This is a genomic window from Lentibacillus saliphilus, from assembly GCF_019093865.1.
GTDB lineage: Bacteria > Bacillota > Bacilli > Bacillales > Amphibacillaceae > Lentibacillus_B > Lentibacillus_B saliphilus.
The window spans coordinates 115,343-230,685 of the sequence record NZ_JABJXD010000004.1; the positions used below are offsets into that span (position 1 = coordinate 115,343).

General features: G+C 40.5%; 116 protein-coding genes, 1 riboswitch and 1 other annotated feature (2 of these 118 running past the window's edge). Of the genes, 78 read left to right on the forward strand and 38 right to left on the reverse strand.

Annotated elements, in window-relative coordinates; translation table 11 throughout:
• On the reverse strand, positions 1-801 hold the beginning of the coding sequence (locus HPC67_RS08730; protein ID WP_217587212.1) for a PucR family transcriptional regulator. The gene continues 873 nt to the left of window position 1, outside the view; the window shows 801 of its 1,674 coding nt (coding positions 1-801); its start codon is at positions 799-801; the stop codon falls past the left edge of the window.
• Between the two features lie 622 nt (positions 802-1,423).
• Here HPC67_RS08730 and HPC67_RS08735 point away from each other — a divergent pair.
• The 18 genes from HPC67_RS08735 (at position 1,424) to HPC67_RS08820 (ending at position 21,213) form a co-directional block, all read left to right on the forward strand.
• Positions 1,424-2,743, forward strand: a complete 1,320-nt coding sequence (locus HPC67_RS08735; protein WP_217587213.1) for a uracil/xanthine transporter — start codon at positions 1,424-1,426, stop codon at positions 2,741-2,743.
• A 292-nt stretch (positions 2,744-3,035) separates the two neighbouring features.
• Positions 3,036-4,778 carry an acyl-CoA synthetase FdrA gene (gene fdrA / locus HPC67_RS08740; RefSeq protein WP_217587214.1) on the forward strand — a complete coding sequence of 581 codons (1,743 nt, stop codon included), beginning with the start codon at positions 3,036-3,038 and terminating at the stop codon, positions 4,776-4,778.
• A 167-nt stretch (positions 4,779-4,945) separates the two neighbouring features.
• The gene (locus HPC67_RS08745) at positions 4,946-6,208 is read left to right on the forward strand and encodes a YlbE family protein (RefSeq protein ID WP_217587215.1); all 1,263 of its coding nucleotides are present in this window, start codon (positions 4,946-4,948) and stop codon (positions 6,206-6,208) included.
• Positions 6,209-6,210: 2 nt separating this feature from the next.
• Positions 6,211-7,128 carry an oxamate carbamoyltransferase subunit AllH family protein gene (locus HPC67_RS08750; protein ID WP_217587216.1) on the forward strand — a complete coding sequence of 306 codons (918 nt, stop codon included), beginning with the start codon at positions 6,211-6,213 and terminating at the stop codon, positions 7,126-7,128.
• Positions 7,118-8,056 (forward strand): carbamate kinase, encoded by a 939-nt coding sequence (gene arcC / locus HPC67_RS08755; protein WP_217587217.1) that lies wholly within the window; start codon positions 7,118-7,120, stop codon positions 8,054-8,056. The genes HPC67_RS08750 and arcC overlap by 11 nt, the downstream gene beginning before the upstream one ends.
• A gap of 366 nt (positions 8,057-8,422) precedes the next feature.
• Positions 8,423-11,053, forward strand: a complete 2,631-nt coding sequence (locus HPC67_RS08760; protein WP_217587218.1) for an ATP-binding protein — start codon at positions 8,423-8,425, stop codon at positions 11,051-11,053.
• A complete protein-coding gene (locus HPC67_RS08765) occupies positions 11,043-11,744 on the forward strand; it encodes a response regulator transcription factor (protein ID WP_217587219.1) in 702 nt (233 codons plus the stop codon). Before HPC67_RS08760 ends, HPC67_RS08765 begins: the two co-directional genes overlap by 11 nt.
• Before the next feature lie 279 nt (positions 11,745-12,023).
• Positions 12,024-13,274, forward strand: a complete 1,251-nt coding sequence (locus HPC67_RS08770; protein WP_217587220.1) for an MFS transporter — start codon at positions 12,024-12,026, stop codon at positions 13,272-13,274.
• Between the two features lie 263 nt (positions 13,275-13,537).
• Positions 13,538-14,086: a LemA family protein gene (locus HPC67_RS08775; protein WP_217587222.1), complete on the forward strand. Its 549-nt coding sequence runs from the start codon at positions 13,538-13,540 to the stop codon at positions 14,084-14,086.
• Between the two features lie 12 nt (positions 14,087-14,098).
• A complete protein-coding gene (gene htpX, locus HPC67_RS08780; RefSeq protein ID WP_217587223.1) occupies positions 14,099-14,986 on the forward strand; it encodes a zinc metalloprotease HtpX in 888 nt (295 codons plus the stop codon).
• Between the two features lie 186 nt (positions 14,987-15,172).
• On the forward strand, positions 15,173-15,613 hold the full coding sequence (locus HPC67_RS08785; protein ID WP_217587225.1) for a hypothetical protein: 441 nt from the start codon (positions 15,173-15,175) through the stop codon (positions 15,611-15,613).
• Positions 15,614-15,812: 199 nt separating this feature from the next.
• A riboswitch (cobalamin riboswitch) is annotated at positions 15,813-16,035 on the forward strand.
• A gap of 127 nt (positions 16,036-16,162) precedes the next feature.
• Positions 16,163-16,645 (forward strand): acyl-CoA thioesterase, encoded by a 483-nt coding sequence (locus tag HPC67_RS08790; RefSeq protein ID WP_217587226.1) that lies wholly within the window; start codon positions 16,163-16,165, stop codon positions 16,643-16,645.
• Positions 16,646-16,841: 196 nt separating this feature from the next.
• On the forward strand, positions 16,842-17,489 hold the full coding sequence (locus HPC67_RS08795; RefSeq protein WP_246569871.1) for a hypothetical protein: 648 nt from the start codon (positions 16,842-16,844) through the stop codon (positions 17,487-17,489).
• 182 nt (positions 17,490-17,671) lie between these two features.
• Positions 17,672-18,055, forward strand: coding sequence for a GntR family transcriptional regulator (locus HPC67_RS08800; RefSeq protein WP_217587227.1), 384 nt, complete (start codon positions 17,672-17,674; stop codon positions 18,053-18,055).
• Complete coding sequence (locus tag HPC67_RS08805) at positions 18,052-18,939, forward strand: ATP-binding cassette domain-containing protein (protein WP_217587228.1); 888 nt, start codon at positions 18,052-18,054, stop codon at positions 18,937-18,939. The genes HPC67_RS08800 and HPC67_RS08805 overlap by 4 nt, the downstream gene beginning before the upstream one ends.
• Positions 18,926-19,675 (forward strand): hypothetical protein, encoded by a 750-nt coding sequence (locus HPC67_RS08810; protein WP_217587229.1) that lies wholly within the window; start codon positions 18,926-18,928, stop codon positions 19,673-19,675. The genes HPC67_RS08805 and HPC67_RS08810 overlap by 14 nt, the downstream gene beginning before the upstream one ends.
• A complete protein-coding gene (locus tag HPC67_RS08815) occupies positions 19,672-20,451 on the forward strand; it encodes a hypothetical protein (RefSeq protein WP_217587230.1) in 780 nt (259 codons plus the stop codon). The genes HPC67_RS08810 and HPC67_RS08815 overlap by 4 nt, the downstream gene beginning before the upstream one ends.
• 288 nt (positions 20,452-20,739) lie before the next feature.
• Complete coding sequence (locus HPC67_RS08820; protein ID WP_217587231.1) at positions 20,740-21,213, forward strand: hypothetical protein; 474 nt, start codon at positions 20,740-20,742, stop codon at positions 21,211-21,213.
• Positions 21,214-21,224: 11 nt separating this feature from the next.
• Here HPC67_RS08820 and HPC67_RS08825 read toward each other — a convergent pair whose 3' ends face one another.
• From HPC67_RS08825 to HPC67_RS08835, 3 genes are all read right to left on the reverse strand, one after another.
• Positions 21,225-21,680, reverse strand: a complete 456-nt coding sequence (locus HPC67_RS08825; protein WP_217587233.1) for a YaiI/YqxD family protein — start codon at positions 21,678-21,680, stop codon at positions 21,225-21,227.
• 123 nt (positions 21,681-21,803) lie between these two features.
• On the reverse strand, positions 21,804-22,697 hold the full coding sequence (locus HPC67_RS08830; protein ID WP_217587234.1) for a DMT family transporter: 894 nt from the start codon (positions 22,695-22,697) through the stop codon (positions 21,804-21,806).
• Positions 22,698-22,842: 145 nt separating this feature from the next.
• Positions 22,843-24,030 carry an AI-2E family transporter gene (locus HPC67_RS08835; RefSeq protein ID WP_217587235.1) on the reverse strand — a complete coding sequence of 396 codons (1,188 nt, stop codon included), beginning with the start codon at positions 24,028-24,030 and terminating at the stop codon, positions 22,843-22,845.
• Between the two features lie 381 nt (positions 24,031-24,411).
• Here HPC67_RS08835 and HPC67_RS08840 point away from each other — a divergent pair, with 381 nt between their 5' ends.
• Positions 24,412-25,941, forward strand: a complete 1,530-nt coding sequence (locus HPC67_RS08840; protein WP_217587236.1) for a GGDEF domain-containing protein — start codon at positions 24,412-24,414, stop codon at positions 25,939-25,941.
• A gap of 84 nt (positions 25,942-26,025) precedes the next feature.
• Here the strand turns inward: HPC67_RS08840 and HPC67_RS08845 are convergent, their stop codons facing one another.
• Positions 26,026-27,183: an MFS transporter gene (locus HPC67_RS08845; RefSeq protein ID WP_217587237.1), complete on the reverse strand. Its 1,158-nt coding sequence runs from the start codon at positions 27,181-27,183 to the stop codon at positions 26,026-26,028.
• 400 nt (positions 27,184-27,583) lie between these two features.
• Between HPC67_RS08845 and csaA the strand changes: the two genes are divergently transcribed.
• Positions 27,584-27,916 carry a chaperone CsaA gene (csaA, locus tag HPC67_RS08850; RefSeq protein ID WP_217587238.1) on the forward strand — a complete coding sequence of 111 codons (333 nt, stop codon included), beginning with the start codon at positions 27,584-27,586 and terminating at the stop codon, positions 27,914-27,916.
• Positions 27,917-27,969: 53 nt separating this feature from the next.
• Here the strand turns inward: csaA and HPC67_RS08855 are convergent, their stop codons facing one another.
• Complete coding sequence (locus HPC67_RS08855; protein WP_217587239.1) at positions 27,970-28,734, reverse strand: DUF1129 family protein; 765 nt, start codon at positions 28,732-28,734, stop codon at positions 27,970-27,972.
• Between the two features lies 1 nt (position 28,735).
• Complete coding sequence (locus tag HPC67_RS08860) at positions 28,736-29,065, reverse strand: PadR family transcriptional regulator (protein WP_217587241.1); 330 nt, start codon at positions 29,063-29,065, stop codon at positions 28,736-28,738.
• Positions 29,066-29,316: 251 nt separating this feature from the next.
• Here HPC67_RS08860 and HPC67_RS08865 point away from each other — a divergent pair, with 251 nt between their 5' ends.
• On the forward strand, positions 29,317-30,144 hold the full coding sequence (locus tag HPC67_RS08865) for a squalene/phytoene synthase family protein (protein ID WP_217587243.1): 828 nt from the start codon (positions 29,317-29,319) through the stop codon (positions 30,142-30,144).
• 108 nt (positions 30,145-30,252) lie between these two features.
• On the opposite strand, the gene HPC67_RS08870 is transcribed toward HPC67_RS08865, so the two are convergent.
• Entirely contained in the window at positions 30,253-30,699 is a 447-nt protein-coding gene (locus tag HPC67_RS08870; protein ID WP_425514309.1) for a hypothetical protein, read from the reverse strand.
• Positions 30,700-30,962: 263 nt separating this feature from the next.
• On the opposite strand from HPC67_RS08870, the gene HPC67_RS08875 reads away from it, so the two are divergent.
• The 5 genes from HPC67_RS08875 (at position 30,963) to HPC67_RS08895 (ending at position 34,876) form a co-directional block, all read left to right on the forward strand.
• Positions 30,963-31,388, forward strand: a complete 426-nt coding sequence (locus HPC67_RS08875) for a DUF4064 domain-containing protein (protein WP_217587245.1) — start codon at positions 30,963-30,965, stop codon at positions 31,386-31,388.
• A gap of 164 nt (positions 31,389-31,552) precedes the next feature.
• Positions 31,553-31,828: a YhdT family protein gene (locus tag HPC67_RS08880; protein WP_217587394.1), complete on the forward strand. Its 276-nt coding sequence runs from the start codon at positions 31,553-31,555 to the stop codon at positions 31,826-31,828.
• Positions 31,825-33,267 (forward strand): sodium/pantothenate symporter, encoded by a 1,443-nt coding sequence (gene panF, locus HPC67_RS08885; RefSeq protein ID WP_217587246.1) that lies wholly within the window; start codon positions 31,825-31,827, stop codon positions 33,265-33,267. The genes HPC67_RS08880 and panF overlap by 4 nt, the downstream gene beginning before the upstream one ends.
• A gap of 44 nt (positions 33,268-33,311) precedes the next feature.
• On the forward strand, positions 33,312-33,716 hold the full coding sequence (locus HPC67_RS08890; protein WP_217587247.1) for a thiol-disulfide oxidoreductase DCC family protein: 405 nt from the start codon (positions 33,312-33,314) through the stop codon (positions 33,714-33,716).
• A gap of 80 nt (positions 33,717-33,796) precedes the next feature.
• Positions 33,797-34,876: a DUF4097 family beta strand repeat-containing protein gene (locus HPC67_RS08895; protein WP_217587248.1), complete on the forward strand. Its 1,080-nt coding sequence runs from the start codon at positions 33,797-33,799 to the stop codon at positions 34,874-34,876.
• An 80-nt stretch (positions 34,877-34,956) separates the two neighbouring features.
• Here the strand turns inward: HPC67_RS08895 and HPC67_RS08900 are convergent, their stop codons facing one another.
• From HPC67_RS08900 to HPC67_RS08920, 5 genes are all read right to left on the reverse strand, one after another.
• Entirely contained in the window at positions 34,957-36,957 is a 2,001-nt protein-coding gene (locus tag HPC67_RS08900; protein WP_217587249.1) for an acetoacetate--CoA ligase, read from the reverse strand.
• Between the two features lie 81 nt (positions 36,958-37,038).
• Positions 37,039-37,446: a DUF3021 domain-containing protein gene (locus HPC67_RS08905; protein ID WP_217587250.1), complete on the reverse strand. Its 408-nt coding sequence runs from the start codon at positions 37,444-37,446 to the stop codon at positions 37,039-37,041.
• Positions 37,443-37,898 (reverse strand): LytTR family DNA-binding domain-containing protein, encoded by a 456-nt coding sequence (locus tag HPC67_RS08910; RefSeq protein WP_217587252.1) that lies wholly within the window; start codon positions 37,896-37,898, stop codon positions 37,443-37,445. Before HPC67_RS08910 ends, HPC67_RS08905 begins: the two co-directional genes overlap by 4 nt.
• 725 nt (positions 37,899-38,623) lie before the next feature.
• Positions 38,624-38,776: a small acid-soluble spore protein P gene (locus HPC67_RS08915; protein WP_217587254.1), complete on the reverse strand. Its 153-nt coding sequence runs from the start codon at positions 38,774-38,776 to the stop codon at positions 38,624-38,626.
• Positions 38,777-38,797: 21 nt separating this feature from the next.
• A complete protein-coding gene (locus HPC67_RS08920) occupies positions 38,798-39,046 on the reverse strand; it encodes a DNA alkylation repair protein (RefSeq protein ID WP_217587255.1) in 249 nt (82 codons plus the stop codon).
• Between the two features lie 134 nt (positions 39,047-39,180).
• On the opposite strand from HPC67_RS08920, the gene HPC67_RS08925 reads away from it, so the two are divergent.
• Positions 39,181-40,050 carry a YitT family protein gene (locus tag HPC67_RS08925; RefSeq protein WP_217587256.1) on the forward strand — a complete coding sequence of 290 codons (870 nt, stop codon included), beginning with the start codon at positions 39,181-39,183 and terminating at the stop codon, positions 40,048-40,050.
• A 46-nt stretch (positions 40,051-40,096) separates the two neighbouring features.
• Here HPC67_RS08925 and HPC67_RS08930 read toward each other — a convergent pair whose 3' ends face one another.
• From HPC67_RS08930 to HPC67_RS08950, 5 genes are all read right to left on the reverse strand, one after another.
• Complete coding sequence (locus tag HPC67_RS08930; RefSeq protein WP_217587257.1) at positions 40,097-40,546, reverse strand: YueI family protein; 450 nt, start codon at positions 40,544-40,546, stop codon at positions 40,097-40,099.
• 146 nt (positions 40,547-40,692) lie between these two features.
• Positions 40,693-40,869, reverse strand: a complete 177-nt coding sequence (locus HPC67_RS08935) for a YfhD family protein (RefSeq protein WP_217587258.1) — start codon at positions 40,867-40,869, stop codon at positions 40,693-40,695.
• Between the two features lie 205 nt (positions 40,870-41,074).
• On the reverse strand, positions 41,075-43,000 hold the full coding sequence (gene ltaS / locus HPC67_RS08940) for a lipoteichoic acid synthase (RefSeq protein ID WP_217587259.1): 1,926 nt from the start codon (positions 42,998-43,000) through the stop codon (positions 41,075-41,077).
• A 459-nt stretch (positions 43,001-43,459) separates the two neighbouring features.
• Complete coding sequence (locus tag HPC67_RS08945) at positions 43,460-43,984, reverse strand: hypothetical protein (RefSeq protein ID WP_217587260.1); 525 nt, start codon at positions 43,982-43,984, stop codon at positions 43,460-43,462.
• 123 nt (positions 43,985-44,107) lie between these two features.
• Positions 44,108-44,722 (reverse strand): spore coat protein, encoded by a 615-nt coding sequence (locus tag HPC67_RS08950; protein WP_217587261.1) that lies wholly within the window; start codon positions 44,720-44,722, stop codon positions 44,108-44,110.
• A 224-nt stretch (positions 44,723-44,946) separates the two neighbouring features.
• Between HPC67_RS08950 and HPC67_RS08955 the strand changes: the two genes are divergently transcribed.
• From HPC67_RS08955 to HPC67_RS08980, 6 genes are all read left to right on the forward strand, one after another.
• Entirely contained in the window at positions 44,947-45,207 is a 261-nt protein-coding gene (locus HPC67_RS08955; RefSeq protein WP_246569877.1) for a hypothetical protein, read from the forward strand.
• Positions 45,208-46,560 carry a tripartite tricarboxylate transporter permease gene (locus HPC67_RS08960; protein WP_217587262.1) on the forward strand — a complete coding sequence of 451 codons (1,353 nt, stop codon included), beginning with the start codon at positions 45,208-45,210 and terminating at the stop codon, positions 46,558-46,560.
• A 573-nt stretch (positions 46,561-47,133) separates the two neighbouring features.
• Positions 47,134-48,456, forward strand: a complete 1,323-nt coding sequence (locus HPC67_RS08965) for an ABC transporter substrate-binding protein (protein WP_217587263.1) — start codon at positions 47,134-47,136, stop codon at positions 48,454-48,456.
• A 176-nt stretch (positions 48,457-48,632) separates the two neighbouring features.
• The gene (locus tag HPC67_RS08970; RefSeq protein ID WP_217587264.1) at positions 48,633-49,526 is read left to right on the forward strand and encodes a carbohydrate ABC transporter permease; all 894 of its coding nucleotides are present in this window, start codon (positions 48,633-48,635) and stop codon (positions 49,524-49,526) included.
• Positions 49,527-50,345 carry a carbohydrate ABC transporter permease gene (locus tag HPC67_RS08975; RefSeq protein ID WP_217587265.1) on the forward strand — a complete coding sequence of 273 codons (819 nt, stop codon included), beginning with the start codon at positions 49,527-49,529 and terminating at the stop codon, positions 50,343-50,345.
• A gap of 17 nt (positions 50,346-50,362) precedes the next feature.
• Positions 50,363-52,537, forward strand: a complete 2,175-nt coding sequence (locus HPC67_RS08980; protein ID WP_246569879.1) for an ADP-ribosylglycohydrolase family protein — start codon at positions 50,363-50,365, stop codon at positions 52,535-52,537.
• Between the two features lie 60 nt (positions 52,538-52,597).
• On the opposite strand, the gene HPC67_RS08985 is transcribed toward HPC67_RS08980, so the two are convergent.
• The 4 genes from HPC67_RS08985 to HPC67_RS09000 all read right to left on the reverse strand — a co-directional run bounded on the left by HPC67_RS08985 (position 52,598) and on the right by HPC67_RS09000 (position 56,095).
• Complete coding sequence (locus tag HPC67_RS08985; RefSeq protein WP_217587266.1) at positions 52,598-52,990, reverse strand: hypothetical protein; 393 nt, start codon at positions 52,988-52,990, stop codon at positions 52,598-52,600.
• Positions 52,991-53,068: 78 nt separating this feature from the next.
• Positions 53,069-54,106, reverse strand: a complete 1,038-nt coding sequence (mnmH, locus tag HPC67_RS08990) for a tRNA 2-selenouridine(34) synthase MnmH (RefSeq protein ID WP_217587268.1) — start codon at positions 54,104-54,106, stop codon at positions 53,069-53,071.
• A gap of 91 nt (positions 54,107-54,197) precedes the next feature.
• A complete protein-coding gene (gene selD / locus HPC67_RS08995) occupies positions 54,198-55,238 on the reverse strand; it encodes a selenide, water dikinase SelD (protein ID WP_246569881.1) in 1,041 nt (346 codons plus the stop codon).
• Positions 55,239-55,333: 95 nt separating this feature from the next.
• Positions 55,334-56,095 (reverse strand): exodeoxyribonuclease III, encoded by a 762-nt coding sequence (locus HPC67_RS09000; RefSeq protein ID WP_217587269.1) that lies wholly within the window; start codon positions 56,093-56,095, stop codon positions 55,334-55,336.
• A gap of 256 nt (positions 56,096-56,351) precedes the next feature.
• Between HPC67_RS09000 and HPC67_RS09005 the strand changes: the two genes are divergently transcribed.
• From HPC67_RS09005 to HPC67_RS09035, 7 genes are all read left to right on the forward strand, one after another.
• Positions 56,352-57,626 carry a L,D-transpeptidase family protein gene (locus tag HPC67_RS09005; protein ID WP_217587270.1) on the forward strand — a complete coding sequence of 425 codons (1,275 nt, stop codon included), beginning with the start codon at positions 56,352-56,354 and terminating at the stop codon, positions 57,624-57,626.
• 370 nt (positions 57,627-57,996) lie between these two features.
• The gene (locus HPC67_RS09010) at positions 57,997-58,392 is read left to right on the forward strand and encodes a GntR family transcriptional regulator (RefSeq protein ID WP_217587271.1); all 396 of its coding nucleotides are present in this window, start codon (positions 57,997-57,999) and stop codon (positions 58,390-58,392) included.
• Positions 58,385-59,074, forward strand: coding sequence for an ATP-binding cassette domain-containing protein (locus tag HPC67_RS09015; protein WP_217587272.1), 690 nt, complete (start codon positions 58,385-58,387; stop codon positions 59,072-59,074). Before HPC67_RS09010 ends, HPC67_RS09015 begins: the two co-directional genes overlap by 8 nt.
• Positions 59,071-59,904: a hypothetical protein gene (locus HPC67_RS09020; protein ID WP_217587273.1), complete on the forward strand. Its 834-nt coding sequence runs from the start codon at positions 59,071-59,073 to the stop codon at positions 59,902-59,904. The genes HPC67_RS09015 and HPC67_RS09020 overlap by 4 nt, the downstream gene beginning before the upstream one ends.
• Positions 59,905-59,916: 12 nt before the next feature.
• Positions 59,917-61,146 (forward strand): hypothetical protein, encoded by a 1,230-nt coding sequence (locus tag HPC67_RS09025; RefSeq protein WP_217587274.1) that lies wholly within the window; start codon positions 59,917-59,919, stop codon positions 61,144-61,146.
• A 93-nt stretch (positions 61,147-61,239) separates the two neighbouring features.
• Complete coding sequence (locus HPC67_RS09030) at positions 61,240-61,644, forward strand: hypothetical protein (protein WP_217587275.1); 405 nt, start codon at positions 61,240-61,242, stop codon at positions 61,642-61,644.
• A 127-nt stretch (positions 61,645-61,771) separates the two neighbouring features.
• Entirely contained in the window at positions 61,772-62,146 is a 375-nt protein-coding gene (locus HPC67_RS09035) for a YhfM domain-containing protein (RefSeq protein WP_217587277.1), read from the forward strand.
• Between the two features lie 100 nt (positions 62,147-62,246).
• Here the strand turns inward: HPC67_RS09035 and HPC67_RS09040 are convergent, their stop codons facing one another.
• Entirely contained in the window at positions 62,247-62,582 is a 336-nt protein-coding gene (locus HPC67_RS09040) for a thioredoxin family protein (RefSeq protein WP_217587279.1), read from the reverse strand.
• Positions 62,583-62,717: 135 nt separating this feature from the next.
• On the opposite strand from HPC67_RS09040, the gene HPC67_RS09045 reads away from it, so the two are divergent.
• Positions 62,718-62,927, forward strand: a complete 210-nt coding sequence (locus HPC67_RS09045; RefSeq protein ID WP_217587281.1) for a hypothetical protein — start codon at positions 62,718-62,720, stop codon at positions 62,925-62,927.
• A 54-nt stretch (positions 62,928-62,981) separates the two neighbouring features.
• On the opposite strand, the gene HPC67_RS09050 is transcribed toward HPC67_RS09045, so the two are convergent.
• Positions 62,982-63,527 carry a CotY/CotZ family spore coat protein gene (locus HPC67_RS09050; protein ID WP_246569927.1) on the reverse strand — a complete coding sequence of 182 codons (546 nt, stop codon included), beginning with the start codon at positions 63,525-63,527 and terminating at the stop codon, positions 62,982-62,984.
• Positions 63,528-63,902: 375 nt separating this feature from the next.
• On the opposite strand from HPC67_RS09050, the gene HPC67_RS09055 reads away from it, so the two are divergent.
• The 5 genes from HPC67_RS09055 to ddlA all read left to right on the forward strand — a co-directional run bounded on the left by HPC67_RS09055 (position 63,903) and on the right by ddlA (position 68,648).
• Positions 63,903-64,520 (forward strand): hypothetical protein, encoded by a 618-nt coding sequence (locus tag HPC67_RS09055; protein WP_217587283.1) that lies wholly within the window; start codon positions 63,903-63,905, stop codon positions 64,518-64,520.
• Between the two features lie 127 nt (positions 64,521-64,647).
• Positions 64,648-64,854, forward strand: a complete 207-nt coding sequence (locus HPC67_RS09060) for a heavy-metal-associated domain-containing protein (RefSeq protein ID WP_217587284.1) — start codon at positions 64,648-64,650, stop codon at positions 64,852-64,854.
• A gap of 62 nt (positions 64,855-64,916) precedes the next feature.
• A complete protein-coding gene (locus HPC67_RS09065) occupies positions 64,917-66,812 on the forward strand; it encodes a heavy metal translocating P-type ATPase (protein ID WP_217587285.1) in 1,896 nt (631 codons plus the stop codon).
• A gap of 255 nt (positions 66,813-67,067) precedes the next feature.
• Positions 67,068-67,439, forward strand: a complete 372-nt coding sequence (locus HPC67_RS09070) for a PilZ domain-containing protein (protein WP_217587286.1) — start codon at positions 67,068-67,070, stop codon at positions 67,437-67,439.
• A gap of 111 nt (positions 67,440-67,550) precedes the next feature.
• Positions 67,551-68,648: a D-alanine--D-alanine ligase gene (ddlA, locus tag HPC67_RS09075; protein WP_217587288.1), complete on the forward strand. Its 1,098-nt coding sequence runs from the start codon at positions 67,551-67,553 to the stop codon at positions 68,646-68,648.
• 106 nt (positions 68,649-68,754) lie between these two features.
• Here the strand turns inward: ddlA and HPC67_RS09080 are convergent, their stop codons facing one another.
• Positions 68,755-69,315: a nitroreductase family protein gene (locus HPC67_RS09080; protein WP_217587289.1), complete on the reverse strand. Its 561-nt coding sequence runs from the start codon at positions 69,313-69,315 to the stop codon at positions 68,755-68,757.
• Positions 69,316-69,616: 301 nt separating this feature from the next.
• Between HPC67_RS09080 and HPC67_RS09085 the strand changes: the two genes are divergently transcribed.
• From HPC67_RS09085 to HPC67_RS09100, 4 genes are all read left to right on the forward strand, one after another.
• Complete coding sequence (locus HPC67_RS09085) at positions 69,617-70,633, forward strand: PTS sugar transporter subunit IIC (protein WP_217587291.1); 1,017 nt, start codon at positions 69,617-69,619, stop codon at positions 70,631-70,633.
• A 119-nt stretch (positions 70,634-70,752) separates the two neighbouring features.
• Entirely contained in the window at positions 70,753-71,205 is a 453-nt protein-coding gene (locus HPC67_RS09090) for a nucleoside deaminase (RefSeq protein ID WP_217587293.1), read from the forward strand.
• A gap of 130 nt (positions 71,206-71,335) precedes the next feature.
• Positions 71,336-71,788 carry a DUF2269 family protein gene (locus HPC67_RS09095; RefSeq protein ID WP_217587295.1) on the forward strand — a complete coding sequence of 151 codons (453 nt, stop codon included), beginning with the start codon at positions 71,336-71,338 and terminating at the stop codon, positions 71,786-71,788.
• 241 nt (positions 71,789-72,029) lie between these two features.
• Positions 72,030-72,554, forward strand: a complete 525-nt coding sequence (locus HPC67_RS09100) for an HD domain-containing protein (RefSeq protein WP_217587297.1) — start codon at positions 72,030-72,032, stop codon at positions 72,552-72,554.
• A 121-nt stretch (positions 72,555-72,675) separates the two neighbouring features.
• On the opposite strand, the gene HPC67_RS09105 is transcribed toward HPC67_RS09100, so the two are convergent.
• Positions 72,676-73,779: a D-alanyl-D-alanine carboxypeptidase family protein gene (locus HPC67_RS09105; protein ID WP_343327825.1), complete on the reverse strand. Its 1,104-nt coding sequence runs from the start codon at positions 73,777-73,779 to the stop codon at positions 72,676-72,678.
• Between the two features lie 172 nt (positions 73,780-73,951).
• Here HPC67_RS09105 and HPC67_RS09110 point away from each other — a divergent pair, with 172 nt between their 5' ends.
• The 6 genes from HPC67_RS09110 (at position 73,952) to HPC67_RS09135 (ending at position 77,894) form a co-directional block, all read left to right on the forward strand.
• Positions 73,952-75,169, forward strand: a complete 1,218-nt coding sequence (locus HPC67_RS09110; protein WP_217587299.1) for an MFS transporter — start codon at positions 73,952-73,954, stop codon at positions 75,167-75,169.
• Between the two features lie 49 nt (positions 75,170-75,218).
• Positions 75,219-76,061: a sulfurtransferase gene (locus HPC67_RS09115; protein ID WP_217587301.1), complete on the forward strand. Its 843-nt coding sequence runs from the start codon at positions 75,219-75,221 to the stop codon at positions 76,059-76,061.
• 61 nt (positions 76,062-76,122) lie between these two features.
• Complete coding sequence (locus tag HPC67_RS09120; RefSeq protein WP_217587303.1) at positions 76,123-76,686, forward strand: DNA-3-methyladenine glycosylase I; 564 nt, start codon at positions 76,123-76,125, stop codon at positions 76,684-76,686.
• 276 nt (positions 76,687-76,962) lie between these two features.
• Positions 76,963-77,286, forward strand: coding sequence for an ArsR/SmtB family transcription factor (locus HPC67_RS09125; protein ID WP_217587304.1), 324 nt, complete (start codon positions 76,963-76,965; stop codon positions 77,284-77,286).
• A gap of 31 nt (positions 77,287-77,317) precedes the next feature.
• On the forward strand, positions 77,318-77,581 hold the full coding sequence (locus HPC67_RS09130; protein WP_217587305.1) for a hypothetical protein: 264 nt from the start codon (positions 77,318-77,320) through the stop codon (positions 77,579-77,581).
• A gap of 70 nt (positions 77,582-77,651) precedes the next feature.
• The gene (locus HPC67_RS09135; RefSeq protein ID WP_217587306.1) at positions 77,652-77,894 is read left to right on the forward strand and encodes a hypothetical protein; all 243 of its coding nucleotides are present in this window, start codon (positions 77,652-77,654) and stop codon (positions 77,892-77,894) included.
• 248 nt (positions 77,895-78,142) lie between these two features.
• Here the strand turns inward: HPC67_RS09135 and HPC67_RS09140 are convergent, their stop codons facing one another.
• On the reverse strand, positions 78,143-79,909 hold the full coding sequence (locus HPC67_RS09140) for a methyl-accepting chemotaxis protein (protein WP_246569883.1): 1,767 nt from the start codon (positions 79,907-79,909) through the stop codon (positions 78,143-78,145).
• A 722-nt stretch (positions 79,910-80,631) separates the two neighbouring features.
• On the opposite strand from HPC67_RS09140, the gene cas9 reads away from it, so the two are divergent.
• The 3 genes from cas9 to HPC67_RS09155 all read left to right on the forward strand — a co-directional run bounded on the left by cas9 (position 80,632) and on the right by HPC67_RS09155 (position 86,375).
• A complete protein-coding gene (cas9, locus tag HPC67_RS09145) occupies positions 80,632-83,868 on the forward strand; it encodes a type II CRISPR RNA-guided endonuclease Cas9 (RefSeq protein WP_217587307.1) in 3,237 nt (1,078 codons plus the stop codon).
• Positions 83,869-84,003: 135 nt separating this feature from the next.
• A complete protein-coding gene (locus HPC67_RS09150) occupies positions 84,004-84,828 on the forward strand; it encodes an aldo/keto reductase (RefSeq protein WP_217587308.1) in 825 nt (274 codons plus the stop codon).
• Positions 84,829-84,995: 167 nt separating this feature from the next.
• The gene (locus tag HPC67_RS09155) at positions 84,996-86,375 is read left to right on the forward strand and encodes an amino acid permease (protein ID WP_217587309.1); all 1,380 of its coding nucleotides are present in this window, start codon (positions 84,996-84,998) and stop codon (positions 86,373-86,375) included.
• A 522-nt stretch (positions 86,376-86,897) separates the two neighbouring features.
• Here the strand turns inward: HPC67_RS09155 and HPC67_RS09160 are convergent.
• On the reverse strand, positions 86,898-87,437 hold the full coding sequence (locus tag HPC67_RS09160) for an HD domain-containing protein (protein WP_217587310.1): 540 nt from the start codon (positions 87,435-87,437) through the stop codon (positions 86,898-86,900).
• 372 nt (positions 87,438-87,809) lie between these two features.
• Here HPC67_RS09160 and HPC67_RS09165 point away from each other — a divergent pair, with 372 nt between their 5' ends.
• The 9 genes from HPC67_RS09165 to murB all read left to right on the forward strand — a co-directional run bounded on the left by HPC67_RS09165 (position 87,810) and on the right by murB (position 97,530).
• Positions 87,810-88,568, forward strand: a complete 759-nt coding sequence (locus tag HPC67_RS09165) for an SDR family oxidoreductase (protein WP_217587405.1) — start codon at positions 87,810-87,812, stop codon at positions 88,566-88,568.
• A 366-nt stretch (positions 88,569-88,934) separates the two neighbouring features.
• Positions 88,935-89,984, forward strand: a complete 1,050-nt coding sequence (fni, locus tag HPC67_RS09170; protein WP_217587312.1) for a type 2 isopentenyl-diphosphate Delta-isomerase — start codon at positions 88,935-88,937, stop codon at positions 89,982-89,984.
• Positions 89,985-90,243: 259 nt separating this feature from the next.
• Entirely contained in the window at positions 90,244-90,975 is a 732-nt protein-coding gene (locus HPC67_RS09175; protein ID WP_217587313.1) for a DsbA family oxidoreductase, read from the forward strand.
• Between the two features lie 338 nt (positions 90,976-91,313).
• Complete coding sequence (locus HPC67_RS09180) at positions 91,314-92,267, forward strand: ABC transporter permease (protein ID WP_217587314.1); 954 nt, start codon at positions 91,314-91,316, stop codon at positions 92,265-92,267.
• Complete coding sequence (locus tag HPC67_RS09185) at positions 92,257-93,207, forward strand: iron chelate uptake ABC transporter family permease subunit (protein ID WP_217587315.1); 951 nt, start codon at positions 92,257-92,259, stop codon at positions 93,205-93,207. Before HPC67_RS09180 ends, HPC67_RS09185 begins: the two co-directional genes overlap by 11 nt.
• A complete protein-coding gene (locus tag HPC67_RS09190; RefSeq protein ID WP_217587316.1) occupies positions 93,201-93,956 on the forward strand; it encodes an iron ABC transporter ATP-binding protein in 756 nt (251 codons plus the stop codon). Before HPC67_RS09185 ends, HPC67_RS09190 begins: the two co-directional genes overlap by 7 nt.
• A gap of 287 nt (positions 93,957-94,243) precedes the next feature.
• Positions 94,244-95,218 carry a siderophore ABC transporter substrate-binding protein gene (locus tag HPC67_RS09195; RefSeq protein ID WP_217587317.1) on the forward strand — a complete coding sequence of 325 codons (975 nt, stop codon included), beginning with the start codon at positions 94,244-94,246 and terminating at the stop codon, positions 95,216-95,218.
• Positions 95,219-95,362: 144 nt separating this feature from the next.
• Complete coding sequence (locus tag HPC67_RS09200; RefSeq protein ID WP_217587318.1) at positions 95,363-96,064, forward strand: SurA N-terminal domain-containing protein; 702 nt, start codon at positions 95,363-95,365, stop codon at positions 96,062-96,064.
• Between the two features lie 545 nt (positions 96,065-96,609).
• Complete coding sequence (gene murB / locus HPC67_RS09205; RefSeq protein ID WP_217587319.1) at positions 96,610-97,530, forward strand: UDP-N-acetylmuramate dehydrogenase; 921 nt, start codon at positions 96,610-96,612, stop codon at positions 97,528-97,530.
• Between the two features lie 86 nt (positions 97,531-97,616).
• Here the strand turns inward: murB and ehuA are convergent, their stop codons facing one another.
• The 4 genes from ehuA to ehuB all read right to left on the reverse strand — a co-directional run bounded on the left by ehuA (position 97,617) and on the right by ehuB (position 100,811).
• Entirely contained in the window at positions 97,617-98,435 is an 819-nt protein-coding gene (gene ehuA / locus HPC67_RS09210; RefSeq protein WP_246569885.1) for an ectoine/hydroxyectoine ABC transporter ATP-binding protein EhuA, read from the reverse strand.
• Entirely contained in the window at positions 98,435-99,157 is a 723-nt protein-coding gene (gene ehuD, locus HPC67_RS09215; RefSeq protein ID WP_217587321.1) for an ectoine/hydroxyectoine ABC transporter permease subunit EhuD, read from the reverse strand. Before ehuD ends, ehuA begins: the two co-directional genes overlap by 1 nt.
• Positions 99,157-99,816, reverse strand: coding sequence for an amino acid ABC transporter permease (locus HPC67_RS09220; RefSeq protein ID WP_217587409.1), 660 nt, complete (start codon positions 99,814-99,816; stop codon positions 99,157-99,159). Before HPC67_RS09220 ends, ehuD begins: the two co-directional genes overlap by 1 nt.
• A gap of 104 nt (positions 99,817-99,920) precedes the next feature.
• Positions 99,921-100,811 (reverse strand): ectoine/hydroxyectoine ABC transporter substrate-binding protein EhuB, encoded by an 891-nt coding sequence (gene ehuB, locus HPC67_RS09225; RefSeq protein ID WP_217587322.1) that lies wholly within the window; start codon positions 100,809-100,811, stop codon positions 99,921-99,923.
• 380 nt (positions 100,812-101,191) lie between these two features.
• On the opposite strand from ehuB, the gene ytzI reads away from it, so the two are divergent.
• The 6 genes from ytzI (at position 101,192) to proS (ending at position 106,141) form a co-directional block, all read left to right on the forward strand.
• Positions 101,192-101,323 (forward strand): YtzI protein, encoded by a 132-nt coding sequence (ytzI, locus tag HPC67_RS09230; protein WP_246569887.1) that lies wholly within the window; start codon positions 101,192-101,194, stop codon positions 101,321-101,323.
• Between the two features lie 21 nt (positions 101,324-101,344).
• On the forward strand, positions 101,345-101,968 hold the full coding sequence (locus HPC67_RS09235; protein WP_217587323.1) for a glycerol-3-phosphate acyltransferase: 624 nt from the start codon (positions 101,345-101,347) through the stop codon (positions 101,966-101,968).
• Between the two features lie 22 nt (positions 101,969-101,990).
• Entirely contained in the window at positions 101,991-102,476 is a 486-nt protein-coding gene (locus HPC67_RS09240) for a DUF456 domain-containing protein (protein WP_217587324.1), read from the forward strand.
• A 45-nt stretch (positions 102,477-102,521) separates the two neighbouring features.
• Entirely contained in the window at positions 102,522-103,355 is an 834-nt protein-coding gene (thiD, locus tag HPC67_RS09245; protein ID WP_217587325.1) for a bifunctional hydroxymethylpyrimidine kinase/phosphomethylpyrimidine kinase, read from the forward strand.
• 51 nt (positions 103,356-103,406) lie between these two features.
• Positions 103,407-103,958: a cysteine hydrolase family protein gene (locus HPC67_RS09250; RefSeq protein ID WP_217587326.1), complete on the forward strand. Its 552-nt coding sequence runs from the start codon at positions 103,407-103,409 to the stop codon at positions 103,956-103,958.
• A 360-nt stretch (positions 103,959-104,318) separates the two neighbouring features.
• Positions 104,319-104,559 (forward strand) — a binding site (T-box leader).
• A 142-nt stretch (positions 104,560-104,701) separates the two neighbouring features.
• On the forward strand, positions 104,702-106,141 hold the full coding sequence (proS, locus tag HPC67_RS09255) for a proline--tRNA ligase (protein ID WP_217587327.1): 1,440 nt from the start codon (positions 104,702-104,704) through the stop codon (positions 106,139-106,141).
• A 130-nt stretch (positions 106,142-106,271) separates the two neighbouring features.
• On the opposite strand, the gene HPC67_RS09260 is transcribed toward proS, so the two are convergent.
• The 4 genes from HPC67_RS09260 to HPC67_RS09275 form a co-directional block, all read right to left on the reverse strand.
• The gene (locus HPC67_RS09260; protein WP_217587328.1) at positions 106,272-106,745 is read right to left on the reverse strand and encodes a glutathione peroxidase; all 474 of its coding nucleotides are present in this window, start codon (positions 106,743-106,745) and stop codon (positions 106,272-106,274) included.
• Positions 106,746-106,867: 122 nt separating this feature from the next.
• Positions 106,868-108,031 (reverse strand): MFS transporter, encoded by a 1,164-nt coding sequence (locus tag HPC67_RS09265; RefSeq protein ID WP_217587329.1) that lies wholly within the window; start codon positions 108,029-108,031, stop codon positions 106,868-106,870.
• A gap of 659 nt (positions 108,032-108,690) precedes the next feature.
• Positions 108,691-109,662 carry an oxygen-dependent tRNA uridine(34) hydroxylase TrhO gene (gene trhO / locus HPC67_RS09270; protein WP_217587331.1) on the reverse strand — a complete coding sequence of 324 codons (972 nt, stop codon included), beginning with the start codon at positions 109,660-109,662 and terminating at the stop codon, positions 108,691-108,693.
• 165 nt (positions 109,663-109,827) lie between these two features.
• A complete protein-coding gene (locus HPC67_RS09275; protein ID WP_217587332.1) occupies positions 109,828-110,025 on the reverse strand; it encodes a hypothetical protein in 198 nt (65 codons plus the stop codon).
• 131 nt (positions 110,026-110,156) lie between these two features.
• On the opposite strand from HPC67_RS09275, the gene HPC67_RS09280 reads away from it, so the two are divergent.
• Complete coding sequence (locus tag HPC67_RS09280; protein WP_217587333.1) at positions 110,157-112,559, forward strand: penicillin acylase family protein; 2,403 nt, start codon at positions 110,157-110,159, stop codon at positions 112,557-112,559.
• 170 nt (positions 112,560-112,729) lie between these two features.
• On the opposite strand, the gene HPC67_RS09285 is transcribed toward HPC67_RS09280, so the two are convergent.
• Positions 112,730-112,990, reverse strand: a complete 261-nt coding sequence (locus HPC67_RS09285; RefSeq protein ID WP_246569888.1) for a hypothetical protein — start codon at positions 112,988-112,990, stop codon at positions 112,730-112,732.
• A gap of 424 nt (positions 112,991-113,414) precedes the next feature.
• On the opposite strand from HPC67_RS09285, the gene cspD reads away from it, so the two are divergent.
• From cspD to HPC67_RS09300, 3 genes are all read left to right on the forward strand, one after another.
• Complete coding sequence (gene cspD / locus HPC67_RS09290; RefSeq protein ID WP_156645513.1) at positions 113,415-113,612, forward strand: cold-shock protein CspD; 198 nt, start codon at positions 113,415-113,417, stop codon at positions 113,610-113,612.
• 341 nt (positions 113,613-113,953) lie between these two features.
• Positions 113,954-114,601, forward strand: coding sequence for a class I SAM-dependent methyltransferase (locus tag HPC67_RS09295; RefSeq protein ID WP_246569935.1), 648 nt, complete (start codon positions 113,954-113,956; stop codon positions 114,599-114,601).
• Entirely contained in the window at positions 114,594-114,899 is a 306-nt protein-coding gene (locus HPC67_RS09300) for a hypothetical protein (RefSeq protein ID WP_217587334.1), read from the forward strand. Before HPC67_RS09295 ends, HPC67_RS09300 begins: the two co-directional genes overlap by 8 nt.
• 120 nt (positions 114,900-115,019) lie before the next feature.
• On the opposite strand, the gene HPC67_RS09305 is transcribed toward HPC67_RS09300, so the two are convergent.
• Positions 115,020-115,343, reverse strand: the 3' portion of a protein-coding gene (locus tag HPC67_RS09305) for an NAD(P)-dependent oxidoreductase (protein ID WP_343327828.1). The gene runs 621 nt beyond the window's last position; only the last 324 of its 945 coding nucleotides appear in the window; its start codon lies off the right edge, out of view; it ends in the stop codon at positions 115,020-115,022.

The following is a 115,343-nucleotide window of genomic DNA, read 5'->3' on the forward strand; positions in this document are numbered from 1 at the left end:
AATGAGTGTGAACGATATGACGTTAGCTGCTTGTTCAATGGCCATCTGTGACGAAGGATAAGGCAATGTTAATGAATCCAGTATAACGAGAATACTTGGATATCGGCGTTTCGTTTGAATCGGAAACGTCGTGAAAGGGTGACTTTCATCATTAGGGAAACTAAAATTATCCCCATCACGAGCTGCTACAATATCGTTTTTAATGATATCAATCATCTTAACCTTTAATTCCTTCATAGAATCTTTTCTGAAATGGTGACTTTGAGCAATTTTTTCACCCCGGTGATTTAGCAGAAGGGTTGGACGGACGAGAAAATGTCCTAAATGCTCAACGAGCGCATTAATGCTATATTCCTTCAGCATCATGTCAGAAAATTCCTTTTGGACATGCAAGGCGTAATAAAGCTGCTCTGATTCGTGGTCATTTAAATAGTTTAAAATGTGACGAGACAGATCACCTAACGTTCGTTCCGTTGGCAAATCTATTATCGGGAATGCTAAATCATCTGCGAGCAACTTTACCTCGTCTGGAAGCTCCTTTAAAAAACGATTCACTTTAATAATGAGGCCGGAGCAGTTGAGGTCGTGCATTTGTTGAATTAAATCACACATTTTTTGTGTGTTGTTTTGAAAGCCATAGCACGTCGTAAGCAGCAGGTGATTTTTATCAAGAAATTGAATGACATCGGGTGTGTCCGATATATTTACAAACTGAACATGCTTGTTGAGCCCTCTATGTCCAGCGAGAACGTCACATTCCTTCATCCCTTCTAAGATAAATAAATCGTTTAGTGTTTTCATAGGACCTCTCCCTTTGTTCATTTGAGTGTCGTTAAATACTTACGACAAAGAGGATAAGAAATCCTCTTTATTATACATTAAATATAGACAAAAAACAAAACCTATTTTAGCCACTTTGAACAATGACTAAAACGAGTAATTAAATTATACTTATATAGATGGAAACATGATTACAGCAAAGGTTCAACCGGTGGAAACTAGGATATATTTTCCGCCTTGCTTGCTTGTTTTGACCAAAACGTTTTAAAGTTTTGAAAACGTAAGTCTTCGTAAAATAGGAGGTGGCGTTAAATACAATAATTAACGTATATTGTGTGTTAATTCAAAATTTTAAGACCAGTAACAACTGCATGACCGTTTAGCAATCATAAATTATAAAACATCAGCATCATTTAATCGCAACGGCATGTGAGGTTTTGGAATGTTTGGGTTAATGCATGAAAGATAAAAACATGCGAACAATAAAGAAAGCATCTTTACCAACGGGTATTTAGCCGCTAGCTGTTAATCAGTGTTCATATAGCAATAACATGAAAACGTTTCAATGAATAACTGTGATGTGTTTATCAATAATACAGGTTGAGACGTTATTAATTTTTAACAAGAGGAAGTGAAAGGCTAAATGAAAAAGGAATTGTTGGACTCAGGCAACTGGTTAGGTGGCCTGCAATGGCTCATGTATATATTTGTCAATACGGTTGTGGTGCCAATCACGGTCGGTGCTGCGTATAACCTTTCACAAGCTGAAGTCGTAAGTATGATGCAGTTTTCCTTTATTTTGGGTGGTATTGTTTGTGTATTTGAGGCGGTCTTTGGGCATAAACGTTCAATCATGTCTGGTCCCTCAGGGCTATGGTGGGGTGTCATCCTAGCTATAACGTCAATATCAGCTGCACAAGGTATTCCATTGGAGGTTGTAGGTGGAAGCCTGACTGTTGGTGTTATTATATCTTCAATTTTAACAATTATTATCGGTGTTACGGGAATTGGGTTTTACTTAGAGAAATTATTTAATTCAAGTGTTATGGGCGTTTTTATGTTCTTGTTCGGTGTGTCACTTTGTATTACATTCTTTGAGGGTATGTTAGGCTTATCCGGTCAATCTGGAGATGCGAAAATTGATCTTGGTATATCTTCACTCTCAATTATCATCGCTATTTTTGTTTTGATTATAACCATTAAAGCACCAAATAAAATTGCTCAGTATTCAATGTTGATTGGTATCGTTATTGGCTGGCCTTTATTTGCTCTTCTTTTCAATCCTGAAAGTCAATTGGGTGGAGGTGTAGCAACAACAATAGATTTGCATCTATTCCCACTGGGTGAGCCAGCGTGGAATATTGGTATTATCATTACTGCTGTTATTACAGGTGTTTTGAATCTTACCAAACAGTACGGCTCCATAAAAGGAAGTAATTTCCTTTATGAAGGTCAAGAGCCTACAAATGCGGAATATCGTAATTCATTTGTAATTACAGGGGTATCTGGTATTGCATCTGGTATCTTGGGGCTTGTGCCTTTCAGTCCGTTTGTGTCATCTATTGGATTTTTACAACAAACAGGCGTTATTAGAAGAATGCCATTTATCTTCGGATCAATTATGTTTTTCATAATGGGGATTATCCCTCCTATTGGATATTTCTTCACACTCCTGCCACTTAGCATTGGTAGTGCTGTGTTGTTTGTCTCTTATGTTCAACTTTTTGGATCGTCCATGGATTGGTTCAAAGAAGTTAATATAAATACACTTAACTTGTATCGGGTAGGTCTTCCGCTATTTATTGGTCTTATTTTAATGACGATGCCTGCTAGCGCATTTGAAACACTACCTAGTTACATTCGTCCATTAATTTCAAATGGACTATTGATGGGAACCATACTTTCAATATTGCTTGAGAATACAATTAAGTGGGATAAGTTTGGTTTACCCCAAAAAATATAAAAGTTGAAATTTGTGACTTGAGACTGAGGTGATGCGATGATATGCCATTCATAAATGCCTCTTGCTCTAATGCGGGGCTAATTGACGGTACAAAAAAGCAGAATGCATTGCATAAAGAAACTTTAATGTTTTTGTAATGCAACCTCCTGCAATTTTATTCGAATTTAATGGTCTGTTAGGTAGACTATAATTGTAAACATTATGGTTGTCCGCCTATAAATAGTGTCGTGCCATTGTTCGGAAGTTGCATCTAAATGTGTTTTACTAAATTTCTTAATGAGGTGATGGAGAAATGATTCATACGATAATCAAGAAGAATTCTTATCAGGATTCGATCAACTTGATGCTTTTGACAAACGAAGTATCAGCAATTGAAGGTATTAACAAAGTTCAGGTTATGATGGCTACACCAGCAAACAAAGATATTTTCAAAGGTGCTGGCTTGTATACAGATGAGCTAGAAACTGCTGAATCAAATGACATGGCAATTGTTGTTGACACAGATAGTGAAGAAAAAGTACAAGAAGTTGTCGACAAGACTGAACAGTACTTGAAAGATCAATCCATCAGTGGTGGAGATCAAGCATTTGAAACAGTTCGCACTTGGGACAAAGCAATCAAAACGCTTCCTAATGCAAACATGGCTATGATTTCTGTTCCAGGACAATATGCAGCTGAAGAAGGACATGCCGCACTTGATCGTGGCTTACATGTGTTCATGTTCAGTGATAACGTTCCAATGGAAGCTGAAGCAGAATTAAAGCAAAAAGCTCATGAAAAAGGCCTACTTGTTATGGGTCCTGACTGTGGAACGGGTATTCTTGATGGTATCCCAATGGCTTTTGCGAACGTTGTTAAAAAAGGTCGCATTGGTATCGTCGGTGCATCTGGAACAGGTATTCAAGAAGTATCATCTATCATTGACCGTCTTGGCGAAGGTGTAAGCCATGCGATCGGTACAGGTGGACGTGACCTTAAAGATCCAATCGGTGCGATTACAATGATGGACGGCATTAAAGCCCTTGAAAATCACACTCAAACAGATGTGATTGCCATTATTTCTAAGCCACCAGCAAAAGAAGTACGTGACAAAGTTGTAGATTTACTACACAGCGTATCTAAACCTGTTGTTGCGATCTTCCTTGGTGAAAAACCAGAGCAGCATGAAGGCAATGTCTACCAAGCCTACACACTTGCTGAAACAGCACAAATCGCTGTTGATCTCGTTAGAAGCAATGATATTAAAGAAGACTATAACGCCGGCGATTATGATGTTGAAGGTGTAACATTAAAAGAAGGACAAAACGCTGTTAAAGGCTTGTTCTCAGGTGGTACGCTTGCATCTGAAACAGCTGTTCTCTTATCAGATGCACTTGGCCTTGGAACATCCATCACGAATGAAGATGGCTATGTATTCAAGAAAGACGGTCATGAAGTTGTTGACCTTGGGGATGATAAATATACACAAGGTAAGCCACACCCAATGATCGATCCTGAAACACGTGCAAAATTCATTGAACAATCCGCACAAGACGAGAAAACAGCTGTTATTTTGCTTGATTTCGTATTGGGTTACGGTTCACATGACGATATGGCTAGCGCATTGCTTCCATCTATCGAAAAAGCTTTTGCTCATGCAAAATCTGAAGGTCGCGAGCTTTACATTGTTGCTTCTGTATGTGGTACAACAAGTGACCCACAAGATTACCAAGGACACATCAACCGTTTGCGTGATGCTGGTATCATCGTAAAAGACAACAATAATGAAGCTGTTCGCACAGCCCTATCAATTGTTGGTCTTCATGTTGATGACATTAAAAAAGCACATGTTGATGTACCTGCAACACAAAATGATTTATCTGTATCAGACCAAGTACAAGCATTTGTAAACGAACGTCCAAGCATTATTAACGTTGGGTTGAAGAGCTTCACAAATGCATTAACAGACAACAACGCACAAGTCGTTCAGTTCGACTGGCGCCCAGTTGCAGGCGGTAACGAAAAAATGCGTAAAATCTTGAGCTTGCTCAAATAAACATAAATAGATCAAAGGCGCAGGTGCCCATTAGGCAACTAAGGTTGCAGGGTCCTGGCGTCGGACGCAAAAAAGTGTATGTCAACCAGGCAGGCTCCTGTCTGGTTGCCCCTCTTGAGGGTACTTTTGAAGGTCAAAGAAACACATACAAATGAGGAGGATACAAAATGCAATACAACTCAATTGATGAAGCAAACAGAGCGGTTATCGATCGTATCACTGGTTCAGCTCCTTTCTTAGTGGACGTTGTTCCTGCAAAAAGCAAAATTAAAGAACTAAACGAAGGAAAAGTATTACTTCATGCTGGTCCACCAATTAAGTGGGACGATATGACAGGTCCAATGCAAGGTTCATGTATCGGTGCATCTTTATATGAAGGATGGGCAGCTAATGAAGAAGAAGCTGAAAAAATGCTTGCAGGTGGCGAGGTCAAATTCATTCCATGTCACCATGTGAACGCAGTTGGTCCTATGGGCGGTATTACATCTGCAAACATGCCTGTATTTGTAGTTGAAAACCGTTCAACTGGTAACGAAGCATACTGCATTATGAACGAAGGTATCGGTAAAGTTCTTCGTTTTGGTGCTTACTCTGATGAAGTTATCAATCGTTTGAAATGGATGCAAGATGTACTTGCACCTACAATCGCAAAAGCATTGAAATTGACTGATGACGGTCTGAACTTGAACGTTATGATTGCTAAAGCTATTACAATGGGTGACGAATTCCACCAACGTAATATCGCAGCATCCTTGATCTTCCTTAAAGAAATTAGCCCATACATCGTACAGGTTGATATGGATGAAAAAGAACGTCATGAAGTTATTAAGTTCTTAGCTGATACTGATCAGTTCTTCTTGAACATCATGATGGCAACAGGTAAAGCTGTTCTTGATGGAGCAAGACAAATTGAAGAAGGTACTGTTGTTACAGCAATGTGCCGTAACGGTAAAGACTTCGGTATCCGTATTAGCGGAATGGGTGACGAATGGTTCACCGCACCAGTTAATACACCACAAGGTCTGTTCTTTACTGGTTATTCACAAGACGATGCTAACTCAGACATCGGAGACAGTGCAATTACAGAAACATTTGGCGTAGGTGGCTTTGCAATGATCGCTGCACCTGGTGTTACACGCTTCGTTGGTGCAGGTGGTTTCTCAGACGCACTTTCTACAAGTAACGAAATGACAGAAATCTGCATTGACCAAAACAGTAACTTCACAATTCCAACATGGGATTTCCAAGGTACATGCTTAGGTATCGATGCACGTAAAGTTGTTGAAACAGGTATTGAACCAGTTATCAACACTGGTATTGCTCATAAAAAAGCAGGCTTAGGCCAAGTTGGTGCTGGTACGGTTCGTGCACCAAAAGAATGCTTTGAAAAAGCACTAGAAGCTTATGCTAAAAAGCTAGGCTTGATCTAATTTTGACGAAGTTGAACAAAACTGTATTCGGTGTGGAGGAATATAACAAACATATTCCTCTTTTCCTTTCAAATCACCCTATGGGCAATGTGCACAGTGTGTTTAACAATGGCTTAAATATCCAAATGGGGGACAATCTGTTTTTTATTGGTACTGATAAAAATGGACAGCTCCCATTTGGAATGCATTTAGAAACAGCTGATGTTCATCAGCTGGTATCGATTATCACTGCTAATGACCGTGTTGAGTGGCATCCAGCAAAGCAAGAATTGATATTTCCGGCATATGGAATTACGATTACGCTGACAAAGGGTCGATCATTCATGAACAAATTAGAACGGCAAGAGGATAGTACACAAGCTGTCATCGAGCATTTAGATGCATTTTTGACTGTTTTATTGAACAATGATGAACCAACTGGCCTAGGCCTTGACATTGAACAATTTATGCTCAACTATGTCGGAGAATTGGATATGAATGGTGATCTCGTCTATCGGGTTCATGACCTGATGGCAGCGATTTTTTCCACTGACCATAAGCAAATTGAACAGACGTTGCGTTATTTTCTCGGAAGAGGCAGAGGGTTAACACCGTCGGGCGATGACCATGTCGTTGGCTTACTTGCGATTCATGCAGTAACTGGCGCATTGAGCTCTACGTTTGTTGATGTTGTTGCCAAGCTCGTTGAAAACGAAACGATTACAACAGATGTTGGCACGGAATATTTAATTTACGCTTTAAAAGGTGAATTTAGCTCAGCAGTCGTAAATATTGGTCAGGATCTCGCTTTAGAGCATCCTGAACACTTGGAAGATCATATTAAAAATTTATTGCCAATGGGCCATAGCTCTGGAGTCGATACGGCATTCGGTATGCTAATTGGTATGTTGGCATTAAGGAGGACCTTTAATGGGAGATAAAGTCGTTATTGCATTGGGTGGTAATGCCATCCTGCAACCAAATCAAGAAGCAACATATGAAAATCAGCTAGAAAACGTACGTAAAAGTGCAGAAATTATTGCGCGCATCATCGCAAGCGGTCACAGTGTTGTTGTAACACATGGTAATGGCCCACAGGTTGGTAACATTTTGCGTCAAAATGAGGAAGCTAAGCATGTTGTACCAGCTCTACCACTTGATGTGTGCAGTGCTGAATCACAAGGCTTCATCGGCTACATGATGGAACAAACATTAAGAAATGAATTGGTTAAGCTTGGTAAAACAAACCCAGTCGTTGGTGTTCTAACACAGACTGAAGTATCTAATGATGATCCTGATTTCCAAGATCCTTCAAAACCAATCGGTGTATTTTACTCAGAAGAAGAAGCACAACAATTAGCTGAAGAAAAAGGTTGGATTGTTAAAGAAGATGCAGGCCGTGGCTGGCGTCGTGTGGTTGCTTCTCCTGAACCAAAGTCGATTATTGGTTCTGAAGTAATCAAGTCTCTAACAGACGCAGGTACAACTGTAATTGCAGCTGGTGGCGGTGGCGTGCCAGTTGTAAAACAAGCTGACAATACATTCAAAGGTATTGAAGCTGTTATTGATAAAGATCGTAGTGGCTTTAAGCTTGCTGAAGAAGCAAAAGCTGACAGATTCATGATTTTAACAGATGTTGAAAACGTGTATGTCAACTATGGCAAGCCTGATCAAAAAGCCCTAACAGAAATTACGCTTGAAGAAGCTAAGCAATATGTTGCAGAAGGTCAATTCTCAGCAGGAAGCATGGGACCAAAAATGGAAGCTGCTATCAACTTTGCAGAGACTGGTGGAAGAGCCATCATTTGCTCACTTGATAAAGCTGACCTCGCTATGGAAGGCAAATCTGGCACACATATCGTAGGCTAATCATTTCACAATTAACAACAAAGGTATCGACTTTCGTATCTCCATGCGGATGGCGGTACCTTTTTGTTCATTGTGATTTTAACGTGTGATTAATTCATTATTTGGTAAGCATCGGTTCATCAACGCGATACGATCAGATTGATATCCAAATATTGATCATCAAATGTCTAGCACTCTCTATGTTATACTTTTATTATGGAATTTTTATAGACCTCAATCTAAATTCACTTATACTAGAGTTATCTCATCTAATCTCATCTTTAGCTTCAATAGGTATTATACTTTTCTATCATACAATATATTTTGCCGATTTCTGTCGACTTTTCATACAGATGAGCACACTGCAAAAGGAAGAAGGTTGAACAGATGAAAAAAAAGTCCCGTTCCTTTAAAAAAGAACTCATATACTCATTTCTAACGATAACACTTGTGTCTATTACTTTTTTAGGTGTATTTCAAATCTATCAATTGTCCTCTTTAATAAAAGAAAATCAAAAAAACCAAGCACAGACGACAAAGTTTCTTGAAGACTATATTATTTCTTACGTACAAGAATATCAAACAGTGATTGAAGCACAGGCGCCTGATATTAAAAAAGATCTAATCAATGGCGATACGGACTTAATCCGTGAAGAATTAAAAGCGATTAAAAATAATTATCCAGGCTTTGTAAACTTATATGTTGGGGATCAGAATGGGAAATCACTCGTTTTCTATCCAGAGCGCACAGAGGATGGTGCTGAAGTCGTTAATCAAGATTTCAGTGATCGTCAGTATTATAAGGAACTAATCGAACAAAAAGAAACGATTATCTCAACGGTATTTCTCGGTAGAGGTGGAACGGATAAACTGCTCGTCACGATTACAACGCCCCTCTTAAAGGATGATGGAAGTATAAATGGCTATATATTGGGTGGGCTTGATTTAACGGCGTTAGAAGAGCATATTAAAAATCGTAGCTTTGGTAAAGAGGGCTATGCCGTCGTATTGGATCAAAATAATAACGTCATTGTTCATCCTGAAATAGACACACGAACAGAGCTTGTCGATTTAAGTGATGACCCCGTCGTGAAATATATAAAAGCTCAATATGGCGGTGCGGGTGGTGACTATTTTACGAAAGCTGAACGGAATCAGAAGGAATATATAACGTATGAAAAAATAGAAGCCTTTAATGGCTGGACCGTATGGGTTGGAAAGCCAGCTTCTGTGATATCAAATACGTACACGCATGCCATTATTACGATCATTATTTTTATCTTAATCACAGCCGTCTTCATGATAGGTGTCAGCTTTATTTTAACGGATCGACTAGAGAAATCGATTCGGAATTTGCTCGATTACATTAAAGACTATACAAAAGGCTATAAGGACAAACAATTTGTCACAAAGCGTATTGATGGGCCAAAAGAGATGGAAGAATTATCCTTTCATTTTAATAATATGGTTGATGAAATTGAGAAAAACCGGTCGGAGCTGATTCAGCTTAATTCAGATTTGGAAACACGCGTTTATGAGCGAACGGCGGATTTAAAAAGTAAAAATCTTGAGCTTAGGGCAGTTAATAAATTAATTACTTCTGTTTCGACACAAAAAGATATGGCTCACTTTATCCAGCATTGTTTAAAGCAAATCGAACCATTTATGAATTATTCAATTCATATTTTGTTCCAGGGCTATGCAGTGACGACACGAACCATCCAAACGAAACAAAAAATGGATCGTTATATACATGATAATATGTTAAGAGAGCAGCAATATCTTGAGCCGATTCATATCGCGTCTAATCAAACCGGCTTTTTAATTGTTGATCTTGATCAAGATGAGTTTATTACAGCCGATGACAAGGAATTCTTGCAAACATTTGCCAGTTCACTTGCAATTATGCTTCAGAATAAACTCCTGTTCGAACGATATCGCAACAAGCATGCGGAATTACAGGCAGTACTAGAAAGTATGTCAGAAGGCTTAATGCTCTTGAATAACGATCGTATGGTTGATTATGTGAATGAATTCTTTCAAAAAGAGGTTGATGGTGTCTCACATAATAAAACAGGACTTTTCCATTTAAATGATGTGTATGAACGGTTTATAGCATCCTTTGATGTGAGTGAAGAACGTCTCAATGATTTTTTCGCCAATGGAGATGATGTTTTAAAACTAGAAAAGGTTTTGCCGAAAGGGAAAGTAAGATATTATTTGTTACACAAGTTCTCTGTGATGTCCGATGAGGAACGAATTGGGGAAGGATTGCTCCTTCGAGATATTACAAAAGAAGAAGAGATTGATACTCTAAAAAATAATCTAATATCACTGACGTCTCATGAATTTAAAACACCAATTACAAATATTAAAGGAAGTGTCGAAACACTACTTCGATCTGAAGTGGAATGGGAACCAGAATTTCAGCAAGAGCTCTTAGAAGGTGTACACGAGGATATTGACCGTATTCAACATCTTGTGAGCGATTGGATGGACATTTCTAAAATTGAATCCGGCACGATGTATATCGTACCGAACGTCATCCGGGCAGACAATGTAATTAAAGAATCAATCAATCAGGTACCCGATGTTTTAAAAGAACAAGCGACATTTACATTTAATAATTGTATCGGTGAGAAGCCGTATTTCTTTGCTGATAAAAGACGTGTGCAGCAAGTATTAGTTAATTTATTCACGAATGCATTACGATATAATGATGAAGTCGAGAAAACAATTGACATTACGTTAGATCAGAATGAGGATGAAGTTTTCATTGCGGTGAAAGACAATGGTATTGGTATTTCAGAGGATCATATTGAGAAAATATTTAATCGATTTTATCAAGTAGATGTGACCGCTACGAGACGTAGGGGAGGTACAGGACTTGGACTTGCCATTTGTCAGGGGATTATGGAAGCCCATGAAGGTCGCATTGAAGTGAGTAGCATACCAAATGAAGGAAGCAACTTTATACTTTATTTTCCAATAAGGGATGGTGAGCTGGATGAAGCATAAAATATATGTCGTTGATGATGAACCAAAAATTTTGCGGTTCATATCGGCTAACTTAAGATCGATTAATTATGAAGTAAAAACAGCGAGCTCTGGCGAGGAGCTTCTTGAAAAATTTGATCTTGTATCACCGGATTTGGTCTTACTTGATATTATGATGCCAGGCTATGACGGTTTTTACGTGTTAGAAGAGCTGCGTAAGTTTTCAAATGTACCTGTCATTATGTTGACGGCAAGAAGTAATCCGCAAGATAAAGTACAAGGCTTAAATCTTGGAGCTGACGATTATTTAACGAAGCCTTTTTCGCTCGATGAATTGTTTGCGAGAGTAAATGCCGTTTTGAGAAGAAGCCAGCCCAATTTATCTGAGCAATATACACCGACTGGCCAGATTATTAAAACGGGAGAGTTATCGATTGATATTGGTAGTAAGCGGTGTTGGATTAATGATATTGAATTTAAGCTCACTCATACAGAGCTGTCACTGATGGAAAATATGGCATTAAATCTTGATAAGGTTGTACAACATGAGACACTTCTAACGAACGTATGGGGACCACAATATCGTGATGATGTCGAATATTTACGCGTTGCCATTGCTAGAATTAGAAGGAAGATTAAGGATAAAATTACTGACGAGCAAGAATACATTGTTACGTATCCTGGTCTTGGCTATATGTTGAGAAGCCTTTAGTAAAAGTTTTTTTGGCCAGCTTGTCGTTTGTGCTTAAATATAGTGTTTCGATGAATAAGGAGTTGTTTTTCATTTGGTAAATAAGTGAAAAACAATTCTTTTTTTGTGCTTAATGAACAAAGGTAATATAATTCAATTTTGTATTTTAATGTTTTTGTAATGTAAATAATTTCTATTTTATTCGACTGCAATGCACATTATCGTATGCTGTTAATGAGGTTGGCAATCATTTATTTACGTTTCTGTCTATATAGAACATACGGTTAGGAGGAAATCAAGATGGCAGAACAGAACACATCACACGAAACAAAAGGTATGGTCCCTTATTGGGTCAAAGTCGTTATCGTATTTACATTAGGGTGGATTGCACTTTATGCAACACGTACAATTCTAAATCCTCTTATGGACAATATCCAGGTGGATTTTGGATTATCTAATTCACAGCTCGGTTTGATCATGAGTATCTTCTTCCTCGGTTATGCAGGAATGAACGTTCCTTCAGGGATTCTAGGGGATAAATTCGGTAAAAAACGTGTATTAGTTCCAGGTGTTATTATTTTCGGTGCTTTCGCCATTATTACAGGTATGATGCCGACATTCTTCTTATTCATGGCTACATGGTTAATGGTTGGTATTTTCCAAGGTTTCTACTATGGACCACAATACGGATTGTCTTCAGAGGCTATTCCGACAAAACGGATTACACTTGGTAGTGCCATTATCAACAGTGGTATGGCATTCGGTACATCGATTGGTTACTATATTTCAACGTATACAGTTGATGTTTGGGGCATGGACTGGAGAACACCATTCTACATCATCGGTGTGCTCGTTATCTTGATCGGCTTAGTCATGTGGTGGGTTATTAAGGACAAGCCTAAATCAAGAGAACAAAGAGATGCAGACAAAGTTGCTGAAAACAAGTTAAAGCTTGGTGATTTATTCAAAAACAAAAACTTGATCATGGCTTACATTACGATTTTCAGTGCAATTTACGGATTCTTTGTAATCATTACATGGCTTCCATACTACTTGGAGCATGCACGTGGCATTACAGGCGGTTCTGTAGCATTCGTATCTTCTCTCGTTCCTTGGGCAGCAATTCCTGGTTCAATTTTATTTAGCTGGATTGCTGACAAGATGGGTAAACGTCGTCCAGTATTGCTCGTTATGTTGCCACTTTCGATTTTAGCTGTCGTATCTATCGTTGCATTTGACAGCATGACTGTTCTATACATTGCTTTAATCGGTTACGGTATTTTCGGTAAGATCAGTACGAACCCTGTTCTTGTTGCTGTTGTTGCTGACAACGCACCAAAGCATGCATACAGTACAGCATTCGGTGTATACAACTTCATCGGTATGTGTGGTTCGATCTTAGCACCATACATCACAGGTTTCTTAACAGACATCACAGGTTCATTAAACACTGGTTTCTACTTTGCAGCCGGCTTACTCGTTATTGGTACAATAGCCAGCATGTTCATTAACGAAGACAATCGTCCAAACGTTGAACAAGCAGAAGCGTAAAAATATAAAACGGTACAGCTCTTATGAGCTGTACCGTTTAATTATGATTTCATGTGCGAACTCAAAAAATATCACTAAACATGCCAAGAATAGTAGATAGAAGAAGCAATGACGTGAAGAAAAGGCCGTTTAAGAAAAGCATCTGTTTTTTTGTTTATCAAAAAGGAGTGTAAGCTTAGCACATGCTTCAAGAATAAAATAACAAACAGGCAATGTGATATAATAATCTTAACGATATTTTATTTAAGAGAGGAAGATTTAGGATGTTGCCAATGATTGTTATTATAGCGGTTGTCGTCGTGCTCGGCTTATTTTTAATGACGACGTATAACAGCCTTGTGAAGTATCGCAATTGGGTTCAAGAGGCTTGGAGTCAGATTGATGTACAACTTAAGCGTCGACACGATTTGATTCCTAATTTGGTGAATACAGTTAAAGGCTATGCGGCGCATGAAAAGGAAACTCTTGAGAAAGTGATCCAGGCGCGTAATCAATTAGTTAGCGGGACACCGCAGGAGCGTATTGAAGCAGATAATGAAATTCAAGGCGCGCTTAAATCGATTTTCGCTTTATCTGAATCGTATCCGGACTTAAAAGCGAATCAAAACTTTTTAAACCTCCAAGAAGAATTAACCACAACGGAAAACAAAGTCGCTTATTCGCGTCAGCTTTATAATAAAACAGTTGCCGACTACAATATTAAGCGGGAGTCCTTTCCGGCAAATATAATTGCAGGTATGTTCAATTTTAACCGTGAGGATCAGTTATCGATTCCGGAAGCAGAACGTGACGTACCAAATGTAAGTTTTTAACGGAGGGCTTATATGCTGTACAAACAAATATTGCAAAATAAGCGAAAAACCATATTGCTCGTTCTACTATTTACTGTGCTTGTTTTAGTGATCGGCTGGGCGGTTGGCTATTTGTTCGGTAATGATCCGTATACTGGCTTAATCATTACAGTGGTTATTTTAGCATTTTATGTCCCGATCACTTATATGTCTGCCAGTTCTCAGGTGTTAGGTATGGCTGGTGCCAAGGAAATCCAAAAGAAGGACAACCCTGAGCTGTTTAATATTGTCGAGGAGCTTTCATTAGCCGCACGGATACCGATGCCAAAGATATACATCATTCATGATCCTTCTCCAAATGCGTTCGCAACGGGGATTAAACCAGAAAAAGGTTCTGTTGCTTTTACGACGGGATTGCTTGATCAATTGAACCGGGAAGAATTGGCGGGTGTAGCCGCACATGAAATCGGTCATATCCGTAATTATGATATAAGGCTCATGACGGTTTGTATTGCGCTTGTCGGTGTGATTGCGATGCTCGCTCATTTTGGTTCGAGAATGCTATTATTTGGAGGCGGTCGAAACCGAGGGAATCAGAAGCAAAACCCGATTCTCATGATTGTTGCTCTCGTACTCGTCATTTTTGCACCTATCGCAGCACAGTTTGTCCATTTAGCTGTATCGAGAAATCGTGAATATTTAGCAGATGCAACCGCTGTAGAGCTTACGCGAAATCCCATCGGCTTGATAAACGCTTTGAAAAAAATTAGCGGTGATCCACGCGATGTTGAGCGTGCCGATTCAGCTACGGCAGCCATGTATATTGATGTACCATTTAAAAAGAAACGCAGAACGAAGAATAGTCTCTGGGCAACCCATCCATCAATGGAAAGCCGAATTGAACGGCTACAGGCGATGTAGCAAGATGGATCTTATCGCTGTATGTGTGATAAAAGCGTTCATGTGCGAACGCTTTTTTACGTGCTCCAATACAACTTGATTACGATTATCTACTGTCCACCAATTTTTAACGAGGAACGCTGTATGTAGGAATATTGACTTGATACACATTTCAAAACTGGGAATGCTAATCAAGAGGTGATTTCATTGATGTATAAAGCAATGGTGTTTGCAATAGCAGTCTTAGCGTTCTTGATCTTTAACCCGCTGACTGCGCATGCAAAGTCAGAAGCAGAAAGGGACATTGAAGTGTTTGATGCACTACAAGGTCGAGTGGTCGCTGAAACGGAGCCGAGTACAAGCTTGCAAAAGGATGCTGCTTACTTTTTGCAACATATGACAGACGTCTATCGAAAAGTGAGCCCAATTCCAAATGAAGGTTATCTCGTCAGAGTGCCGCTTGAACCACCTGTCGAAGTGAATAACGAATGGATTTCAGGTTTATTTGATGAAGTTATTATCATTTACTCCACTGATGAAGCTCCGTTTTTATTAGTGTTTGATGAAGACAATCGGGCGCGATTTTTTAATTTTAAAGGAGACGCAACGTCATTTCTGGCGACAGTATTAAGGCGTGCGAAGCAGTAGTGTCTCGGGCATGGTGCTTTTCACGACAAGAACTATAATCCTGTTCAATCATAGCATTTTGTTTGGATGGGATTATAGTATCATTAGGAAAAGCGCGTCGCTTGTGTGACGAGCGTGATTTAGCATGATGAAGAGTGCAACGTAAAAAAAGCTGATACATAAAAAATAAATATGGTATGCTATATAAGGTGTCATTAAATTAAATAGGTTGTCTCATGGTGACTTTGCCATGTGCAAGGTTGAAAAGGGAAGCTGGTGGAAATCCAGCACGGTCCCGCCACTGTAAAGCTGAGAGATCGCTCTGTGTGATGAATTGTGTGTATGGGCACATTTTATCGCAAGCCACTGTTTATGTTAACGGGAAGGTCGAGTGTACGTCGTTGAAGCTGAGTCAGGAAACCTGCCATGAGAAAGAACATGTTTTCCTACGGGAGATAGGAGGGTGTTACGTATTGCATTCATTGATTTGTCAATGAATTTATTTTCATTTGCATAAAACGTCGGCCTTCTTTTGACTAAGAAGGCTTTTTGAATTTTGGAGGTAAAGATATGGAAAAGACAGCAATTACTGATACAAAGACCGTTCAAACAAGACTTGTCTTGCCACCTGATACGAACCATTTGGATACGATTTTTGGTGGTAAGGTGCTTGCATATATTGACGAGATAGCAGCACTGACCGCGATGAAGCACGCGAAAAGTGCCGTCGTCACAGCATCTATTGATTCTGTGGATTTTCTGTCATCTGCAAAAGTTGGCGATGCCCTGACTCTTGAAGCATATGTCACTTACACAGGAACGAGCTCGATGGAGGTTTATGTTAAGGTAACAGCTCAAGACTTAATTAGACATGAAGAAAAGCTGACAACAGAATCATTTTTAACGATGGTTGCCGTTGATGCAGCTGGCAAGCCAATTCCTGTTCCAAAGGTGTTTCCTGTGACTGAGGAAGAGCAACAACTTTATAACAGCGCCCCAATTCGCAAGGCCAATCGGATACGCCGTTCAAAATCAACAGCTGTTAGAGGGTGATTTGTCCAAAACGTGTTGGATATATGTTAGTTTAGAAAAGGCTGCCTCATGACGTCTATCAATCATATACGGGCTGATTATGACACTAAATTGAAAAAATGGTCTATTTGCATCATAATCAATATAGACATAGAAAGATACAATACGGTTCGTGCAATCTATATTAAAATATGGGATAAAGTTGGGGTATGATGCTATGCTAGATCTTTTAGTTAATTATCAGTGGGAAATCTTCATTGGACTAGAAATTCTATCATTCTTTTTGCTTGTTGCGTTTTTACTGGTGCGGTATATATTTGCAAAAGGTCCCATCAGTCGATTGTTTCTCGTATGCTTTTTGTTAACGATGGTATTAGAAGTTGCACTGGCTTGGATCATTTTTAATGAAACAGGTGAGCTATCAACCTTCCAAGTCGTAATTGGCATTTTCATTGTTTATGCGGTCACATTTGGAATAAATGATTTTAAGAAGCTAGATCTCTATATTAAGGAAAAAATCGGCCGATGGCGTGGTGTTCAATTATTAACGGATCATGATATTGAACAGATGAACAGGGGGAAAGATCCTGCTGTTATCGCACGGAAAAACCGGACGTGGTGGTATATTCATGCTTCGATTTTCATCATTGCGCATTATCTGTTCTGGCAATATGTTGGCGATCAAAGTAATAGTTTTATCTATTATTTAACCGATTTTTCATGGTTTGGCAATGAAGGTGCAGAAGGCTCTCCTTATACACATGAAATGATTGCACAAGTGAGCAAAGTGTGGTCGATCATATTTGTCGTTGATACGGTGCTGTCATGGTCTTATACGGTGTATCCAGAAAAAAATAATGGCTAAACGCAAAATCTTGAATGAGGTGTCTCTTGATAAAAGAGGCATCTTTTTTTGCTGTCATAGCAAACGGCATTATGTGTAAAAATTTGACAGCGTGTTCTAGATAACATAGTATAAATGTATACTACATTACTCGACTAATGCACTAATCTACAAAATCGTTAACGGAAGGGGGCAAATGCCCAGTGGTAGACATCAACGGGTCGAAACCGATTTATATTCAAATTGCTGAATGGGTTGAAAATGAAATTTTGCGTGGCCATTTTAAACCAAATGACAAAGTTCATTCACAATATACACTGGCGGATATGTTTAACATCAACCCCGCTACCGCAGCGAAGGGTTTAAATGTGCTGCATGATGATCGAATTGTGTACAATAAGCGCGGCTTGGGGAAGTTTGTTACAGATGATGCGAAAGCAATAATCCTCGAAAAAAGAAAAAATGAAACGTTAAAACGGCTACTGCGAGATGTAGTGATTGAAGCCAATCATTTACAAATAGATGAACAGGAATTACGAGATATGCTTGAAGATGTGATTCGAGACCATAAGGGGGAGAAGACATGAACGTCATAGAAACGACGGGTTTGACGAAGACCTATCGACGGATGAATGCAGTAGATGATTTCACAGTAACGATCAATGACAATACGATTACGGGTGTCATTGGCCGCAACGGAGCAGGGAAAACAACGCTCTTAAAAATGCTTGCAGGGTTGATCAAGGAAACATCAGGTGACGTCCGCGTGTTTCATGAGCATCCATTTAATAGCTTATATGCGTCGGCAAACAGCATTTTAATTGATGATCAGATGCTATTTCCCGAAGCGCTTACGCTCAGTGAATTGTTAGCACAGGGTGCACGTTTTTACCCAGGCTGGGATGAAGCTTTTGCCCAACAGCTATTTGACTATTTTTCCTTCGAACCGAAACAGATTCATGAACACTTATCTAAAGGGAAAAAAAGCACGTTTAATATGATCTTTGGTTTAGCTACACGATGCGCGTTGACGATCTTTGATGAGCCCACGACAGGAATGGATGCAGCGGTTAGAAAAGATATGTACCGTGTGTTATTAAAGGACTATTTAGCGCACCCACGAACGATACTCATTTCCAGCCATCATTTAGAAGAGGTCGAGCATATTTTGGAAAACATTTTATTAATAGATGATGGCACATTACACCTCCATAAGTCAGTTGAGGAATTGAAAGAGTATGCGGTACGTCTAACAGGTCCGACAGCACTTCTCGGACAATGGCTGTATAACAAGGATGTCTTACATAAAAAACAGCACAGCTCGGATATGATGGAAGTGGTCGTGAAACGTGATTTTCCGCTCGAGCAAGCGGAAAGAATGGGCTTCCACGTAACCCCTGTTGCCCCGAGTGATGTTTGTATCTATCTAACTGCCAAATCGGAAGGAGGGATTGACGATGTCTTTAAATAAGGTGACTACACGGCAAATCGTTATGAAACAATATCAATATAAGCTCAAGGCGTATTACCAGGTGTTTAATTCAATGGTTATATTGCAGGTCATTGCTTTGTTGTTTTCCACTGGAGGAATCATGTTTAGGGGTGGACGTGGGTTTGGATTAGACATATCACTGAATACTTATACTGCAGATATGATCATTATTTTCACGTTCTTGTGGGCGTTTATTAATGCAATCACCATTACAACAAAAGCGTATAGAGAAGATGATTTTATTTTTGTGACGAACAGGCAGACGCAGCATTTATCTAACATGTTGTTTTTAATTACAGCGAGTGTTATAGGTGGGGTCACAGCAGTATTGGTAGGCTATTTGAATGACATCATCTTTTTTTTCACAACAGACCCCAAGACATTCGCTGGTTATAGTGAGCTCATCACACCATTCGACGTATTGACAGGTGTTGTTGCGACGTCATTGTATGTGTTGATGTTTTGTGCAGCAGGCTATTTAGTAGGTGTGATCATTCAGCTTAATCGTATTTTTACAGTAATCATTCCTGTCTTGATAATTGGCTTTTTAATTGTTGGTGGTCAAACAGAAGGTATTCCGGTAAATGTTCGAATATATTTATTTTATGTTGGTGAGACGGACGTACTACTATTCATGCTTAAATCGCTTGTGACATCGGCTCTTATATTTGCTGGTTCGTTCTTCCTACTTAGAAACAAGGAGGTTAGAGTATGATAAATGCTATTCCGGTCTTAATTATGATTTTAATCGTTCCGTTACTCATTTATTTTACGATAAAATGGCTTTCAAGTTTTAATATATTTACGCTTACTGTAAAACGGTGGGTTTTCCCAGTATACACTGTCATTCTCATTGTTGCATTTGGTTTATCATTTTTTCTGCCTTTGGATGTTGGGTCTAACGAAAGTGGTATTCAACGATTTGATAAGGAAAAAGTTCCTAACTTATATATAATTCCTCAAGCGTTGGGTTCAGTTGATTTGCTTAAGGATTACAAAGTTCAGGAATGGGTGATCCCATATGATGGCGATGTATTTGGTATCGACACCCAAGGTGAAGAATACATTAACAACATTGGCTATGAGCGAAAGGCCGAAGCTGATGGTCAAATTGAAGCAACCTTTTACGTGACACCTTATGTTATTGACAACCTTGATATGACGACGGACTTCATGCCTGAGATGCAAGTGACGATGCAAGACGATACACTTGTCGTTAAGACACCAACGCCTATTCGACATAATATTAGTGTATTGCAAAAGGAATTTCCCATTCGTCAGTTCGCTGCCGATGGTTGGTTAGAGGGGTTGAAAGAGGAGCAATCGTTCCGTGTTGTGGATGAAGTGAGTAGTGATGAGGCTCAGCCGCAATGGATTAATGTAGATAACGATCGCATATTTAGTACGGAATTACTTTATTTAAAAATACCAGCGAATATGGAAGTTAAACTCGATGGGGAGCATCATATTTTTCAGGTCTTCCCGGATTAATAGTCTCTTGTTTCGCTAAAAAGCAGGAAATGAAACACGATATAAAAATCTAACATGAATGAACCCGCACCCCATGTTAAATAAGGTGCGGGTTCTGTTAATTAGAGCAGCATATCGAGAAATCATTAACATCGTATGAATCATACATGCAACGTCATGACACGCGGACATGTTGTTCACAGAATCTTTACTGTGTAAATGTTCTGTAAAAACAATGAACCGCTTATTGAAATCAAGGCATATATCGATTACACTGTATACTACTTTAATACAGTGGAGATGATTTGCATGCGTTTCGTAATGTTGCTTTTAATTATGACGTATTCTGTTGCGTTTTTAACGAATGTGTTACCTTCCTTAACATATCCTGATTTTCAGATGAACGGATATTACTTATTCGCTTCCCTCGTATTTCTTGTTGTACTATTAGGCGCAACAGCGGCTTATTTTTTACATAAGCCTCGTAAATCAGGGTTAAATAAAATCCAGCTGCTCTCAGGGATCGCGGTGGTCGGAGCCATTCTATATTATGGACTTAACCAAGTTATGGGCCAAGTGTCTGATAACATGCTTTTTAATGCGGCGCATTCCATCGCTGAGTTTTTATTTTATATATTTGTTATGCCTTTTTTTGGCATAAATGCTCTGTTAGAAGTGGATGTCGCGTTTTTTGCTTTGTTAACATGTATCCTGTACGTACCGCTTTTCTTCGTCAGTATGTTAAAGAAACGTAATAAAAGTGTCAGGACAGAGGCATCATAACGCTTTTGATATCATTCTGCTTTTTCTGCACTGGCGATTGTTTGTATGAGCAATCGCTTAAATGCCACCTCATCTTCCTCTGTAAATGCTTTTGGCCCTTTTGTTTTATAGCCTGCACGTCTTGCTTTAGCACTGGCATGCCGGTTTGCGAGCAGACGATCAATGTTGGCATTCGTATAGGCAAATCCTTTGTGATGTAAAACGTAACAGCCTTTAGCAAGACAAAGTGACGCCAGACCAAAGTCTTGCGTGATGACGATATCCCCGCGGGAAACGAGAGCCGTAATTCTGTAGTCAGCTGCATCTGATCCGCTGTCAACGTAAATCGTATGAACCCCTTCCCCTTGTTGATCATGAGAAAAATGATTAAAGCTCTTAACCAATGTGACTTGAATATGCTTTTGCTGTGCTTCAGAAATGACGGTTTTTGTGACAGGACATGCATCCGCGTCTATATAAATGTGCATAGTGAATCGCTCCATTAAATTTGATAGTACGCCTTCCATATAATAGAAAAGCTATACGTTTGTCAAACGTACTGGCTACATCCTATAACAATGGTTCAGTTATTCGGCTTTGTCGCCAGCTCGTTAAAGCGGCTGTTTATGGCGCCGTTTTCGCCCTAATAAATTTACGATAAAGACACTCGAAATAGCGATAGATCCGCCTATAAGTGACAATGTATTCGGCCATTCATCGAGCCAAACCCATGCAATGATGATAGCGATGGCTGGTTCTAGGTACATCATTGTCGTGACAGAGCCAGCATTTCCGTACGATAATGCCGTTGCCCACATCGCATAAGCAATTGCAGCAGGAAAAACACCGACAAATATTGCAGCTAAATGAGCACTTGTCGTTGCTTGAGCAAGGTTCGTCCCAAGTCCAGGTAGAAAAACAAGCATCGGGACCGTCCCTGCCCATGTAAAGTAGGCCGTTAATTCAATGGGCTTATACCTTGTAAATAAAGGCTTTTGAAAAACGAAAAAAAATGACGTTGCTACGGTTGCTAAAATAACATATAGCGTGCCTTGTGATAAAGAAAATGCCGTATCAGACGTACCAAATGTAATTAAGACGATACCGATAAAGCCAACTCCAAGCCCAATCCAGCTAAACAATGGCATCCGTTCTTTTAAAACAATTGAAGCGATAATAGCAGTAAATATTGGGGCAGAGCCGACAATCATACTCGCACTTCCGGCAGTGATCGTTTCAACGCCGAATGTTAGGCCACAATGATAGACCGTAATTCCTATAAATCCTAAAATGATAATTCGTATCGTATCGCGTTTAGTTGGGACAGAGAGCTTAACCCCTGGCATTAACGCATAAAGAATAAAAACGCTGGATGCAACAAGAAATCGTACGAGAACTAAATGAGCGGGTGTATAGCCACCTAGTAAGCTTGCTTTTACACCAGCAAAGGAAGAGGCCCAGATGACGATGACCATACTGGCCAGTATCATTGCACGTTTATTCATATGATGTCTCCTTCCTGAGTTTGTTTGTCTGAAAAGCTGATAAAGATGGCCGGCGATTGTTACCGAGAATCGCCGGCTTTTTTCTTGATCGTATGAATGATCTTTTGCTTTTGTCGATTATATAGGTTTATTCATTCGGCAACCGTTATGGTTGCTCGCTTTCTTCAATATGATATGTGCCATATTCATCACCATAGAAGCGGTTGTATCTTTGTTTGAACTTCCCGTAAACGTATTGTACAAGAACTTTTAAGATGGCGTATCCTGGAATTCCGAGAATGACACCGACCAGTCCAAATAAGTTGCCGGCTACGAGCAGGACAATAATAATTGTTAATGGGTGAACCTTCATTGTTCGTCCCATAATATTTGGTGAAATTAAGTGCCCCTCTAAGAGCTGAACCGCTGCCCACACAATTGCCAGTTTAAGGAGCATGAACGGTGAATCAACCATCGCAATGATGACCGCAGGCGAAATCGCAATCATAGGCCCTAAATAAGGTACGACACTTGTCACAGCTGCAATGATCGCTAAAATCAAGGCGTATTCCAGTCCAATGATGAGATAACCGATAAACAATAATAGTCCGATACACGTTGCGACAATAATCTGTCCTTGAATATAAGACCCGACTTGCACGTCCATATTTCTCAAAATTTGATTTAGATCATTTCGATATTTCGGTGGTAATAAATTGAGACAATATTGTTTGAAACGATCGCCATCCTTCAGTAGAAAGAATAAAATAAATGGAAACGTAAATACAGCGACGAAGATATGTGTTAATGTACTAGCCACATTACGAATCCCTTCAACAGCACCACCGATGTAAGTCATGATTTTTGCTGGCAAGTCGCTTAAATTGCTCGTAATCCAATTGTACCCTTGATCATAATAAGGACCTAGGAATGATTGGCTGATCCACACTTGGAAATCCATGCTCATTTGTTTGATATAGCCTGGAAATCGTTTTGATAAGTCCGTCACCTGTGATTCAATCGCTGGAGCGGACAATAAAATAATGCCAGTAAAAAGTCCACTGATTCCAAGAATGATGATGATGATGCCCCAAACACGGGGGATACGTATCCGTTGAAGAAAATTAACGATAGGATTGATTAAATAGTAGGCAATAAACGCCAATATAACAGGTGGCACGACTGTTGAAAAGATGACGAGCAACGGATGAAAGATAAACGAGATTTTTTGATAGATGTATATCGTAATTCCCAGAAGGATGAGTATCGCTAATCCGTAAATCAAGTCACGTCCGCCCATGAATTTCATAAAGCGACTAAAAGATTTTGTATTCAAGTTGATCACCTTGTCCATGTCTTATTTTGGTGAAAGCACGTTTAGTTTGTCTTGCAATATATGATAAGAAATTTATATTCAGCTTATCATATATTGCAAGACAGTTCATCTAGCGTTATATACGCATAGGCTATAATTTAAGTTGCAATTGGAATGAAAAATTTTGTATCGTTTTCTCTTCTAGACATTTTAAGCATTTTATATGAGTGTAGAGTGTAGCGAAAAGATGCAACTGTTAAGCAATATGATATAATGATAGTAGATATTGTGTAAATTAATTCCAAAAAAAGTGGTTACCCAAACATTTTTTGGAGGTTTTTTTTGGGGTTTACATAGGTAATAAGTCATAGGCACATATGCTTATTCGTAAATAATTAAAATTGAACGGAGGTGTAGCGCTTGAATAAGCGGTTTAGAATTAAGCTCTTTGTCGTGATGATTATATTTGCGATTATTATGTCAATCTCAATTTTAACCGTTGATTATATGAGACTTAAGGACAGTGCTGTACAAAATAGCATGCTTCAGCTTGAGAAGATTGAGGATACGATCATGTCCTCTCTCACAACGGTTGAAAAGGCATATGATATATTCGATCAAGAGACGGCAGCGCAAATGAAACAGGCGTCAATTGAACTCATCGATTTCTATGATCAGAATGCTCGTATTAAGTCGTGGGATTATCGATCATGGAAAGAAAAATTAGATATGGATATATATGTCATCGATTTTGATAACGTTATTCAAGCAAGCAGTTATAAAGAAGATGTTGGTCTTGATTTTAACACGTGCTGCACCAAATTGGTACCTATGCTAAACGAGCGGCGTAACAATAAAACGTTCCACCATGAGGGAATAGACGTGGAACAAGACACAGGCCGTCTAAAAAAGTACAGTTATATGGCCACAAGAGATGGGCAATACGTTTTTCAGCTAGGGAAATACCTCGATAGTGATCGTATATACAGAGAATTTGATTTTTTAAAAGACGCTAAAAACCTTGTTGCAAAATATGATTCTGTTAATGACATTCATATTTTAAACATAGGTGGACAATCTTTAGGGATGCCTACAGACAATGAGGCGATGACGTCTCAAAGAAGACAAGCTTTTGAACAAAGTCTTACTGATAATAAAGTGATTGAAATAGAAGGGACTTGGAACGGTGAGCCAGCATTCTATCGTTATGTTCCTTATCAATCTCGTTATGATAACGGCACAACAAAGTATAAGACGATCGAAATTGTGTATAACAGTGAGCAGCTTAACGCGGTGTTATTACGTTATAAACAAATCTTTATCGTGCAATTAATTCTTATTGTTGCTGTCTCTATATTTTTGTCTTATATCATTTCCAAGTGGGTGTCTCGTCCAATGTATTTGGCTTTTCACGACAGTTTAACAGGCTTGCAAAATCGAGCGTCGTTTGCTGACTTCTTAATAAAAAAACAATTAGATCAAGACCAATTAACGGGATTTCTTATGATTGACCTTGATCATTTTAAAGAGGTGAATGATTGCATCGGTCATGATGAAGGTGACGTTTTGCTACAAGGTGTTGCTGAATGTATTAAAGTAAATATTACGCCTAATGATGAAGCTTTCCGGTTTGGTGGAGATGAGTTTTTAGTCATTCTTACCGATGTAACGAAAGCACGTGCTGAGCAGACGGCTGGAAGAATCATTCGCGACATTCGCCATGTCATTGGACAAAACCAACGTTTAGGGCATTTAGATATATCTGCGAGTATCGGGATTGCATATGCACCGGATCATGGCACAACGGTCGAAGAATTATGTAAAAAAGCGGATATCGCAATGTACAAGTCCAAACAAGAAGGGAAGAATCAGAGCTTTAGCTTTCAAGAGGGTATTAATGAAATAGATGCTTCGGATGTTAGTTCTAATGTAACGGGTTCCGAATCATAATATATCAAAGCCAGCAGAACATTTATAAAATAACGTCCTGCTGGCTTTTTTGATCCTATCCTGTTTAGAAATACGAGATGTATGTTAATGCTCAATTGCACGCGTTTGGCTGCCGCGTGTTGCTAACATCGCTGTTCCAAACGATAGAATGACAAGAATACCACCGAAAGCTGCGGTATCTACGACGGATAGCTGCTCGATAACGATACCACCGACAAACGAGCCAAATGCAATTCCAAAGTGCAACGCTGAGTTGTTCAGGCTTTGCTGAATATCAGACGTTTCCGGAGCTGTTTGGATGAGAAAGCTCTGAATCGCTGGTGATATGGCCCAGCTTAGCATACCCCATACGACAGTGACGAGTAAAAATAATGCAAGTGCAAAGGTCGTATACGGAATGGAGAAGATTGATAAAGCAAATAACGCGATGCACCCGAGAATGGTTCGTTTCGTTCCGAGGGTATCTGCGAGTGTACCCCCAATGCCGCCTCCACTTACAGCAGCGATACCAAATACGAAATAAACGACACTAATCATTGTACCTTCAAGTCCCATTGTCTCTGTTAAAAAGGGACGTAAGTATGCATACAGTGTTGTATGCCCAGCTAAAAACAAAAATGTCGTTGCATGTGAGAATAAGACATGACGATTTTTCAAGGTTGCCAGCTGTGTTCGAATCGGTACAGGTGGTCTGGCAGGCACACGCTCCATTAAAATGGATACACCGATCATCGCTAAAACGGTGAGTCCGGTTATCATGACAAACGGGGCTCGCCAGCCAAATGCGTTACCGATTACTAATCCAACAGGCACACCTAAAACGAGTGATCCACTGACACCCATTGAAACGACACCAATTGCACGTCCGCGGTATCGAGGTTCAACAACGCTCGGTGCCATGACGAGGCACAAAATTATGAGCAACGCCCCGCTAATAGCAGAAATGATTCGCCCGATAAATACAATGGTATATGTTGGACTAAATACCGTAACGATGTTCCCTGCTAAAAATACCGTAAGTGAAATTAAGGTAAGTTTTTTTCGCTCAACATTGGCTGTTGCATAAAGTAGGATTGGTCCAGCAATCGCAAATACGAGTGAAAATATTGTAATTAAAAATCCGGCCTGTCCGAGACCGATTTGAAGATCTTCTGCGATCAAATCAAGAATGCCGCCGATAATGAGTTCCACCATACCGACAACAAACGATACGATCATAAAAAAATAAACACGTTTATCCATGTTACATACGCCTTTCTCTGTCTATATCCATAAGATGCCCATCTAATGATAAACCTAAAATATGAGAAACACAAGCGTCCGAAAAGTGTATTACAATGATAATTTTTGATTAAATATCTTTAGCGTTTTATAATGATTATATATTCACACTCTTTTTATAACGACTTATAGGATTAAGGATTTTGGTTTGATTGGATAAGATAAATGGTCATACATTGAGAAAGGGGCTAAAAGATGCTTATCGCTTCAGCTATTTTAGCTATGACGGCATTCGTTGTTGCGTTAGCTGCATTTATTAAGACTGCGAAGGACATCAGATCATGAAAGGTAGAGTCTATTGATATGTATATTTTAGATGGGCTACTGTCAAAATGATAAGGCGAATAAAGGAGGTTTTTTTATGGCAACGATTGATGATTTTATGTCCTTAGATCTGAGAATTGGCACTGTCATACAGGCTGAGCCTTTTCCAGAGGCGAGAAAACCTGCGATTAAACTCGAGGTTGATTTTGGACCTGAGATTGGTATTAAACAATCCTCGGCGCAAATTACGAAACGCTATGAGCCAGAATCACTTATTGGTCGACAAGTCGTCGGGGTCGTGAATTTCCCTCCAATGCGGGTAGCTGGCTATAAGTCTGAGGTTCTCGTGATAGGTGGCGTACCTAAAGACGGTGATGTCGTATTACTAAAGCCGGACGAGCCAGTAGAAAACGGCACGAGAATTTCATAAGTTGAAGAGAGGAAAGTGAGATTTAGTAGCTCATACTTTCCTCTTCCTGTTTGTTAAGCGGTTTTTTTCTTTTTCCATTTAATCATTAAAAACACAGCAACACCGATGGAAATGAGTACACTTATAACGATCGTGACAGTAATCCAGAAAGGGTCTTTGTTAATGTGTTCTGGTACAAACCGTTGTCCAAGAGGAGCGATGGATAAGAACAACGCAATGAGAACAGGAAACCATGCTTTAATGTAAAGAGCTGTCGCGATAAATATGGCGATACATGCGACTGCAATCAAGTTGTTCTGGAGCGGTGACGCGACAAAGAAAGGTTCTGAATTCATGCCCTCCTCGATAAACATGATGACAACAAATGTACCTGTAACAATGATAAAGGCACCAATTAAAATTCCATAAAACCATTTTGAATGAAACAGCTTAGGTAGTACCTTAACAACGATCACACCATAGATGACAATTCCGATAATGCCCATGACCACATATGAAATAAGACCTAATATTGAAAGAGAAAATGTACCGGCTACTGCTGGTGTAAAGCTAAAAAACGCCATCATTAACAATATGGTCTGAGGAACAAGTAGAATGGTTTGCTTTTTATCGAAGTCCATCTCCTGACCAAGCCGCTGCATATACGTCTTTGGACTATCTCCAGTAATATGGGCCACGCTTTTTCCTTCTTTTTCAGCTTGGTGTAAATGGTCTGTTAATTGATCAACAATCTCATCTATATCTTTGTCTCTTTTTCCTTTAGACATTAAGTACATGCGTAACTCGACGATAAATTGTTCCGATTGATTCGATAGCATGTTAATGGTCTCCCCCTTCAAGCAAAGATGTAACACCTTGTGATAACGCCTTCCATTGTGCATGGAAGTTTTCAAGCTCTTCTTTTCCTTCTTGTGTAATGTGATAATATTTTCTCTTCGGCCCACTTGGGGACTTACGTGTTGTTGTTGAGACGTAATTCTTCTTCTGTAAGCGCATGAGTACGGGGTAAATACTACCTTCACTTATGATTGGGAAATGATGGTCTTGCAGCTTATGGATAATCTCATATCCGTACGTTTCCCCTTTTGCAATCAATGCGAGCAGACTTCCATCAAGAAGGCCTTTAAGCATTTGACTAGAAGTAGACAAAGCGTTCACCTCTGACTAGGTTATTATTTCCTCTAAATCTATATTACAACATAGTATAGTGTAATGCAAGATAGGGGGGATGTATGCTGATTTTCTTTTGTTTATAATGTTTGAAAAAGACTGGCTGCAGACGATTGCTTCAACAACACTTAAGAATTTGACATAATTATGTGATGAAATGCATGCGACAGGTGCGGGCTTTTTTGGTATACTTGGTTTGACCACAGTCGGTCAAGGAGGACACTTTCAATATGTTAAAAAAGGATAAAACATTGCAAAAAGAAGCTATGAATATGCTCAAGTTAACGAGCCGGACTTTTTACATACCGATAACATTGCTTAAACCTATATTGAAACATACAGTCGGCTCTGCTTATTTATGTATGCGAGCAATCGATGAGATTGAAGATCATGAAGAACTGCCCAATGATACGAAGGCAAGATTGCTGCTAGAGACGAGCGCTTTACTTGAGGAGGAGACGTTCGATACACCACGTTACAAAGAGCTGTTGCAGCCTTACGAATCACTGTTACCGGAAGTTACGTTGCGGCTCGGTGACTGGTTAGATGTCTGTCCAGATGATATTGTCGGAAAGGTAAAAGATTCGACACGTGAAATGGCTACAGGAATGGCAAAATGGACACTTAATGATTGGGATATCAGAACAAAAGATGATTTAGACGATTATACGTATTACGTTGCTGGGTTAGTTGGTGTTATGCTCTCAGATATATGGGAATGGCATGACGGAACTAAAACCGATCGTGATTTGGCAATTGGGTATGGCCGTGGTTTACAGGCGGTCAACATCCTGCGAAATCAGGATGAGGATTTTGCAGAACGCGGCGTTCGTTTTATTCCGGAGGGCTGGGGACGTGATGATGTGTTTGCTTATGCAGAAACGAATTTGCAGCTAGCGGATGAATATATGAAAGATATTAAGACGCGAAACATCATGCTATTTTGTAAAATACCATTAGCATTGGCAAAAAAGACGTTACAAGCTATGCGGAATGGCCGAGAAAAAATGACACGTCAAGAAGTTGAAAAGACTGTTGATGAAATAATGGAGAAATAAACAAAAATCACGACCTTTCATATGAAGGGTCGTGATTTTTTCAAGGGGTGTTTTTGATATACAAAGCAAAATAAAATCACTTTCAAAGGTAGAATGCAACTATGACACCTAGAAGCATTGGAAAGACTGGATGCGGTCAAGATCAATACCGAAGTAAACCCATCTTCTTCCGTTCCATCTGTAGCCCGCAACGGATTCGCGCCCGACAAATACTGGATAGAACCAGAACGAAGATCGCCTTAACCAAACAAACGTGAAACGATACAAACATCCACGTATCGCACCAGGATCGACAGCCAGTGCTTGGAACTGTGGTTGTTCAGGTGTTATTCCTGGTGGTGGACTGGATGGTGGACCGCCTGTAAAGCCACCTCCGGGCTGACCAGGGAATCCACCACCTGGAGAGCCTCCTGCCCACGGTGGGCCGGGAAATCCGCCGGGTTGATTCCAGGGCATCATCCCTTGAAAGAATGATCCTAAAAATTGGTTCGGATTGAATTGACGTTGGTCTTCACCTTGTTGTATGTGATGTTGATCATACTCATTCATGAACATATCCTCCTTAAAGCGTTCTCACTATAATATATGGTTCAATCGTCCAAAACGGGATGGCTTTGACCTAGAATGGGCGGCCTCACTAGATGATAAAAATGGAACCTTTCAAAGATATGTGACGTATGGAATATAGCCCATATATTGTAACTAAATTGTGTGAGTATTTTTCATTTATCGATACTTAGCATGTGATATGTTATATTGATATTAATGCGTCCATACAATATTTGGGAATGGATTTTATAAATCGGGAGGTTTGAGAAATGAAGCGAACAGGGGAAGTCATTTTGGGGATTGTAGGTGCAGTTATTTATGCTGGACTTGCAGTTGTAGGAATCTTTTTGAAGTTCTTACTGGATGATGAAGAGATTAAAGGACAATTCACATCAGATATGATTAACGAAGATCCGACGCTATCTTCTGAAGATGTGAACATCATCATTGACATGGCGAGTAATCTAGGCTGGTATATCGTTATCGTGTCCATAATAGCAATCATTTTGGGCGTTATTTCAATGATTCTTTTGAAGGGTAATAACAAACCAAAAGTAGCTGGTATTATTCTCATTATAACAGCTGTCATTAGTACCGTTATAACAGCGGGAATGGCGCTGTTCTGCGGATTATTCTACTTAATCGCCGGCATTATGGCGTTAGTTAGAAAGCCCCCTCAAGTGATAGAAGGCTAATTACTAAAAGCGTGGTCACACTTTGTGATATCACGCTTTTTTGTTTTGGATGAAAATGAGGCATATTTATCCAGTTGTTTTTCGTTTAGATCTGTTTTGTTTTTATAATTTTTGCGTTATATTGATATAAGATAAATGCGAGGAGTGAGTTTATGCATTCGAATATGCCTCCAAAAGTGGATCCGCGTTTTAAAGTGGCGCATAAAGAGGCGATGATTGGTGTCGCTTTAGTTATATTTAATTTTATTTGGTGGTTTGGCTTTGCCTATGGCTTAGGAAAAGGAGATCCGGCTGATTATCAATTTGTATTCGGATTACCAGCTTGGTTTTTTTACAGCTGTGTTGTTGGTCTCGTTGTTATGATCGTGCTTGTAACCTTCGTTGTTAAAGTATTTTTTACGGATATGTCCCTTGAGGAAGAGGAGGAAGAGCACGTATGAATGCAGAGGCTTTAGTTCCACTCATTATTTTGTTAGTTATAATTTTTGTTGCTGGCTTATGGGCTTCGAGATATATGACATCATCAACATCTTTTTTGCAAGATTATTTCCTCGGCGGCCGCAGTATGGGTGGATTTGTATTAGCGATGACGATGACAGCGACATATGGCAGTGCTAGTAGTTTTATTGGCGGACCGGGTGTCGCATATGATAAAGGGCTCGGCTGGGTTCTATTAGCGATGAGTCAGGTTGCAACTGGATACTTCGTGTTGATGGTGCTCGGTAAAAAATTCGCTATCGTTACACGCCGCTATCAATCTGTAACGATGGTCGACTTTTTAAAGTCACGCTATCAATCCGTATGGGTCGTTATTTTATCAGCAATTAGCATTATTTTGTTCTTATTTTCTCTTATGGCTGTTCAATGGATTGGTGGGGCACGCCTGATTGAGTCACTAACAGGGCTCAGTTATATGAGTGCATTGTTTATATTTGCCGTATCCGTTCTTGTTTATGTTACAATCGGCGGCTTTCGAGCAGTGGCACTGACGGATGCCATTCAAGGGACGATTATGTTTATTGGAACACTTATCTTGCTCATCGCCGTTATTATTGCCGGCGGCGGTATTCCGAATATCATAGCGGATTTGCAGGCGGAGAACCCGAATTTAATTACACCATATGGTCCAGATAGAGCGTTATCACCTACATATGTGTCTTCCTTCTGGATATTGGTCGGAGTGGGTGTCGTTGCACTCCCACAAATTGCGATCAGAGCGATGGCTTATAAGAGCACGAGATCGATGCATCGTGCCATTATTATTGGAACGGTTGTTGTTGGATTTATCATGCTGAACATGCATCTCATCGGTGTGTTTGCGCGGCCGATTTTGCCTGGAATAGAAGTAGGGGATAAGGTCATGCCATTAATTGCTCTTGAGGTAATGCCAGCTTGGCTAGCGGGGGCTGTACTTGCTGCTCCAATGGCTGCAATTATGTCTACAGTTGATTCATTGCTGCTCCTTGTAAGCTCTTCAGTTATTAAGGATGTGTATTTAAATTACATTAATCCGAGAGCTTCCAACAAGACGATTAAGCGAATGAGTATTGGTATGACCGCACTTCTTGGCGTCATCGTATTTATGATGGCAATTGATCCACCTCAGCTCATCATTTGGTTGAATTTATTCGGTTTCGGTGGTCTTGAAGCTGTATTTCTCTGGCCGGTTATTATGGGATTATACTGGAAAAAAGGAAATAAATATGGTGCTCTGACATCAATGGGTGTTGGGTTTGGCCTTTATGTTTTATCGCATTACTTTTATCCAAATCCGTTCGGGCTACACACTGTTGTCATACCCGTAGTTGCTGGTTTTATCGCCTATGTGGTTGCGAGTCTCATAACGGTCAAAAAGACAGGATTAGCGACGGATATTTGATGTAAGTTGGTATTTTCAAAGGGCATCAGAAGGAGGCTAGGACTATGCACGACATTGTATTATTTGATGGCTTGTGTCATTTCTGTGATTCAAGTGTGCAGTTTATTATAAAACGTGATCCAATGAAACGTTTTAAGTTCGCATCCTTACAAAGCTCCGTCGGGCAAGAGCTCCTAAAGAGATACGGTGTGCCACAAGAGATCAATAGTTTCGTATTGGTTCAGGATAACCGTGTCTATTTTAGATCATCCGCTGCTTTAAAGTTGTGTCGTGATTTGCGTCTGCCCTGGAAGTTACTTTATCCGCTTTTGTTGGTGCCTCGACCGATAAGGGATTTCTTTTATAACATCATTGCTCGAAATAGGTACAGATGGTTTGGGAAAAAGGCTGCTTGTACAATACCAGGGGGGCGATTCTTATCATCAACCTACGTCTCAAGGCGGAGATAAAATCAATCGTTAGCTAGGCGATTGCGAGTGTGCGCAACTGTATACTTAATACGAGAACAATGAATGGGGCGTGTTAAGTCATGGTGAGAGGAAATATCTTAAAAACAGTTGTCGAAAGCCTTCGAAAAGGCGTAGAACAAACGTACGAAAAAACAGTCAAGAAAGCATCCATCGACCCGCAAAATGTGCTAGAATTTGTTATTGAAACCGATATGGTGAATGTTGATGTTCAGATGCATAACGCGCGTACTGTAGATGTTATGCTTGAGAGTTTTGAAGGCGGACCAGAGCTTGATTATCAGTTTGATCGTGAACGTGGGGTTATTTCCGCTTTAGTTCCATCTCAATCGAAAAATATATTCCGTGTTATAAATCAACCGCAATGCCGTTTGAACATAATGGTGCCGCATGGACTGGCAAACAAGTGGAATGTTGCTGCGACATCCGGCAATGTCCATTTGCATTCGATTCAGACAGAAGCGATTCATATAAAAGGATCATCAGGTAATATTAAGGTAACAGACTTGAATGCAACGGATTGTTCGATCAAAGCCTCTTCTGGTAATGTGAAGATTGTTAATTCCACATTGAACCATTTAAGTTTTAAAGTGTCTTCTGGAAATACGTATGTGGAGGATGTGTCATGTGACGTGACAGACGGTCAATCAACCTCAGGCAATCTGAAACTATTAAATTTTCATGGCCACCAGGCACAGCTAAAAGGATCATCAGGTAATATTCAATTGCAGCAAATCCATGTAAAAGAAGACGTTGGATGTCTTGTGTCCTCTGGTAACATGAAGGGTGAGGATGTTCATGTAGGGCATTTGTCTGCCGAAGCATCATCGGGCAATGTGAAAATGGATAACTTTAAAGGCCGTGCAACCGGAAACGTAGGCTCAGGATCTATTCACTTTAACGTTTTAGAAAGCAGTTCACTACAGCTTGAAACAAGGAGTGGAAACGTGCAGGTAACATATGTGGGTGTTAATCCAGACGCCTCATTCGATCTTGTTGCACCAGCGAATAGTGTGACAACAACTGTGCCCTTTAACTTCAAGCAACAACAAACGGATCGGCTTTCAGCTGTGAGTGGAAACGGCACATATGCTGTTCAGTTGAAGACAAAACATGGACGCATTAAAGTGAATCAGGAATGAAGGGGTTAATGTGTACTTGAATAAACCAATTGACCGATACTCAACGTGTTGTATCGGTCAATTTTATTTGAAACATATCCTTACTGCTGTGTCTCTGTTTTTTGCAGTGCGTTATGAGCGAAGTCAATAAAAAATGAAAGTGCTTCAGGGTTTTTAAGAGATCCGACATTAACGACCTTGTCAGCAGACTGGCCCATGAGAATTTTTTTAATCGGAACTTCAAGCTTTTTCCCATTGAGCGTCACAGGCAATTCAGGGACTTCGTAAATTGCTGTTGGCGTATGTCGTGGCGAACACTGGGTTCTGATTTGTGTAACGAGCGATGTCTTCACATCATCAGTTAATGCTTGACCTGGCTTCATCTGAACGAACAAAAGCACAGCAGAATCGTCCTCTTGTGGAATGTCGACGATCAGACTATCGGCAATACCTGTCACCTGATCGACGGCACGGTAAATTTCACTTGTGCCAATTCGTATACCGCCTCTGTTAATCGTCGCATCAGACCGTCCATAAATGACGCATGTTGCTCTGTCGGTAATCTTTAAATAATCACCGTGACGCCAAACCTCTGGATACATATCAAAATAACTGTCGTGCATGCGACTGCCGTCCTGATCATTCCAAAAATAAATTGGCATCGATGGAAAGGGCTCTGTTAAAACGAGTTCGCCAACGTCTTCAATGAGCGGCTGTCCTTCTTCATTAAAGCTTTCAATGCTCGCACCAAGTCCTCGACACTGTAACTCTCCCGCGTACACTGGCAAAGTCGGCACACCGAGAATAAACGCGGTACACACATCTGTCCCACCACTTGCAGATGCAATCCACAAATCCTCTTTCACATTGTCATAGCACCATTGGAAGCCCTCAGGTGGTAAGGGGGATCCGGTAGAACTGATGTTTTTTAAATGAGTTAAGTCAAATTCGGTACTAGGGTTAAGTGTTTCATCCTTCATGCATGCAGTAATGTAGCTCGCACTCGTTCCAAATACGGTCATGTTTGTTTCTTCTGCGAACGACCAGAGCTCTTTTAAATCAGGGTAGCCTGGGTTACCGTCATATAAGATAATCGTACTGCCCGTGAGTAGGCCACTGACAAGATAATTCCACATCATCCAGCCCGTCGTGGTGAACCAGAAAAAACGGTCATCAGGTCCAAGATCGGCATGGAAGGTGAGCGCTTTTAAATGCTCTAGCAATATGCCGCCTTGACTATGAACAATTGGTTTCGGTTTACCAGTTGTGCCAGAGGAGAATAAGACCCATAACGGATCATTAAAAGGAATGCGGTTATAGTATAGTTGATGGTCCTGAGGCGCATCCATGATGTCATTCCAATAGATTGGTTGTTTCAGCCGAGAGAAATCAGCATCCTCATTTAAAAAAGGAATTGCAATCGTTGCTTCTAATGTTGGCAGTTCACTCTGGATTCTTTCAATGACGTTAAGTCGATCAAACGCTTTACCACCATAACTGTAACCATCAACCGTTACCATCACTTTCGGCTCAATTTGTTTAAAACGGTCAATGATACTTTGAGTACCGAAATCGGGTGAGGCACTGGACCAGATCGCACCTATTCCCGCCACAGCTAAAAAGGTGGACACAGCTTCATAAATATTCGATACGTAAGCGACAACTCTGTCTCCTTTTGAGACACCGAGCTTTAATAATGTGTGTTGGACGGCAGCTGTCTGATTGTAAAGCTGTCCCCATGTGATTTCCTCAGTGGCCCGCGTTTCAGAGGCATGAATGATGGCAGGTTGATTCCAATCACGGTCTCTAAATATATGCTCAGTATAATTAATGGTTGCTTCAGGAAACCATTTGGCCCCAGGCATACGATGTGTCGTTAGAATCGTTTCGTACGGATGACCTGATGTCACGTTAAAATAATCCCAAATAGACGCCCAAAACCCCTCAATATCATGGACAGACCATTTCCATAAATCTTGGTAACTGCTAAAGTCTTTTTCTCTTTCTTCTTTTAGCCAGTTCATATAAGCATAAATATTGGACACCCTTTTGCGTTCTTCGGTGGGTGTCCATAATATCGTGCCTTCTTCTATATGTGTCATGAAATCCCCCCATATATTGATTAACACCATTATATGGAAGCGTTTTCTCGTTGTAAAGGATCGTTTAGATGTTAAAGATGGTTATTTTTCTTTGATGACCTTATTTAAGTCTTCAGCCATCCGTTTGAAGTAGATTTTAAATCCAATCCAGCAGAGTGCGTATAGTAAAATAAACAACACAACACTGATTATGATAGCGGGTGTCGTGATTGGTATCCATCCGAGTGGTAAGGCAATGCTGTAATAGACAATGATGGATAAGATAAAGTGGATCACTGTCTGTTTCAAAGGACTCCACTGATCATATTCAAACACAAGTGGACTTGTTGCAAAATAGATTCCGACAGCAAAACTCCCGATCATGTTGTACCATAAAATATCCGCAGACAACGTCATGTGATTGAATTTAAAGATGGTAACAAAGAAGAACGTTACCAAACCACCTGCTGCGATACCTGTAATCAAACGTTTGATCAAATGCTTCATCATAGATCGTCACCTCCAAGAGCCAGTTTGTTTTTGATGTCTTTCACATATTTTCGAGAAATGTACGTTTTCATACCTGAAATAAAATAAACACAAAGATTGCCATTAAAGGAAAGCTCAAATCGGGTAATACGATTTAAATTACCAATGACTGATTTTGAGAAACGGCTAAAATGGTAATTTAGGAGAATCTGTTCGACTTCAAATAACTTCATTTTAATTTCATAGTGTCCGTCAGATGTGACAGCAAAAACTTTGCGTTGTTCCGCAAAAACGAAATCGATGGCTTCGGCTTTTAATAGAATGGTTTCATCATCTCTTGTAGCGAATAAACGTTTAGGCATCTTGTTATTCATGATGTCTACGATGTTCTGTAATTCCTCATTCCAAGCAGGAGCTTGTATTGTGATGGTTGTGTTTGAATATGTTTCATTAATATCAATGTTAACCTTCATGTTATCCCTCCTCGTATAGTATGTTTAGGTTTTAAACCCATTTATTCTAAAGTTTCTTTAAGCAAACAACCAGTTATAACTCCGTTACCTTTCACTGCAGGCGGACGCTCTCCGCGGGCACGGCTTGAGTCTCGGGCCAACAGGATGTTGGTCATGAAGGCGTTGCGACAGGACGTCGCGACTTTAGCCTTCCTACCTTTTAACCTCTGTGGGGTCTCAAGTCTCGTGCTGTTCCCGCTGGAGGCGCCGCCTTCCGTTTCGGGTAACTCAGTATGTGCGTCTATTTCATAGATGAATGAACGAACCTACATCATATGTTAATCACTTGGACGCTCTGAGATATTCCTAGATAATGGTCTTAGGATCATTTGGACCAATTCTTATTCTCCTTGTGGATTTACCACATTAAGAAGACTGTTTCCCAGTGTACGCGGGCCATGATGGACTTGTTCTTTGAGCGATATAGCTTGGATGAACTGTATTGTTCTCTTGACATATCATCGCAGGTCTTCGTTCACGTTCATTTCATTAAGGTGATCATAGGTGCATATTAATCTGTTTCATCTATACCTATTATGACTGATTCCACTGTCCATTTGGTATAAAAATGTCCAACACGTTAGAAAAAGGTGCTGAAATGACAGACGATGCACATGACCTGTATGAAAAGGGGTATTTAAAAAGCCATTCCTTTAAATGTGAAAGGTAATGGCTTTTTAAGCTGGTTACATATCGTGCGATGTATGTTTCTTTTGACGTGAGTGGTTGCGTTGTTTGACTTGGTGTGAGCCATCCAGTGGTTCTCCGTACGGTTGATCAGGACTTTTTGGCAAGTTTGGCTCTTCTTGCTGTTTTGGTCCTTTGCGATTTTTAGCCATGGCTTGGCCTCCTTTAAAAGATTAGTCTTTTCTTAGCCCGAATTGGACGAAGGTTCTTTCGTTCTCGATTAAACCGCAAGCCCCACATTGAATTCTGTACTTGGGGCCATTGTAGGTCGTATGGAACACTTCAACTGCTGATCCATCTGAGTAGTCATTGAGAACGTCTCCGGATTCTGGATCTAGTTTGACGGGTGTAGCGACTTGTTCAATCAAATTAAAGCGTGTGCGATTTGTTTTGCAATTAGGGCATCTATAAGGTTGTGACAAACTCAACACCTCCTTTTATAGTATTTGGAGGTGTGGTGAAAATTATGAGCATGGAATGAAGGATATTGACAGGTTTACATAATAAATTTAAAATATAATTTTGGGCATCAGGACATACGAAAGTAGGAATAGTGATGATCAATTTTATAACTAAAAAGCCAATTATGAAAGATTATATGCAAATTGTTGTTGGCACAATTCTTGTCGCGTTGTCATATAATATGTTTTTGCTTCCTTCTAAATTAGCTGCGGGCGGCATTTCGGGTATTAGTACAATTTTGAATGAAATGTTTGGTTGGAGTCCGGGTTTGACTCAATTAGTCATTAACGTACCGATATTTTTAATCGGTTGGATTACGATGGGGAAGGATTTTGGATGGAAAACATTACTAGGGACTGTTTTGGTTCCAACTATTATTTGGCTAACAGCTGATATCCCATATACGATTACGAACCCGTTTCTAGGAACCATTTATGGTGGAATTGTTCTAGGTTTAGGTCTTGGTATTGTCTATCGTGGTGGTGGCTCGACAGGTGGGACAGCAGCCATTGCTCAAGTGTTAAAGAAATTCACCGGTTTGTCCAGCGGTTATGCACAATTCGCCGTAGATGGCATCGTGGTCATTTCGTCAATTATCGTCTTTAATTTAGAGTTAACGTTATTCGCTTTAATGTGTATTTATGTAACAAGTAAGGTGATTGATAAAGTCCAGCTTCAAACGACATCTTCAAAATTGGTTTTAATCATAACAGAACATGAAGAACAGGTTCAAACAATGATTAGGGAGCAGCTTGATCGAGGGTTAACGAAAGTTCGATCTGTTGGCGGTTACTCCAACCGAAATAAGACAATGATTCTTTGTGTCGCTGAACAGCCTGAAGCCGTAAAACTTCGTAGCTTACTCTTAGCAGAAGAACCGGCAGCTTTTGTCGTATTTTTGAATGCTTCTGAAATACTAGGGCGTGGCTTTTCAATTGATAAGTATTATGGTCAGAAGCTTTAAATACAAATGTTTATTAGACAGCCATAATGCTCAGGCATTATGGCTGTTATGGATTTGGACTAAAAAAACGTTTGATCTTATCAAGAAAAGAGCCTTTTTGGACAGGTTCTGGCTGATTACTCACCACTTCATCCTCAACAAAAATGGATTCTTGGTCAATGGCGAAATCATATGTTAATACAGCACCAATATCTGTCTCCACCTCTTCATTTGTAATAACGGTATAAGCAATATTGTATGCATTCGCAAGGTCTTTTTCTGCTTTTAAAAAACGATAAGAAATTGTACCATTAATGAGTAATGTTGCTTCTGGATGCTCTTTCATCGCTTCTTCTAATTTAGCAAGGCTTTTGTCTGACATCACTTGTCCTTTTGTTAGCGCGATGACAATCCTTTCTCTTAATGTACCGAGAAAATAGGCGCGTTCAGATTCGTTAGGACGACGCTTACCGTGTATACCCTCCATTAAATAATCATCTACATTTTTTTTGCTCATGGTGTAAGTGCCTCGCTTTCGTCAAGTTCTATATCGATTGTAAGGAGTATTGCCGTGATATGCAACTTTTATCCTGCGTTAATCAAGGACGACGTGCTGACATACAGTATGTAAAAGGAAGCGATACTTGATCGCTTCCATATTGTTTAATTGCGTGTTTTATTACGTTGATCTGCTGCATCTCGTCTAGCCTTCGCTTTTTCATCAGCTTCATCAGCAAACTCAGCAGAAAATTCAACATCTATCCCATTTGAGAGCATTTGTCTCGGTGTTTGGGCTAATACGTTTTTGCCTTTTGCATGTTTATGCTCATCTCGGCCCATTCATCTCAACCCCTTTATTTGATCGTGCATCAATAGTATGATCCAACTTACATGACATTATGCTGTTATATTTCATCAACTTTAGCACATACTACACCTAGGCAAAAACTAAGCAATTTAGGGGGATAGAATGTCGTGGCAAATGGGCATGAAAAAGCCCAACACCAGCCTTTAAAAGGGCTGATGCCGGGCATTTAACTGCTTTTTAGTCTTCTTCTACTTCATATCGATAATCTGATGTGTCAACGGGCTCCCATTTTTCATTTGGTGTATAAAATCTGAGTAAGTCACCGTAAACAACTTTATCGGAGAGTTCGAGCTCATGTGCAACGTTTTCGCTCATTTTTTCCATTTCCTCAGTTGGTTCGATTTCTTCACCTGTTGCATTGTCATAGTACGTTCCTGACACTTTGCTGTATTCAGGTGTAATGAAATCACCGCTTCGGAATGGTACGACCTCTTGATGGTCTTCTGAGAACATATCTGTTCCGAACTGAATATAATCTTGGGCGTCAATTCCTAATAAGTGTAGCAACGTCGGCATGACATCGATCTGACCTGAATATTTTTGTACTGTGCCTTGGCCTTCAACACCAGGTATTTTGATCATAAATGGTACGCGTTGCAATTGTGCATTTTTAAATGGTGTAATTTCTTCACCAAGTATTTCTTCCATTGCTCTGTTGTGATTTTGGGATATACCGTAGTGGTCACCATAAATCATAATAATTGAGTCTTCATAAAGCCCAGATTCTTTTAGATCATTGAAAAACTGTTCTAATGATTCATCTAGGTAACGGGCTGTTTGGAAGTAACGGTCAACAGAACCATCACCTGTTTCAGCTGGTGCAATCGTTGCATCTTCCTCATCAATTAAATAAGGGTGGTGATGCGTTAAGGTCATCATGTGTGCATAAAATGGCTGTGACATCGATTCAAGGTATGGCATTGACTCTTTAAAGAATGGTTTGTCTTTAAGGCCGTAGCCTATGACCTGTTCTTCACTCATATCATAGTGCGCTTCTTCATAGAACTCATCAATAGCAAAAGCTTTATAAATTTCATCGCGGTTCCAGAATGATTTGTTATCACCGTGGAACACACCAGATGTATAGTTTTGCTGTTGCTTCATAATAGCTGGAAGTGCTTGATACGTGTTATTACCTTTTGTGACAAAGGCAGCTCCTTGTGGCAACCCATACAATGAGTTATCAAGAATAAACTCCGCATCCGCTGTTTTCCCTTGTTCTGTTTGATGGAAGAAGTTTTCAAAGTACGTGTAATTTTGACTTTGATCATGCACAAGTGAATTTAAGAATGGTGTGACTTCTTCGCCATGTAACTCGTAGTCTATCAAAAATGACTGAAAAGATTCTAAGTGTATTTTAATAACATTCTTGCCTTCACCAACACCGAAAAGCTCTTCATTTGGTTCAGCATATTTGTTTTTTGTATAGTTTTCTACTTCTGTAATGTCATTGCTATCAGCCAAAACACGCTGTGTAGATGATTTGATATTTTGCAAAGCATCATAGATTGTAAAGTTGTATGCACCTAGATATTTCACAATATAGTTGCGATCAAATGTACGCTCCAGTAATTGTGGACGATCTGCTTCTGCCATCGTTAAGTTGACCATGAACGCAAGCATACCAACCATCATAACAAGCATTGGCTGACGCTTTTGAAGCCGTTCTGTTGACCAGGTCGGTTTAATGAAAAGAAACAATGCAACGAGCAGAACAATGTCAAGACCATAGAAAAGGTCATGCCATTCTACTAAACTCGCAATACTGCCACCTAGGCTTCCGAAGTTACTCGTCTGTGTGAGTGTCGGTAACGTTATAAAATCCGTATTAAAGCGGTAAAACACAACGTTAGCGTATAATAGGAAACTCATAGCCGCGTGAATACCGATTACGAACCAACCGGCACGTCTTCCTTTGGCGAATAAACCTAATCCCAAAAAGATCAAGGCTGAACTCATTGGATTAAAGAATAATAGAAATTGTTGTATACTATTTTGTATGTCTAAGTCGAATTCGTTTAAATAGATGAGATAGGACTTCAGCCAGATTGCAACGACAGCAATCATGAAAAACCCAATTTTTGAAGACATGATACGTTTCATGCTTTTTCACCTCTAATAGTTCTAGTGTAGAACTTATTCATAGCAAGAGTTTATTTTAATCAATTTTATAACAAAATGCAATAGGAATCACTAAAAATACATGAATTACCAGTGAAAATAGGTCTTAATGTGGACACATTCATAGAATATCAATCTTTGTTCCTAGCTTTCCCAGTTGTATATGTTGAAAAACATAAATCATGAGAACGAGGGTGGGACAATCTACTTTAATGAAAAACCGAGCAATATGGTCGCTCCGGAAATATACTACGCGATCGACACAGACACACACGATGTTGGTTATGAAGGCGTTGCGACAAGACGTCGTCGCGGTCTTAGCCTTCCATCCCCTAACGCACTGTGGGTTCTTACCTATGCCTTCCTCAGCTGATTAGAAAAAATGTTAATTGAGTGATATAGAGTACAGGCAGTAAAGGATCATTTGTAAAAACCAACATTCTATAAGGGAAAATGGAAATGGACTCGCTGATCGAACTGCAGATTGCGGGATTTCGGCCTCGCATTGCGAAATTCGGGCGCCACATTGCGGGATTTGGGCCCCACATTGCGTAATATGAGCCCTGCATTGCGTAATATGAGCCTCGCATTGCGTAATTTCAGCCCTGCATTGCGTAATACGGTCCCCGCATTGCGGGATTTGAGGCCCACATTGCGTAATATGAGCCCTGCATTGCGTAATATGAGCCTCGCATTGCGTAATTTCAGCCCTGCATTGCGTAATACGGTCCCCGCATTGCGGGATTTGAGGCCCACATTGCGTAATATGAGCCCTGCATTGCGTAATTCGAGCCCCGCATTGCGAAATTCGGGCGCCACATTGCGTAATATGAGCCTCGCATTGCGAAATTCGGGCCCTGTATTGCGTAATATGAGCCCTGCATTGCGTAATTCGGGCCCCGCATTGCGAAATATGAGCCCCACATTGCGTAAAACGAGCCCTGCATTGCGTAATTTCAGCATCATAACCAATTCTCCCACAGGAGTCTGCGTGTATATTTCCGGAGCTAATGTTGAGCAGTGTTCGTCTGTAGCGTTAAATTTTTAGTTATGGTCCAGCCTCATTGCAGTTTATCGTTTTCATACAGTTTAGTGAGGCATTGTGTTTTGAATGGGTGCAAAGCTGTTGAGATAATTTTGCATATCCTGTTCTTTGAGCTGAGGTACCTGGTAGTACTGATGCTTGTTTTGGTATAGGAAAATTTCATACGCCATTTCAACTAAATTCGGAATACTGTCAGCTAAAACGCGTCTCAGTACAGGATTGGTTGCCTCAAGTGCTGTCATCGTAAATGCTGAAGCACATGCTTTTAAATTCCCCATCATATACCCTGATACACATTGGTCATTAATATCACCTGGCGTTTGTGCGGGTGTTTTTGGCTGACCTTGCTGTGTTCCGAAAATCACATCATTATTAAGCTGCATGTTATACGTCTGTGTTGGAACAGCAGGATCCTTCCCGCTTGTAAACGTATCAATAATCGTGTTGTATAGCTGAGTCATAAACGTACGATGACGTTGGTGTATGCCTTTTAATTCTTGGTCTTGAATATGCTGTTCATATAAAACAGCTTGTTCCAATCCCCCGACAAGCGTTGATATCGCTTCGTGTGCGTCATATAGCTCGTGCCCACCGTGATTCATTTGTGGTGGTACATTTGTTGATTGCTGCAAGTTACCTGATTGGTTCGTATTGTGCATAGCTCCTACCTCCTATAAGTTCATTCATTTTTATGGTTGGTCAATTCAAGCATATTATGCAAGCATCCGTATTAATTTATGAAGTGGTATGAAATAACATGCAAAAAAACTTGTAAAATGTTTCACATATAATAGATAACACTGTATAATCAATCATTACAAAAGCGTTATTTTTATAACGCTTTTTTAGTTTAGGGCTATTTTAAGAAAAAAGAGGTGTGTACATGTCGGACAAAATGAATGAACAGGTCAATAATGATGAGCAGTACGTTGAAGTATGGGCTGACTTAGTTAAAATTAAAGATCTCGTTCTCAGTATTATCATTAGTAGTATGACAACACTTGGAGGTTATTTATTGGCGCCTGATGACCCACCAAAACCACTCATTTTTGGTTTGATCGGTGCCATTGTTGGATTTGTTATATCAAGCTTTTTAATAAAACCGAAACGAACGTTTAAATATGTGGAAAAGGAGAAGCAGTAAATGGAATTAGATCTACTCATACAAATGCTTGGTGCAGCCGTAATTGGTTCTGTGCTATATACACTTATTGGAATTGCACCCGGAACAGATGAAACAGCTGTGCTTGCACCCGTAACGCTCGTGCTCGTACTGGCAGGTTTTGAACCGATAGTTATTCTTACATTTTTCATGTCTGCAATTGTGGCCAAGAAATTGACAGATTCTATTCCAGTTGCTGTAGCAGGTATTCCTGGAGGGGTCATGTCTGCGCCAATGGTCGACCATGCCATGGTATTAAAACAACATGGTATTCCAGATGTTAGTATTCGCAAGATGGCATCAGGCTCTGTATTAGGAACAATTATTGCTATTCCAATGAGTTTATTGTTGGCAAGTGCTTTAATTCCACTTCAGGATGTCATTGCTGAATATTCTGGGCAGATTTTCTTTGGTGGCGCAATCTTCTTAGCCTTAATGACAAAAAACCGCTGGCTTGCATTGTTATCCATCGTTCCTTTTGCCTTCTTAATCCAAGGACTCCGACAGTTTTATTGGGAAATTGGTGTTGTACCTGAAGGAAAAACAGTGTTTATATCTTTTTTCCTCGGCATTACAATTGGTCCAGTCATCTTAAAGCTGTTTGAATTACTGATCCCACATATTCGTAAACAAATGCCACGGCATGGGACTAAAAATATATCATTGTATAAAACAGAACGAGAAAAGGGCTTTCCTAACCCTTTTAAAATTCTCGACATTAAAGAAATTGGAACGACGTCGTTGTCTTCTTTCCTAGGTGTTTTGACCTTCTTTATGAGCCCGGTCGGTATGACAATATTTCTAGGTGAGACTTTAACGAGTCGAATTAAGGATCCGATAAAGCGCGCTACAAGAGCCATATCAGCAATGGATGGTCTAACAAATGCCTCATATATTGCGGGTACGCTTATCCCGCTTATTGCGATTGGTTTACCTTTATCACCAACCGCAATCGGACCGGCAAATGCGTTGTTTAAAGCGCCACCTGTATTTACAGAGGATCATAATATGCATCATTTATTGAGCATGAGTGATTTCGTTTTTGCCAGTGTGATCGGTTCAGTCGTTGCCATTGCCTTGACGTACTATGTAACGATCAAATACGCTCAGCCAATTTGTGCGTTTGTTTTTAAACGAGTGCCTCATGAAGCGATGCTCGGTCTCTTCTTCGGGCTCGTACTGATGCTCGCATTTATGGAAGCTGGTGTTGTAAATATATTCGGTGTTATGTTAATCGGTCTTGTGGCAGGTTTATTACATCGAAAAGGTATTAATTACGGTGTGCAGTTTATGGTATTATATGCTGCGCCTTGGCTCGTATCCTTGTTTTTCTAAGTATCATTAAATGTCATATGAAAGAGTGCCGACACGTGATCGGTGCTCTTTTTTTGGTGAACATCGCTTTTAGCATAAACGTGAAAATTACTAATAAATAGTAGCTAAAAAAACATTGACATCTATTTAAGGAACATGGTAAATTTTCTAGTGACAAAAGTGTGAAAAGGATATCACATTCGTGTAAAAAAATGGTAATAGATCGCATAATATCAATAAATGTTACACAAAATAAGTGAAATACATAACATGATGAACGACAAAAAGACGAGCTATGCAACAGCATTTTAACAAATCTTAAAGCTGATTAATCAATGATGATATGCATGAATTTCATTGTGCTGGTGAAAGGTAATCATAAATAATTGGTTTTTATGTGAAGGTTAGAGATGAGTATTTTAAATCATCATCAGCCAGTACCAGTGTGTGAAAACTGGAAGGAGTGATGTCCAGCAACAGCAGTGAGAGGAATAAGACAAGCTGAGTCAGTGGTCTTTAAGACACTTTAAATAAAGCCCTGCTCATAAAGAGTTGCCAACATGATATTCACATCAATATGTAGGGGGTCCATTAATGAAGAACAAGGTGACAGTCGTACTATTACTTATGGTTATTGCTTTGATAACCAGCGCATGCGGTGGTGCAAATGATAATGATGCAGCACAAACCGATGACGAAGCAGTTGAAATTTCTTGGATGACATATCCACCATTTACACCAGAGTATGAAACGATGTTAAAGGATCAAATTGCAGCGTTTGAAGACGAACATCCTAATATTAAAATTGATTGGATTACGAATGATGATGCGGTTCAATTAACGCGTCAACAGCTCGCTGCTGGTGCAGGTCCAGATGTTGTGTATGCAGACGGTCCGATGACATTACGGAGATTTGCGAGCGCAGGCTATCTTGAACCTCTAACAGATCAAGTGGATACGTATAAGTGGAATGATCGTTTTTACGATTGGGCACTTTCAACAGGTTATCAAGATGGAGAATTATACGGTCTTCCTAAATCTTACGAGTCAGTCGTTGTTTGGTATAACAAAGACATGTTTGCTGAAAATGGGTGGGACATCCCAACAAATCTTAAAGAGTTACAATCATTAAATCAAACGATACAAGACGAAGATATTATACCAATTGCCTTTGGTGCTTCTGATTACAGAGCATCTAATGAGTGGGCATTAACGCTCATGTACAATGCCTATCTTGGTAAAGATGCTATGAAAGACGTTATTTCTACAGAGATGAAATGGAATGATGATCTCGTTAAAGAAGCAACACAAACATGGGTCGATATGTGGCAGAACGGTGATGTAAGTGACAAACAGTCCCATGCCATTACAAATGATGATGCATGGTCATTATTCAATAATGGACAAGCTGCTATGAAAATTGAAGGTACGTGGGCATCTAATCGTGTAATGGGAGATGCGCAAAACTTTGATGTTGGCTTTTTCGTGATGCCAGCTCTAAGAGAAGGTATTGAGGAAAATATTCCGTTGGCATTAGGTGGTAGCACGGGTATAAATGCGAATTCTGAGCATAAGGAAGAAGCAATCGTATTTCTTGATTGGTTGCATGATATCGAAGCATCTGAAATGGAAGTCAAGCTTGGCACTTTTAATCCACTTGTAGATCTTGATATTGCAAATGTTGAGGATGTTGCACCAATTACGAAAGACATCTTTAATGAGATTACAAGCTATATGGAAAAAGATCAGGTTGGTTACGCATCATGGACTTACTGGCCACCAAGTGCAAATTATTATCTCTGGGATAATATTGAAGCAGTCTTTATCGGTCAGATGAGTGTGGATGAATTATTAGATCAAGTGCAGAAAGAAGCAGAAAAGGATAAAGAAGAAGGTTTGTTGTTTGAATTTGAATAGGTTCAAATAATTGATTAAGAAGCAAGGAGAGTAACATATCCTTGCTTCTGCCTTTATATAGAGCGAAGAAAGTGTTCTATCAATGGGCGTGTTGACCGATTCTATTCATTACACATTCAGTAGGCGAGTTTATGCTGAATGACAATTCACTTTATGAAGGGAGCACGTATTAACATATGAGTGTAGCAAAACATTCAAAACAACATTGGAAGAAAAGCCTCTTTCCTTGGTTATTGTTGGCGCCTTCTTTACTTTTACTGCTATTCGTCGTTGGTGGTCCAATTATTGGTACCATTTTCTTATCGTTTACCGATTGGGATGGCATTAAGGCGCCTTCATTTGTTGGATTAGAGAACTTTTCAAGACTTATTCATGATAAAACGTTTTATATAGCATTAGCCAATAACATCAAGTGGATGGCGATATTCTTAACTATACCTGTCATTATGGCGCTTATAGTCGCTTTATTAATTAGTAAAATTGCTAGAGGAAAGTTATTTTATCGAACGGTGACCTTTATACCTTATATACTTTCAACGGTCGTTACAGCAAAGCTATGGTCGTTAATTTACAATCCATTTTCAGGTGTAAATACAGCGCTTGAAGATTGGGGCCTTGATTTTCTAGCGCAGTCATGGATTGGGGATAGTGCGATTGCATTATTTTCCGTAGCATTTGCGGATTTATGGCATTTTTGGGGCTTTCTCGTCGTGTTATTTTTAATGGGCATGCAGCAGCTTGATAAAAGTATTGAAGAAGCTGCTGTTGTAGAGGGTGCAGGCCGTCTTCGTGTATTTTGGCACGTGACTTTACCGCAGCTCAGACCGACATTGGTATTAATTTATATGCTTCTTATTATTTGGTCATTCGCTGCGTTTGATTATGTTTACATTATGACGCAAGGTGGTCCGGGTAAATCAACGGAACTATTAGCGACGTATATGTATGACTTAGCCATTTATAATTATCAGCCTGGCTATGCAAGTACAGTAGCTTTGACAATGGGTCTGTTTGCTGGTTTAGTCATTATCGGTTTTCGATTCATCCAGAAGAAAGGGTGGGATGTATAAATGTTAAAGCGATTTGACTGGAGACATATCCCCTTACTGTTATTTACAGCTTTTGCTATCGGGCCTCTTGTACTCATTTTCAGCAACTCTTTAAAATCGAAGGAGGAGTTTGGAGAGAATCCATTAGGCTTTCCGAAAGAGCTCCACTTTGAAAACTTTGCAGAAGCATGGGTTGTCGGTGGCTATGGCCAAGCATTTACGAACAGCTTAATCGTCGCTGTGTCTTGCATTGTTATTATTTGTATCAGTGCTTCATTAGCCGCTTATGCTCTTGCAAAGGTCAGGTTTAGATTTTCAAATTCAATTTTAGGTTTTTTACTGCTTGTTATGTCAATTCCAATGGGCTTATTTTTAGTGCCACTCTTTTATGTGTATCAAAATTTAGGGCTTATGGATTCATTGCTAGGTATTATCATTATATACTCAGCAATTTTCCTACCGTTTAACATATTTTTACTACGGTCGTTTTTCGTTTCAATTCCCGACGAATTGCTAGACAGTGCTCGAGTGGACGGTTGTAACGAGTTTCAAATTTTGACGAAAGTTGTATTTCCGCTCGCATTACCGGCATTCTTAACCGTCATGCTGCTCGTTGGTCTATGGACGTGGAATGAATTCTTCTTTGCGAATGCATTTTTACAAACTGAAGAGCTCAAAACAGTTGCAACAAAGTACTTGGCGTTTACAGGTAGATTCGGAAATGACTGGCGCCTAATTTCAGCCGCAGGTGTCATCACTGTCATGCCAATATTACTATTGTTTGTCTTTTTACAACGAAAGTTTATTGAAGGACTAACAGAAGGCAGTGTAAAAGGATAAACAGAGGAGGGGTTTGGATGGAAATATCTGATGGTCGTATGCTTCCAAGGACAATGCCAGCAGATTATATAGAGAAAGTTTATGCTGGTTGGCTTGGCAAGGTCATCGGTGTCCGACATGGTGCCAACATCGAAAATTGGACAGCTGATCGAATTGAAAAAGCATTTGGTGAGGTAAACGGGTATTTATTCGATTTCACCCATTTCGCTGCAGATGATGATACGAATGGGCCATTGTTTTTCTTAAGGGCCCTAGAGGATTATACGCACACACGTGACATTACCGCTAAAGAAATGGGACTGACGTGGCTTAACTATACAGCGGATGGTCATGGCTTTTTCTGGTGGGGTGGTTATGGTGTGTCAACCGAGGATACAGCCTATCAAAATTTGAAAAGCGGCATTGAAGCACCAACTTCGGGTTCAATAGAACAGAACGGAAAAACAGTTGCCGAGCAAATCGGTGGACAAATTTTCAGTGATGCTTGGGGTTTAATTGCTCCCGGCCAACCTAACCTTGCTGCTGAGTATGCTGAAAAAATGGCGAGTGTATCTCATGATGGCAATGGCAAGTATGGGGGCATGTTTATTGCCGCCTGTATTGCAGAAGCATTTGTAGAACAGGATGTCAATAAAATTATTGATGCTGGTTTGGCTGTCATACCTGAAGACTCTAATTATGCACGTGTCGTGAAGGCGATTCGGGCTTTTCATAAACAACACCCAGAAAGCTGGCGCGCGTGTTTACAATACATCCATTCGGATTATGGTTATGACCGGTACGAAGGCGTTTGTCACATCATTCCTAATACTGCGGTCATAATATTGGCGCTTCTATACGGCGAAGGTGATTATTCAAAAACCATTAATATATGCAATATGTGTGGTTGGGATACAGACTGTAATGTCGGAAATGTTGGCACAATTATTGGAGTGAAAAATGGCTTGGCTGGTATCGATACGTCTTGGCGTGAACCTATTAACGACTTTTTATGCTGCTCGAGTGTTATTGGCAGTCTAAACATCCTTGACTTGCCTAAATGTGCTTCATATATTGCGCGCTTAGGCTATAAAGTTATGGGTGAAACCCCACCAGAGAACTGGGAAACATTACTGTCTGATTCTAATATGCTGCACTTTGAATATCCGGGCTCAACGCACGCATTTAAAGTGGAATCGGATTGTGCTGCATCAACGGGCTTTATTGAGAATACGACAGCTGATGCTGCTACAGGTTCACGTTCATTAAAAGTGGTATTTGATCAGGTTAATGGTGGCTTTGGCTATCGTGCTGGTGTAAAAACGTATTATCGACCTTCTGATTTTGACGACAGCCGCTATGATCCGAGTTTTTCCCCAATTTTATACCCTGGGCAAACGATCGAGACAGTTGTGAAGGTGTCTAGTGCAGGAATGAATCATGTTGCTGCGCGCCTTTATATTAAGGATGGTCATACAGGACAATTCATGTATGGTGAGAAAACAGAGCTTGCTGCTGATCAATGGACATCGCTTTCGTATGCCATACCTTACCTTGAAAATGTCTGTATTGAAGAAGCAGGAATTGAATGGATTCCACTTGATGAAAGTGGCTTTATTTCTTGGCCTTCGATGGTGACATTAATTGATCATATGGTGTTCACTGGAGAGCCGTCCTACGGGATTGATTTTGCCAAAGAGCGCATTGAAAAGTGGAGTCTCTTCCATGAAGAAGTGAGCCAAATGACCCATTTAAGAGGTATATGGACGCTTGAGGATGGGGCTTTGGCAGGTAGTTATCATGCTAATGCCTCAGCAGAAGCGTACACGGGACATATTGATTGGGAAGATTATACGTTTGAATGTATTCTTGAGCCTCAAAAAGGAAACAGTCATAATATCAATTTCCGTGTTCAGGGTGGTGTCAGATCATATGCGGTTGGATTTAAGGACGGAGAACTCGTCCTCTACAAAAATAACAACGGCTATCAAGTTCTTACAGCAGAACCGTTTGATTGGACACATCACCAGCCATATCGATTAAGCGTTAGCGCAAAAGGAAATGCGTTTGACATAAGTGTCGATGGTCAACACATCATGTCTTATCAAGATGATGATAAGCCTTATATGCATGGTCAAATTGGTTTCTCTAATTTTTCCGGAAGTCGAACGCATTACAAGCAATTTTGGATCAATCCGATCGATCATAAGTAAGTAAAAAAGAAACTGCCTGTTTCCATCCTATCTTGGAGGAAGCAGGCAGTTTTGGTGTTCTTATGATTCGTCTTCTGTTTTCATAAAGGTTAAGACCACGAACACGAGGAAGCTGAGTAATAGAACGGATCCGCCCACAATGAATGTAACGAGCGGGAAGGCCCCTTCAATACCAAACGGTTTTACGAAATAAAGCCACATACCAGTCGTTAATCCAATTGAACCAATAATGGCAGACCATACGTGGATCGTGGCGAGCACCTTATTGGCAGGCGTGAACACTTTATAATACACGGCCCACGCGAAAAGACTTAACCACCCTACAACGAGGATGTGGGCATGAATAGACTTAAATTCATAACCACCTGCCCCCGCCATGTGTGAACCAAGGTAGGCACCCCCAAAAGCAAATAGCGCAGAAATACGTAATAGAAGCTTACTATAAGAATTCAAAATATGTCCCCCTCCATCATTTTCACGTTAAGTACCTTCACTATACATGATTTTTATGAACGGAGCATGAACAAATGATTAAAAATGTTTTTGATGGATCAATTCTGTAACTTTGTCTACAGCTTCTGCTGTGGTCTTAGCTTCTATGATGATGCTATGAATATTTTTGTTTTGCCGAATGGCATGGTCATAGCGCGGGTCGTAATAATGGATCAGTAAGAGCTTGACAGCTTCATGGAATTGCTTGTTCTTCAAATGATCTTCAATATCTTTTGCAATGGGCGTGTGTATATGCTTCTTAATGAGTTTGAACGCCTCTTTAAAGGCATCTGCATCATCCCATGGGTGATAATCACTTAATATATTGTTAACACGCTCTTGAATAGGTAGTTTAATAAATACTTGTTTGCCTTCTTCTTTTTTCTTATACAGTGAATCGGGGAGCATCACTTTGCCGATACGCTTGCTCTCGCCTTCAATAAAGACGTGACTTGCATTTTGATAGCGCACCATGTCGTTAAAAAGAAGGGCGTCAAACGTTTTTTGGTTGCTAGGCTCTAGTCCGATTTGCCCGAAGATGGAACCGCGGTGTCCAGCCATTCGCTCCAGGTCGATAACAGGCTCGCCTTGTTCCTGAAGTGCTTTTAAAATGGCTGTCTTGCCTGATCCTGTATAACCATTCAACACATAAAAATTTGGGTGAAATGGTTCATTGTTAATCCAATTGACAATCCACTTACGATAAGCACGGTATCCCCCACTCAGTCGGCTTGCTTGAATGCCCATTAAATCGAGAACAGTGGCTGCCGTTTTACTCCGCATACCACCTCGCCAACAAAAGACGGTAATATCCGTGTTGATGACTTTGAAATCCGCAATGAACTGAGGGAGCTTAGCGGAAAATAGTTCAAGTCCTCGTTGTTTAGCGATGTCAGGTCCTTTTTGTTTATAGAGCGTGCCAACTTCAGCGCGTTCCTCATCACTGAAAATAGGGATATTGATGCTTCCAGGAATTGTCGCTTCCTTAAATTCTTTAGGAGAGCGGACATCCACTAACGTGAGTGGTGCTTTTTTATGGGCTTTTAATATGTTTTGAACTGTTATATCGCGTATCATGTTGGACACCTTTCTTGACGTTTACGTCTTTAAATGCATGGCGGATACGTCATAACACCTCAACGTATCCGCCTTAAAATAGTATAAGTTGTTATGAAACGGTAATGCGACCGGTATGATCTGTTGCTTCTCCGATCATTGCAGCATGAACGCCATTTTCCTTTAGGTCGTTCAGCAGTTGTTCAGCTTCACCCTCAGGAACAGCAACTAAAAGCCCTCCTGATGTCACGGCATCAGACAAGATCCATTGATCAACCTGTGACATAGAAGCAGGATATGTCACGCGATCCTTAATATGGGCATAATTATTTTTAGAGCCGCCTGGAATCGCGCCACCTTCAGCGAGTTCTTTTGCTCGTGATAGGACAGGGACGTCGTCAGCATAAACAGTTAGTCCGACGTGACTTGCTTCAGCCATTTCCAATGCATGTCCTAAAAGGCCAAATCCAGTAATATCTGTGGACGCGTGGATGGTGTATGCATCCATAACTTCAGCGGCTGTCTTATTCAATGTTGTCATGATTTTTGTAACATGCTCAACTTCTGTATCGGTTAACAACTCATTTTTTAACGCAGTCGTCATAATACCGACACCAATTGGTTTCGTTAAAATGAGCTTGTCTCCAATCTGGGCACCAGCATTTGTGCGGATACGATCAGGATGAATTGTACCCGTTACGGCTAAACCAAACTTAGGCTCCTGATCATCGATAGAATGACCACCTACAAGCGTAACACCGGCTTCAGCCAGTTTATCTCCTGCACCTTTGAGAATGTCACTTAAAATGGATTTGTCCAGCTTAGAAATTGGAAACGCAACAATATTGAGGGCTGTGACAGGTTTTCCGCCCATTGCATATACGTCGCTAATTGCATTTGCTGCGGCTACTTGTCCGAAGTCGTATGGATCATTTACGATCGGTGTGAAAAAGTCTAACGTTTGCACGATGGCAAGATCTTCCGTCAATTGAAACACACCTGCATCGTCGCTTGTTTCAAGTCCAACAAGTAAATTTGGATGCTTTTCCTTAGGAGGCAATGCTTTTAAAACATTAGATAAATCAGCTGGACCAATCTTGCAGCCACAGCCACCCTTTGTCGTCAAAGTTGTTAATTTAATGGATTGTGTCATTTTAATCAGCCTTTCAATACATGTCATAATTTAGTATATCAGAAGAAGCAAAGCGTTATCCCATCTTATATTGAACTGGACAATTTTCTATCTCGTTATTTAGGTATATCAATCGTTAGGGCAATTGGACAATGATCGCTACCCATAATATGAGGGTGTGTTTCAGATGCTCCCAGTTGCTCTCTTAGTCGATCCGATACAAGAAAATAGTCAATACGCCAACCAATATTCCGTTCACGCACGGTTTTCATATAGGACCACCATGTGTATATATCTGTTTCGTTTGGATGGAAGAAGCGAAGTGTGTCTATAAAGCCCGCATCAAGAAGGCGCGTCATTTTCCCACGTTCCTCCTCGGTAAATCCAGAGTTCCCTTTATTCGATTTACTATTTTTTAGGTCGATTGAACTATGGGCAACGTTAAGATCACCGCATATGATGACAGGTTTCTCCTTATCGAGTTCTGTTACATAATTGTAGAATGCATCCTCCCATTCTAAACGGAGGTCCAGCCGAGCTAAATCACGTTGCGAATTCGGTGTGTATACATTCACAAGATAAAAGGTATCAAACTCAAGTGTGAGAATGCGTCCTTCTGGTTGCGAATCGGATTGTCCAAGTCCATAATAGACAGAATTTGGTTTGTTTTTTGTAAAAACCGCCGTACCAGAATAGCCTTTTCGTTCGGCATAATTCCAATAAGCTGTGTATCCATCCAATTCAAGCTGTATTTGCCCCTCTTGGAGCTTCGTTTCTTGAACACAAAAAATATCAGCATCTACTTCGTTAAAATAATCCATAAATCCTTTTCTTACACACGCTCTTAGTCCATTCACATTCCATGAAACAAGTTTCATTCGCCAAATCTCCCTTTGATTATACTCTTTTAATTTTATCACACTCAAAAAGATGTGCGGGATGACTAGTGTCGGAAGTCCTAAAAAAGAAGTGAAATTGTGGCTTTTGTTTGTACAGAGCATGACGTCATATAGTGAATAAGATGTGTTTTGAAATCTAAAAGACTCATTTTAGAAGAAAGGCATATGTTTTCGACAGTAATTTCGCTATACTAAATAGTGCTTTTTGGAGATAACGAGACAGGGGGAGCACATTATGTCGGATAAACAGGTTCAAAGAAATTTCGAACCCCGATCACGACGATTTAAAAGAGAACGAAAGCAAAAGAGAAAACAAATTTACGGTCTTTTAGTCATGTTTATTATGGCATTCGTTTTTACAGCAGGCATTTGGATTGCATTACCGATTTTGAAAGCGGGTGCTTATGCTTTATTGGATGCTCCGATTGAACAAATGACAAAAAATGCTCAAGAAGACAATACAGATTCCAAAGCATCCTCGGCTAACAATGAATCTGATTCCGAATCAGAGCAAAACAACATAAACATAACAGAAAAAGAGAACAGTGGATCGTCTGCAGAAGAAGGCACACAGTCAAAAGAGAATGCCAACAAAGAAGAAAACGAGCAAGATGCGCATGCTCAAAAGACGTCCAACAATAACAGCGATTTTACCGAGAACGCACAAAACGACGCAAGCCAAAAAACAAACAAAACAGAGAAGGTAACAGCCGGATACGTCTTGTCTCATAAAGTACAACGACACGAAACATTATTTAGCATTGCAATGCACTATTATGCAACCGAGTCTTATCAAGACATATTGGCCAGCTACAATCATATCACCAACCCTGGGAAACAAATTCAGGCGGGTATGACACTTGATATTCCTGATCCAAAATACATGATCTATCATACCGTCAAGCGGGGCGAATCGTTACTGACAATTTGTAATACATATTATGATACGTCTGCATATTGCGGCGCTTTGGCACGGCATAACAGCATTTCTGATCCGAACCACCTTGAATTGGGAACGCGTTTATTTATTCCGAGTCCTATATTGATGGACAAGGATGTACAGCTACCAAAAGAGGAAGAGTCTGAGGTGCCTACAAGCAATGAGCCCGAAGCAAACGATACGTACAACGTCACGATTAATAAGGCGAAAAATGAATTAACGGTATCCAAAGGCAATAAAGTTATTAAAACTTTCCCAGTTGGGACAGGTAAAGAAAAGTCCACAACCCCAGAAGGTACGTTTAAAATTGCAAACAAGCTGGAAAATCCTTGGTATCGAGAAGGTGGTATCGCTGGTGGAGATCCGGCTAATCCATTAGGTAGTAATTGGCTCGGTTTAGATGTACCTGGAACGGACGGCACGTTATATGGCATTCATGGAACGAATAATCCTGATTCTATCGGTACACATGTAAGTCAAGGGTGTGTTCGTATGCATAACAAAGACATTGAATGGCTTTATGACTATCTACCAATGTATACAACTGTAAAAATTATTAGTGGTGAATAGAAGAAATGTCCTGTGAGATACTGTCTTACAGGGCGTTTTTTATTGAACGGTTTGATTAGGATGGTACTTTCTTTATACCTTTTAAAATGTTTAACAAATTTGGTTGACAAAGTACTAAGCCTATAATACACTTGAATGGTGTATTAAGCTGTTAATACACGGTTTTAATTTAACAAATGCGTATAGTTGTCCGTAAGTGTTTAAGGTTTTCATATTTTTTTACGTTTGGTGTATGAACCAATTAATACACACACTAAAAAGGTACTAAAATTTGCAGGTTGATCGTGGGTATAACCGAGCAACAGGAGCATTAAATACAGGCCTTTAATGAATGCTTTCTTATACAGGTTAGAAAAAGAGGTGACGATGTATGCAACTAAAATTCAACACGCGGGATCCTGTTTATATGCAAGTCATTCGTTATTTTAAGACGCAAATTGCAACAGGGGTGTTAGAGCCAGGCGAAGAAATTCCATCCAGACGGGAAATTGCCAATATGTTTAAGATTAATCCCAATACAGCACAGCGGGCTTATAAGGAAATGGAGGAGCAGGGTTTGATACGAACAGAACGGAACTTTCCAAGTAAAATAACGCGTGATGAATCCGTCATTCAACATGTACGTGAAGAACTGGTCGTAACAGCTGTGAATGATTTTGTGGATGCGATTAAGCCTGTTAATGTGCCATTGGATGAATTACTTGATCTTGTAAAACAGAAATATGCAGGAGCAGACGATCAAAAAGGAGGGGCATTAGATGATTGAAGTAAAAAACATGGTGAAGAAATTTGGCTTCAAAAAAGTACTGGATGATGTGTCGTTTACCGCTGAAAAAGGCCAGATTACTTGTTTAATTGGTGTGAACGGCGTAGGAAAAACAACAATTATGAACGCAATTATGAATTTAACCCCAATTAATGGTGGTGACATTTTAATTGATGGACAAAAGCTTAATAAACACACATATGAAAAAGTGACGTTCATTCCTGATGCGATTACAATGCTGCCACAGATGAAGATCGGTGAGGCAATGGAATTTATGAGTGATTTTTATGATAGCTGGAACGAAGCACGTGCGAATGACATGATTGATTTTTTCCGATTGAACAAAAATGACCGAATTAACACATTGTCAAAAGGGAACACAGCGAAGGCGAATTTATTGATGGGGCTCGCTTTAGATGTTGATTACGTGTTAATGGACGAACCATTTTCAGGGATTGATATGTTTAGCCGCGAGCAGATTGCTAATGTCTTTACAAGTCATTTAATTGAAGACCGAGGTGTCATCATTACGACACATGAAATCCAGGATATTGAGCATTTGATAGATAAAGCTGTTCTGCTAGATAACGGTACCGTGTACAGATCGTTCGATGTTGAAGAGCTAAGAGAGAATGAAGGTAAATCGATAGTTGATGTGATGCGGGAGGTGTATCAAGGATGAAGCGTTATGTAAAACTTGTAAACTTTGAATTTAACCGAATCGCAAAAGTGTATGCTGTTTTACTAGGGATTATTTTAACGTCACAAATTATCGGCGTTATGATAACGGCTAATGGTTACTTGAAAAAAGCCGATAAAGCAATGAATGAAGATATGATGTCAAAGGCTGAATTCCTACAGATGTATGGACAAATGGACTTTCATAATATCGCTTATTCAATTTGGTTTATTGGTCCAATTGCACTTAGTGTTGCTGCTGTTGCCTTTTATATCTTCTTGATTTGGTATCGAGATTGGTTTGGTAAGAATACGTTTGCCTATCGCTTACTGACGTTACCAACTGCACGTTTGAATGTGTTTTTTGCCAAGCTGACAACGATTGTGTTAATGACATTTGGCTTTATCGCGTTTCAATTTATCATTTATCCAATTGAATCGACTGTGATGAAATGGATGGTGCCAAAAGACTTTCGAATTGATTTGACGTTTCATGAGTTAACGCAACAGATGTTGGACTTAGGTTTATTGTATCCTACTGAGCCGATGTTGTTTTTATTACACTATGGTATTGGGATTATCGCTGTCACAATTTTGTTTACAGTCATTTTGTTTGAGCGAAGCTTCCGGTGGAAAGGGATTATTTTTGGTGTCATTTACAGTGCAGTTGCAGGTATTGTTATCTTTTTACCGCTCATCTTGCAAGAATTCCTTTTAAATGGATACTTTTATCCATCTGAGCTTATACGGTTATCAATGTTGGCCGGAGTGATTGTTTTGGCCGGATCAATTGCGCTCAGTGGCTATTTACTAAATAAAAAAATCCGGATATAGGAGGGTTAACAGATGAACAAGTATTGGAAATCTATCTTAGTATTTACGATGATTGTCCTTGGAATTGGAACGTTTTATGCGCAAAGCATTTTTGCATCAGGCGGATATCCAGACTTTAAAATAAAAACGATAGCGGGAGATGCTAAAGAAGCAGAGGCCATTCAGGTTCGTGCACATTATTCAGCTCCAAAATACGAAGGCTCTGTAACCATTACAGCAAATGGAACGTCTGATATGAATGATCTTACATTTTGGGAGCGTCTCGACGGGATGATCAATAATCCAGATTATAGGCGATTAACAACGGATTACCGTCAATTTATGCGTGGTAAATACATGTGGGGTCAAAATATGTATGAAGACGATGATCATTTGGCGTATGCAGATATTCATTATGACTTTCGCTCATTCCAAGCCGGTAATTTTAACTTTAACATTGCAGTTCTGGATAAGGAAAATGATGAAACGAATGAATTCACATATGATGTTAAAGACGATCGGGCGATCAACCATATGTACGTCGAGAGTGTCGAGAAGGTTGATGACGAGTTAAAAGTATTTACGACAATTAATCGGTATTCCAATGGCTCAGATGAACATGAAATTCGTTTATATATATTTGATCTGAATACACAAGATCTAGTTGATGTCAAAACAGTTGAGAGTGTTGTAGATGAAGGAGAATATGATGCGTATCTTCAGATGTTACGAGAATCAGATACGCTGAAACCGAAAGATTATGTTGTTTTTCGTAGGGAGCTTATTGAACACAAAGTTGTTGAAGATGAGGCGAACGGGAATTATGAAGAACCTCATACTGTTGAAAGTGATTTAATTGTATACAATTTGAAAACAGATGAGCTTGAAACCCTTGATATGCCTAAGCAATTAGAGGAAAAAGCGCGGGTCAATTTATTTGATGGGAAAAATTTATATTTCACTGAAGCAAATGACACAGGTTTAACAATCATCACATACAGTATCAAAGATCAAAACATATTACATGAACGACACGTGGACATTGATCATGCTGAAAATGTAGAAGAATATGCCCATTTAACAGTTCAAAACGATCGTTTCTATATCAATTACAATCAGCCTGAGTCTAATCAACTACCAACTATCTATATACTTGATACGGAAACAGGAGACATTGTGTATGAAGGTAATATCGTTGCAAAAACACCTGCAGATCTACCGGAGGACTACAGCTTTTCAATCTTTCAGCTAGCTGTTCAATAATGTAGATGAAGATTATGTGAGGGGCTATAGCACAGGCTTTATCCGTCTGTGCTTGCCTTTCTATGATTGTAAATTTGAAAAGGGGGAGCAGTCGTGAGAAGAATAGGGGGATTGCTTATTGTTGTCATCCTTTTGCTTGGTGGTTGTGATTTGAGCCAAGTGCATCATAATATGGACTTGCAAAACGACATTCATGCAGTGATGACATCCAAAGATGAGGACACAATTGATCTAGGGTCTATGATTGATTTTGAATGGGACGAGGCTTTTTTATTCACGCCATATACACCTAAGTCCACCATTAAGAATGAGGTGGGATTAAAGGATCCGAGTGGCATTAGTTATAGAGATGATATTCAATTACTCGTATTCGTAAAGGACGAGACCCCAATTGAGTATGTGGAAATCGCGAGAGAATATGGAGATGTCACGCGACCGAACCAGTTTAAATTGGTTCCAAGTAACGATCAGCTACGTATTAATCGGAATGAATCATAACAAGGGCATCGCTTTGAAATTCAACGCTGTGTTGCATGTGTATGTATGAGGGAGATGATATGCATTGGTGAAGAGAATTTTGTGTCTTGTAAGTATATTTAGTCTCGTATTTATAGTAGGATGTCCGATGCGATCACAAACAATGGATCTGCTTGATGAAGACATCGCTGCAGTCAAATTATCAAAATCTAATGGTCATGGTGGTATCAATGAAGATGTTTCCTATGTTTTTACAGATCAACAGACGTTAGATTTTTTTCGAAAGGCCATTACAACAGCAACTAAGGATTCAAATGACGTTGTGAATGATCCTGAATATGATGTGATGGTGGAATATGAGCCTAATAAGGATGGTCAGCTGCCAACGCACGGTCTCCATCTCATTCTTGGTGAAACAGGATCAGCCAGCAAGCTGATGTATGTAACAAATACGGATGTTTATGTCACAACGAAAAACGTAACAAAAAAGTTGCGTCAGCTTATTTTAAATGAATCACAGTAAAGAGCCTGTACGTTTATTAAGCGTATCAGGCTCTTTTGCTGAACTTCTTTTTTATATCAGTGCAGGCTGGAATCGCTTTGTAGATCAAGCAATCTCTTTCTTATCCCGCCATATGTGCGTATATTTTTTTGATTTTTTCTTCAAAAAGATCCATGTGGACGATTCGTGCTTCACGGATATATTCTTTACCTTCTACAAACAGCAAAAGCACAGGGACGGTAAAGATAGAAAAGTGTCCTGCAACTGCCTCTACTTCATCTGCATCAATATGACCAAGTTTAATGTCTGGATAGTCTTGCATCATGTCTTCTACTTGAGGCAAGAGACCATGACAAACACTACAGCCTTCACGAGAAATGTATAAAAAGGCTAGTGGATGCTCTTCTATAAACGCATCTATCATATCAATCGATGTTAATGCTTGGAATTGATTCATACGGTTACCTCCATTCTAGAATCATTATAACATAATACCCCCAAAGGTATATATTTTAATGCTCATGAGTTCCTTTCAAAATCTGTTCTAAAATGTGCTCATTATACATATCATATCATAGGTGGTGACACATATATGCAAATTCATTGGTATGACTGGATCACACCGACGGGATCGATATCCACACTCTTTATGGCCATTTGTGTATGGTTTGTTGTTGCTATGATCGTTTGGGCAGAAGATAGACAGAATGCTAAACTGCCAACAATTATTTTTTCAGTTGGTTTTGTCTGTATCGTGGCTGTGATAGGAGGATTTTTTCTAGCGGAATTTCAAAGCGTGTAAAGGAATGAAAATGAACGCTCCGGCTTTAACCGGAACGTTCATTTTGCTTTGTTTTTAATGGTGAGAATGATACTTGTGTTTAAAGGGTGGAAGTGGGGTTGTGGCATCCAAGCATTGAACAGCTGAAAAATGGTCTAAATCAAGCGTCAAGCAAATGCCTGTCTCTCTAAATTGGATTGTTTTAAAAGGTGTATCATCACACATAAAGTCACTAAGGCGGTTTCCATCTGTAGCGACTGAATACCCATTTGCATTAACTGGACAAAGTAATTCAACTTGTAAACAGCAACGTTGCTGACCGATAAATTTTTTTGCTTTTAAGAACGGGGTACATAATACGTCATAATACGTTTCATCAGGATAATCTTCAATGGGGCGTTTATAGACAGCTTCCGCTATAAACGGACGACAATCCTTACAATAAAGAATAAAGGGTACGGTTGTATGAGATTGATCGTCTCTTTTCTTGTGTGATCGTAACTGCGCGATTGATTGCTCACAGCCTGTCGTTTTATTTTGTGAAACCTTTTGTTGGGCATGGACGATTTTTCGAAACGTCTGACAAACACAATGGTCATTATGACACGTATCTTTATGCATCACAGCATCCCTCCTTTTATAAAATGCTACTTGCATGATTAGTTTATGAGATGTTGTCCATAATGGTTGTTCCATCGTCTAGTATTGTTTTAAACAAGGCTCACACCGAAATATAAATGTGTGTTTGGAATAGTAGAAGCGTCGTCTCATAGAACGCTAATTTTAATATAATGGTGAGTGAATCCGGACAAGGCTTGTAGTGGATTCAACCACAACCCTCAGCACGTACTTGGAAAGCCAGGTGGCCACTGGCTTTTTTTGTTTATGCCCATTTCTTTAGCGGACATGCACACATTTTAAGCTCTTTTAAACTATTATCCAGTGCAAAATTGCCGGTTCGTGCATCTATTAATCGTAAAGGAGGAGGTGAAGTGATTGAGTCGACGCGGAGATAGTTATAAAGAAGAAGAATTTAAGGAAATGGAAAAGTATTACTATTATAAACGGAAAAAGGAGTGTGGTTGTATGCAAGATTGGAAGGATAAAAAGCATGACAAGAAAGACAAATGCCACTGTGATAAACACCATCATCACCAAAAGGATTGCAAAAAAAATCGTGCTGATCTAAGAGATTTTGAGTATTATGTACTAGATCCAAATAAATTTAGTGAAGTAGATGTTGAAATTCCTGTAGGTTCAGAATATAAAACAGCAACCGTCATCTTAGATAAAGTCAAAAAAGGCGATGTCGTCTGGTTGAATGGTGTTGTTGGTCTGAAGAATGATAGTAGTCTTGGTGATGAAGATCGCATTTTAATGAGAATTTACCGCGGTCCAAACATGATCCCTGGACAGGAAATTTATAAAGCCAAGGTTGAAATTGACAGCCGTGGCGATGATAATTTCGTTGTTGAACCATTCTCACACGTAGATATGATCATGGACAAAGAGGATAACCTCATGTATACACTAACCCTTGAAGCCGATGGTGAAAATTCCTTTATTAAAGGGCCTATTACGTTCACCGCAATGGCAATCGATAAAAAATACTAAAGAGATGGCTACCCCACATTATAAATGTGGGGTTTCTCTACTTAATATGAGAAATTTGATCTACGTCAAGGAAACTGTAGTAGATGCATTCTATAATATAGATAGAACAAATGAAGGAGAGATCGATATGAAAACAATCAAATTACAATTAGAGCCCCTTACCTGTCCGTCTTGTATTAAAAAAATTGAGCATGCACTCGGAAAAATAACTGGTGTCGATCATGTAGGCGTTCTGTTTAATTCAAGCAAAGTTAAAGTAACGATTGATGAACAAAAAGTTTCTGACGACGAGATTAGACAAACGATAGAAAAGCTTGGATTTCAGGTTATATAGTAGAAAATGAGCGGAATGCACAGTCTAAAGGCATTCCGCTCTGCATAAAGGAGTTGTATCACATGAGTAACATGAAAAGACGTCGTATCGTTGTGATTTCAGGTGTATTGCTCATAATAGCACTTATTTTACATGCGTTAAATGCACCATTTTGGAAGAACACAATATTAATGACGGCAACAATTGTCGCAGGGTATTCAATCGCCATACACGCCGTGCAATCCCTTCGTATGAAAGTGTTCAGTATTGAATTACTCGTGACCATTGCAGTCGTCGGCGCTTTCATGATTGGGGAATACGTGGAATCCGCAGCGGTAACGTTTTTATTTGTATTCGGTGCTTATTTAGAAGCACGTACATTAGAAAAAACACGCTCATCGTTGAAAACATTAATGGATATGGCACCAGAAGAAGCGACGGTTTTGGAAAAGGGGCAGCGTAAAACAGTACCAGTTGAAAAGCTTGCTGAAGGCGATGTTATTGTTGCTCAATCAGGCGGGAAACTTGCCATTGACGGCACAATTATTTCCGGGCAAGGATCGATCAATGAATCGGCCATTACAGGTGAATCATTGCCAGTCAATAAATCTGTTGGTGATCATGTATATAGTGGAACATTCCTTGATACTGGGTACGTTGAAGTGAAAGCAGACAAGGTTGGGGACGATACAACGTTCGCTAAGCTGATTGAACTCGTTGAGGAAGCACAGGAGACAAAAGCGAAAACACAGAAATTTTTAGAACGCTTTGCGCGATTATACACCCCAGGCATTCTCGTATTGTCCATTATTGTTTTTTTAATAACTAGAAATATAGATATGACATTGACGTTCCTTGTCATCGCCTGTCCGGGTGCACTCGTCATTTCAGCACCTGTTTCACTGGTAGCTGGGATTGGGAATGGTGCTAAGCAGGGTGCTCTCCTTAAAGGCGGAGAGGTGATGGAAAACTTGGCGAAGATAGATGTCTTTGTGTTTGATAAAACAGGGACCTTAACGAAGGGACAGCCAGAAGTGACCAGCATCAAAACGTTCGGAATGGAAATAGAAGATGTATTAAAGCTTGCGGCTGAGGCAGAAATAATGTCAGAACATCATTTAGGACGAGCCATTGTTCAAGAAGCTGAGAAGCGCCGAATCAAGCTGACACATGCACCTGTAGATTTTGCCGTTGAAAAAGGAAAAGGACTACATGCAGCGATTAATGATCAGCACGTCGTGATTGGAAACCGTCAACTAATGGCGCAGCATCATATTACAGTAGATGAACGTGTCGAGAAGTATGCACAGGAAGAAGAACAAAAAGGTAGCACGGCCATTTTTGTGAGTGTTCATCATCATATTGCTGGCGTGATTTCGATCGCGGATCAAATACGTGATGAAGCCTTTGAAACGATTGAGCAATTGAAAGCAGCTGGTATCAAAAAAACAGTTATGTTGACGGGTGACCATACACATACCGCAGAACAAGTCGCTCGCCAAGTCGGTGTTGATTGCGTCATGGCGAATATGCTGCCTGAGGATAAGGTTGCGCATATAAAACAATTGCGTGCGACAGGTCATCGGGTCGCTATGGTTGGTGATGGTATTAATGATGCGCCAGCAATTGCCTTCTCCGATGTTGGAATCGCGATGGGGGCGGTCGGTACAGATGTTGCAATGGAAACGGCTGACGTTGTGCTGATGGCAGATCAACTTAAAAAAATACCATACGCATATAGGCTGGCCCAGGCGACAGTGCGAAATATGAAGCAAAATATGTTTCTTTCAGTTGGTACGGTTGGACTCCTTTTGGTGGGCGTCTTACTTGGTCATGTATTTTTAGCGTCTGGCATGCTCATTCACGAGCTAAGCGTATTAATCGTCATCCTAAACGCCATCCGGTTGGTGCGCTATCAGCCTAAAATAACGCCGTTTTCTAAACAACTAAACGACAATGAGCCACTTTATGCAGCGTGACAGAATGAATGTATCATTGTTTTATCAGGTTAACGGGCTGTATATTTCTACTGATTGAGCTTCGTGTTATATAATCAGTCAAAAGCTGTTTTATGTCTTATATGTAAAAGGGTCAAATTCCTACATACGAGACATCAAACAGCCTTTTTTCTTATCGTAAATCTAGAAGACAATAGGTGAAACGATAATATTCCCTTGTAATTAAAAAACACATTAATTATGATATAGATAACATTTCTATAAAAGGTGATGTACATGCGCTATAAAAGACACGAAGGCTTTCGGCTGGAATTTGGTCAGCCGCTAGATGTGCAGTTCCGAATTGATCATGTGAATGACAAAAAAGTCGCGTCCTCGCTTGGAGATGCTAAGATGCTCGACATCAGCTTGCAAGGGATGAAGTTAGCAACGGCTTTGGATATGGTCACCACGCAGAACGATATAACGATTGTCGTTGACTTTAAGATTCATGAAAATAGGTATGAGCTACCTGGTCAAATTGTATGGAAGAAAAAGCAATATGACACGTATCATTATGGCATTCAATTTGAGCTTGAAGACAAAACAGAGCACACTCTGCTCCGTGATTTGAAGGACTTTGCAAAAAGAAGAATCGAATCAACATAAGGATGTATGTTTAGCAGCTGAGAGCTTGAAAATAGCACATGTATGATCATTATGATTGCATATGAATAGCATATGGGTAACCACCCCCATTATACGACGAGGAGAATAAGGATGAAAAAAAAGAAAGTCGGTATTATTTTCGGAGGGAAGTCAGCAGAGCATGAGGTTTCCTTACAATCAGCTAAAAATATCGTTGATGCCATTGATACAGAAAAATATGACGTCGTTTTACTAGGCATTGATAAGCAAGGAAAATGGCATTTAAACGACCCATCATCATATTTACTCAATGCGGAAAATCCAAAGTTGATTCAATTAAACAAATCAAATGACCCTGTGGCTGTCGTTCCAGGTGCATTAGACGGCCAAATGATCCATGCTAACGATGGTGATGCACTCGACCAACTCGATGTCGTTTTTCCAATTGTACATGGGACGCTCGGTGAGGATGGTAGCCTACAAGGCATGCTGCGTATTGCTGATTTACCGTTCGTCGGTCCAAGTGTACTCGGTTCCTCTATCTGTATGGATAAAGATATTACAAAGCAGTTATTGGCAGCAGCCGATATTAATGTTGCAAAAGGGCTGACATACACACACGCTCAAAAAGCCGCTATCAATTATGAAACAGCAGCGGATGCCCTCGGTACGCCAATGTTTATTAAGCCTGCGAATCAAGGCTCATCAGTTGGTGTGAGTAAGGTGTCGACAAAGGCTGAGTTTGATCAAGCGATAGATGAAGCATTTGACTATGATCATAAAGTCGTCATTGAAGAATCCATTATCGGTCGGGAAATTGAATGCTCCGTTCTTGGAAATGCTGAACCGATGGCTTCTCTTCCGGGAGAAATTTTACCGCAAACCGAATTTTATTCTTATGAATCAAAATACATCGATGAAAAAGGTGCTGAGTTGGCCATTCCAGCTGAATTATCGGCTGATGATGTTACGCGTATCCAGGAAACAGCGGTTAAAGCATTTCAAACATTGCAATGTGAAGGCCTTGCACGTGTTGACTTTTTCTTAACTGAAGCTGGAGATATTTATGTGAATGAAGTCAACACACTTCCAGGATTCACGAAAATCAGCATGTACCCGAAACTCTGGGAAATTAGTGGGTTACCATATACAGACCTCATTTCGAAGCTGATTGAACTGGCTATTGAACGTCATGAAGCCGATGCAAAATTAAAAAGCTCTGTGTGGTAATCGAAGGCTAAATAGGCGCTGATCTATTTTGGATTAGTGTCTTTTTAAAGCTTCTGGACATATTAAACGCCCTGTTACGAAAATCCCGTAATAGGGCGTTTGAATGTTAACCTTGAAAAGTTGTGAATTTCTCATCAAGTGAGACGCGGTCTTTTTTGAGAGGCGCTTGATCAAAATATCCGAGATGAATAAAGCCAATAATTCTTTCGTTTTCCTTTGCTCCCACGATGCGCTTCACATCTTCATCATAAATGTGCGAATTTGTCTTCCATACGACTCCAAGCTGACGCTCCCATGCGAGTAGCCAGAAGTTTTGAATCATGCTGGCGACGGCACCATAATTTTCTTCCCATTGTTTTTGTGATTCTGGTTCTTCCATCATCACAACAAGAATGGCATTTGGCTCATTTAGAACCATTTCCCGATTGTCTCGTCGTTCTTCTGGATAGGTTGCAGCGACTTTTTTGGCAAAGTCTGCTTTCTGATCAGCGCTCACAAAAAGGAAGCGCCACGGTTGTCTGAGCTTATGTGTAGGTGCCCAAATCGCATCTTCAAGCAGCTCGCGTACGACTGCTTCAGTTACTTCTTTAGAATTATAGTTTTTCTTAACTGCGCGTCGTTCTCGAATAACCTGTGCTAACGCAGATGTTTTTTTAGTCTGTTCCATTGTATGCCTCCCCAAATCATGCTCTCTGTTCATATATGTGTTCTATAAATGAGAATTATTTTCAATTACATTGTATATGAGATAAAAATGAATAGCAACTTGTTTATCAATTAGTCGAGGCTGCTCGTGCCGTTAGTAATAAGTGAGTGAAGGAGCTGTTTGATTGATACAAGGGTCTTAATTTCACATTCAATCTCTACGACTTGATAAGAGCAGTGATTCACGCAATAATAAAGAGGGTTATTAAAGGAATGATTATACATTTAATGTGAAATCATTCACGTAGATAGAGGTGGGTACTATGAAGGCGTTTTTACATAAGAAGGGGATAACACTCTCAGCAAAGGATTATTTCATAACAGCACTGAGCTATATGGCGCTTGGTCTTTTTTCGTCATTGATTATTGGACTGATTATTAAAACAGCCGGACAACAGCTCAACAGTGCAAGTCTCATTGAGATGGGCGCGTTTGCGATGGAGACGAAAATTATGGGTGGTGCAATCGGTGTCGCAATTGCTTATGGGCTAAAGGCACCACCGCTCGTGTTGTTTTCGACCTTATTTGCGGGCGCGTTTGGAGCAGAGCTTGGGGGCCCGGCTGGAAGCTATGTAACAGCTCTCTTCGCAGTAGAACTGGGGAAAATTGTGTATAAGGAAACACGTGTTGATATTTTGGTGACGCCCTTTACGACGATCGTGACAGGCTTTTTAGTTGGGAAATTTATCGGCCCACCAATTCATACATTTATGGTCTGGTTTGGCGAGGTAATCAATTGGTCAACGATGCAGCAGCCGTTCTTTATGGGGATTCTTGTTGCGGTTTTAATGGGATGGGCATTGACAGCACCAATATCGAGCGTGGCAATTGCCTTTATGTTGTCACTTGACGGCCTAGCAGCGGGAGCCGCTGCGATCGGATGTTCAGCACAAATGGTTGGATTTGCAGTCGCAAGCTATCGAGATAATGGCTTTGGTGGCTTGGTCGCTCAAGGTATTGGCACGTCTATGCTTCAGGTTGCTAATATCCTTAAAAAGCCCATCATTATCTTGCCACCAACAATTGCAGGCGCTGTACTAGCACCAATTGCGACCGTGTGGCTTGAGCTTGAAAATAATACAGCTGGAGCAGGCATGGGAACGAGTGGCTTCGTTGGACAAATCATGACGTTTGAAACGATGGGATTTAGCTGGAATGTTTTATTAATTGTATTGATATTGCATCTGATCGCACCTGCTGTAATTAGTTTAATCGTTGCTGAATTTTTCAGAAAAAAAGGTTGGATTAAACGAGGGGATATGGTGATTAAATATGAGTAGAATGATAAGTGTTAAAGGCATTTAGTCATTATTAACTTAAGCATCTATTCAGATGATGGCATTTTTCCTTTAGATAATTTATCATTGTAATAAGTACATATATTTTTGGAGGGATTGTAATGGATCAGTTTATGAAGCGTGCGGTTGAGCTTGCAGCCGATACAGTTCGAGAAGGAGGACAGCCATTCGGTGCTGTGCTTGTCAAAGATGGTGAAATTGTCGCTGAAGGTGTGAACGAACTCCATAAAATATACGATGTCAGTGCCCATGCTGAGCTCGTCGCGTTACGTAAAGCGCAGGAACAATTGCAAACGCATGATTTGTCAGGCTATACGATGTATGCGAGTGGTGAACCGTGTCCAATGTGTTTAACAGCGATGTTTTTTGCAGGTTTGACTGATGTGTATTACTGTTCACCAATTGAGGAAGCTGCTGATGTTGGCCTTGGCGCGTCCGTGACATTGTATGAGGATTTTAAGAAGCCACGTGAAGAACGAACGGTTAAAATGAAGCATATGCCGCTGGAGGCTGGTCAAGAAAATCCGATGCTTCTGTTTGAAAATAGAAAGTAAGCCTACTGATTTTACAAATATCGCTGCCAATTGTTAACCTCCACTCTAAGGTGAGATGACATACAACGAAGATGCACGATCTGTTATACTAGTAATGATGATAGACACCGATGAGTGGAGGTTTCTAAACATGACCTTATATGAATTTCTTGTCTTGATACATGTGTTAGCGGCCATTTTAGGTATGGGGCCAGGCTTTGTTATGACATTTATTGTGGATCGAGCGAAAACAATGACGGAGCTAAGACTAGGCTTTGAATTAAGGCGCCGCATTCATATATTTATTATGATCGGGGCGACATTGCTGCTCGTTACGGGCTTAGGCATGGCGTTACTGAATACACGATTATTGTCTCAAGGCTGGTACATCGTCAGCTTGATTTTATTTGTCGCCATCATAGCAGCTGGTCCACTTCTTTTAGCCCCTTTGATGAAGCCTATTAAAGCGATGCTTCTGAGCTCAGATGGAGAGGTTATTCCTGATGCATACAAGCCACTGGCAAAGAAATTATTTATTGTTGAACATCTGACAAATATATTGATCATTATTATAATTGTATTGATGATTTTAAAGCCGTTTTAATGATGAAGCTTAAAAACAAATCGTCATTTGTATCAAAAGAGGTGTCTTCAAATTTTTGAAGAACTCTTTTTTACTATGCATGACAAGAATGACTCTTAGAGTACTTGTTGCATCTGAAATTGTCCTTTTAGAAGGTTAGATTGTTTACGAATGGTGCAAGCAGTGCTATAATAATTGGCAATAATTTTCTGTAGATTAACTTGCTGACAGCGAGGGTGTCATAATAAAGGAGGCCATTGATATGCGAAAGGTGACGTTAGAAGATGTGTTTGTTCATCCTATAACACAGAAATATCTCGGACGGTCTGGAATTGCTCATGCCGTTGCGGTTGCAGAGTTTGCTTATATTTTTGCCGGGCAATTTGACGTTGATCCTGACAAGGCTACGAAAGCGGCACTCTTGCATGATGTTGGTCATTATACGTGGTACCGTGATGGTGAATGGGATTATGACATGTACAAGGAAAACGATATTCACGCGATCAAGGGTGCTAATCGGGCGCATAAATTATTGGTAAGGATTGGTGAAGATCCGCAAGCAGCCAAAGAAATTGCCGTGGCCATTTTGCTGCATACGGATTCGTATTTGCCGAAGGGGAGCCTTGAGCGACAGCCGCTGCAGGAAGTGGTCGCATTTGCTGATGAAGCCGATGAACAAGCAGGTGGCAAGCATCATTATAAAACAATATCGCACGAGGCAGCGCTCAAGCGTATTCAGGCGCTTGATACGGCGATAGAACAAAAAACAGCCCAACATTTTGGGTGAGGGATAAATGGATAAGAACTGATCAACACGTATTGAGTGTGATCAGCTTTTTTATTTAAGATAGGCTCAATACCTAAAAAACAGCCTCGTTCGTGATGAACGAGGCTGTTTTGGTGATTTCTTATTTCTCGTTAAAATATTCTTCAAGTGTAAGCGCGTTGTTCATGATTTCTTGCGCTGTTTTTTCTCCGACGTAACGTAAATGCCAAGGCTCATATTGGTATAGTGTGATGTCTTCCTTGCCTTCTGGATAACGAATAATGAAACCAAAATCTGCGGCATGCTCTTTTATCCATTGTCCTTCAGGTGTTTCGCCAAAGTCCGTTACGAGTCTAAAGTCGACCGACTCACTTGTAACGTCCATTGTAAGCCCTGTTTGGTGTTCGCTTTCCCCTGGGCGAGCGCTAAACTTATTCGCCTCTTCTACACCATGCTTCTCGGCATACCTGTTAAATAAGAAGACTTGAGTGCTGTATGCTCGATAACCAGACTGGGCAAAGAGCGTTATGCCAGCTTGATCGGCTTCCGCAAATAGTGCTTCGAGCGCATCTGCTGCAACCTTTCGAAGCTGTTTTTTTGGGTAATCTTCTTCAAATGGAAAGCGGACATCTGGTACAACGAGATCGATCGGCACGTAGTCTTTAGGCAGGGCATTCGCTTTGTTAACTAACGCCAATTGATCATATGGGTTGGTGATCATCGCTGTCTCGGTAGCATCAGAACCAGAAACAGGTTCAGACCGCTCATTCGACAATTCCTTTCCAGGTTTAATCTTCGTTTCAAGTGCTTTTATATCCATATTTTTGAGTGCCTTGCGTGTCTCAGCATTATAAACGCCGACCGCTAGGACGTTATCGAGCTGCAGTTGGATGTCGGTGATTGCACGTGTTGTTGCATCGTCATAAATGCCATCTTCACTTACGACATATCCTAGTGTTATTAACGTTTTTTGCAGTTGAACAACAGCTTCACCTTCATCCTTTTTCTGAAGGTTTACCTCGGGCCAGACAATCGCTTCAGCATCATTCATGTCATTCTCCGCTCCTTCATCGTTATTGTTATTGGATTGGACAGAGTCTTCTGAATCAGATGCCGTGTTGGTATTCGTTTCATCCATTGTATGGTCTTGATTATTGTTTTGATTTGGATCAGTTGTATATGCACAAGCCGTGACAGTTGATGTTAAGAGAACCGCCAAGGCAATTGTTTTAAATGTGTTGTTCACGATTTGTCTCTCCTATTAATGCATGTATTTACTTTTATTATTCTCTCACAAAAAATATACATTGGGCAATAGACTTTGTGTTTTATTTTAAAGTGAAGTGTAGGGCGTTTGACACACGTCATAGTGATGAAAGACATATACTATTGCACTATCTGGTGAAGGTGTGACTGACATGGAAACATCAAGCCCCACACAATCTAATTTCGGTTTTCTTTCGGGTGTTTTGTTTTGGTGTGCACTGGTCGTTGTGTCAAGTGTGTACGTAACGACGCCTTTGACGGCGACGTTTTCATCTACGTTTAATGTGACGTTAACAAATGCGGTGCTGCCAACGAGCATCTTTTCTCTTTTCTATGCACTGGGTTTTTTATTTTTTGGACCGTTGTCCGACCGGTTAGGGCGGAAAAAGACGCTCGTAATTGGATTTATGGCTTTACTGGTTGCAACTGTTTGCACGGGGTTTGTTCAGCAATTTCATCTACTCGTCATCATGCGGGGCGTACAAGGGTTTATGGCGGCTTCGTTTGCACCGACAGCTTTGGCATATGTATTTGATATGTTTCCAAGGGCAAAGATTGGCACCGCTGTAGGTTTGATGAGCTTTGGTTACGTGGCTTCTGGCATTTTTGGTCAAGTAATGGCTCAGTGGATTAATCAAACGTTTGATTGGTCAGTGATCTTTTATGTGTTTGGATTGTTTTATGGTCTATCCTTCGTCTTAGTTCTGGCATCATTTCCACCCGATCAAAAGCAAACAAAACCTCCTAACGTCATCCGCCATTTTGGGCATGGGACGCGGATCATTTTTAGAAATCGCGCGTTAGTAAAGTGCTATGGCATTACAATTGTGCTGCTGTTTACATTTATTGGAATGTATACCGTGTTGGGAGATATGCTCAGCCGGTCGCCATTCTCTTTATCCGATGATCATATTTTAGTCGTTCGAGCGCTCGGACTTATTGGCATGCTTTGCTCGCCATTTGCTGGTATATTCATTCATAGATTCGGAAAAATGCGGATATTGCAGTGTGGTCTCGGCTTATCGATCATCGGGCTTGTTAGCCTTGGGCGAGCTGAACAGCTTGTCACCTTAACAGGTTCGACCATTTTATATGTAGCGGGAATATCACTCATTTTTCCCGCGATTATGATGTTAATTGGTGGGTTTTCTGGGCAGATGAGAGGGATCGCGAATGCGTGGTATGCATTTATTTTGTTCGTTGGTGCGACGATTGGTCCGATGTGCGCTGTGAGCATAGCGGCATGGGGTGGTGCACAGCTGACGGTCCTATTGTTAGGCGTGATCCTCATTGGTGCATTGATCATCGCCTTGTCTTTGCAAAAAGATGCTGAAAGGAAGAAGGCGGTTGATTCATTCAATCAAACATAAATGATTGGTCTCATGTTATACTGAACAAAACATGAACTGGAGGGTGAATATGTCATACATCATTAGTGTCGACCGTTTGAAAAAACGTCTAAACAATCATTTGGATAATACGTTGATCGTTGATGTGCGCTTTCGACTTGATGACGAAAATGCAGGACAAAAGGCTTATCTAGAAAGCCACATTCCAGGCGCGATTTATTTGGATTTGAACAAAGATTTATCGGGCAAGCCGCAAAAGCATGGGGGTGGTCATCCGTTACCAGATATGGATATGTTTGCTGCGAAGATGGGAAATGTCGGAATTGATCATGATACGACAGTTGTCGTCTATGATCAAGATAATGGCATGGTTGCCCCGAGACTTTGGTGGATGCTCCATCATTTAGGTCATGAAAACGTCTATGTGCTTGATGGAGGTTTAGATGCATGGATTGAAGCGGGGCTGGATACGAGTCGTGAAATCCCAGAGTTGAACCGTAAGACATTTACACCACACGTCCGTGATCAAGATACTGTTGATATGCTTGACGTTAAGGCGCGCGGGACGGAAAGCGATACGATATTAATCGATTCCCGCTCAAAAGTGCGCTATCTTGGACAACAAGAATCGATGTATTCAAAAGCAGGGCATATTCCTGGTGCGGTTAATTATTTTTGGAAAAGTGTATTGGATGAGCAAGGCTTTTGGAAGGATACTCAGGCTCTTGAGGCGCATTTTCAAGATATTTCCAAAGATGTTGAAGTGATTGTGTCCTGTGGCTCCGGTGTGTCAGCTTGCCCGAATATACTCGCCCTGAAGTCGATTGGCTATCCAAATGTTAAGCTATATCCAGGGAGCTTTAGTGATTGGATATCTTATGAGGATAATGTTGTTCATAAAGGTGAGGCTTAATCAGCTTGATATGTATGATTGCAGCTTAATGTAGCATGGGAAATTGGAGGATGTGATATGAATGTCAAAACGATGTTATTGGGCAGGAACAGACCCAGATTATATCGCCTATCATGATCAAGAGTGGGGAAGGGCACAGCACGATGATCGGCATTTATTTGAAATGCTTTGTTTAGAAGGTGCTCAAGCTGGTTTAAGTTGGATTACCATTTTAAAACGACGGGACAATTATCGGAGAGCCTTTGATCAATTTGATCCGAATGTCATTAGCGCATATGATGAAGATAAGATTCAGTCTCTCTTACACGATGAAGGCATCATTCGAAATGAACGAAAAATCCGCTCCGTCGTCAAGAACGCAAAAGCATTTTTGGCCGTTCAACAGGAATTTGGGCGTTTTGATACGTATATATGGCAATTCGTTGGAGGCCAGCCTATCTTGAATGAATGGGCAACACATGATGATGTACCGGCATTAACCGATGTGTCGACAGCGATGAGTAAGGATTTGAAAAAACGGGGCTTTTCATTTGTCGGGCCGACGATTTGCTATGCATATATGCAAGCTGTCGGTATGGTCAATGATCATACACAGGACTGTTTTTTGTATCATGGGAATGTGTGATTGATCCCAGGTTTACAGGCTATAAAACATTTACTAATTGAAGCTTGACTTGATGATAAGTAAAATGTCTAGTTGAAATGAGCATTAATACTTAGAAACATAGGGGCACGGTGCCTGAGCATCCGTGTCTTTTTTTGTTGTTTGTGAGGGGGATGATATGAGGTGGGAACCTGGTATTGATGACCTGTGTCAATGTTCTTTAGGATAAGCATGTATTCAATAGGCAGTAATAATTTGCTTTTCAAAACAAAACCACCTGTAATAAAATTATTACATATGAAAGATATAAAAAATGGTGATCACTTATTATTGACGTTGGAAGCACTGTCCAATCCGTATCGGCTCAAAATTATTGCGATTCTTCATCACGATCGGCAATATGTCAGTCAGCTGGCAAGGGACCTCGGCATTAGCAGACCATTGCTTTATTTACATTTAAAGAAGCTGGAGGAGGCAGAGTTGATTACAGGCCATCATGAAATCTCCGAGGATGGTAAAGCAATGAAATTTTACGAGCTTAGTCCCTTTAGCATCCGTTTAGATGCACCGGTTATAGCTGAAGCGGTGGAAAGCTTAACCATTAAGAAAAGAAAGGAGTAGGCTGTTTTTTCGAATAGAAAGAGAAAGGGGTATGGAACGTTTTATGGATCATGTTCATGTAGGAGATGCTTTAGTTCAATTAGTGGTGTTTTTATTCTCACTATTGCCGGTCGTTGTGATTGTTCTTGTGCTGGTATACGTCATACGGCTTGTTCGTCGTATGGAGCGTCGTGCAGAGGAACGGCTCCAATTTGAAAAAGAAAACGCTGCTCATCAGGAACAGCACATAGAGGTCATTCATGATGTCCAAGATCGTTTAAGCAATATTGAACGGATTCTAAAAGATGTTGATTGATGTCGGATATGGGCAGTAATGGCATGAATGAATGTTGATTTGAAAATGATGTAAGGGGATGGTCATTTATATGGATAGTTCTACAATTATTATGGGACTTTTACCGATTATTATAATGATTACACTGATCGCTGTGATTGTATCGGTGATTGTGTTCGCGGTAAAAGCTGTTCGGCGTATCGAAGGTCGAGCAGAAGAGCGATTACGAATGGAAAAAGCACATGCAGCCCGTCAAAAACAACAATCAGAAGCGATGAGCGATGTTCAAGAACGTTTAAAAGGCATCGAAGCCATTCTTAAACAAGTTGATTAGCCGTTTTGTTGAGTTCAATTAAGTGTTCTCATTCTGATGAATCTTGGATTATGCGGCTCTTTTTATAATTTACGCGGTTCAAATAGGCAATATACGTCTTTTTTTGATCATATGCGTCGGAAGAGCGGGATATGCGTAGGATTTCTTAGATATGCGGGACTGTGGTCCTCTTATGCGGCTAGTAGACTAGGATTATAATTAAAACTAAAAAGCAGCCATGCGATATGGCTGCTTTCCTATGTTCGAGCTTACAGTTTAAAAGCACGGATTTCGTTATTCATCTGTTCGGCTAATTGAGCGAGCTCATTAGCGCTATGTGACACTTCTTCCATTGAACTAGACGTTTGCTGGGCGGAAGCAGCTGCTTCTTCAACACCGGCAGCGGACTCCTCCGAAACAGAAGCAATTTCTTCGATCAGGTTGTTCATGTTACTACCGCTTTGCGCGATTTCTTGCAGGTTGCTCGATATTGCTAAAATCTTATCTGACATATTAGCGACAGCTTCATTAATGGTCGTAAAGCTTTGGCCGGTTTTTTGCATTTGCTCTGATCCAGCTTTCACTTCATCGTATCCCGTATTAAGAGACGTGACGACGTGATTGGTTTCATTCTGGATGTTATGGACGATATGTGTGATTTCACTGACGGAATTGGCCACCTGCTCAGCGAGCTTTCTGACTTCATCAGCGACCACTGCGAAGCCTTTTCCATGCTCACCAGCGCGCGCAGCCTCGATGGCTGCATTTAATGACAATAGATTTGTTTGACCGGCAATATCCTTGATGACGAGAACAAGCTTTGAAATCTCGTCTGAGTGGCGATCAAGTCCTTGTACTTTTTCCACAGCGTCTGTCACGATCGCATCGATGCGTTGCATTTGTTTGGCAGATTGATCCATTAAGGCTGCACCGTCCGATGTGAGCTGTGACACATCTTGAGACGTTGTGGCAACATCTTGCCCTTCTTTCTCAGAAGCTTGAATACGTTGCAAGAATACCGACATTTCCTCAGATAGATTAGAAGCAGAGTTAGCTTGTAATTCTGAGCCTGACGCGAGTTCTTCCATCGTGGAGGCAACTTGTTCATTGCCCGCTTTCACCTCGTCTGCCGAGCTGTTTAAACCATTACTTTGTGTCGACACTGTTTGAGAAACATGAGAGATATTTCCGACAATTTGACGAATGCTATCCTTCATTTTATTAACGGCTTCTGCCAGCTGTCCAATTTCATCGCGCCCGTCATAGTCCATCGATTCCACTGTTAAATTACCTGTAGCGACTTCAGATGTAATGTGTACAATTTGCTTTAAGTTTTTCGTAATAGGCTTGCTGACAAAATACATAAAGGTGATACCAACAACAAGTGCAATCGTTATGGCACCTGCTAGGAACCAGATCGCAAAATGGATGTTGTTACTGGCTCGATTGACAGATGTTGTTTGTTCCTTATGAATCATTTTCGTGAGTGCAGTGACTTTATCAATATTGGATGATGTGTATTCTGCTAAGTTATTATTTTGTTTCATAGCCGTATGCATGTTGTTGTTTTCGATAGAAGCGACGACACTATTAAGAAATAGTTGGTCAATTGTTTCGTTATTAGATCTTATTTCAGCGAAGATCTCTTGCATCTCAGTTGTTGAGAGCGCATTTTCCATTTGCTCTTCTAGTTCAATCAATTGTTGCTGGGATTCCTGGAAAGACGTTAAGTACTTATCGTTTGTCGTAGAAACATAGTATGAGACATCAAGATACTTGTTTTGCATAATCGTTGCGATTTCCAGCATGTTATTAATGTTAGAGCCGTCCTCTTCAATGGCTTTAACATCGCTTTGACCTTGTTGAAGCTGCAGGAACACTAAGCCGCCTGCAACGAGGAACATGAACCCTGTTAATAAATAGACAAGAGTATACTTGCGTCCAATCGGTAAGTGCTGCCACTTTTTATTTCTTCGTTTCTTTTGTTTTGTCTTGGTCGTCTTTTTTCTATTAAATAGCTTTATTTTCATTTTCATACACGCATATCCCCCATTTAATTGTATATGTCTTCTTTATATCGGCAATATGACCTAAGTATTTAGCACTAATTTTGTTTTGTCAAACGTTATAGAAGATTATGTCTACGTACATGTCGCTTTGCCCGCTTCATTTTAATGTGATCGACTTTACTTTTTTTGCCATTTTATATAAAAACGTTCAGCTGTCTATTAATGTTTCTTGGCTGCTAGCACAGAAATGGAGCCTGATTGCTTGATTATATGGAGATGATTGTGGAAGTTGACAATAAAACAGCCCTTGAACCAGTTGGGGTCCAAGGGCTCGGAGTCATACCACATCAAGGTTTACAGGGGAATTATGGTACCCTCCTCTTTAATAAGTAAGGTCATTTAATTTTATCATAATTAAGGTAATAGGTAAAATATGGTAGTGATTTAGTGTTGAGATGAGGGTGGGTGACGAGGTCTGTAATAGACGCGGGCGAATTGGTTGTGGCAAACATTTACAAGTATTAAAAAAAATGTTAAATTTACCGTAGAGATCTTGGGGAAGGTCTTAAGAATCATATCACATCAAGGTTTACAGGTAAGTTATTATGGTAAGGCAATAAGCCGTGGCGTTGGGGATCGCCGAACTCCGCTTTTATTTGCGGAGCTCCCCACATAATGATTTGATTCCAGACTAATATTGTATTTAGTCTTTTTTTATATGCAAAACAAGAAGATGAGGAGGGCGTGCCATGAGATTTAGTATTGGCTTGGATATCGGAATTTCATCTGTTGGATGGACAGTGATCGACCTTGATCGAGAACGGATTGAGGATATGGGTGTGCGCGTCTTTGATGTGGCCGAAAATCCAAAGGACGGATCCTCCTTGGCAGCAGCCCGACGAGAGGCGCGGTCCTCTAGAAAGACAATTCGTAGGCGGCGTTATCGCATTGGAAGAGTTCGTAAAATGATCGTTCGTCAAGGGTTATTATCAGAAGTTGAAGCAGATCAGTTATTTAATAGGGATAAAGAAGATCTTGATGTGTGGCTCATCCGCATATATGGGCTTGAGCGTAAATTAACAAATCGAGAATATGCTAGAATATTGATTCACTATGCAAAAAATCGTGGGTTTAAATCGAACCGAAAAAGTGACACACAAGAAGAAGATGGACAGCTCCTTCAAGCTGTTAAGGCTAATAAAGATCTCATGAAGATCAAACAATATCGCACTGTAGCTGAAATGCTTATACATGATAAAAAATTTGCTGGACGTAAACGAAATATAGATGGAGACTATTCTCGTGTGATCGCTAGAAGTGAGGTTGAACATGAAATACATACCGTGTTTGAGAAGCAACGGGAATTTGGTCATGCCTTTGCAACACAACAAAACGAGGATGTGTACATCAAGATTTGGTCTTCACAACGCCCGTTTATTACACAAGACGATATAGAAAGAAAAATAGGCTACTGTACGTTTGAGCCAAATGAAAAACGTGCACCAAAATGGTCCTATACCTTTGAACGCTTCTGTGCACTTGATAAACTAAACCGGTTAAAAATCACGTCTGATCGGACAGCACAGCGTTCGCTTGCAGATGGAGAACGCGTTGTTATTTTGAACAAGCTTATGAATCAAAGACATATCACATTCAAAGAACTGCGCAAAATGCTCAGACTCCAAGAATACGAACGGTTTGATGGGCTCATTTATGATTTAAATAAAACAAATACACAGAACGAAACTAAAGTATTTTTATCACTTGAAGGCGTTTATAACATGAAGCAAGCCGTCAAATCTGCCAAAGGCACATTAACAACCAAACTTCGGCCTATCGATTATGATACTTTTAGCTATGCATTGACCTATTATAAAGATGATCAAGATTCTCGGGATTATTTAAAAAATACATATGTTAATGAAGACGGGAAAAAAGAAATAAACCTTGCGAACCAAGCTTATGATGACGCATTAATCTCAGAGCTGCTTCACCTTTCCTTTTCTAAATTCGGCCATTTATCTTTCAAAGCACTAAACAAGATTATGCCTTATGTTGAGTCAGGTCTTCGATATGAAGAGGCGTGTGAAAAAGCCGGCTATCAGTTTAATCAAAGGATAGGGAAAACCCAACAGACGCTTTTACCTGTTATACCGACAAAGGATATTACAAACCCAGTCGTCATTAGAGCTTTTTCCCAAATGCGAAAAGTCCTGAATGCCATTATTAAACACTACGGATCACCGTCGTTTGTCTATATTGAACTGGGTCGAGAAATGGGGCGTCGCTATCCAGAAAGACGAGACTTGGAAAAGCAATATAACAGGAATCGACAATTAAATGACTCGGCAAAAGAAACAATCCGTAAATTGCGCCCTCAGAATGGTGTGCTAAGAGGTCACGATATTTTGAAGTTTAAGTTATGGGAGGAACAAAAAGGACGGTGCGCTTATTCAAATAATTTTATTTCGGTAGATCAATTGTTTGAAGCGGGATATGCCGAGGTTGATCATATTATTCCCTATAGTCGAAGCTTTGATGACAGCACTGCTAACAAAGTCCTCGTTTTAGCTGAAGAAAATCAAAATAAAGGACAAAAAACACCCTACGAATGGTTTGGAAGTGATGCGCAAAAATGGGACGCATATACCACCTATGTTCACACATTAAAAGTGCACAAAAAGAAAAAAAACCTGCTGCTTAACAAGCATTTCGATCAAGGAGAAACAGAACGATTTAAAGCGCGCAATATAAACGATTCACGCTACATTACATGCTTTTTAAAAGGATTCATCGAGGATAACTTACGATTTAATGGAAAATCGGATGAGAATCAACATGTCTATGCAGTAAACGGTGCTTATACAGCACTAATGCGTAAGCGTTGGGGATTTAACAAAAATAGACAAGCCGATGAACGTCTCCATGCAGTTGATGCAGCGATTGTGGCAGTTAGTCTTCCATTCAGGGATACAGTAGAGCAGTATTTTAAAAGAAGTGAAGCACATACTTCTCAGCCATTGAAGTGTGAGATTGAGGATGGACACTTCCCAGAACCATGGGAAGGGTTTAAGAGAGAATTGGAAGCAAGAATGATTCAAGATTCCGGTCAGCTAAGGTTTGCCCTTGAAAGCCTTGCAAAGAACAGTTATGATCAGAATTTTATTGATAGCGTAAAGCCAATCATTGTCTCGCGTATGCCGAAGCGATCGATTAAAGGCAAGATCCACGAAGAAACCTTGAGAAGACACAGAGATTATAATGATCGAGGGCTGATGCGAATTGTTACAAAGACACGACTGGAAAATATCCCTTTTGATAAAAAAACGGGGGATTTTCCGATGTACGGCAAAGAATCTGATCCCAAAACCTATGAAGCTATCAAAAAAAGGTATTTAGCGTATGACGGAAAAAAAGAGCAAGCGTTTAAAACCCCACTTTATAAACCGTCTAAAAGGAAGGACATGGCGCCGATTATAAGAAGTGTCAAAATAGAGGATACGACAAACCGAGCATTTGTCATCGATGAACATACTGTTGCAGCAAATGGTCGTATTGCCCGAACAGAAGTGTTTAGGCATAAAAAAACAGGGAAATATTATTTAACACCAGTCTATGTGAGTGAAGTGTTGTCCGGTGTTGTCCCAAGTAAGCTAATCACCCAAGGTAAGCCATATAAAGACTGGGCTGTTATTACAGATGACTATGAATTTCAGTTTAATCTCTTTCAAAATGATGTATTAAACATTAAATTGCCTAGAGAAAAAACAGCTAAAACACATACGAACACGAGAGTCAGTTGGGAGGAAGGGTTGTTCTACTTTAATGGTGTTGACACAGCAACTGCTCAAATTAAAATCACTGATCATAAAAATAGTTTTCAAGATAGAATCGGAATTACGGGCTTAAAGGTTTTTGATAAGTATCAAATTGATCCATTAGGAAACTTATCTAAGGTCAATAAAGAAATACGCCGTGATGGATAAGAATATTGTTATTCTGAAATCAATAGGTGAATTTCAACAAAAAACCACCAAATGTCAGGACGTGCCAGGCACGTCCTTCTGTTTCAATGTTTGCGAGTATGCTAAACTGAAAGAAACCTAGGGGAGGATGATTCGATGCAATACGTAACACTCAATAATGGTTTACAGATGCCACAGCTCGGGTTTGGTGTTTGGCAGGTTGAGGATGCGAAAGCTGAGCCAGCTGTTGCGAAGGCACTTGAAGTCGGGTATCGTTCGATCGATACGGCGAAGGTTTATGGCAATGAAGCGGGCGTTGGACGGGCGCTAGCTAAAAGTGGTGTACCTCGTGAAGAACTGTTTATTACGACGAAAGTTTGGAATAGTGACCATGGCTACGAAGAAACGTTAGCAGCGTTTGATGCCAGTCTTGAGCGGCTAGGCCTCGACTATGTTGATTTGTATTTGGTGCATTGGCCGACGCCTGAATATGATCAGTATATTGAGACGTATCAAGCATTGGAGAAGCTTTACCAGGATGGCCGTGTAAAAGCGATTGGTGTGTGCAATTTTAATGTCGAGCATTTAGAACGTTTACTAGATGAATGTGAGGTCGTTCCAGTCGTTAATCAGGTTGAATGTCATCCATATTTGCAGCAAAAAGCGTTAAAACAATTTTGTGCCAAGCACGATATTCACTTGGAAGCCTATAGCCCATTGATGACAGGTGGCGCGGTACTTGAGGATGATGTTGTTCACGAAATTGCCAACCGCCATGGCAAGACATCAGCTCAAGTCATTCTCCGTTGGCATCTGCAATACGGTAATATTGTGATTCCAAAATCGGTGACGCCAAAGCGAATTGAAGAGAATTTTGCTGTGTTTGATTTTGAATTAGATGTTTCCGAGCTTGATGAGATTGCGAAACTTGATCGGAATGAACGAAAAGGCATTGAACCGAACGAGATGAATTATAGATAGTGGCATGGCTTGTTCCGTGGGATGCTTGAAACATATCACGATATAATAAGGTCATTCGAACAGTAGTGAAAGGATGCTACTGTTCTTTTTTGTTGAATGTAAAACGAATGTTATTTTGTTTATGTCATCGGAAGGAGGGACATAAATAAGGGGAGGAGGGTACTTGTATGAAACATCATCCACTTTTAAAACAGTCGGTTCATCATAAACAGAAGCAAAATGGAGCGGCACACATTACGTGGTGGCAGCTGTCGCTCATTGGTATTGGCTCCATAATAGGTGCAGGATTTTTTCTAGGTACTGGACTTTCGATCAAAATTGCTGGTCCTTCCATACTGGTAGGGTATATGGTTGCAGGTGTAACCGCGCTGTTTGTTTTTAGTGCATTGGCCGAAATGACTGTTAATGATCCACAAACAGGTTCTTTCCGAACGTATGCCGGGAAGGCTTATGGACATTGGCTAGGCTTTACATCGGGTTGGTTGTATTGGTTGTCAGGAATTCTGATTATGTCTAGTGAAATCATAGCTTTGTCTACGTTTACACAATTTTGGTTTGAAACGATTCCGTTATGGGTGTTTTCAATCATTTATGCTTTATTAGGGATAGGAATTAATGTGTTGGGCGTTAAAGATTTCGGGAAAATAGAATCTCTCTTTGCAGTTGTGAAGCTATCTACATTAGTTGCTTTTATTGTTTTTGGCGGATTATTTCTATTTGGTGTCATTACGCCTAAGGAAGTTGTAAATAGTGCTCACGTGACAGCTCACAATTTATTCCCAAATGGTGTGATGGGATTATGGTCTGCCCTTATTTTTATCTTTTTCTCTTTTGGGGGGATAGCGGTCGTCGGTGTTGCGTCTTCGGAATTAAAAAATAAGAATGATATTCCCAAGGCGGGATTTAGTTTAATCCTTGTGCTCGTTTCGGTCTATTTATTGTCTATTTTCTTTGTGTTGGAAATGGCTGACTGGACACTCATAAATGAAAATGAAAGTCCGTTTGTGACGGCATTATCTGCTTTTCACATTCCTTTTTTAGATTCTCTGTTTAATGTAATCATTATAAGTGCGGCATTTTCCACGATGGTCGGGGCGTTTTTTTCAGTCAGCCATGTGATGCTGTCGTTATCAGAGGGTGGTGATGCACCAAAAGGGCTCCAGGAGAAAAATAGCCGAGGTGTCGCGTTAAAGTCGCTGCTTTTAACGTCTGCTGTTTTAGGTCTATCTATTGTGTTGTCGTTTCTACTGCCAGACACTGTATATGAATATGTAACGACAGCTGCAGGGATCATGCTAATTTTGAATTGGAGTATTATCCTTGCCTCACATATTAAATTACATCCAACCTATGCGAATCATCCGGATTCGTTTAAAGCATTCGGCTATCCTTTTACGTCATATTTAGGCATTGGTTTTATTGTGCTGGCGATATCAGGCGCATTATTTCATTCAAATGAAAGGGTAGGGTTGCTCATAAGCGGAGCACTTATTGCAACAATATTGTTGTGTTACCAGTTTTTCTTTGGATTTAAGAAGCCAAAATAGGAATGGACTCATTCGCTCTTTGTTGCAGGCGTTTAATCGACACAAGCAGAGTGATCGTTGAAAAGCTTTGCAACCGTATCTTGATGACAGCGTCCATTAAAGCAGAAGATGATAAACTTACCCTCATTGGAAAGCGTAATTTGTATGATTTGATTTTAGTCCTTTAGTTCATCCACAGGAAACGTATAAATTTAATTTTGACCGTATATATCACGACCGAGCCGCACATATCGCAAAAGCGCCGCATAATCTCTGAAAGGACCGCATAAACCCAAAAAGTGCCGCATATCGTCCACAGCAGCCGCATAAACCCCAAGAACGCCGCATATCCAAGCCCGAGCCACTCGTCCCTTAGTCCTCATCCAATACACATACATACAAAAGCAAGAAGGAAGTGCCCCAGCTTGTTCACTTCCTTCTTGCTCTTATAATTACAAGGATTTCATAAGCATCGCCCAGACCTTGTTCTTCAAATAATATGCTGTCTATTGCCCTCGTTTGCACTTTGAGCACATCCACCAACTACCCAAATATGCGCGCAACTGCATCTTTGAATTCCTGGAAAAAGTCAGGAATATCTTCTAGTTCTACTCCGAATTCCATATTGTGAGCAATCGATTCGTTATACCATTTTTGATCAGCAAACCCGGCATTGAAGTGTCGCCACACATCATCGCCTTGGCTCATTATTTTGTCTTCTAGATCAACTAAATTGTCTAGTTTATCCGCAACGATCAAATATTTCACGTCCAAATCTGCTTCCTTGACCGTTTCAATGGTGTGCTGCTTACGTTCTTGCCATGATTTTGATTTATCCTCAGTATGGGCGCTGACGATTTGTGCGACTCGAACTCCGAATTGTTTTTGAATATCCTCCATTGTGATGGGTGTATCCTCAACAACATCATGTAAGTATCCAGCACAAACAAGCTCATCAGATACGCCTGCTTTTTCGAGTCGTTCAGCAACTCTTATCGGATGTGTAATATAAGGGGTGGTGCTGCCTTTCCTCGTTTGCCCTTTATGGGCGTCCATTGCAAATGAGCGAGCGCGTGTCTTCATGTGTGGTACCTCCCTATGCTTTGATTTATGTTTTGATTTTATCATATCTAAGTGAATCCCTCCTTGTGTTAACAGGTCTTCAGACTTAAGTTAATTGAGTTTCATATATGAATGTCCTAATCGCGAGCGTTCATTTTATCTCAAGTTAACGGGCTGTAAAACGCCCACTGATTGAAGGATTGAGGGTTCCAGGTGTCTGGAATGTTTTCAGGAAATTACTCGGGTTAGCTGACATTTTGAAGAGCACTTTATATGTTGCCTAGCTCAATAAAAAAGTGACGAGAAAAAATGTTCATTATTGAGCAAATTAAGTAAAAAATGTATACTGTACATGTAAGGTTCACTTTCTAATAAACTTGGAGGTGCTTGTTGATGAAATTAAAGGGTAAGGTTGCTGTCGTAACAGGTGCAGGCTCTGGTATGGGTGAAGCCATTGCGTTATTGTACGCAAAGGAAGGTGCTAATGTCATTGTGGCAGATCTCAATGAAGAAACTGCCAATAAGGTGACGGAAGCGATTAAGCAGGCTGGCGGCGAAGCCATTGCTGTTGTAGCCGATGTATCTAAGGAATCTGATGTGCAAAACATGATCGATACAGCTGTTGATCATTATGGAACAGTAGACATTCTCGTCAATAATGCTGGTATTATGGATAACTTTATTCCAGCAGGCAACGTTACAGATGAGCATTGGGACCGAATCATTAACGTCAATTTAACGTCAGTCATGCGCACAACCCGAAAAGTGCTACCGATCTTTTTAGAAAAGAAAAGCGGCATTATTATCAACAACTCCTCTGTAGGTGCATTAAACGGGTCTAGAGCAGGGGCAGCTTATACGGCGTCCAAGCATGCTGTGACGGGATTTACGAAAAACGTCGCGTTTATGTATGCAATGGATGGCATTCGTTGTAACGCCATCGCTCCAGGTGGAGTAGAAACGAATATCAGCACGTCGATTAATGCACCAGATGAATTTGGCATGGGACGCGTCATGAGTGGCGTTAATAACAATCCTCGAAATGGACAGTCTGAGGAAATTGCAACGATAGCGCTATTTTTAGCAACAGATGATTCAAGCTTCGTCAACGGTGTCAGCATTGCAGCTGATGGCGGCTGGACAGCTTATTAACGATTATTATAAAGCAAGCGCTCATATCACATGCCATGATTATGAAATGGCATGTGATGTGAGTCTTTTTTTGAATTGGTCAGGCACAACTGAGGATAAATCGGTGAAACACACGCCCGAATCGGCAAGTCCCGAGGATAAATCGGCGAAACATGCGTCTGAATCGGCGGCCCACATACACCATTCTCCCCCTCTAAATAAATATTAACATCTTTCCACATATCTCCCATTACATTCCGTTAACTTTTTGTTATGATGAAAGTTACGGATGTTTATTTTGTGACGTTCAGTAATTTCAAAATAACAACAACTCAATAACCGTATATAACCGTATATTACATATTAAAAGCAAAAGGATGTGCGCGCATGGTACAAGAGATTAACAAGCGAAAAACAGAACATATTCATCTATGTCTAACAGAAAATGTTGAAGGGGTTAATAAGTCGACTGGTCTGGAAGGCATTTCCTTTATACATAATGCACTACCAGAAATCAATTTTTCCGATATTGATTTGCGGACGACGTTTCTCGGCAAGCAATTGAAGGCGCCTTTTCTCGTCAGCTCAATGACAGGTGGCTCTGAGCTCGCGACGACGATTAATCAAAACCTTGCTAAGGCAGCTGAGCAAAAAGGCTGGGTAATGGCGCTTGGATCAACACGTGCGTTCGTGGAAAGCGATGCGCACAAGGATTCCTTCACTGTAAAAGAATTAGCACCGAGTGTTCCGCTCATTGCCAATCTCGGAGCAGTGCAGTTGAATTATGGCTATGGCGTCGATGAGTGTCAGACGATCATTGATAAAACGGGAGCTGATTCCCTCGTTCTTCATTTGAACAGTCTGCAGGAGATCGTTCAGGATGAAGGAGATTTGAACTTTGCAGATCTCCTTCCGAAAATAGAAAAGATCTGCCGTACACTTGATGTGCCAGTCGGTGCTAAGGAAGTCGGTTTTGGCATTGATGGCACGGTTGCACAAAAGTTATATGATGCGGGTATTGCGTACATTGATGTTGCTGGTGCCGGCGGGACGTCATGGAGTCAGGTGGAAAAATTACGTTCTCAAGACCCATTACGAAAAGCTGCTGCTGAAGCGTTCAACGGCTGGGGTATTCCAACAAAGGACTGCATTGTGTCGGTAAAAAAACATGTTGATGGCGTTCCGGTTGTTGCCAGTGGTGGTATGAAAACGGGTGTTGATGCAGCGAAAGCCATCACGATCGGAGCGGATATTGTCGGTTTTGCGCGTTCGCTTTTAGAGGCTGCCACCAAATCAGATGAGGCTGTTATCCAAGTGATGGAGCAAATTGAGTTCGAGTTAAAAATGACAATGTTCGGCATCGGTGCGCGCACGCTTGAGGATCTGAAAAACACACAGCGTGTAGAAATTATGGGCACATCATTATTGGGAAAATAGATGATTGCATTTAAAGAACCTCTTATTAAAGAGAGGGTCTTTACCAATAGAAGATCGTAGTCCAGTTTAAATGTAGGGAAAAGGAGCTGATATTGCATCAGCTCCTTTTCCATGTTTAAAGACATATTTTAATCCAACATTGTGAAGCGATAAACGTTGTAAAACCAAGCGAATGAATCGTTATTTCACATGTGAGCACAATGCTATTATAGAGCCCAGGTCTGTGCTAAAATAGCAAACAGAAATGAGGTGCTTATAAATGAAAATAGAAGTTTGGTCCGACTTTGTTTGTCCATTTTGTTATATTGGCAAACGTCGTCTTGAACAGGCATTAGAGGCTTTTCCACATCGAGATCATGTTCACATTGAATATAAAAGCTACGAATTAGCCCCTGAATCAAAAACCGTAACCGATAAAAACATTCATGAAGCCTTGGCTGAAAAGTATCATATACCTGTTGAGCAGGCGAAAGCCATGAATGAACAGATCGGTGCTCAAGCGAAGGAGGTTGGTTTAACCTATCATTTCGATGACATGAAGCCTGTTAACACGTTTGATGCCCATCGCTTAGCTAAATTTGCAGAATCACATGGCAAAGGTCGTGAAATGACTGAGCGCATACTAAGAGCTTATTTTATAGAATCAGAACTGATCAGTGACCATAACACGTTGGCAAGGCTCGCAAAAGAAGTCGGTTTGGATGAAGCTGCTGTCTTGGATATGCTGCAGTCTGAAAAGTACACACCGAAAGTACGTGCAGATCAGTTGACCGCCCGAGAAATGGGTGTTGAAGGTGTCCCGTTTTTCGTCTTCAATGAAAAATACGCTGTATCTGGTGCTCAACCTCAGGAAGCATTTACAGAAGTGTTAGAAACAGTTTGGCAGGAGGAGCGAGATCGACCTGTTCTCAATACCTTAAACCCTAAATCCTCAAAGACTTCATACTGTACAGGAGATAGCTGCGAAGTCGATATGAACGATAATGAATAATGTGATATACCTTGCAAAAGACCAGCATTCCATAAGGGTGGTGACAGCCTTATGGATGCTGGTTTTTGTTATGGAGAATTTGTTCGGAGCAGTTCAGGTGTAAACTTGTGACTCTCAAATGTTAATTTCATCGATTTCCGCATCACACCACTCATTCATTTCCTACGCCATTCTCACTGTTCACAAGTTTTTCCACTTAAATACCCTTTGTATATTGCAGGGGTTATTTTGGTGTGCTATACTTTACTCTGAAGCTAATTGATAATGAATATCATTATTAATTAGAAGGCTTTTCTATTAATAATCATTAAAAATAAGCTAAGGATGGTTGGCAGTCTATGAAATTGCGATACTTGGTCCCTTTACTTTTCATATTATCAGTTGTTTCAATTTTCATAGGTGTGTCCAACGTATCGCCACTGGATATCTTCCATTTAACGGATATACAACTGGAAATACTACTGGTCAGTCGAATTCCGAGGCTTTTAAGCATTCTCATTGCCGGCATGAGCATGAGCATATCGGGGTTAATTATGCAGCAGCTGTCTCATAATAAATTTGTTTCCCCGACAACAGCAGGGACGATGGATTCAGCACGGTTAGGTGTTCTCGTATCATTGATGGTTTTCACAGCAGCAAGCCCTTTGCAAAAAATCATCGTGTCATTTGCCTTTGCGTTATTAGGCACATTCATCTTTATGAAAATCCTTGAAAAAATTAAATTCAAAGATGCCGTCTTTATTCCGCTTGTTGGCTTAATGTTTGGAAACATTATTAGTTCTATCGCTACGTTTTTTGCCTATCGCAATGACTTGATTCAAAATATGTCATCGTGGATGCAGGGCGATTTTTCAATGATTATGAGTGGCAATTATGAAATGATGTATATCAGTATTCCGGTTCTTATTTTTGCTTACTTATACGCTAATAAGTTTACGATTGCTGGCATGGGCGAAGACTTCTCTAAAAATCTTGGATTAAACTATCGACAAGTTGTGAATCTCGGATTAATGATCGTTGCCTTGATCACCGCGTCCGTCGTATTAACAGTAGGCGTCATTCCGTTTCTGGGCTTGATTATTCCTAACATCGTCACCATTTATCAAGGCGATCATTTGAAGAAGAGCTTGATCCATACAGCATTACTTGGTGCAATATTTGTCCTGATATGTGACATTATCGGTCGCGTTTTGATTTATCCATACGAGATTCCGATTAGTTTAACAGTTGGTGTTATTGGAAGCGCCATATTCATGTATTTACTCATAAGGAGACGGAAATATGGGCTATAAGAAAAAGGTTATCGTCTTAGCCGTCGTTGCAGCATTGTTGGCGCTCTTATATGTTTTCTATGATTTGTCTGGCAATATAAGCTACATACTTCCGAGACGCATCATAAAAGTCATCGCAATTATTTTAACAGGTGGCGCGATCGCGTTTGCAACGACCGTCTTTATGACGATTACGAACAATAGAATTTTGACGCCTAGTGTACTCGGACTTGATTCGCTTTATTTACTGATTCAGACCGTTGTGATCTTTGTATTCGGCTCACGCTCGCTCGTAATGATGAATAGCCAAATCAATTACTTATTGTCGATTGGTATTATGGTTGTTTTCTCGCTATTACTCTATCAATTTCTTTTTCGTGGTGAGGGCAACAACGTTTACTTTTTACTTTTAATTGGGATCATTCTCGGTACGTTTTTTAATAGCTTTACGTCATTCATGCAAGTGTTAATCGATCCGAATGAATTTATGGTTGCTCAGGACCGGATGTTTGCCAGTATTAATAACGTTAATTCGGATCTCGTTTATTTATCCATCGGTCTTATTGCGCTGATGATACTTTATTTTCTCAAGTATTATAAATACCTTGATGTGATGCAGCTCGGTCGTGATCAAGCGATTAATCTAGGTGTACCTTATGACAAAGTTGTTAAGCATCTTTTAATTGTCGTAGCAGTTCTGATTTCAATTGCAACGGCACTGATAGGACCGATTACATTCCTTGGATTGCTCGTAGTTAATGTAGCATATGAATTTTTGAAAACATATCGTCACATGTATTTAATTCTCGGATCCGTATTAATCAGCATCATTGCCCTTCTTGGTGGCCAGTTTATCGTCGAAAAAATATTTACATTCCAAACGACGATCAGTGTCATTATTAACTTTGTTGGCGGAATCTACTTTATATATCTTTTGTTAAAGGAGAATAAAGCATGGTAAACATCAGAAACGTGTTCAAGTCGTACAATGACAAAAAAGTAATAGAAGATGTATCTGTGTCAATTGAAAAAGGAACGATTACCTCGTTTATTGGTCCGAACGGTGCGGGAAAAAGTACGTTAATTTCAATGGTTAGTCGACTCATTTCGAAGGACAATGGTGACATATCGATTGATGGTCAAGACATTATGAAGACGAAGAACAATGAACTTGCTAAGAAGATATCCATTTTAAAACAGTCTAATGCCATCAATCTTAAATTAACGGTACGCGAGCTCGTATCATTCGGACGCTTTCCTTACTCACAAGGGAAATTAACTGCAGAGGATGAAATGAAGGTAGATGAAGCAATTCACTATATGGAGCTTGAGGATATGGCTGATAAATATATCGATGAGTTAAGTGGTGGTCAGCGGCAACGGGCTCATATTGCGATGGTCATCGCTCAAGATACGGAATACATCATGCTGGATGAACCGCTCAATAACCTTGATATGCGGCATTCTGTACAAATTATGAAGACATTGCGCCGCCTTGTCGATGAGCTGGGAAAAACCGTGATCATCGTCATTCACGATATTAATTTTGCTTCCTGTTACTCAGATAATATCGTCGCACTAAAGGATGGCAAAGTTGTGAAGCAAGGTCGGGCATGTGATGTGATTGATCAATGTGTTTTAAAAGACATTTATGACATGGATATTGATATTAAACATGTCGATGACAAACGCATTTGTGTTTATTTTTAAATCCTGGTTGTATACGGGTGTCGAATCGGATATAAAAAAGGTCCCACATGCAATGGTCATAGCCGCACAGCTCATTCCATTACAAGGGAACCTCTCACAGATTAGTGTACCCTATTTTTTCGATAAGGTAAATTAGATCATTCTATCGTTAAGACGCTATGTAGGAGGTGAATGACTCTTTTAATCAACGCTCATAACGATAATCGACGTTTAAATAGATGACGATTCGTACAACTCTCCGTAGCACCAGTGATGATATATATTTCTATACAAAGGAGTTTTCATAAATGAAGAAGTTTATAATGCTTGTTTTATTAATTGGGTTAGCGATGTTTGCCGCAGCTTGCGGGGACAGTGGAAATAATGACGAGGCTGAAGGAAATGACACGTCAGGAGCGAACAATGGAAGTTCTGAAGAAACAGCTTCAACGATTACGGTTGAACATGAGCTAGGCGAAACAGAAGTTGAAGTTAATCCAGAAAAAGTCGTTGTATTTGACTTAGGTATTCTTGATGCACTTGATCAGCTAGATATTGACGTTGTTGGTTTACCGAAATCAGTCATTCCTGGATACTTGAATAAATATGAGAGCGATGATTATGCCAATGTTGGTAGTTTGCACGAACCAGATTTTGAAAAGCTAGCTGAAATTGATCCCGATCTGATTATTATTTCTGGACGTGCATCAGCATCATATGACCAGTTAAGCGAATTGGCGCCAACTGTATTTCTCGGTGTTGATGCAACGCGTTATATAGACTCATTCAAGGAAAATATGCACACACTTGGCAAGATTTTTGATAGAGAAGCGGATATTGAAGAAGCATTGGCAAGCATTGACGCCTCTGTTGAAGAATTGAATAAAAAGGCACAAGCAGCTGACAAAAAAGGCTTAATCATTTTAGCGAATGACGATAAGATTAGTGCATATGGGCCGAACTCTCGTTTTGGACTCATTCATGATGTATTCGGTGTCCCAGCTTCTGATGAAAACATTGACGCATCGACGCACGGCATGAACGTATCATTCGAATATGTGATGGAGCAAAATCCAGATAAGCTGTATGTGATTGATCGCAGTGCTGCAATAAATGATGGCTCATCAGCCGAGCAAATCGTGGAAAATAAGCTCGTCAAAAACACAACCGCATTTAAAGAAGACCAAATTTACTACTTAAGCGCCGACGTATGGTATTTGGCAGGCGGAGGACTTCAATCCGTCCAGCAAATGGTCGATGAAATAGCAGCAAGCTATGAATAAACAGTGTATAAGCAGTCCATTGATATGGGCTGCTTTTCATTTTGTTGATTCATACCGTTGCATGTCCAGCATATGTGACTTGATTTTTAAACCGTAACTATGTTTGAATGAAAGAACAATACAATGAAATGAGGTTTACGGTTTATGAAGAAATGGACGGTTTTAATCTTGCTTTCAATGATGTTTCTAGTACTCGCAGCATGCAGTGACAATGATGAAGCGGAGCAGGATCATGCAGATAAAGATAATGGATCGGAAGCCAATGCACCAGTTGAAATAAGTGATGAAGAAAAAGTGGACGCGTCAAAGACCGTTCTAACAATAAATGGGACTGAAATTAAAGGTAAAGCATACAACGCAGTTTATGTTCAAGTCAAAACGTTGTACGGGGCAAACATAACCGATACAGCGCAACTGAAAGAATTAACCATCGAGCTGCTCACTCAGCAAGAGTTGATCAACCAAGACGCATCGAAGCTCGGGATAAAAGTAACTGAAGAAGAAGCCGAAGAAGAGCTTAAAACATACAAAGAGAAAAACGCCGATCAATTCCAAGCAGTCCTAGATCGGTTCCAGCTGTCAGAAGAGGCATTTAAAGAGCAAATGACAGGGGATCTATTGCGAGAAAAATATATTGATGATCAGTTTGATGTCAATGTGACGGATGAAGAGATCAAAGCGTTTTATGACCAGCAGTTTGAAGAACAGGACGGCGAGAACATACCAAAATTAGAGGACGTCCGTAATCAGATCAAAGAAGGCTTGAAAAGTCAAAAAGAGCAAAGCAAAGTCCAAGAACGCGTCAATGTATTGAAGGAAGATGCAGAGATTGAAGTGTTGATTTAAACTATAGACGTTTTTCTGACACGTTGGCACATTAAAGCACCCAGCCGCATAAAACGCAAAGCGCACGCATAAATCGCAAACGCGCCGCATATATCGCAAAGCGCACGCATAAATCGCAAACGCGCCGCATAAAACGCAAAGCACACGCATAACTCGCGAACGCGCCGCATAAATCGCAAAGCGCACGCATAAGTCGCAAACGCGCCGCATATATCACAAAGCGCACGCATAAATCGCAAACGCGCCGCATATAGCGCAAAGCGCACGCATAAATCGCAAACGCGCCGCATATATCACAAAGCGCACGCATATCGCTTGCTGCCCATGCTCATGCAATGCTCATGCACTCAGCAAGCGCCAGTCACGATTAAAAAGCCAGCCACACATGACAATCGGAAATGTCGTGTGTGGTGTTTTTGTAACAGCACTACATACATTGCATAAAATGATCATGATTCATAACATTTTTGTAACGTGTGATACGACGTGCCGTGCTATAATATAAAAGTGGATTTATGTTTGAAAACTGTAAAGGACTGATTAATATGGTAGATCCATTAATATATGAAGAATTGGTTCAATTGATAGGTGAGCACAATGTTGTTGCCAATAAACCGTTAAAGAACCATACATATACAAGACTAGGTGGCCATGCAGATTATTTTGTGACACCAGATTCGTATGAGCAGGTTCAAGCAATTGTTAAGTTTGCCAAACGGAGCAACGTGCCATTTACATTATTAGGCAATGGGTCTAATCTCATTATAAAAGACGGCGGTATTCGTGGGATTGTCTTGTATCTTGGCCAATTAGCGGATATCCGGACAACAGGGACAACCATCACCGCTCAAAGTGGTGCCCGTATTATTGATGTGTCACAGGAAGCGCTGGCACATTCCCTTTCTGGATTGGAATTTGCTTGTGGTATTCCTGGTTCTATAGGCGGAGCGCTATTTATGAATGCTGGCGCATACGGTGGAGAGGTTAAGGATGTGCTTCAGGAAGCAGTCGTTGTTGATCGCGATGGCAACCTCTTAACGTTGTCTCCTGAAGAACTTGATTTATCCTATCGTACGAGTAACATACCTGAAAAAGGCTACATTGTACTGAAAGCAACATTTGCTTTAGAGCCTGGTAAATATGAGGATATAAAAGCAATTATGGATGATTTAACATATAAACGAGAATCCAAGCAGCCGTTAGAATACCCATCGTGTGGCAGTGTGTTCAAACGCCCACCAGGTTATTTTGCAGGCAAGCTTATTCAAGACAGTGAGCTGCAGGGCCAACAAATCGGTGGAGCTGAAGTGAGTACGAAGCATGCTGGCTTTATCGTGAACAAAAACGGTGCGACGGCCGAAGAATATATTGGCTTAATAGAACACGTTCAGAAAACCGTCTTGGAAAAATTCGGCGTAAAGCTTGAGCGAGAAGTTAAAATCATTGGAGAAGATCCGATAAAGTGATATGTACTGTCATGTACGCTTTTGATGATAGTCCTCTTTAAAGAAAAGGTCCGACACTTGAAATGTGCCGGACTTTTTTCACGTCTTTATCCAAGAAAACGATGCAGGAATGTTTGTAGTCGTTCATTTTTAGGATTTTGAATCACTTCGCTCGGTGGCCCTTCTTCAGCGATAACACCTTCATCAAGAAAAAGCACACGATCAGCGACGTCAATGGCAAATTCCATCTCGTGCGTTACAAGAACCATAGCCATTTCACCTTCATTGGCAATATCACGAATGACTTCAAGCACTTCACCGACAAGCTCTGGATCAAGTGCTGATGTCACTTCATCAAATAACATGACTTTTGGTCGCATAACGAGTGCACGTGCCATTGCGACACGCTGTTTTTGTCCACCAGATAACTGATTGGGATAGTTGTCGAGCTTATCACCGAGTCCAACTTTTTCAAGCATCTGAATCGACTGTTCCTTTGCTTCCTTTTTACTCATTTTTTTCACATGGGTGGGTGCGGTCATACAGTTCTCTAAAATCGTCATGTGTGGAAACAGGTTAAAGTGCTGGAAGACCATGCCAATATCACCGCGAACCTGCCGCAGATGCTTTTCATTTGCTGGAACGAGCTCACCATTTTTCTCCATTTCCCATAAATTTTTACCATCAACGATAATATGTCCTGATGTTGGCTCTTCAAGTGTCATGAGCATTCGAATGATTGTCGTTTTACCGGAGCCACTTGGTCCAATAACCGCAACTTTTTCACCAGGAAGAATGTCGAGATTGATCCCTTTTAAAACATCAACATCCCCAAAGGATTTATGGACATTTTCGTATTTGACGATTGGGTCTAAGCCTTTGTTGACATTGGCTGTTTGTTCTTCGCTTGTAACTGTATCTACCATTAAGAAACAGCTCCTTCCGAGTCATTAAGTGTCTTGCTTCCATTCGTAGCTTTTTTATCAAATTTCATATTCATTTTCTTCTCAAGCTTATTAACGAGCAGTGCTGACGGATAGCTCATCAGTAGGAACAAAAGGGCTACAACGGTATAAGCTTCAATGTTCCTAAAGTGCTGGGATCCAAAGTCGCCTGCGAGATGAAGAATACCGACAACACCAATAGTCGCTGCTAATGGAACTTCCTTAAATAAGATGATTAGATAGTTACCAAGCATCGGTATTGTTGGTCTGATAGCTTGTGGCAAAATGATTTTTGTCCATTTTTGCTTTGTTGTAAAGTTAAGAGCGGTTGATGCCTCCCATTGTCCTTTATCAACAGATTCAATTCCTGAACGATACACTTCGCTAATGTACGTGCTGAAGTGAATTCCTAAGCCGATGACCGCACTCGTAAACGGACTGAGTGTCATGCCGACATAAGGAACCTCTGGCCAAGCATAAAAGATAAAATATAACTGAACGAGTGGTGGTGTTGAGCGAATAAACTCCATCGTCCATGTGACGACCCAATTGATTGCTTTATTAGGAATTCGTTTTAAAAACGTCCAAACGAAGCCGAAGATGAGGGCAAAAACATAACAGACGATCGTGAGCGATAGTGTGATCCATATGCCCTTTGAAATAAATGGTAACGCTTGAAAGAACAAATCATTATTCCAATTCATTAGCTGGCCACCCCTTTCTTAGAGATGTCTTCCATTTTGCGTGTCAGGAAGATGAGTGGCAACGCAATGATAAAGTAAAATACAAGCGCGAGAAATAACACAATCGGTGTCATTGAAATTTCACTGAATCGAAAGCGATCTCCGTAATATAAGATGTCTTTCATACCAATTAAAGAGACGAGTGACGTCGCTTTAACCATTTGAATTAAATAGTTGCCAAATTCGGGCAGCATCATTCTAACGGCCTGTGGAAAGATGACGAGTCGCATACGCTGAAAACGCGACATATTTAACGCCGTAGCAGCTTCGCGTTGCCCTTGTGCGACAGCTACGATTGAGCCTCTAACAACTTCTGACATATACGCACCATAGTTGAGAGAGATGGCTAGGACACCCGCTAAATAGTTACTGCCCAAGTCAATATTAAATAACATGGGGAGCGCATAATATAACCAGAACAATTGAACGATAAGCGAGGTGCCACGGAATATTTCAACGTAAAACCTGGTAAGCGTGCGGAGAATAATATTGTTTGAAAGTAGGCAAAAACCGGCAATGAACGCCAAGAAGTAGCCTACAACAATGGAACCAAGAAGAACAAGTATGGTGATTTTTACCCCTTGAAACAGGGTGGGAAAAATTTCGATTAGTGCATTAATGCTGATCACCCTTTCTAAAGTCAATAAGGTCTGCCTCCCGGCTATGGGAGCCAGACCCTATGGTGTCAAATGTTATGTGTCAAATAGAATCTAATTGATACCTTTTAATCCTTGTATACGTCGCCGCTACAAACAGATTCAGTCGTAATGCTTGGATCAACAGAGTTCCCCTCTGCGCTAAAGTAGTTTGCTTCGAGTAATTCCCCGACAGTACCGTCTTCTTTAAGCTCCTTTAGCTTTTCGTTATAAGCTTCGACTAAGTCAGTATGCTTTTGGTTGAACGCAGCAGCACCATAGCTTGGCACACCTTCAATGTTCGGCTGTTCGAAGTCTGAGACGAATTCCAAGTCATCATTTTCTGCAGATTCGAGCGCCATTTTAACAGTCATTTCTGTACCAGTTGTCACGTCAGCGCGTCCGGATGAAACGGCGGAAAAGCTCGCTGGAATGTCTGGAACTGCTAGGATTTGGTCCTCGCTGACGCCTTCTGTTTGAACATAATCAATCTCTGTAGCTCCAGACATAATGGCAACTGTTACATCTGGATTGTCGGCAATATCTTTATAGCTCGTTAAGTTAAGTGGATTGCCTTTTTCAACGATCATGCCTTCACCGTATTTCATTTCAGGCTCACCAAAGGCAACGTTTTCGCAGCGGTCCGGCTTAATGGCCATACCAGCTGTGATCACATCGAATTTCTCTGCATTCAAGCCTGAGATTAAATTGTCCCATTCTGACAGATGTCCCTCGACTTCTTCAACGCCGAGTTCTTTGAATACCGCCTTAGCGATATCAACCGCTGCCCCTTTTAATTCACCATCTTCTTCGTAGGCATATGGTTTTTCATCAGCAAAGCCAATTTTAACTGTGCCTGCTTCTTTAAGCTCAGCTAATTTACCTGAATCACCATCACCGCTCGTATCATCATTTGATCCACATGCAGCAAGTGCAATGAGTAATAACCCTAATACTGAAGTCAGTAATAACTTCTTCATGTTTTTAACATGACCTCCCTCTTTTTTTGAGCAACTTGTTTGAGTGCTTGCATGTCCCGCCAAAAGATGCGACACCGCGTCCCAAACAGTCATACTATAATACTAGCGATATATAAAAAGTCATTCAAACGTTATAAATTTAGATAATTTGAATTAAAGACTCATATAATCATGTATGCGTTATATGACTGATCTATACAAAAATTTCCTGTTAGATCATTCGATTTGCTACCGTATACTCTAAAAAAGCCTAAAATATGATTGGGCATTCATATTAAAATGGTAAAAGACATGTCCGTGTCGACCGTTAATAGAACAACATGTTAAAATGTGGTTAATGAATAGGAGATTACCTATAAGCAGATGGAGGTGTAGAATCATTGGGCATTTATATTATGATTGCTGTGATAACGATTTCTGTACTCGTCTTATCTCTAATCACAATATCAAAGGGGTACGCCTATAAACATACGATCGATCCGCTGCCAGAGGATGAAGAATCAGATACATAACCAAAAGTGAGGTGATATGTCATGAATCTATTACTCTCTGTCGTAATAGGCTATGTGTTCGGCAGTATGCATGGATCTCAATTAATTGGCAAGCTGAAAAATATTGATATAAAGGGAACAGGCCTAAAAAATGCCGGCGCATCAAATACGACGATGTTACTCGGGTGGAAATATGGAATTGCTGTTGCATTAATAGATATTTTAAAAGGTACTATTGCAGTCGTGTTCATTAAGATTGTATTGGTTAAACTAGGTGTTGGGAGTGATACGCAGCCTGTTTTTGTGTATTTAGGTGCTTTAGCAATTGTTCTCGGACATAATTTTCCTTTTACAATGCGTTTTAAAGGCGGAAAAGGGACAGCGTCGATGGTCGGTATTTTACTGGCGCTACAATGGCAGCTTGCCCTCGTCAGTATCGGTGTTTTATTATTGTTTGCGCTCAGCTCTGGTTTTTTAGTCATCGGCGTTTTGTTTATGTATGCAGCGTTTGTGACTGGGACGTATGTGCTGTATGGTTTGGTTCCAGCCATCACTGCTTTTATAATGCTCGCACTAAGCGTTGTGATGCACCGAGAAAACTTTCTACGGATATACAATAAAGAAGAAAAAAAGATTGCGAGCTTCTTCAAGAAGGGCGTTGAGTGAATGCAAGTGGTAGGTGAAGGCTATGGTTGAAGTGTTATTTTGGGCGATCATAATTGTGATGTTTATACTCAGCTTTGTCGGGTTGCTCTACCCCGTTATTCCCTCGGTACTTTTATTGTGGGTCGGGTTTTTGCTTTATCATTTCGGAATGAATGGCGATGCGCTCGGTTGGGTATTTTGGTCAGCTATGATTGTTTTCACAGTCATTCTAATCGTCGCAGACATTATTGCGAACAGTTTTTTTGTGAAAAAGTTTGGCGGGAGTAAGTGGGGCGAACGACTTGCAGGGGTGGCTGTTATTGTCGGATCATTTATATACCCACCATTCGGTATTCTCGTTGTTCCGTTTGTAACCGTCCTGATCGTTGAGATGGTTCAAAAGCGGACAGTAGAAGAAGCCTTTAAAGCCTCAATCGGTTCTTTAATCGGTTTTTTAAGTGGATCGTTTGCCAAAGCATTCATTCAGCTCGTTATGATTGCCGCCTTTGTGATCGGTATCATATTTTAAAGAGACTGCACGTTATTGACATTTTGAGAAGGGAAGCATGTTGTTATGAAACCAGCACGTGTACTTACAATTGCCGGAGCCGCTTCAGGTGGAAGTGCCGGTATTCAAGCAGATTTGAAAACATTTCAGGAGCTTGACGTATATGGGATGAGCGTTATTACAGCGATTGTTGGTCGTCATCCGAAGACGCATAAAAATGTTCATCCGCAAACATGGGAAGCGATTGAAGCACAGTTTGCCACAGCAATGAATCAAGTCGGTGTCGATAGTATGAAAACAGGTATGTTATTTTCAAAGGATGTTATTGAAAAGACAGCTGTTATGTTAAAGCAATCAGGTATTCAAGATATTGTTGTCGATCCGGTTATGGTCGGAAAGCTCGATTCTAAGCTGCTGGCTGATGATGCAATTGATGCATTGATCGATACGTTATTACCGCTTGCTAAGGTCATTACACCGAATATGCCAGAAGCGTCTCTCTTGCTTGGTGGCCGAAAGCTTGAAACAGTTGATGACTTGAAAACCGCTGCAGTTGACCTTCATCGCTTAGGGCCTGATTATGTACTTGTTAAAGGTGGTAGGCTCTCTGGACCGGCAGTTGACGTTCTCTATGATGGCGAGCAGATGACGACGTTTGAAGCGCCTCGTATTGATACGATGAATACGAGCGGCGCTGGATGTAGCTATTCGGCAGCAATTACAGCTTATATCGCGAAAGGTAAATCTGTTGTATCAGCTGTAGGCTTGGCAAAGGAATACATCACAGCTGCCATTGATCATAGCTTTACATATACGGATAAAGTCGGGCCAACTTATCATGCGGCGAGACGTCGTTTTGGGACAAAGCATGACATCAAGGTGGCTACAGTTACCCGTTAAGGAGCTGTTTGGTTGTAGGGGAAGGCCAACAAAAATGTGGAGGGTGAAATAATGGGAAAACGTGCCTTGTTAAACATTGATTACACATATGATTTTGTAGCAACAGATGGTAAATTGACATGTGGTGTACCAGGTCAAGCTTTAGAAGATAACATTGTTGCCATTACTGAGTCGTTCATTGAAGCTGGTGATGACGTATTTTTTGCGATAGATGCCCACATGAATGAAGATCAATTGCATCCAGAATCAAAGCTGTTTCCGCCGCATAATATTATTGGGACACGTGGTCGCGACCTGTATGGGAAGTTAGCGGACGTCTATGAAAAACATAAGCATGCAAGTCATGTTCATTATTTTGATAAAACACGTTATAGCGCATTTGTCGGAACTGATTTGGAGCTTAAGCTACGCGAAAGAGGCATTACGGAATTGCATTTAGTTGGAGTGTGTACAGACATTTGTATCTTGCATACAGCAATTGATGCGTACAATAAGGGCTTTGACATCGTCGTTCATAAAAAAGGTGTCGCAAGCTTTAACATGGCCGGACATGAATGGGCACTCGGACATTTTGAAGCGACATTGGGTGGTAAAGTCGTTTAACAAGAGACTGGGACAAAACTTAAAGTTAAATTTAAAAGACGAACAATGCTCAACATTAGCTCCGGAAATATACGAAGACTCCGGCGGGAGGAGAGGCCTAGGCGAGAACGCCCTTGGAATCGGCGGGATCGCCCTCGTAATCGGCGAGAACGCCCTCGAAATCGGCGGTATCGCCGATTAAGTTCGGTCGCGATCTATATTTTCGGAGCGGTCGTATTGTACGGATTTTCATTTGATAAACCTCTTTTGTCCCAGTTCTGCTTTAAATTGACAAAGGTATTGCCGGGGTGAGAACACGTATAGGTGCGTACTCATCCCGGCTTGACTTTACGTAATGAACCATTTATATTTAGACTATATTGAGAAACGATGATGAGGATTAGTACAATTTTATTGTCTTTTAAAGAGAGGAAATGGCTGGTGTGAATTTCTAAAGACATGATTGGAACCCACCTCTTGAGTTCGCCGTTGGAAAGGGAAACCCGAAAAACGTGCGCGGTTCATGACCGTTATCATACTAAGTGTGCAGGAGACGTCTGCCCAATTTTGGGGACGTATCTGCAAACAAGGGTGGTACCACCAACAAACCTCGGTCCCTTTTTGGATGGAGGATTTTTTGTGTTTTATTTTAGGCTGTTCTGAAAGGATATTGATTTGAAGGAGCAGACTATGTAAAGACAGTCTTTATTCCATATTCTTGAGCAAGTCGATGTAACTTAAATCATTATAGAGAGGTGTATACAGTGAGTAAAAAGAACAAGCAATTTGTAGAAAAAGTAACGGCAATGGAGGACGATTTCGCCCAGTGGTATACGGATGTTGTCAAGCAGGCTGAGCTTGTAGACTACGGCCCTGTCCGTGGAACAATGATCATTAAACCATACGGGTTTGCCATTTGGGAAAATGTTCGCGATGAACTCGATCGTCAATTTAAGGAAACGGGACACTCAAACGTATCTTTCCCATTATTTATTCCAGAAAGCATGCTCCAAAAGGAAAAAGACCATATTGAAGGCTTTGCACCAGAAGTGGCTTGGGTAACACACGGTGGTGAGGAAGAACTGGCTGAACGGATTTGTGTCCGCCCAACGTCTGAAGTTCTTTTCGCTGAATACTATTCGAAAAACATTCACTCATATCGTGACTTGCCAATGCTATACAATCAGTGGAGCAACGTTGTGCGTTGGGAAAAAACGACCCGCCCATTTTTACGCTCACTAGAATTTCATTGGCAGGAAGGGCACACATGCCACGCAACAGGCGATGAAGCCGAGCAAGAGACACGCCAAATGCTCGATGTTTATACGGATGTGTGTGAAAACTATCTCGCCATTCCGGTCATTAAAGGACGTAAAACGGAAAGTGAAAAGTTTGCCGGTGCAGAATATACGTTAACGATTGAAGCTTTAATGCATGATGGTCGTGCACTACAATCAGGCACGTCTCACTATTTTGGTACAGGGTTTGCCGAAGCATTTGATATTCGATATCTTGATGAAAATGGTGATCAAACACCAGTACATCAAACGTCATGGGGCATGTCCACACGTATTCTCGGTGGCTTAATTATGGTACACGGCGACAACCGTGGACTCGTTATTCCACCACGTATCGCACCAATTCAAGCGATGATTGTACCGATTGCACAGCATAAAGAAGGTGTGCTTGATCATGCGTATCATTTGCGTGATGAGCTCAAGGATCTTGTCCGTGTTGATATTGACGCGAGCGATAAAATGCCAGGCTGGAAGTTTAATGAGTATGAAATGAAAGGTGTGCCTGTCCGTATTGAACTCGGACCAAAGGACATTGAAAAAGACCAAGTCGTCTTAGCACGTCGCGACACAGGGGAAAAAGAATTCGTAGCAATGAGCGATGTTAAAACAAGATTGCCAGAGCTATTAGAAGAGGTTCAACAAAACTTATACGATCAAGCTGTTGCGCATCGCGCTGAAAAAACGTCTGTTGCGAAGACATATGACGCATTTAAACAGACGCTTGAAGAAAAAGGTGGCTTTATTAAGGCGATGTGGTGTGGCGACGAAGCGTGTGAGGAGCAAATCAAACAAGACACAGGGGCAACATCACGTTGTATCCCATTTGAACAAGATAAAGTTGCTGACACATGCGTCTGCTGCGGCAAAGAAGCCAAAGACATGGTCTACTGGGCACGCGCATACTAAAAATAGAACAAGAAAAATGAGCGCTTCATTTGAAGCGCTCATTTTGTTTTGCGGTGCCAGTCACTCCCCTGGTATTTCTTGAATTTTGTCGAAGGATTTTCAAGGAATGCGGACACGCGTCTAAAGCATATTATAAAACTTTTTCAATATCCTCTTTTAGTTGTTCAGGCTTTGTTTTTGGTGCATAGCGATCAATGACATTTCCTTCCCGATCAACGAGAAATTTGGTGAAATTCCATTTGACTTGCTTTGTCAGAACGCCTTTTGCTTCATTTGTTAAATATTTGAATAGTGGATCGGCATTATCACCCTTCACATCTATCTTACTAAACATGGGGAAGGATACACCGTAGTTAACCTGGCAAAAATCCGCAATCTCTTGATCAGAACCAGGATCCTGCTTGGCGAATTGATTACATGGAAAACCGAGTACAACAAAGCCGCGGTCTTTATAGTCGTGATAAAGACTTTCAAGCCCCTCAAATTGCGGTGTAAAGCCACATTTACTTGCTGTGTTCACAATAAGCAAAACGTCCCCTTTATAATCAGCGAGAGACTTTTCGGTTCCATCCATCTGCTTTACTGAAAAATCATGAACATTCACTGCTATCACTCCCCTTTTAATTTCAAGCTACCTAAACAGGAATTTAATGTCAACGTATATGCCCATAAAGGTGATTAGGCTCTGGGAAGGGGTTCGACAAATTTTAGGAAGTGACCGCCCCCTCAAATTCGACTCAAATGCTTTTCTTTGTTTATAAGTAGAATGATGAGCACGACCGTCAGCATTGCTACGATTAAGTAGAACAACGATACGTGCGGGAATGCCTCAATAAACAATCCTCCTAGAAAAGGACCAAAAATACTGCCGAGGCTAAACCAGACACCTACTAGAATATTGCCAGCGGGAAGCAGCGTTGCAGGCAGTAGATCCGTCATATAGGCGATTCCAAGTGAAAATGTAGAACCGACGGCCATGCCGGAAATTGCAAACAATATATATAGTGCAACAGCCGAGTCTTCCAGCATACCGGCTAGTGTGAAACAGATGATGCCGGTCAAAAAGACAAAAATCAACACTTTTCTACGTCCCAGCTTGTCGCTCAAAGCTCCGAGCGGTAATTGTGTGATAACACTTCCAAGCGCGAACAACGGAATAATAAGAGAAAGCGCATTGACATCATGCCCGACCCTGAGACCGTACACAGGGAATATACCGTGTAACGTTGCTTCGAGAATGCCATATGCAAATCCTGGCAGCATCGCAACCCAGGCGACTTTTAACGTCTTTGTAATTCTTTTCATAGAGCTGACTGACTTGAAGGCGTCTTCTTCCATGTTCGGTTTTTCATTTCTTACTAAGAAGATGAGCAGCCACATCATCATACTGAGAAGAGCTGATACCATAAATGGTAATTCCTCATTAATCTCGACAAGTCTTGTCAGTAAAGGGCCCATGGCAAATCCTAGACCGAATGAAAGACCGTACAATGCGACACTTCTGCCACGGGTTTTTTCAGAAACGGTCGTAGTAATCCATGTTTGTGTTCCGAAGTGCAGCATTTGATCACCGATGCCAATTAAAAGACGGAGTATGAACCAAAAAATGAGCGAATCCCATAGCGTAAATGAAAAAAGGGATAGAAATACTAATATACCTCCAAGAACGATAAACGGTTTATAGCCCATTTTCATCATCGGTTTTTCCATGAAAGGTGAAGCGATGAGTATACCAATATATAATGCAGTCGCATGAAGTCCGTTCACCGATGAACTAATGCCCGCATGTTCAAAAATAATGGCGATCGTCGGCATCAGCATGCCTTGGGAGAACCCCGATATTCCGACAATCCCTATTAAAATCCAAAATCTTACTTTTTCAGAGACCAATCAAAACAACTCACTTTCGAATGCTGAAAATGTTTAAGCTATGGTATCAGCCCACTTAAATTGATAAACCGTTAGGGAAGTGGTGGAATGACGCCGTTACCTTATATGTACAAAAAACATAATTCTCTCGGTACTTACCGTGAAAAAATGATAATGGCTTATAATCATAAAGACCGCCCATGCTAGTACATGGAGCGGTCTCGATGACCAATAAATCTAATCTCATAAAAGAGGCCAGACAGCTTTAAGCAAAAATAATCCCTCTGCGCTTCTTAAACGCAAAGGAGGGGTTCATTTTATGGTAATGACAGCTATTAAGATCCTAAATGCTAACATAAGCGTTCGGGCACGAATAATGTCCGTTGGCAAGCACCGCTCTGGAGTGTTCCAATGAAGATGACTGAAGATGACAGTTCTACCACACTCTTCATGAAAAGTCAGTTTACTGTATTTTATTATACCATCAATCGTGTTATCGGGAAACTACCTTCAACCCTACTGCGTCAACGAAAAGCGACGAATGGGCTAATAAGAACATGGTCGGAGAGGGTTGGTCATTCGACATAAAACGATATAATACGGGGAGTGACAGGCACCCCTAAGCACAACACAAATAAGCAGGAGAATCATCAACGGATGATGATCCTCCTGCTCTTACTTTATTGCGTAACTTTATCTGTTTCTTCAATGACGCGCAGTTTTTCTTTAATGTCTGCTTCAGTTAATCCATGTTCTTTTACATATATATTGCGTGGGGTTACACGGCATTCGTGTGTGCAGCCGCGCATATATTTATGCTCATTTTCTTCGGAACAAAGGATTTGCTTGTTACATTCAGGATTGGCACAGTTGACATACCGTTCACACGGTGTGCCGTCAAAGTAATCGACACCGACTACGACATGCTCCTTCCTGTTAATGGGTACAGAAAGGCGTTCATCAAATACATAGCATTGTCCGTCCCATAGCTCGCCTTGCACGTCGGGATCTTTTCCGTAAGTGACGATGCCGCCATGTAGCTGAGCAACATCCTCAAAGCCTTCTTTAATGAGCCACCCAGTAAATTTTTCACAGCGGATACCGCCTGTGCAATAGGTCAGAATACGTTTACCTTCAATGAGGTGACGATTTTCTTGCACCCATTCTGGGAGGTCGCGGAATTTTTTGATATCTGGGCGAATGGCACCGCGGAAATGCCCAATGTCATACTCATAGTCGTTTCTTGTATCGAGTACAACTGTGTTTTCATCTTGCATTGCTTCATAAAATGCCTTAGGCTCAAGATGCTCGCCTGTAAGTTCCCGTGCATTGTGGTCGTCTTCAAGACGAAGCGTGACCAGCTCGGGGCGTGAGCGACAATGCATTTTCTTGAATGCGTGTCCGTCATGAGGGTCAACCTTGAATACAATCCCCTCGAAAAGCGGATCATTCTGCATTGCCTCCATGTACGTTTCAGTACTTTCGACAGTACCAGACACAGTTCCATTAATCCCTTCGTGCGCAATTAAAATCCGGCCTTTTAGATCAAGTCCCTTACAAAATTCAAGGTGCTCTGCTGCCAATGCCTCAGGGTCTTTAATGTCTGTGTAGTAATAATACAACAGTACTTGATAATGTTTGTTTTCTTCCATGGTTGTTAACCACCTGTCCATCTATATTTGCAAGATATAAATGAAGGTGAACTAATATATAGATACATCTTGCACTAAAATATTATAACAACATAATCACTATATTTAAAGTAGATACTCATCTGATTCTGCTATTCATTAATGTATTGTATGATGATTCTCTGTTCAATTATCCAAATCATTTTTGACGAATGCATCAAATCTAGATGTTTTATTCGGATAATCAGTATCCCTCTTATGCTCCTGTTCTAGCAAACGTCCTATTCTTGAATGATTAATACCGTTTTTAACAGCTGTCTCTATAACAAAATATATGATGAAAAGTGATACACCGTAAAGAATTAACCCCTTAACAAACTCCATTAGTACACCCCCAAAAATAATCCAGTAAAATAATTCAGTATATTTTCAAGTCTAACATATAAGTAATTAACTGAAAAATTTACAAATCATACCATCACTATTAGTATTATAACTAACGTTAATATTGTGTTATGGGAGGGGTTTCATTGGAAGAACATGCATATGAACTAAAAGGCAATCGTGTAAAAAAACGCAGTAAGAAAAAAGTTATCTTAATCATTGTCAGCGTTATGCTGCTCATCGTAATTGGTGCAATTGTTTTTGCGAACGCATACATAAACAAATCATTACCACAGCTTGAAGGAGAGATCACGCTGTCACATCTTCAAGACGAGGTAACGGTGATCACTGACGAGTCAGGTGTCCCACATATAAAAGCGACCAACAATCATGATTTATATGTTGCTCAAGGTTATGTACAGGCACAGAATCGAATGTTCCAAATGGAGATGTCGAGAAGACAGGCATCCGGTACGTTAAGCGAAGTGGTCGGGGAAAAGGCGATTGATCACGATAAATACTTTCGTACATTAGGGCTACGACGAGCTGCTGAAGCGTCATATGACCTTTATTCTGACGAAGCAAAAGCAGTTCTACAAAATTTCACAGACGGTGTCAATGCTTATATTAAAGAAGCGACGGAAACAAATAACCTCCCGATAGAGTTTACGTTAATGGGGATGAAGCCGCGAGAATGGACGGTCATTGATTCTTTAACGATTGGAAAATATATGGCATTTGATCTTGGTGGACATTGGGAAAGGCAAGCATTCAACTATTATGCGCTGCAGCAATTCCCCGAAGAAAAAGCATTAGAGCTATTTCCAACTTATCCAGAGCAGAAGCCGACGATCATTGGAGAAGGAGAACTGGATATCGCGGCAAGCTTTGAAGAGGCCGTCATTCCTCATGCCTTTAATGGCAGTAATAACTGGGTTGTTAGTGGGGAAAAAACCAAAACGGGTAAGCCGTTACTCGCAGACGATCCCCACTTAGGCTTGGCAACACCTTCCATATGGGTGCAGATGGTTTTGGAAAGTGATGATATGAAAGTAAGCGGGGTTATATTTGCAGGGGTCCCAGGGATTATATTAGGCCATAATGACGATGTTGCCTGGGGTGTAACGAATGTTGGTCCAGATGTACAGCAGCTCTATTTAGAAAAAAGAAATTCTGAAAATGAGCATGAGTTTTTATTTGAGGATGAGTGGGAAGAAGCGACCGTGTACGATGAACCGATCCATGTAAAAGATGGACAAACAATTGACTATCAGGTCACTGAAACGCGACATGGTCCGATTGTGTCAGAGTTTGCTGAGGAGAGTGGGAAGGATGAGGTGTTGTCATTAAGATGGACGGCACTTGACCCAACGACAGAATTGGAAGCCATTTTAGACATTAATCAAGCAAGCAATTGGACGGAATTTGAAAAAGGACTAGAAAAATTTCTAGCACCTGCACAAAATTTTGTATTTGCTGCAAAGGATGGCACAATCGCCTATAAAGCAAACGGTAATATCCCAATCTATGATACTGGTGACGATGCGTTGCTACCTCTACCTGGTTGGGAGAAAGAAAAGGAATGGCAGGGGTTTATTCCCTTTGATGAGCTGCCAACCGTCATTAATCCAGACAAGGGCTTTATCGCGACAGCTAACAATAAAATTGTCGGTGAAGAGTATCCTTACCACATTAGCAATGTTTGGGCACAGCCTTATCGCTATGAACGTATAGCAGAGGTGCTTGAATCGAATGACGAATTGACTGTTGAAGATATGAAGGCGCTGCAAATGGACGCCGTTAACATGCAAGCGAGAGAATTTGTCCCACTTTTTTCTGGGGTGCTTGAAGAAATGGCATTAGAAAAACAGGAACAACAGGCGCTTAATCTTCTGACGGACTGGGATTTTTCTGACGACAAGGAAGATGCAGAGCCACTTGTTTTTCATCATTGGATGGATGAAATTGAGGCAATCATTTATAACGATGATATTTCAGAAGTGATGATGGGGATGTTCAGTGGAAAAGGCCAGGCAACAGATGAAATGTTGCGCAAAGCACTCCGCGGCGATCGCTCCGTTTGGATTGAAGAAGCTGGGGGTATCGAAGCGGTGTTGCACCAATCTTTAAAAACCACACTTAAAAAACTATCAGATGAGTATGGTAGCAAAATGAATGATTGGCGCTGGGGAGATTATCATAAAGTACAGTTCCAACATCCGTTGTCAAGTGTCAATCCTGTTTTAGCTTACTTGTTTAATAATAAGGCTCCAATGCCAGTTGATGGAAGCAGTGTCACACCGATGGCTGCTGCCTACGATGCTGAAACAGGTGAGGTCGACCATGGTGCATCATGGCGCTTTGTCATTGATGCAGGTGACCTTGAGACAGGTCATCATATCGTCGGACCAGGTCAATTTGGGCATTTTCGTAGTGACTGGTATCACGATCAAATGGATGACTGGGTTGAGGGAGACTATCATGAAACAAGGTTTGGAGAAACAGAAGGCTTAGAGTTAAAATTAGTTCCTTAGACGAAGTAAACCACTTCTGCAGATTATTCTTCTGTAGAAGTGGTTTTTTGGTGTCATTCGATAAAAATCTAGAAGTGACAACAAACACCTGAGAACTTGTCCCTTAAAATGGAAGCTTGTCTCTTATCCCATGTTCAGTTGTTCAGTCACTATGAAAATACCAATCCTCGCTAATCTCCTTCGTTATTGTTTTTAATGATCATTGTTCTAGTGCCGCTGTACAGCCCAACAGATGATAAACCGAGTGCAATTCCAACGAGAATCCCACCTTTTATACTACCGGGACTAGCATACGTTAAACCAGCAGCTATACCGAGTACGAGTGCGAGTAATGGTGCAAATTTCTTTGGGAGCCCAGCTAATTTTGCGACTTCTGTTATTCCAATAATGATTGGAATAAGCATCACGCCGTAAGCCTCCAATTGTAACATCTTCTTCACCTCCATACGTTAATTTACGCGCGCCTTGTCCTTCCAGATACGGTGGCAGCCTTCACAATTAGAAAAATGTATGATCGCCTAACAGCATTTGAACGGAAAAATGGTGAGACACTAAAATGAGCTCAGACAATATTAATATTTGAAATGAAAGCCCAAATTCGATACGATTCGTCATGCCCTTTCGTATAATTGGTAGCATAGATGATCACTTTATTTATGTATATTTTGCTTTTAAATAAAAATGTTTTTAAAAATAATGGATAAAGCTTGCAATTAAATGATGTATAGAGTAAAGTAGGTAATAGCAAAAGACAATTGAAGTTCCGCAATACTTTACGATCTCTTTTTCAAGGTGAAGTTAAAGTATTCATGTTTCAATTACTTTGCAAGCTTTTGAATAAGGAGGTCGTAAAACATGAATGGTAAAGTAAAATGGTTCAACGCAGAAAAAGGTTTTGGTTTCATCGAGCGTGAAGACGGTGACGATGTATTCGTACACTTCTCAGCTATCCAAGATGAAGGCTTCAAAACACTTGAAGAAGGCCAGGATGTTGAATTCGAAATCGTCGAAGGCAACCGCGGTCCACAAGCTGCTAACGTTGTTAAACTATAATTCATAGAGACAAAAGGGTCTGACGCTCGTAATGAGTGTCGGGCTCTTTTTTTTGTAGTTCACGAGAATGATAACCCTCTCTCGTGAAAAACACATTATAACGTTTTTACCTCCAAATTTAGTTGACATGTTCGATGGGATGAACACCTTTGCTTTTGAAGCAGAGCATGTATAATGAAGAGAAACACTTCATTTTTTAATATGGAGATTGTATGTGTGCTATCATTTGACGAAGACATGTCAAATGTTCTGGAACAAGCACTGTCATGTTTATGTCAGGGGGGATTTGGTTGGCGGATGATTTTAATTGGAGCTTGGAAACAAAAAAGTCATGGAACAAGATGGCGAACAACTGGCATTCAAAAAGCAAACAAATGTGGGATTACGGAAGTAGAAAAGATATTATCCCGTTTATAAACACGTACTGTCGAGATCAGCAAGCGATTTTAGATATTGGTTGTGGAGATGGGTATGGATCGATAAAATTACATAAATCTGGTCATTACGTTACAGGCGTCGACTTATCCGAAGAGATGGTCGCGCTCGCACAGCAATCTGCCCAGTCGAATGACATTACTTTTTTACAAGGAAATGCAACAGCTCTCCCTTTTGTTGAGCAACAATTCGATGCTGTCATGTGCATTAACGTGCTGGAATGGACAGAAATGCCGCTTGAAGCTTTAAGGGAAATAAAGCGTGTGTTAAAACCGGGTGGCCGGTTGTTTGCGGGTATACTAGGACCAACCGCAGGTCCGAGAGCACATAGCTATCCACGACTTGAGTATGGTCATGCCATATGTAATACGATGATGCCATGGGAATTCCAGCAGCTGGCAACAAACGATGTTTTTTTGTATGAGGATGGTATGGGCGTATTCAAAGAGGGTGTTAAGCGTGAGCAATACGCTGATTTACCAGAAAAGCTTCAACAAGCTCTAACATTTATGTGGGTATTTTGTTTACAAAAAAGAGGGGATAACGATGACTGATAAAAAGACAGAAGACTATATTATTGCGAGCTATCAAAATGATGAAAAGATGATGATTCTCGTCTATGCACAATGGTGTATTAATAATGATCTTGATCCTGAGACGCTGTACAAAGAAACATATCCGTCACAAGGCAATAATCAGGCATTGGCAGAAGCACTTGATTTAACTGTGTCAAAAGAAGAGTCTGAGTACATTCCAAATGAAACGGTTCTAAACGTATTACAATTGTTCGGTAATAATGATCTGGCCTTTACCGTACAACAGCAAATTGATCAAATGAAGCCAAGTAAATAGATGTGTGATAGAGGTGTTGTGGGGAAATTGTAAGACTTGAATATCGACCGAACGGATAATTGTGAGAAAAAGGCCGAGGGGGCATCTAACATCTTATTCCCTCGACCACCTTCATATTATTTACCGGATAAACAGCTTAATCAAAGCCTGGGTGCCGCTATTTTCTTCACCTTTATCAGCAAGCTCCTTATATAGCTTCAAGGACAAGTCAAGTCCTGGTGTAGACAAGCCCATTTCCTGTGCCGACTCAATGGCGATCGTCATATCTTTAATGAAGTGCTTCACGTAAAACCCAGGTGCAAAATCGCCTTTAATCATCCGCGGTGCCAGGTTGGATAAAGACCAGCTTCCAGCAGCACCTGTTGTGATGCTGTCCAAAACGCGGGAAGGATTGAGGCCAGCTTTTTGCGCATAAACGATTGCTTCACATACGCCGATCATATT

What these genes read in the sequence shown, in the direction of transcription:
- HPC67_RS08895 (WP_217587248.1), top strand. Translation starts at nt 33,797, where the DNA reads ATGGTGAGAGGAAATATCTTAAAAACAGTTGTCGAAAGCCTTCGAAAA.
- HPC67_RS08855 (WP_217587239.1), bottom strand. Translation starts at nt 28,734, where the DNA reads ATGCTATCGAATCAATCGGAACAATTTATCGTCGAGTTACGCATGTAC.
- HPC67_RS08930 (WP_217587257.1), bottom strand. Translation starts at nt 40,546, where the DNA reads ATGAGCAAAAAAAATGTAGATGATTATTTAATGGAGGGTATACACGGT.
- HPC67_RS09185 (WP_217587315.1), top strand. Translation starts at nt 92,257, where the DNA reads ATGGGCTATAAGAAAAAGGTTATCGTCTTAGCCGTCGTTGCAGCATTG.
- HPC67_RS08825 (WP_217587233.1), bottom strand. Translation starts at nt 21,680, where the DNA reads ATGCACATTTATATAGACGCGGATGCATGTCCTGTCACAAAAACCGTC.
- HPC67_RS08795 (WP_246569871.1), top strand. Translation starts at nt 16,842, where the DNA reads ATGCTAGATCTTTTAGTTAATTATCAGTGGGAAATCTTCATTGGACTA.
- HPC67_RS08910 (WP_217587252.1), bottom strand. Translation starts at nt 37,898, where the DNA reads ATGAAGGTTAACATTGATATTAATGAAACATATTCAAACACAACCATC.
- HPC67_RS09130 (WP_217587305.1), top strand. Translation starts at nt 77,318, where the DNA reads ATGGAACGTTTTATGGATCATGTTCATGTAGGAGATGCTTTAGTTCAA.
- HPC67_RS09160 (WP_217587310.1), bottom strand. Translation starts at nt 87,437, where the DNA reads ATGAAGACACGCGCTCGCTCATTTGCAATGGACGCCCATAAAGGGCAA.
- arcC (WP_217587217.1), top strand. Translation starts at nt 7,118, where the DNA reads ATGGGAGATAAAGTCGTTATTGCATTGGGTGGTAATGCCATCCTGCAA.
- HPC67_RS09035 (WP_217587277.1), top strand. Translation starts at nt 61,772, where the DNA reads ATGCGATCACAAACAATGGATCTGCTTGATGAAGACATCGCTGCAGTC.
- HPC67_RS08760 (WP_217587218.1), top strand. Translation starts at nt 8,423, where the DNA reads ATGAAAAAAAAGTCCCGTTCCTTTAAAAAAGAACTCATATACTCATTT.
- HPC67_RS08870 (WP_425514309.1), bottom strand. Translation starts at nt 30,699, where the DNA reads ATGTTCATGAATGAGTATGATCAACATCACATACAACAAGGTGAAGAC.
- HPC67_RS08810 (WP_217587229.1), top strand. Translation starts at nt 18,926, where the DNA reads ATGTCTTTAAATAAGGTGACTACACGGCAAATCGTTATGAAACAATAT.
- HPC67_RS08925 (WP_217587256.1), top strand. Translation starts at nt 39,181, where the DNA reads ATGATCAATTTTATAACTAAAAAGCCAATTATGAAAGATTATATGCAA.
- HPC67_RS08975 (WP_217587265.1), top strand. Translation starts at nt 49,527, where the DNA reads ATGTTAAAGCGATTTGACTGGAGACATATCCCCTTACTGTTATTTACA.
- selD (WP_246569881.1), bottom strand. Translation starts at nt 55,238, where the DNA reads ATGACACAATCCATTAAATTAACAACTTTGACGACAAAGGGTGGCTGT.
- fdrA (WP_217587214.1), top strand. Translation starts at nt 3,036, where the DNA reads ATGATTCATACGATAATCAAGAAGAATTCTTATCAGGATTCGATCAAC.
- HPC67_RS08745 (WP_217587215.1), top strand. Translation starts at nt 4,946, where the DNA reads ATGCAATACAACTCAATTGATGAAGCAAACAGAGCGGTTATCGATCGT.
- HPC67_RS09080 (WP_217587289.1), bottom strand. Translation starts at nt 69,315, where the DNA reads ATGGAACAGACTAAAAAAACATCTGCGTTAGCACAGGTTATTCGAGAA.
- HPC67_RS09070 (WP_217587286.1), top strand. Translation starts at nt 67,068, where the DNA reads ATGCGCTATAAAAGACACGAAGGCTTTCGGCTGGAATTTGGTCAGCCG.
- mnmH (WP_217587268.1), bottom strand. Translation starts at nt 54,106, where the DNA reads ATGATACGCGATATAACAGTTCAAAACATATTAAAAGCCCATAAAAAA.
- HPC67_RS09040 (WP_217587279.1), bottom strand. Translation starts at nt 62,582, where the DNA reads ATGAATCAATTCCAAGCATTAACATCGATTGATATGATAGATGCGTTT.
- ehuB (WP_217587322.1), bottom strand. Translation starts at nt 100,811, where the DNA reads ATGAAGAAGTTATTACTGACTTCAGTATTAGGGTTATTACTCATTGCA.
- HPC67_RS09200 (WP_217587318.1), top strand. Translation starts at nt 95,363, where the DNA reads ATGAAGAAATGGACGGTTTTAATCTTGCTTTCAATGATGTTTCTAGTA.
- HPC67_RS09125 (WP_217587304.1), top strand. Translation starts at nt 76,963, where the DNA reads ATGAAAGATATAAAAAATGGTGATCACTTATTATTGACGTTGGAAGCA.
- HPC67_RS09060 (WP_217587284.1), top strand. Translation starts at nt 64,648, where the DNA reads ATGAAAACAATCAAATTACAATTAGAGCCCCTTACCTGTCCGTCTTGT.
- HPC67_RS09135 (WP_217587306.1), top strand. Translation starts at nt 77,652, where the DNA reads ATGGATAGTTCTACAATTATTATGGGACTTTTACCGATTATTATAATG.
- HPC67_RS08970 (WP_217587264.1), top strand. Translation starts at nt 48,633, where the DNA reads ATGAGTGTAGCAAAACATTCAAAACAACATTGGAAGAAAAGCCTCTTT.
- HPC67_RS09235 (WP_217587323.1), top strand. Translation starts at nt 101,345, where the DNA reads ATGAATCTATTACTCTCTGTCGTAATAGGCTATGTGTTCGGCAGTATG.
- HPC67_RS08905 (WP_217587250.1), bottom strand. Translation starts at nt 37,446, where the DNA reads ATGATGAAGCATTTGATCAAACGTTTGATTACAGGTATCGCAGCAGGT.
- ehuD (WP_217587321.1), bottom strand. Translation starts at nt 99,157, where the DNA reads ATGAATTGGAATAATGATTTGTTCTTTCAAGCGTTACCATTTATTTCA.
- HPC67_RS08775 (WP_217587222.1), top strand. Translation starts at nt 13,538, where the DNA reads ATGTTGCCAATGATTGTTATTATAGCGGTTGTCGTCGTGCTCGGCTTA.
- HPC67_RS09065 (WP_217587285.1), top strand. Translation starts at nt 64,917, where the DNA reads ATGAGTAACATGAAAAGACGTCGTATCGTTGTGATTTCAGGTGTATTG.
- HPC67_RS09165 (WP_217587405.1), top strand. Translation starts at nt 87,810, where the DNA reads ATGAAATTAAAGGGTAAGGTTGCTGTCGTAACAGGTGCAGGCTCTGGT.
- HPC67_RS08890 (WP_217587247.1), top strand. Translation starts at nt 33,312, where the DNA reads ATGCACGACATTGTATTATTTGATGGCTTGTGTCATTTCTGTGATTCA.
- HPC67_RS09045 (WP_217587281.1), top strand. Translation starts at nt 62,718, where the DNA reads ATGCAAATTCATTGGTATGACTGGATCACACCGACGGGATCGATATCC.
- HPC67_RS08945 (WP_217587260.1), bottom strand. Translation starts at nt 43,984, where the DNA reads ATGATGCTGAAATTACGCAATGCAGGGCTCGTTTTACGCAATGTGGGG.
- htpX (WP_217587223.1), top strand. Translation starts at nt 14,099, where the DNA reads ATGCTGTACAAACAAATATTGCAAAATAAGCGAAAAACCATATTGCTC.
- HPC67_RS08805 (WP_217587228.1), top strand. Translation starts at nt 18,052, where the DNA reads ATGAACGTCATAGAAACGACGGGTTTGACGAAGACCTATCGACGGATG.
- ddlA (WP_217587288.1), top strand. Translation starts at nt 67,551, where the DNA reads ATGAAAAAAAAGAAAGTCGGTATTATTTTCGGAGGGAAGTCAGCAGAG.
- csaA (WP_217587238.1), top strand. Translation starts at nt 27,584, where the DNA reads ATGGCAACGATTGATGATTTTATGTCCTTAGATCTGAGAATTGGCACT.
- HPC67_RS09090 (WP_217587293.1), top strand. Translation starts at nt 70,753, where the DNA reads ATGGATCAGTTTATGAAGCGTGCGGTTGAGCTTGCAGCCGATACAGTT.
- HPC67_RS09000 (WP_217587269.1), bottom strand. Translation starts at nt 56,095, where the DNA reads ATGAAACTTGTTTCATGGAATGTGAATGGACTAAGAGCGTGTGTAAGA.
- HPC67_RS09115 (WP_217587301.1), top strand. Translation starts at nt 75,219, where the DNA reads ATGTCATACATCATTAGTGTCGACCGTTTGAAAAAACGTCTAAACAAT.
- HPC67_RS09050 (WP_246569927.1), bottom strand. Translation starts at nt 63,527, where the DNA reads ATGCATAAAGATACGTGTCATAATGACCATTGTGTTTGTCAGACGTTT.
- HPC67_RS09100 (WP_217587297.1), top strand. Translation starts at nt 72,030, where the DNA reads ATGCGAAAGGTGACGTTAGAAGATGTGTTTGTTCATCCTATAACACAG.
- HPC67_RS08915 (WP_217587254.1), bottom strand. Translation starts at nt 38,776, where the DNA reads ATGGCTAAAAATCGCAAAGGACCAAAACAGCAAGAAGAGCCAAACTTG.
- HPC67_RS09295 (WP_246569935.1), top strand. Translation starts at nt 113,954, where the DNA reads ATGGCGAACAACTGGCATTCAAAAAGCAAACAAATGTGGGATTACGGA.
- HPC67_RS09300 (WP_217587334.1), top strand. Translation starts at nt 114,594, where the DNA reads ATGACTGATAAAAAGACAGAAGACTATATTATTGCGAGCTATCAAAAT.
- HPC67_RS09285 (WP_246569888.1), bottom strand. Translation starts at nt 112,990, where the DNA reads ATGTTACAATTGGAGGCTTACGGCGTGATGCTTATTCCAATCATTATT.
- HPC67_RS09085 (WP_217587291.1), top strand. Translation starts at nt 69,617, where the DNA reads ATGAAGGCGTTTTTACATAAGAAGGGGATAACACTCTCAGCAAAGGAT.
- ehuA (WP_246569885.1), bottom strand. Translation starts at nt 98,435, where the DNA reads ATGGTAGATACAGTTACAAGCGAAGAACAAACAGCCAATGTCAACAAA.
- HPC67_RS08765 (WP_217587219.1), top strand. Translation starts at nt 11,043, where the DNA reads ATGAAGCATAAAATATATGTCGTTGATGATGAACCAAAAATTTTGCGG.
- cspD (WP_156645513.1), top strand. Translation starts at nt 113,415, where the DNA reads ATGAATGGTAAAGTAAAATGGTTCAACGCAGAAAAAGGTTTTGGTTTC.
- HPC67_RS09280 (WP_217587333.1), top strand. Translation starts at nt 110,157, where the DNA reads ATGGGAGGGGTTTCATTGGAAGAACATGCATATGAACTAAAAGGCAAT.
- HPC67_RS08880 (WP_217587394.1), top strand. Translation starts at nt 31,553, where the DNA reads ATGCCTCCAAAAGTGGATCCGCGTTTTAAAGTGGCGCATAAAGAGGCG.
- trhO (WP_217587331.1), bottom strand. Translation starts at nt 109,662, where the DNA reads ATGGAAGAAAACAAACATTATCAAGTACTGTTGTATTATTACTACACA.
- HPC67_RS09195 (WP_217587317.1), top strand. Translation starts at nt 94,244, where the DNA reads ATGAAGAAGTTTATAATGCTTGTTTTATTAATTGGGTTAGCGATGTTT.
- HPC67_RS09240 (WP_217587324.1), top strand. Translation starts at nt 101,991, where the DNA reads ATGGTTGAAGTGTTATTTTGGGCGATCATAATTGTGATGTTTATACTC.
- ltaS (WP_217587259.1), bottom strand. Translation starts at nt 43,000, where the DNA reads ATGAAACGTATCATGTCTTCAAAAATTGGGTTTTTCATGATTGCTGTC.
- HPC67_RS08820 (WP_217587231.1), top strand. Translation starts at nt 20,740, where the DNA reads ATGCGTTTCGTAATGTTGCTTTTAATTATGACGTATTCTGTTGCGTTT.
- HPC67_RS08980 (WP_246569879.1), top strand. Translation starts at nt 50,363, where the DNA reads ATGGAAATATCTGATGGTCGTATGCTTCCAAGGACAATGCCAGCAGAT.
- HPC67_RS09250 (WP_217587326.1), top strand. Translation starts at nt 103,407, where the DNA reads ATGGGAAAACGTGCCTTGTTAAACATTGATTACACATATGATTTTGTA.
- HPC67_RS09180 (WP_217587314.1), top strand. Translation starts at nt 91,314, where the DNA reads ATGAAATTGCGATACTTGGTCCCTTTACTTTTCATATTATCAGTTGTT.
- HPC67_RS08770 (WP_217587220.1), top strand. Translation starts at nt 12,024, where the DNA reads ATGGCAGAACAGAACACATCACACGAAACAAAAGGTATGGTCCCTTAT.
- HPC67_RS09020 (WP_217587273.1), top strand. Translation starts at nt 59,071, where the DNA reads ATGAAGCGTTATGTAAAACTTGTAAACTTTGAATTTAACCGAATCGCA.
- HPC67_RS08955 (WP_246569877.1), top strand. Translation starts at nt 44,947, where the DNA reads ATGTCGGACAAAATGAATGAACAGGTCAATAATGATGAGCAGTACGTT.
- cas9 (WP_217587307.1), top strand. Translation starts at nt 80,632, where the DNA reads ATGAGATTTAGTATTGGCTTGGATATCGGAATTTCATCTGTTGGATGG.
- HPC67_RS08935 (WP_217587258.1), bottom strand. Translation starts at nt 40,869, where the DNA reads ATGGGCCGAGATGAGCATAAACATGCAAAAGGCAAAAACGTATTAGCC.
- HPC67_RS09005 (WP_217587270.1), top strand. Translation starts at nt 56,352, where the DNA reads ATGTCGGATAAACAGGTTCAAAGAAATTTCGAACCCCGATCACGACGA.
- HPC67_RS08960 (WP_217587262.1), top strand. Translation starts at nt 45,208, where the DNA reads ATGGAATTAGATCTACTCATACAAATGCTTGGTGCAGCCGTAATTGGT.
- HPC67_RS09120 (WP_217587303.1), top strand. Translation starts at nt 76,123, where the DNA reads ATGTCAAAACGATGTTATTGGGCAGGAACAGACCCAGATTATATCGCC.
- HPC67_RS09150 (WP_217587308.1), top strand. Translation starts at nt 84,004, where the DNA reads ATGCAATACGTAACACTCAATAATGGTTTACAGATGCCACAGCTCGGG.
- HPC67_RS08815 (WP_217587230.1), top strand. Translation starts at nt 19,672, where the DNA reads ATGATAAATGCTATTCCGGTCTTAATTATGATTTTAATCGTTCCGTTA.
- HPC67_RS08950 (WP_217587261.1), bottom strand. Translation starts at nt 44,722, where the DNA reads ATGCACAATACGAACCAATCAGGTAACTTGCAGCAATCAACAAATGTA.
- HPC67_RS09175 (WP_217587313.1), top strand. Translation starts at nt 90,244, where the DNA reads ATGAAAATAGAAGTTTGGTCCGACTTTGTTTGTCCATTTTGTTATATT.
- HPC67_RS09140 (WP_246569883.1), bottom strand. Translation starts at nt 79,909, where the DNA reads ATGAAAATGAAAATAAAGCTATTTAATAGAAAAAAGACGACCAAGACA.
- HPC67_RS09275 (WP_217587332.1), bottom strand. Translation starts at nt 110,025, where the DNA reads ATGGAGTTTGTTAAGGGGTTAATTCTTTACGGTGTATCACTTTTCATC.
- HPC67_RS09110 (WP_217587299.1), top strand. Translation starts at nt 73,952, where the DNA reads ATGGAAACATCAAGCCCCACACAATCTAATTTCGGTTTTCTTTCGGGT.
- HPC67_RS08835 (WP_217587235.1), bottom strand. Translation starts at nt 24,030, where the DNA reads ATGGACAAGGTGATCAACTTGAATACAAAATCTTTTAGTCGCTTTATG.
- HPC67_RS09015 (WP_217587272.1), top strand. Translation starts at nt 58,385, where the DNA reads ATGATTGAAGTAAAAAACATGGTGAAGAAATTTGGCTTCAAAAAAGTA.
- HPC67_RS08830 (WP_217587234.1), bottom strand. Translation starts at nt 22,697, where the DNA reads ATGAATAAACGTGCAATGATACTGGCCAGTATGGTCATCGTCATCTGG.
- HPC67_RS09025 (WP_217587274.1), top strand. Translation starts at nt 59,917, where the DNA reads ATGAACAAGTATTGGAAATCTATCTTAGTATTTACGATGATTGTCCTT.
- HPC67_RS08790 (WP_217587226.1), top strand. Translation starts at nt 16,163, where the DNA reads ATGGAAAAGACAGCAATTACTGATACAAAGACCGTTCAAACAAGACTT.
- HPC67_RS08875 (WP_217587245.1), top strand. Translation starts at nt 30,963, where the DNA reads ATGAAGCGAACAGGGGAAGTCATTTTGGGGATTGTAGGTGCAGTTATT.
- HPC67_RS08735 (WP_217587213.1), top strand. Translation starts at nt 1,424, where the DNA reads ATGAAAAAGGAATTGTTGGACTCAGGCAACTGGTTAGGTGGCCTGCAA.
- HPC67_RS08865 (WP_217587243.1), top strand. Translation starts at nt 29,317, where the DNA reads ATGTTAAAAAAGGATAAAACATTGCAAAAAGAAGCTATGAATATGCTC.
- HPC67_RS08965 (WP_217587263.1), top strand. Translation starts at nt 47,134, where the DNA reads ATGAAGAACAAGGTGACAGTCGTACTATTACTTATGGTTATTGCTTTG.
- HPC67_RS08845 (WP_217587237.1), bottom strand. Translation starts at nt 27,183, where the DNA reads ATGGATAAACGTGTTTATTTTTTTATGATCGTATCGTTTGTTGTCGGT.
- HPC67_RS09155 (WP_217587309.1), top strand. Translation starts at nt 84,996, where the DNA reads ATGAAACATCATCCACTTTTAAAACAGTCGGTTCATCATAAACAGAAG.
- fni (WP_217587312.1), top strand. Translation starts at nt 88,935, where the DNA reads ATGGTACAAGAGATTAACAAGCGAAAAACAGAACATATTCATCTATGT.
- HPC67_RS09010 (WP_217587271.1), top strand. Translation starts at nt 57,997, where the DNA reads ATGCAACTAAAATTCAACACGCGGGATCCTGTTTATATGCAAGTCATT.
- HPC67_RS08900 (WP_217587249.1), bottom strand. Translation starts at nt 36,957, where the DNA reads ATGACACATATAGAAGAAGGCACGATATTATGGACACCCACCGAAGAA.
- panF (WP_217587246.1), top strand. Translation starts at nt 31,825, where the DNA reads ATGAATGCAGAGGCTTTAGTTCCACTCATTATTTTGTTAGTTATAATT.
- HPC67_RS09190 (WP_217587316.1), top strand. Translation starts at nt 93,201, where the DNA reads ATGGTAAACATCAGAAACGTGTTCAAGTCGTACAATGACAAAAAAGTA.
- thiD (WP_217587325.1), top strand. Translation starts at nt 102,522, where the DNA reads ATGAAACCAGCACGTGTACTTACAATTGCCGGAGCCGCTTCAGGTGGA.
- murB (WP_217587319.1), top strand. Translation starts at nt 96,610, where the DNA reads ATGGTAGATCCATTAATATATGAAGAATTGGTTCAATTGATAGGTGAG.
- HPC67_RS09095 (WP_217587295.1), top strand. Translation starts at nt 71,336, where the DNA reads ATGACCTTATATGAATTTCTTGTCTTGATACATGTGTTAGCGGCCATT.